The 111,632-nt window shown below is 71.0% G+C and carries 110 protein-coding genes, 2 pseudogenes and 1 riboswitch (2 of these 113 cut by a window edge); of the genes and pseudogenes, 66 read left to right on the top strand and 46 right to left on the bottom strand.

Going from position 1 to position 111,632, the window contains the following annotated elements; genetic code table 11:
• Positions 1-157, bottom strand: the beginning of a protein-coding gene (locus tag ABZ928_RS42750) for a hypothetical protein (RefSeq protein ID WP_361531695.1). Its footprint begins 827 nt before the window's first position; the window shows 157 of its 984 coding nt (coding positions 1-157); it begins with the start codon at positions 155-157; the stop codon falls past the left edge of the window.
• 553 nt (positions 158-710) lie between these two features.
• Positions 711-1,100: a hypothetical protein gene (locus ABZ928_RS42745; RefSeq protein WP_361531692.1), complete on the bottom strand. Its 390-nt coding sequence runs from the start codon at positions 1,098-1,100 to the stop codon at positions 711-713.
• A 249-nt stretch (positions 1,101-1,349) separates the two neighbouring features.
• On the opposite strand from ABZ928_RS42745, the pseudogene ABZ928_RS42740 reads away from it, so the two are divergent.
• The 3 genes and pseudogenes from ABZ928_RS42740 to ABZ928_RS42730 all read left to right on the top strand — a co-directional run.
• Positions 1,350-3,374: pseudogene (locus tag ABZ928_RS42740) on the top strand (bifunctional polysaccharide deacetylase/glycosyltransferase family 2 protein); the annotation flags it as partial.
• The gene (locus ABZ928_RS42735) at positions 3,363-4,538 is read left to right on the top strand and encodes an acyltransferase (protein ID WP_361531936.1); all 1,176 of its coding nucleotides are present in this window, start codon (positions 3,363-3,365) and stop codon (positions 4,536-4,538) included. The pseudogene ABZ928_RS42740 and the gene ABZ928_RS42735, both read left to right, overlap by 12 nt.
• 124 nt (positions 4,539-4,662) lie before the next feature.
• Positions 4,663-5,676: a Gmad2 immunoglobulin-like domain-containing protein gene (locus ABZ928_RS42730; protein ID WP_361531689.1), complete on the top strand. Its 1,014-nt coding sequence runs from the start codon at positions 4,663-4,665 to the stop codon at positions 5,674-5,676.
• Positions 5,677-5,751: 75 nt separating this feature from the next.
• Here the strand turns inward: ABZ928_RS42730 and ABZ928_RS42725 are convergent, their stop codons facing one another.
• On the bottom strand, positions 5,752-6,336 hold the full coding sequence (locus ABZ928_RS42725) for a hypothetical protein (RefSeq protein ID WP_361531686.1): 585 nt from the start codon (positions 6,334-6,336) through the stop codon (positions 5,752-5,754).
• A gap of 289 nt (positions 6,337-6,625) precedes the next feature.
• On the opposite strand from ABZ928_RS42725, the gene ABZ928_RS42720 reads away from it, so the two are divergent.
• Positions 6,626-7,633 carry a nitroreductase family protein gene (locus ABZ928_RS42720; protein ID WP_361531683.1) on the top strand — a complete coding sequence of 336 codons (1,008 nt, stop codon included), beginning with the start codon at positions 6,626-6,628 and terminating at the stop codon, positions 7,631-7,633.
• A 74-nt stretch (positions 7,634-7,707) separates the two neighbouring features.
• Here ABZ928_RS42720 and ABZ928_RS42715 read toward each other — a convergent pair whose 3' ends face one another.
• The 4 genes from ABZ928_RS42715 to ABZ928_RS42700 all read right to left on the bottom strand — a co-directional run bounded on the left by ABZ928_RS42715 (position 7,708) and on the right by ABZ928_RS42700 (position 11,008).
• Entirely contained in the window at positions 7,708-8,088 is a 381-nt protein-coding gene (locus ABZ928_RS42715; RefSeq protein WP_361531680.1) for a hypothetical protein, read from the bottom strand.
• Entirely contained in the window at positions 8,085-8,750 is a 666-nt protein-coding gene (locus ABZ928_RS42710; RefSeq protein ID WP_361531677.1) for a DUF4389 domain-containing protein, read from the bottom strand. Before ABZ928_RS42710 ends, ABZ928_RS42715 begins: the two co-directional genes overlap by 4 nt.
• Positions 8,751-8,943: 193 nt before the next feature.
• Positions 8,944-9,201, bottom strand: coding sequence for a hypothetical protein (locus ABZ928_RS42705; protein ID WP_361531674.1), 258 nt, complete (start codon positions 9,199-9,201; stop codon positions 8,944-8,946).
• 703 nt (positions 9,202-9,904) lie between these two features.
• Complete coding sequence (locus ABZ928_RS42700; RefSeq protein ID WP_361531671.1) at positions 9,905-11,008, bottom strand: universal stress protein; 1,104 nt, start codon at positions 11,006-11,008, stop codon at positions 9,905-9,907.
• A 473-nt stretch (positions 11,009-11,481) separates the two neighbouring features.
• On the opposite strand from ABZ928_RS42700, the gene ABZ928_RS42695 reads away from it, so the two are divergent.
• From ABZ928_RS42695 to ABZ928_RS42685, 3 genes are all read left to right on the top strand, one after another.
• Positions 11,482-11,949 (top strand): cyclic nucleotide-binding domain-containing protein, encoded by a 468-nt coding sequence (locus tag ABZ928_RS42695; RefSeq protein ID WP_361531668.1) that lies wholly within the window; start codon positions 11,482-11,484, stop codon positions 11,947-11,949.
• A gap of 50 nt (positions 11,950-11,999) precedes the next feature.
• Positions 12,000-12,716: a CBS domain-containing protein gene (locus tag ABZ928_RS42690; protein WP_361531665.1), complete on the top strand. Its 717-nt coding sequence runs from the start codon at positions 12,000-12,002 to the stop codon at positions 12,714-12,716.
• Positions 12,717-13,076: 360 nt separating this feature from the next.
• On the top strand, positions 13,077-13,499 hold the full coding sequence (locus tag ABZ928_RS42685; protein ID WP_361531662.1) for an Hsp20/alpha crystallin family protein: 423 nt from the start codon (positions 13,077-13,079) through the stop codon (positions 13,497-13,499).
• 144 nt (positions 13,500-13,643) lie between these two features.
• Here ABZ928_RS42685 and ABZ928_RS42680 read toward each other — a convergent pair whose 3' ends face one another.
• The 3 genes from ABZ928_RS42680 to ABZ928_RS42670 all read right to left on the bottom strand — a co-directional run bounded on the left by ABZ928_RS42680 (position 13,644) and on the right by ABZ928_RS42670 (position 19,061).
• A complete protein-coding gene (locus tag ABZ928_RS42680) occupies positions 13,644-15,275 on the bottom strand; it encodes a multicopper oxidase family protein (RefSeq protein WP_361531933.1) in 1,632 nt (543 codons plus the stop codon).
• A gap of 709 nt (positions 15,276-15,984) precedes the next feature.
• Positions 15,985-16,317: a metal-sensitive transcriptional regulator gene (locus ABZ928_RS42675; RefSeq protein ID WP_361531659.1), complete on the bottom strand. Its 333-nt coding sequence runs from the start codon at positions 16,315-16,317 to the stop codon at positions 15,985-15,987.
• Positions 16,314-19,061 carry a heavy metal translocating P-type ATPase gene (locus ABZ928_RS42670; protein ID WP_361531656.1) on the bottom strand — a complete coding sequence of 916 codons (2,748 nt, stop codon included), beginning with the start codon at positions 19,059-19,061 and terminating at the stop codon, positions 16,314-16,316. Before ABZ928_RS42670 ends, ABZ928_RS42675 begins: the two co-directional genes overlap by 4 nt.
• A 211-nt stretch (positions 19,062-19,272) precedes the next feature.
• On the opposite strand from ABZ928_RS42670, the gene ABZ928_RS42665 reads away from it, so the two are divergent.
• From ABZ928_RS42665 to ABZ928_RS42635, 7 genes are all read left to right on the top strand, one after another.
• Complete coding sequence (locus tag ABZ928_RS42665) at positions 19,273-19,536, top strand: SHOCT domain-containing protein (RefSeq protein WP_361531653.1); 264 nt, start codon at positions 19,273-19,275, stop codon at positions 19,534-19,536.
• Positions 19,537-19,589: 53 nt separating this feature from the next.
• Positions 19,590-19,850, top strand: a complete 261-nt coding sequence (locus tag ABZ928_RS42660; RefSeq protein WP_361531650.1) for a DUF2933 domain-containing protein — start codon at positions 19,590-19,592, stop codon at positions 19,848-19,850.
• 425 nt (positions 19,851-20,275) lie between these two features.
• Positions 20,276-20,617: a metalloregulator ArsR/SmtB family transcription factor gene (locus ABZ928_RS42655; protein ID WP_361531647.1), complete on the top strand. Its 342-nt coding sequence runs from the start codon at positions 20,276-20,278 to the stop codon at positions 20,615-20,617.
• Positions 20,614-22,359 (top strand): SulP family inorganic anion transporter, encoded by a 1,746-nt coding sequence (locus ABZ928_RS42650; RefSeq protein WP_361531644.1) that lies wholly within the window; start codon positions 20,614-20,616, stop codon positions 22,357-22,359. The genes ABZ928_RS42655 and ABZ928_RS42650 overlap by 4 nt, the downstream gene beginning before the upstream one ends.
• Positions 22,356-22,766, top strand: coding sequence for a pyridoxamine 5'-phosphate oxidase family protein (locus ABZ928_RS42645; protein WP_361531641.1), 411 nt, complete (start codon positions 22,356-22,358; stop codon positions 22,764-22,766). Before ABZ928_RS42650 ends, ABZ928_RS42645 begins: the two co-directional genes overlap by 4 nt.
• Positions 22,766-23,191: an ATP-binding protein gene (locus ABZ928_RS42640; protein ID WP_361531638.1), complete on the top strand. Its 426-nt coding sequence runs from the start codon at positions 22,766-22,768 to the stop codon at positions 23,189-23,191. Before ABZ928_RS42645 ends, ABZ928_RS42640 begins: the two co-directional genes overlap by 1 nt.
• Positions 23,192-23,241: 50 nt before the next feature.
• Complete coding sequence (locus tag ABZ928_RS42635) at positions 23,242-23,664, top strand: STAS domain-containing protein (protein ID WP_361531635.1); 423 nt, start codon at positions 23,242-23,244, stop codon at positions 23,662-23,664.
• Between the two features lie 10 nt (positions 23,665-23,674).
• On the opposite strand, the gene ABZ928_RS42630 is transcribed toward ABZ928_RS42635, so the two are convergent.
• Complete coding sequence (locus tag ABZ928_RS42630) at positions 23,675-24,469, bottom strand: 2-phosphosulfolactate phosphatase (RefSeq protein ID WP_361531632.1); 795 nt, start codon at positions 24,467-24,469, stop codon at positions 23,675-23,677.
• A 36-nt stretch (positions 24,470-24,505) separates the two neighbouring features.
• The gene (locus ABZ928_RS42625) at positions 24,506-24,691 is read right to left on the bottom strand and encodes a hypothetical protein (RefSeq protein ID WP_361531629.1); all 186 of its coding nucleotides are present in this window, start codon (positions 24,689-24,691) and stop codon (positions 24,506-24,508) included.
• Positions 24,692-24,905: 214 nt separating this feature from the next.
• Between ABZ928_RS42625 and ABZ928_RS42620 the strand changes: the two genes are divergently transcribed.
• From ABZ928_RS42620 to ABZ928_RS42590, 7 genes are all read left to right on the top strand, one after another.
• Positions 24,906-25,256, top strand: coding sequence for a metalloregulator ArsR/SmtB family transcription factor (locus tag ABZ928_RS42620; protein ID WP_361531626.1), 351 nt, complete (start codon positions 24,906-24,908; stop codon positions 25,254-25,256).
• Between the two features lie 179 nt (positions 25,257-25,435).
• Positions 25,436-25,918 (top strand): oxidoreductase, encoded by a 483-nt coding sequence (locus ABZ928_RS42615; protein ID WP_361531623.1) that lies wholly within the window; start codon positions 25,436-25,438, stop codon positions 25,916-25,918.
• 2 nt (positions 25,919-25,920) lie between these two features.
• Positions 25,921-27,948 (top strand): proton-conducting transporter membrane subunit, encoded by a 2,028-nt coding sequence (locus ABZ928_RS42610; RefSeq protein WP_361531930.1) that lies wholly within the window; start codon positions 25,921-25,923, stop codon positions 27,946-27,948.
• Positions 27,948-28,904 (top strand): NADH-quinone oxidoreductase subunit H, encoded by a 957-nt coding sequence (locus tag ABZ928_RS42605; RefSeq protein ID WP_361531620.1) that lies wholly within the window; start codon positions 27,948-27,950, stop codon positions 28,902-28,904. The genes ABZ928_RS42610 and ABZ928_RS42605 overlap by 1 nt, the downstream gene beginning before the upstream one ends.
• Positions 28,901-29,581 (top strand): hypothetical protein, encoded by a 681-nt coding sequence (locus ABZ928_RS42600; RefSeq protein ID WP_361531617.1) that lies wholly within the window; start codon positions 28,901-28,903, stop codon positions 29,579-29,581. Before ABZ928_RS42605 ends, ABZ928_RS42600 begins: the two co-directional genes overlap by 4 nt.
• A 320-nt stretch (positions 29,582-29,901) precedes the next feature.
• Positions 29,902-31,263 (top strand): proton-conducting transporter membrane subunit, encoded by a 1,362-nt coding sequence (locus ABZ928_RS42595; protein ID WP_361531614.1) that lies wholly within the window; start codon positions 29,902-29,904, stop codon positions 31,261-31,263.
• Between the two features lie 4 nt (positions 31,264-31,267).
• Positions 31,268-32,752 carry an NADH-quinone oxidoreductase subunit C gene (locus ABZ928_RS42590; RefSeq protein WP_361531611.1) on the top strand — a complete coding sequence of 495 codons (1,485 nt, stop codon included), beginning with the start codon at positions 31,268-31,270 and terminating at the stop codon, positions 32,750-32,752.
• A 21-nt stretch (positions 32,753-32,773) separates the two neighbouring features.
• Here ABZ928_RS42590 and ABZ928_RS42585 read toward each other — a convergent pair whose 3' ends face one another.
• From ABZ928_RS42585 to ABZ928_RS42560, 6 genes are all read right to left on the bottom strand, one after another.
• A complete protein-coding gene (locus tag ABZ928_RS42585) occupies positions 32,774-33,202 on the bottom strand; it encodes a pyridoxamine 5'-phosphate oxidase family protein (RefSeq protein ID WP_361531608.1) in 429 nt (142 codons plus the stop codon).
• On the bottom strand, positions 33,199-33,696 hold the full coding sequence (locus ABZ928_RS42580) for a hypothetical protein (protein WP_361531605.1): 498 nt from the start codon (positions 33,694-33,696) through the stop codon (positions 33,199-33,201). The genes ABZ928_RS42585 and ABZ928_RS42580 overlap by 4 nt, the downstream gene beginning before the upstream one ends.
• Before the next feature lie 254 nt (positions 33,697-33,950).
• On the bottom strand, positions 33,951-34,103 hold the full coding sequence (locus ABZ928_RS42575; protein ID WP_361531602.1) for a DUF6126 family protein: 153 nt from the start codon (positions 34,101-34,103) through the stop codon (positions 33,951-33,953).
• Positions 34,104-34,138: 35 nt separating this feature from the next.
• Positions 34,139-34,615, bottom strand: a complete 477-nt coding sequence (locus ABZ928_RS42570; protein WP_361531599.1) for an ATP-binding protein — start codon at positions 34,613-34,615, stop codon at positions 34,139-34,141.
• Positions 34,612-34,950 (bottom strand): metalloregulator ArsR/SmtB family transcription factor, encoded by a 339-nt coding sequence (locus tag ABZ928_RS42565; RefSeq protein ID WP_361531596.1) that lies wholly within the window; start codon positions 34,948-34,950, stop codon positions 34,612-34,614. Before ABZ928_RS42565 ends, ABZ928_RS42570 begins: the two co-directional genes overlap by 4 nt.
• Positions 34,951-34,955: 5 nt before the next feature.
• A complete protein-coding gene (locus ABZ928_RS42560) occupies positions 34,956-35,150 on the bottom strand; it encodes a hypothetical protein (protein ID WP_361531593.1) in 195 nt (64 codons plus the stop codon).
• A gap of 311 nt (positions 35,151-35,461) precedes the next feature.
• On the opposite strand from ABZ928_RS42560, the gene ABZ928_RS42555 reads away from it, so the two are divergent.
• Positions 35,462-36,190, top strand: coding sequence for a DUF4142 domain-containing protein (locus ABZ928_RS42555; RefSeq protein WP_361531590.1), 729 nt, complete (start codon positions 35,462-35,464; stop codon positions 36,188-36,190).
• 391 nt (positions 36,191-36,581) lie between these two features.
• Here ABZ928_RS42555 and ABZ928_RS42550 read toward each other — a convergent pair whose 3' ends face one another.
• Positions 36,582-37,115: a TerD family protein gene (locus tag ABZ928_RS42550; protein ID WP_361531587.1), complete on the bottom strand. Its 534-nt coding sequence runs from the start codon at positions 37,113-37,115 to the stop codon at positions 36,582-36,584.
• Between the two features lie 253 nt (positions 37,116-37,368).
• On the opposite strand from ABZ928_RS42550, the gene ABZ928_RS42545 reads away from it, so the two are divergent.
• Positions 37,369-37,767, top strand: coding sequence for a hypothetical protein (locus ABZ928_RS42545; protein ID WP_361531584.1), 399 nt, complete (start codon positions 37,369-37,371; stop codon positions 37,765-37,767).
• Positions 37,768-38,035: 268 nt separating this feature from the next.
• Here ABZ928_RS42545 and hypE read toward each other — a convergent pair whose 3' ends face one another.
• The 9 genes from hypE to ugpC all read right to left on the bottom strand — a co-directional run bounded on the left by hypE (position 38,036) and on the right by ugpC (position 46,841).
• Positions 38,036-39,073 (bottom strand): hydrogenase expression/formation protein HypE, encoded by a 1,038-nt coding sequence (hypE, locus tag ABZ928_RS42540; RefSeq protein ID WP_361531581.1) that lies wholly within the window; start codon positions 39,071-39,073, stop codon positions 38,036-38,038.
• The gene (gene hypD / locus ABZ928_RS42535; protein WP_361531578.1) at positions 39,070-40,173 is read right to left on the bottom strand and encodes a hydrogenase formation protein HypD; all 1,104 of its coding nucleotides are present in this window, start codon (positions 40,171-40,173) and stop codon (positions 39,070-39,072) included. The genes hypE and hypD overlap by 4 nt, the downstream gene beginning before the upstream one ends.
• Positions 40,170-40,835 (bottom strand): CBS domain-containing protein, encoded by a 666-nt coding sequence (locus tag ABZ928_RS42530; RefSeq protein ID WP_361531575.1) that lies wholly within the window; start codon positions 40,833-40,835, stop codon positions 40,170-40,172. Before ABZ928_RS42530 ends, hypD begins: the two co-directional genes overlap by 4 nt.
• An 18-nt stretch (positions 40,836-40,853) precedes the next feature.
• Positions 40,854-42,185: a nickel-dependent hydrogenase large subunit gene (locus ABZ928_RS42525; protein ID WP_361531572.1), complete on the bottom strand. Its 1,332-nt coding sequence runs from the start codon at positions 42,183-42,185 to the stop codon at positions 40,854-40,856.
• A complete protein-coding gene (locus tag ABZ928_RS42520; protein ID WP_361531569.1) occupies positions 42,182-42,937 on the bottom strand; it encodes an oxidoreductase in 756 nt (251 codons plus the stop codon). The genes ABZ928_RS42525 and ABZ928_RS42520 overlap by 4 nt, the downstream gene beginning before the upstream one ends.
• 1 nt (position 42,938) lies before the next feature.
• A complete protein-coding gene (locus ABZ928_RS42515) occupies positions 42,939-43,757 on the bottom strand; it encodes an FAD/NAD(P)-binding protein (RefSeq protein WP_361531566.1) in 819 nt (272 codons plus the stop codon).
• Positions 43,754-44,212, bottom strand: a complete 459-nt coding sequence (locus ABZ928_RS42510) for a Crp/Fnr family transcriptional regulator (RefSeq protein ID WP_361531563.1) — start codon at positions 44,210-44,212, stop codon at positions 43,754-43,756. The genes ABZ928_RS42515 and ABZ928_RS42510 overlap by 4 nt, the downstream gene beginning before the upstream one ends.
• Entirely contained in the window at positions 44,209-45,372 is a 1,164-nt protein-coding gene (locus tag ABZ928_RS42505) for a 4Fe-4S dicluster domain-containing protein (RefSeq protein ID WP_361531560.1), read from the bottom strand. Before ABZ928_RS42505 ends, ABZ928_RS42510 begins: the two co-directional genes overlap by 4 nt.
• 362 nt (positions 45,373-45,734) lie before the next feature.
• On the bottom strand, positions 45,735-46,841 hold the full coding sequence (gene ugpC / locus ABZ928_RS42500) for a sn-glycerol-3-phosphate ABC transporter ATP-binding protein UgpC (RefSeq protein ID WP_361531557.1): 1,107 nt from the start codon (positions 46,839-46,841) through the stop codon (positions 45,735-45,737).
• Positions 46,842-47,537: 696 nt separating this feature from the next.
• On the opposite strand from ugpC, the gene ABZ928_RS42495 reads away from it, so the two are divergent.
• From ABZ928_RS42495 to ABZ928_RS42485, 3 genes are all read left to right on the top strand, one after another.
• Positions 47,538-48,974, top strand: coding sequence for an MBL fold metallo-hydrolase (locus ABZ928_RS42495; RefSeq protein WP_361531554.1), 1,437 nt, complete (start codon positions 47,538-47,540; stop codon positions 48,972-48,974).
• A 293-nt stretch (positions 48,975-49,267) separates the two neighbouring features.
• Positions 49,268-49,465: a hypothetical protein gene (locus ABZ928_RS42490; RefSeq protein ID WP_361531551.1), complete on the top strand. Its 198-nt coding sequence runs from the start codon at positions 49,268-49,270 to the stop codon at positions 49,463-49,465.
• A gap of 12 nt (positions 49,466-49,477) precedes the next feature.
• Positions 49,478-49,984, top strand: coding sequence for a DUF1579 family protein (locus ABZ928_RS42485; RefSeq protein WP_361531548.1), 507 nt, complete (start codon positions 49,478-49,480; stop codon positions 49,982-49,984).
• Positions 49,985-50,549: 565 nt separating this feature from the next.
• Here ABZ928_RS42485 and ABZ928_RS42480 read toward each other — a convergent pair.
• The 3 genes from ABZ928_RS42480 to ABZ928_RS42470 form a co-directional block, all read right to left on the bottom strand.
• Positions 50,550-51,059: a flavodoxin domain-containing protein gene (locus ABZ928_RS42480; protein ID WP_361531545.1), complete on the bottom strand. Its 510-nt coding sequence runs from the start codon at positions 51,057-51,059 to the stop codon at positions 50,550-50,552.
• A 14-nt stretch (positions 51,060-51,073) separates the two neighbouring features.
• Positions 51,074-51,586, bottom strand: a complete 513-nt coding sequence (locus tag ABZ928_RS42475) for a universal stress protein (protein ID WP_361531542.1) — start codon at positions 51,584-51,586, stop codon at positions 51,074-51,076.
• 212 nt (positions 51,587-51,798) lie between these two features.
• A complete protein-coding gene (locus tag ABZ928_RS42470) occupies positions 51,799-52,023 on the bottom strand; it encodes a hypothetical protein (protein ID WP_361531539.1) in 225 nt (74 codons plus the stop codon).
• Between the two features lie 396 nt (positions 52,024-52,419).
• Here ABZ928_RS42470 and ABZ928_RS42465 point away from each other — a divergent pair, with 396 nt between their 5' ends.
• The 3 genes from ABZ928_RS42465 to ABZ928_RS42455 are packed head-to-tail and all read left to right on the top strand — an operon-like array spanning position 52,420 to position 56,446.
• Entirely contained in the window at positions 52,420-53,304 is an 885-nt protein-coding gene (locus tag ABZ928_RS42465) for a universal stress protein (RefSeq protein ID WP_361531536.1), read from the top strand.
• A gap of 2 nt (positions 53,305-53,306) precedes the next feature.
• A complete protein-coding gene (locus ABZ928_RS42460; RefSeq protein WP_361531533.1) occupies positions 53,307-54,080 on the top strand; it encodes an HAD-IA family hydrolase in 774 nt (257 codons plus the stop codon).
• Complete coding sequence (locus ABZ928_RS42455) at positions 54,077-56,446, top strand: glycosyl hydrolase family 65 protein (RefSeq protein WP_361531530.1); 2,370 nt, start codon at positions 54,077-54,079, stop codon at positions 56,444-56,446. The genes ABZ928_RS42460 and ABZ928_RS42455 overlap by 4 nt, the downstream gene beginning before the upstream one ends.
• A 19-nt stretch (positions 56,447-56,465) precedes the next feature.
• Here the strand turns inward: ABZ928_RS42455 and ABZ928_RS42450 are convergent, their stop codons facing one another.
• The gene (locus tag ABZ928_RS42450) at positions 56,466-57,299 is read right to left on the bottom strand and encodes a universal stress protein (RefSeq protein WP_361531527.1); all 834 of its coding nucleotides are present in this window, start codon (positions 57,297-57,299) and stop codon (positions 56,466-56,468) included.
• Positions 57,300-57,516: 217 nt separating this feature from the next.
• On the opposite strand from ABZ928_RS42450, the gene ABZ928_RS42445 reads away from it, so the two are divergent.
• The 3 genes from ABZ928_RS42445 (at position 57,517) to ABZ928_RS42435 (ending at position 62,473) form a co-directional block, all read left to right on the top strand.
• Positions 57,517-58,425 (top strand): universal stress protein, encoded by a 909-nt coding sequence (locus ABZ928_RS42445; RefSeq protein WP_361531524.1) that lies wholly within the window; start codon positions 57,517-57,519, stop codon positions 58,423-58,425.
• Positions 58,426-58,886: 461 nt separating this feature from the next.
• Entirely contained in the window at positions 58,887-59,762 is an 876-nt protein-coding gene (locus ABZ928_RS42440; protein ID WP_361531521.1) for a universal stress protein, read from the top strand.
• 2 nt (positions 59,763-59,764) lie between these two features.
• Complete coding sequence (locus tag ABZ928_RS42435) at positions 59,765-62,473, top strand: cation-translocating P-type ATPase (RefSeq protein WP_361531518.1); 2,709 nt, start codon at positions 59,765-59,767, stop codon at positions 62,471-62,473.
• Between the two features lie 119 nt (positions 62,474-62,592).
• Here ABZ928_RS42435 and ABZ928_RS42430 read toward each other — a convergent pair whose 3' ends face one another.
• Positions 62,593-63,045, bottom strand: coding sequence for an OsmC family protein (locus ABZ928_RS42430; RefSeq protein ID WP_361531515.1), 453 nt, complete (start codon positions 63,043-63,045; stop codon positions 62,593-62,595).
• A gap of 280 nt (positions 63,046-63,325) precedes the next feature.
• On the opposite strand from ABZ928_RS42430, the gene ABZ928_RS42425 reads away from it, so the two are divergent.
• Genes ABZ928_RS42425 through ABZ928_RS42415 form a run of 3 tightly spaced genes read left to right on the top strand, consistent with a single transcriptional unit; the run spans position 63,326 to position 65,394 of the window.
• Complete coding sequence (locus ABZ928_RS42425; protein WP_361531512.1) at positions 63,326-64,567, top strand: FAD/NAD(P)-binding oxidoreductase; 1,242 nt, start codon at positions 63,326-63,328, stop codon at positions 64,565-64,567.
• 15 nt (positions 64,568-64,582) lie between these two features.
• Complete coding sequence (locus ABZ928_RS42420; protein WP_361531509.1) at positions 64,583-64,900, top strand: TusE/DsrC/DsvC family sulfur relay protein; 318 nt, start codon at positions 64,583-64,585, stop codon at positions 64,898-64,900.
• A 20-nt stretch (positions 64,901-64,920) separates the two neighbouring features.
• A complete protein-coding gene (locus tag ABZ928_RS42415) occupies positions 64,921-65,394 on the top strand; it encodes a DsrE/DsrF/DrsH-like family protein (protein ID WP_361531506.1) in 474 nt (157 codons plus the stop codon).
• Between the two features lie 91 nt (positions 65,395-65,485).
• Here ABZ928_RS42415 and eno read toward each other — a convergent pair whose 3' ends face one another.
• Positions 65,486-66,757: a phosphopyruvate hydratase gene (eno, locus tag ABZ928_RS42410; protein WP_361531503.1), complete on the bottom strand. Its 1,272-nt coding sequence runs from the start codon at positions 66,755-66,757 to the stop codon at positions 65,486-65,488.
• Between the two features lie 23 nt (positions 66,758-66,780).
• Complete coding sequence (locus ABZ928_RS42405; RefSeq protein ID WP_361531500.1) at positions 66,781-67,296, bottom strand: inorganic diphosphatase; 516 nt, start codon at positions 67,294-67,296, stop codon at positions 66,781-66,783.
• 596 nt (positions 67,297-67,892) lie between these two features.
• Here ABZ928_RS42405 and ABZ928_RS42400 point away from each other — a divergent pair.
• From ABZ928_RS42400 to ABZ928_RS42385, 4 genes are all read left to right on the top strand, one after another.
• The gene (locus ABZ928_RS42400) at positions 67,893-68,888 is read left to right on the top strand and encodes a nitroreductase family protein (RefSeq protein WP_361531497.1); all 996 of its coding nucleotides are present in this window, start codon (positions 67,893-67,895) and stop codon (positions 68,886-68,888) included.
• A 584-nt stretch (positions 68,889-69,472) separates the two neighbouring features.
• Positions 69,473-70,939: a GuaB1 family IMP dehydrogenase-related protein gene (locus ABZ928_RS42395; protein WP_361531494.1), complete on the top strand. Its 1,467-nt coding sequence runs from the start codon at positions 69,473-69,475 to the stop codon at positions 70,937-70,939.
• Positions 70,940-71,100: 161 nt separating this feature from the next.
• The gene (locus ABZ928_RS42390) at positions 71,101-72,573 is read left to right on the top strand and encodes an amino acid permease (RefSeq protein WP_361531491.1); all 1,473 of its coding nucleotides are present in this window, start codon (positions 71,101-71,103) and stop codon (positions 72,571-72,573) included.
• Positions 72,574-72,590: 17 nt separating this feature from the next.
• On the top strand, positions 72,591-73,043 hold the full coding sequence (locus ABZ928_RS42385; RefSeq protein ID WP_046260034.1) for an Lrp/AsnC family transcriptional regulator: 453 nt from the start codon (positions 72,591-72,593) through the stop codon (positions 73,041-73,043).
• Positions 73,044-73,138: 95 nt separating this feature from the next.
• Here the strand turns inward: ABZ928_RS42385 and ABZ928_RS42380 are convergent, their stop codons facing one another.
• Positions 73,139-73,879, bottom strand: a complete 741-nt coding sequence (locus ABZ928_RS42380) for a GntR family transcriptional regulator (protein ID WP_361531488.1) — start codon at positions 73,877-73,879, stop codon at positions 73,139-73,141.
• Between the two features lie 237 nt (positions 73,880-74,116).
• On the opposite strand from ABZ928_RS42380, the gene ABZ928_RS42375 reads away from it, so the two are divergent.
• The 8 genes and pseudogenes from ABZ928_RS42375 to ABZ928_RS42340 all read left to right on the top strand — a co-directional run bounded on the left by ABZ928_RS42375 (position 74,117) and on the right by ABZ928_RS42340 (position 82,709).
• The gene (locus tag ABZ928_RS42375) at positions 74,117-75,271 is read left to right on the top strand and encodes an extracellular solute-binding protein (RefSeq protein ID WP_361531485.1); all 1,155 of its coding nucleotides are present in this window, start codon (positions 74,117-74,119) and stop codon (positions 75,269-75,271) included.
• A complete protein-coding gene (locus ABZ928_RS42370; RefSeq protein ID WP_361531482.1) occupies positions 75,268-76,146 on the top strand; it encodes an ABC transporter permease subunit in 879 nt (292 codons plus the stop codon). Before ABZ928_RS42375 ends, ABZ928_RS42370 begins: the two co-directional genes overlap by 4 nt.
• On the top strand, positions 76,134-76,946 hold the full coding sequence (locus ABZ928_RS42365; protein ID WP_361531479.1) for an ABC transporter permease subunit: 813 nt from the start codon (positions 76,134-76,136) through the stop codon (positions 76,944-76,946). The genes ABZ928_RS42370 and ABZ928_RS42365 overlap by 13 nt, the downstream gene beginning before the upstream one ends.
• A 6-nt stretch (positions 76,947-76,952) precedes the next feature.
• A complete protein-coding gene (locus ABZ928_RS42360; RefSeq protein ID WP_361531476.1) occupies positions 76,953-78,014 on the top strand; it encodes an ABC transporter ATP-binding protein in 1,062 nt (353 codons plus the stop codon).
• Positions 78,011-78,643, top strand: a pseudogene (locus ABZ928_RS42355) (HAD family phosphatase); the annotation flags it as partial. The gene ABZ928_RS42360 and the pseudogene ABZ928_RS42355, both read left to right, overlap by 4 nt.
• A gap of 175 nt (positions 78,644-78,818) precedes the next feature.
• Positions 78,819-80,003, top strand: coding sequence for an MFS transporter (locus ABZ928_RS42350; protein ID WP_361531473.1), 1,185 nt, complete (start codon positions 78,819-78,821; stop codon positions 80,001-80,003).
• A gap of 171 nt (positions 80,004-80,174) precedes the next feature.
• Positions 80,175-80,963, top strand: a complete 789-nt coding sequence (locus tag ABZ928_RS42345; RefSeq protein WP_361531470.1) for a carbon-nitrogen hydrolase family protein — start codon at positions 80,175-80,177, stop codon at positions 80,961-80,963.
• 48 nt (positions 80,964-81,011) lie between these two features.
• A complete protein-coding gene (locus ABZ928_RS42340) occupies positions 81,012-82,709 on the top strand; it encodes an NAD(P)/FAD-dependent oxidoreductase (protein ID WP_361531467.1) in 1,698 nt (565 codons plus the stop codon).
• Positions 82,710-82,733: 24 nt separating this feature from the next.
• On the opposite strand, the gene ABZ928_RS42335 is transcribed toward ABZ928_RS42340, so the two are convergent.
• Positions 82,734-83,666: an LLM class F420-dependent oxidoreductase gene (locus ABZ928_RS42335; RefSeq protein ID WP_361531464.1), complete on the bottom strand. Its 933-nt coding sequence runs from the start codon at positions 83,664-83,666 to the stop codon at positions 82,734-82,736.
• Positions 83,667-83,756: 90 nt separating this feature from the next.
• Positions 83,757-84,443, bottom strand: a complete 687-nt coding sequence (locus tag ABZ928_RS42330; protein ID WP_361531461.1) for a DUF5995 family protein — start codon at positions 84,441-84,443, stop codon at positions 83,757-83,759.
• Positions 84,444-84,613: 170 nt separating this feature from the next.
• On the opposite strand from ABZ928_RS42330, the gene ABZ928_RS42325 reads away from it, so the two are divergent.
• Positions 84,614-85,729, top strand: coding sequence for a glycoside hydrolase family 6 protein (locus ABZ928_RS42325; RefSeq protein WP_361531927.1), 1,116 nt, complete (start codon positions 84,614-84,616; stop codon positions 85,727-85,729).
• Here ABZ928_RS42325 and ABZ928_RS42320 read toward each other — a convergent pair.
• A complete protein-coding gene (locus ABZ928_RS42320; RefSeq protein ID WP_361531458.1) occupies positions 85,708-87,108 on the bottom strand; it encodes a solute carrier family 23 protein in 1,401 nt (466 codons plus the stop codon). The genes ABZ928_RS42325 and ABZ928_RS42320 overlap by 22 nt on opposite strands.
• Positions 87,109-87,252: 144 nt before the next feature.
• On the opposite strand from ABZ928_RS42320, the gene ABZ928_RS42315 reads away from it, so the two are divergent.
• Entirely contained in the window at positions 87,253-87,711 is a 459-nt protein-coding gene (locus tag ABZ928_RS42315) for a thioesterase family protein (RefSeq protein ID WP_361531455.1), read from the top strand.
• On the opposite strand, the gene ABZ928_RS42310 is transcribed toward ABZ928_RS42315, so the two are convergent.
• Complete coding sequence (locus ABZ928_RS42310; RefSeq protein ID WP_361531452.1) at positions 87,671-88,882, bottom strand: MFS transporter; 1,212 nt, start codon at positions 88,880-88,882, stop codon at positions 87,671-87,673. The two genes, ABZ928_RS42315 and ABZ928_RS42310, sit on opposite strands and share 41 nt — an antisense overlap.
• Positions 88,883-89,024: 142 nt before the next feature.
• Here ABZ928_RS42310 and ABZ928_RS42305 point away from each other — a divergent pair, with 142 nt between their 5' ends.
• Entirely contained in the window at positions 89,025-90,185 is a 1,161-nt protein-coding gene (locus tag ABZ928_RS42305) for an ROK family transcriptional regulator (protein WP_361531449.1), read from the top strand.
• Between the two features lie 60 nt (positions 90,186-90,245).
• Here ABZ928_RS42305 and ABZ928_RS42300 read toward each other — a convergent pair whose 3' ends face one another.
• Positions 90,246-90,986 carry an SDR family oxidoreductase gene (locus tag ABZ928_RS42300; RefSeq protein WP_361531446.1) on the bottom strand — a complete coding sequence of 247 codons (741 nt, stop codon included), beginning with the start codon at positions 90,984-90,986 and terminating at the stop codon, positions 90,246-90,248.
• Positions 90,987-91,077: 91 nt separating this feature from the next.
• Positions 91,078-91,965 (bottom strand): RNA polymerase sigma-70 factor, encoded by an 888-nt coding sequence (locus ABZ928_RS42295; protein WP_361531442.1) that lies wholly within the window; start codon positions 91,963-91,965, stop codon positions 91,078-91,080.
• Between the two features lie 248 nt (positions 91,966-92,213).
• Positions 92,214-92,344: riboswitch (FMN riboswitch) on the top strand.
• A gap of 146 nt (positions 92,345-92,490) precedes the next feature.
• On the opposite strand from ABZ928_RS42295, the gene ABZ928_RS42290 reads away from it, so the two are divergent.
• The 9 genes from ABZ928_RS42290 (at position 92,491) to ABZ928_RS42250 (ending at position 99,800) form a co-directional block, all read left to right on the top strand.
• Complete coding sequence (locus tag ABZ928_RS42290) at positions 92,491-93,096, top strand: riboflavin synthase (protein ID WP_361531439.1); 606 nt, start codon at positions 92,491-92,493, stop codon at positions 93,094-93,096.
• Positions 93,093-93,734 carry a nicotinamide riboside transporter PnuC gene (gene pnuC / locus ABZ928_RS42285; RefSeq protein ID WP_361531436.1) on the top strand — a complete coding sequence of 214 codons (642 nt, stop codon included), beginning with the start codon at positions 93,093-93,095 and terminating at the stop codon, positions 93,732-93,734. The genes ABZ928_RS42290 and pnuC overlap by 4 nt, the downstream gene beginning before the upstream one ends.
• On the top strand, positions 93,731-95,020 hold the full coding sequence (locus ABZ928_RS42280) for a bifunctional 3,4-dihydroxy-2-butanone-4-phosphate synthase/GTP cyclohydrolase II (protein ID WP_361531433.1): 1,290 nt from the start codon (positions 93,731-93,733) through the stop codon (positions 95,018-95,020). The genes pnuC and ABZ928_RS42280 overlap by 4 nt, the downstream gene beginning before the upstream one ends.
• 20 nt (positions 95,021-95,040) lie before the next feature.
• Positions 95,041-95,526: a 6,7-dimethyl-8-ribityllumazine synthase gene (gene ribH / locus ABZ928_RS42275; RefSeq protein WP_361531430.1), complete on the top strand. Its 486-nt coding sequence runs from the start codon at positions 95,041-95,043 to the stop codon at positions 95,524-95,526.
• A gap of 34 nt (positions 95,527-95,560) precedes the next feature.
• Complete coding sequence (locus tag ABZ928_RS42270; protein WP_055533705.1) at positions 95,561-95,833, top strand: phosphoribosyl-ATP diphosphatase; 273 nt, start codon at positions 95,561-95,563, stop codon at positions 95,831-95,833.
• Between the two features lie 64 nt (positions 95,834-95,897).
• Positions 95,898-96,755, top strand: a complete 858-nt coding sequence (gene hisG / locus ABZ928_RS42265) for an ATP phosphoribosyltransferase (RefSeq protein WP_361531426.1) — start codon at positions 95,898-95,900, stop codon at positions 96,753-96,755.
• Positions 96,756-96,769: 14 nt separating this feature from the next.
• Complete coding sequence (locus ABZ928_RS42260; protein WP_361531423.1) at positions 96,770-97,216, top strand: PH domain-containing protein; 447 nt, start codon at positions 96,770-96,772, stop codon at positions 97,214-97,216.
• Positions 97,217-97,392: 176 nt separating this feature from the next.
• Positions 97,393-98,718 (top strand): hemolysin family protein, encoded by a 1,326-nt coding sequence (locus tag ABZ928_RS42255; RefSeq protein WP_361531420.1) that lies wholly within the window; start codon positions 97,393-97,395, stop codon positions 98,716-98,718.
• The gene (locus ABZ928_RS42250; RefSeq protein ID WP_361531417.1) at positions 98,715-99,800 is read left to right on the top strand and encodes a hemolysin family protein; all 1,086 of its coding nucleotides are present in this window, start codon (positions 98,715-98,717) and stop codon (positions 99,798-99,800) included. Before ABZ928_RS42255 ends, ABZ928_RS42250 begins: the two co-directional genes overlap by 4 nt.
• 22 nt (positions 99,801-99,822) lie before the next feature.
• Here ABZ928_RS42250 and ABZ928_RS42245 read toward each other — a convergent pair whose 3' ends face one another.
• Together ABZ928_RS42245 and ABZ928_RS42240 are read right to left on the bottom strand one after the other, a co-directional pair.
• On the bottom strand, positions 99,823-101,688 hold the full coding sequence (locus tag ABZ928_RS42245) for an AAA family ATPase (protein ID WP_361531414.1): 1,866 nt from the start codon (positions 101,686-101,688) through the stop codon (positions 99,823-99,825).
• Between the two features lie 432 nt (positions 101,689-102,120).
• Positions 102,121-102,741, bottom strand: coding sequence for a hypothetical protein (locus tag ABZ928_RS42240; RefSeq protein WP_361531411.1), 621 nt, complete (start codon positions 102,739-102,741; stop codon positions 102,121-102,123).
• A 218-nt stretch (positions 102,742-102,959) separates the two neighbouring features.
• Here ABZ928_RS42240 and ABZ928_RS42235 point away from each other — a divergent pair, with 218 nt between their 5' ends.
• From ABZ928_RS42235 to ABZ928_RS42225, 3 genes are all read left to right on the top strand, one after another.
• A complete protein-coding gene (locus tag ABZ928_RS42235) occupies positions 102,960-104,312 on the top strand; it encodes a peptidase C39 family protein (RefSeq protein WP_361531408.1) in 1,353 nt (450 codons plus the stop codon).
• Positions 104,313-104,412: 100 nt separating this feature from the next.
• A complete protein-coding gene (locus tag ABZ928_RS42230) occupies positions 104,413-104,553 on the top strand; it encodes an SCO1431 family membrane protein (protein WP_361531405.1) in 141 nt (46 codons plus the stop codon).
• A 67-nt stretch (positions 104,554-104,620) separates the two neighbouring features.
• Positions 104,621-105,283: a helix-turn-helix domain-containing protein gene (locus ABZ928_RS42225; RefSeq protein WP_361531402.1), complete on the top strand. Its 663-nt coding sequence runs from the start codon at positions 104,621-104,623 to the stop codon at positions 105,281-105,283.
• A gap of 63 nt (positions 105,284-105,346) precedes the next feature.
• Here the strand turns inward: ABZ928_RS42225 and ABZ928_RS42220 are convergent, their stop codons facing one another.
• Positions 105,347-106,564, bottom strand: a complete 1,218-nt coding sequence (locus ABZ928_RS42220) for a glycoside hydrolase family 18 protein (protein WP_361531399.1) — start codon at positions 106,562-106,564, stop codon at positions 105,347-105,349.
• A gap of 335 nt (positions 106,565-106,899) precedes the next feature.
• Here ABZ928_RS42220 and ABZ928_RS42215 point away from each other — a divergent pair, with 335 nt between their 5' ends.
• The 3 genes from ABZ928_RS42215 to ABZ928_RS42205 all read left to right on the top strand — a co-directional run bounded on the left by ABZ928_RS42215 (position 106,900) and on the right by ABZ928_RS42205 (position 110,632).
• Positions 106,900-108,072, top strand: a complete 1,173-nt coding sequence (locus ABZ928_RS42215) for an acyl-CoA dehydrogenase (protein WP_361531396.1) — start codon at positions 106,900-106,902, stop codon at positions 108,070-108,072.
• 335 nt (positions 108,073-108,407) lie between these two features.
• A complete protein-coding gene (locus tag ABZ928_RS42210; protein ID WP_361531393.1) occupies positions 108,408-109,508 on the top strand; it encodes a hypothetical protein in 1,101 nt (366 codons plus the stop codon).
• Positions 109,509-109,537: 29 nt separating this feature from the next.
• On the top strand, positions 109,538-110,632 hold the full coding sequence (locus ABZ928_RS42205; RefSeq protein WP_361531390.1) for a phosphotransferase family protein: 1,095 nt from the start codon (positions 109,538-109,540) through the stop codon (positions 110,630-110,632).
• Positions 110,633-110,660: 28 nt separating this feature from the next.
• Here the strand turns inward: ABZ928_RS42205 and ABZ928_RS42200 are convergent, their stop codons facing one another.
• Entirely contained in the window at positions 110,661-111,095 is a 435-nt protein-coding gene (locus ABZ928_RS42200) for a hypothetical protein (protein WP_361531387.1), read from the bottom strand.
• Between the two features lie 269 nt (positions 111,096-111,364).
• Between ABZ928_RS42200 and ABZ928_RS42195 the strand changes: the two genes are divergently transcribed.
• Positions 111,365-111,632 carry the 5' portion of an Lrp/AsnC family transcriptional regulator gene (locus tag ABZ928_RS42195; protein WP_030677853.1) on the top strand. 173 nt of this gene lie beyond the right edge of the window, so only the first 268 of its 441 coding nucleotides appear in the window; the start codon lies at positions 111,365-111,367; its stop codon lies beyond the right edge, outside the window.

Below are 111,632 nucleotides of genomic sequence, written 5' to 3'. Positions count from 1 at the left end.
CGAGCGGGAGACGGCGCGTGGGATCCGCGTACAGGTCGAGTCCCGATTCCCCGCCGGTGAACAGCCAGGGCTGGGTGTTGAACAACGAAGGCGCGGATACGGCCGCTCGGACCAGGAAGGTGGCCGCGTGGTCGACACGGGTGTGCGTTGCGTACATGGCATGTACCGCCGTTCACCGTCGTCGGCTTGTCTGCGTTGCCGGCGTGTGCCTCAACAGTCGGTCCGTGTCGCAGGCCTGAGCAGAGGCCGGACGTCCCCTGCCGAGGGCCATCAGGGGCACGGCTGATGTGTGACCGGTGGCGACGGCCTTGAGGGACGGGGCGGTCGGCCCGGGCCGTGCCGAGGCCCGCCCCGGAGCGGTGATCCGTGCCGCTGCTGCGCGGCTCGACCGCCTCACGGGCGGGTCCAACGGCCTTGCGAGGCGGGCCCGTCCGGCCTCTGTGCGACCGTGCCCTGTGGCCGGAACCTGAAGGGAGTGGGGCCGGAGGGCGAGGGGGGACGGACATGCTCCGGGGGAGGGACAGACGGCTGCGTGGGCGGCGCGCCGCGCGGGCCGGGCCGGACACCGGCACGGTGCCCTTGGTCCGTCCGGATCTCGCACGTGCCTCCGCGGATGCGGATGCGGCGGGCCCCGTCTTCGTCGATTCCACGGGACGCCGCGCCCGCGCCGTACGCCGACTCGCCTACGCGGCGGGGGCGTTGTGCGTCGCCTATACGATCGTGCTGTTCCTCAGTTTCATGGGCGCGACACCGTTCGCGCCGAGGACGCTACTGCCCGTCCCGGGAGTGCCGTCGAGTGAACCGGGTACCGTGCGTCCGACCGTCAAGCCTGATCTGCCGGGCAGTTCCGTGTCACCGGGTGTGCCGTCCGGCTCGCCGACGGACGTGCCGGGCCTGCCGGTGCCGACGCCGTCCACATCGGGAACGGCCTCGTCGCCCGGCGACGGTGGATCGCCCAGTGCGCCGACCGGGAGCAGTTCGAGCAGCCCCGGCAGCACGCCGTCGCCGTCCGACAGCGGTTCCGAACCGACCGGTTCGCCGAGCACGAGCCCGGTGGAGTCCGGCACCCCGTCGACCCAGCCGCCTTCCACCGGCGCCACCGGGACCACCGGTGCGCCTGATACAGGCGCTCCTGCGACGTCCGAAGCGGCGGCGCCCGCGACAGCCGGCACCCCGTCCGAGAGCCCGGCGGGGGCGCAATGATGTCCCCGTCCTCCCCGTGCTCCCCGTCTCCGGAACGGCGCCCCCGACCCACCGTCCCGCTTGTCATCCCGGCGGCGCGGCGGCGCGGTGCCGTGTCCCGCCCCCACGTCTTCGTCCTGCTGCTGACCCTGATCGTCCTCGTCGGGATGCTGCTTCTGCACGGCTATGTGCACAGTGACTTCGGCGCCGATCACCGCGTGCACCCGCCGGTCGCCACCGACCGGGTTCCGGACGCGGTGCTGCGCGGCGGCCCCGTGGTGGACGCCACCGGATCCCGGGTCCGCAGCTACCGCGTCCCGGACCATGTCGTCGCCCTGACCTTCGACGACGGCCCCGACCCGATGTGGACGCCCCGCGTCCTGGAGGTGCTCGACCGGCACGGAGTGGACGGCACCTTCTTCGTGACCGGCGCGGCGGCGGCCCGCGAGCCCGGACTGGTACGGGAGTTGGTGAGGTCCGGCCAGGAGGTCGGCGTACACACCTTCACCCATCCCGATCTCGTGTACCAGTCCGAGGCGCGGCTGGAACGTGAACTGGCCCAGACCCAGCTGGCGTTGGCGGGCGCGGCCGGCATCCACAGCACGCTGTTCCGGCCGCCGTACTCCTCCGAGGCCGCCGACCTGGACAACCTGTCCTGGCCGGTCGTCCAGCGGCTGGGCGAGAAGGGGTACATCGCCGCCTTCGTCGACGTGGACAGCGAGGACTGGCGGCGCCCGGGAGCCGACGCCATCGTCGACCGCGTCACCCGGCCGCTGACCGGACAGGGCGCCGTGGTGCTGCTGCACGACTCCGGCGGTGACCGGTCACAGACCGTGCGCGCCCTGGACCGGATCATCCCCGAGCTCAAGAGCCGGGGTTACCGCTTCGCCACGGTCACCGGGGCGCTGGGGGCTGGCAGTGCCCAACACCCGGTCCACGGAACGGAATTGTGGAGCGGCCGGGTCTTCGTCGGCGCGGTCACGGTCGCCGACCGGCTCGTCCCTGTCCTGGCCGCGCTGTTGGCGGTGGTCGGCGCTCTGGTGCTCGCTCGCTTCGCCGTGATGCTGGCGCTCGCCCGCCGCCACGCCCGCGTGCGCGGTGACCCGGGCTTCTCCTGGGGGCATGAGGTCACCGAACCGGTCAGCGTGGTGATCCCCGCCTACAACGAACGCGCATGCATCGCGAACACCGTGCTGTCCGTGGCCAAGAGCACACACCCGGTCGAGGTCGTGGTGGTCGACGACGGCTCCACCGACGGCACCGCCGACCTCGTCCGCTCCCTCGGCCTTCGCGGGGTCAAGGTCGTCGAGCAGCCCAACCAGGGCAAGGCGGCCGCCCTCAACACCGGGGTGGCGTACGCGTCCCACGAGCTGATCGTGATGATGGACGGGGACACCGTCTTCGAGCCAGACACCGTCCACCGGCTGGTGCAGCCCTTCGCCCGTCCCGTCGTCGGGGCGGTGGCGGGCAACACCAAGGTCGGCAACCGCGGCCGTCTGCTCGGTGTCTGGCAGCACCTCGAATACGTGATGGGCCTCAACCTCGACCGGCGTATGTACGACCGTCTGCACTGCATCCCCACGGTGCCGGGCGCGGTCGGGGCCTTCCGCCGTACCGCCCTGCGGAACGCCGGCGGCATGAGCGACGACACGCTGGCCGAGGACACCGACATCACCATGGCGCTGCACCGGGGCGGCTGGGACGTCGTCTACGAGGAGCGGGCCCGCGGCTGGACCGAGGCGCCCGGCAGCATCGGCCAGCTGTGGCGGCAGCGCTACCGGTGGAGCTACGGCACGCTGCAGGCGATGTGGAAGCATCGCCACGCGGTCGTCGAGCGCGGCCACGCGGGCCACTTCGGCCGGTACGGTCTGGCCCTGGTGGTGCTGTTCACGGTCCTCACGCCCCTGCTGGCCCCGCTGATCGACCTGTTCCTGCTGTACGGACTGCTCTTCCAGGACCCGGTGCGCACGGCGTCGGCCTGGGGCGCCCTGCTCGGCGTACAACTCCTGTGCGCGGCATACGCGTTGCGGCTGGACGGCGAGCGGCTGCGGGTGCTGTGGGCGCTGCCACTGCAACAGATCGTCTACCGGCAGCTTCTCTATCTCGTACTGCTGCAGTCCTGCGTCACGGCCGTCACCGGCGCCAGGCTGCGCTGGCACAAGCTCCGGCGGACCGGCCGGGTGGGGCTGCCGGGCGCCGCACAGCCACCGCCGACACTCGCCACCGCTGACGCTCCCACCGTCCAACTCCCGCGCCAGGCGCCCCGGAAGCGCGGCCGAGACCTCTATCTGGACTTCCTCCGCACCCTGGCCCTGATCCGCGTGGTGACCTACCACACCTTCAACTGGGCCTGGCTCACCCTGGCGTTCCCGGCCATGGGCGTGATGTTCGCGCTGGCCGGATCCCTGATGGCCCGCTCCCTCGACCGACATGACCGGACGGCCACGGCCGTGGTGCGGGCCCGGATGCGCCGACTGCTGCCGCCCGTATGGCTGTTCGGCGCGTGTGTCGTCGTGGCGATGCTGGTGAAGGGCTGGGTTCCGGAACGTGGCGGAGGACGGGCGGCCGGATGGGCGCGGATGGTGTTCTGGATCGTGCCCCTCAGCGACCCGCCCGCCGCCGACAGTGCTTGGGCCCAGCAGATCGTCGCACCGCTCTGGTACATCCGCGCCTATCTGCTGTTCGTGATGCTCTCGCCCCTGCTACTACGACTGTTCCGTCGCCTGCCATGGGTGAGCGTTGCGGGGTTCCTGGCGCTGGCGGCGGTGGCGCAGACGGGCACGCTGCCCCTGCCCGTACGCGTCGAGGAACCCCTCACCGACCTGGTGACCTTCGGGGCCTGCTGGCTGCTGGGCTTCGCCCACCGCGACGGTCTGGTGCGCCGCCTGCGCGCGGTCCGGGTGGAGGCGGTCGCCGTGGCGGTCATGCTGGTGGGCGGCTGGTTCGCCGTCACCCACCAGACGGAGGAGGGCTACGATCTCGGCGCCATCCCGCTCGCGCAGGCCCTGTGGTCGTTCGGCTTCGTGTTCCTGCTGCTGCGCTTCGGTCCGCGCACGGACGCCTGGGTGACCCGCTTCCGGCCGGTGCACGCCACCGTGGTGCTGTTCAACGCGCGTGCGGTGACGGTCTATCTGTGGCACGAGGTCGCCCTCGTCCTCGGCGTGCTGCTGATCGACCAGATGTGGCGGGTGCCGATGCTGGAGAGGACGCTGCCGCTGGGGGAGAACTGCTTCCTGTTCCTCGTCGCCTGGCCGCTCATAGCCCTGGCCGTCCTGCTGATCGGATGGACGGAGGACTGGGCTGCCAAGCGACCTTCGCGCCTGTGGCCACGACTGCAACCGCACCCTCGGGTCTGACACCACGTCACATACGGCTGATCGGCCCGTGAACCGGTGCCGGACGGCCCACCGTCCGGGGCCCGTACGGCACTTGGAGCGCACCCGCCAGAGGCGTTGGCTGGCAGTGTCGGAGGAGACTGCCATGAACACCCAGAACTCCACCAGGCATACGTCCCACCGGATGCGCCGTCCGCTGGTCCTCGCCACGGCCGCCGTACTGGCGTCGTCCATGGCGACCGCATGCGGAAGCGACACCGGCACTTCGGGCACGTCCCCCGGCAGCGACCGGCCGAGCGCGCCGAGCACCGGGGGCACCACGGGCGGCACGACCGGGAACGGGAGCAGCACCCCTGGACAGGGCGGCACCACCGGGCCCACCACCCCTGGGACGCCGAACACCCCGGGCACGCCGGCAACGCCGACGCCTCCCGGTGGCGGACGGCAACAGGTGCGTACAGCGGTGTACTTCCTGCACGGGGAGAAGGTCTCGCCCGCCCCGCGCACCGTGACCGCACCCACCACCGCGGCCGGTGCGCTGCGCGCCCTGTTGGCCGGGCCCAGCCGTTACGAACGCGGCCACGGCCGCAGCACGGCCATTCCGTCGGGCACGGCACTCCACTCGATCGCGGTCCACGATCATGTGGCGACGATCGACCTGTCCGGGCGCTACGACGACGGCGGCGGAAGCCTGTCGATGCAGGCCCGGCTCGCGCAGGTCGTCTTCACCGCGACCCGGTTCCCGTCGATCGAGAAGGTGCGGTTCGAGCTGGACGGCAAGCCGGTGACGTCCTTCGGCGGCGAGGGCATCGTCCTCAACCACCCCGTCGGCCGCGCCGACTTCGAGGACCTGGCACCGCAGATCCTCGTCGAGTCGCCGCTGATCGGCGACAGCGTCCGCACCCCGGTCCGGGTGTGGGGCAGCGCCAACACGTTCGAGGCGACGTTCAAGCTGAAGATCACCGACGCGGCCGGTCGCACCGCCGCCGACGTCTACGTCACCGCGACCTCGGGCTCCGGCACCCGCGGCACGTTCGACGTGACGATCCCCTACAAGGCGAGCCGCTCGGGCGCCGGCACGCTCACCGCGTACTGGAACTCCCTGGAGGACGGCCACGCGGTGATCGAGGACACGGTTCCACTGACGGTCAATCGGTGACGCCGAGTGGCTGATACACAGGAAGCGGACGCAGACTTCGCGGCGGAGTCGTCCGGTCGGTCCAGTCGGTCCGGTTCACATGGTCTTGCGTCGCCACTGCGGTTCGACCCGGTCCCACTCGCTGCCCCACTCGTCGACGCGTCGGCGGTCGAGCCGCCACCGAGCCGCGCGGCCGGCGCCGTACACCAGACCACTGAGGGCGAACGCGGCCGACAGCCCCAGAAGGCCTGCCTGGGCGGATGCGTGGGCGGCGGTCGGCGGCGGGTTGACGAGCTGTCCTTCGTCGTCGAACCAGACCGTCACCGTCGATCCGGCCTTGCGTCCGGAGTCCACCAGGGCCCGGCCGGTGTGTGGGGAACCGTCCGATGTCGTCCAGCGGACCTTCGCCCGGACCAGGTTGTCCTGTACACCTTCCGTCGACGCCACGGCCCGTACGGTGCTCTCGATGAGCACCGCCGGGACGGCGTGCCGTTCCGAGCGCAGCCTTGCGAACGACTCGTCCGCGGCCCGGGCCGTGACCAGGCCGACGAGCGTGCCGCCCAGCACGACGACGGTCCACACGGCCAGCACGATCCATGCCTCGACGAGGTCCTCGCGCCGTCGCAACGGGTTGCTCCGCCACTGCCAGAGCCACTGCCTCGTACGCCTTCCCCTGTGCATCGGACCGCACCTCCTCCTCGTACCACGTCGCGATAGTCAGAAGATCGCACCCGTGGGTGGGCCGCGGCAGGGGCCGACCAGACCGCACCGCAGGGCCCTTCGGTGCCCACTCGGGGGAGGTGATGGGCCGTTCAGCCCTGTTCCGAGGTTGGCGGGACGACGAGCCGAGCAGGTCGGACCCGTGCGGACCCCGGGGAGGGACCACCGGCCCCTCCCGACGAGGCCCGGGTGCTCTCACCCTTGAAGGAGGACACCGTTCTGCACACCTCGGACCCGCGAGGAGGACGCCATGCCATCCGCGGCCCTTGACGCCTCGACCCTGGAAGCCTGCATCGCGGCCGCGGTCGCGGCACCCTCCATCTTCAACACCCAGCCGTGGCGCTACCGCCTGGACCCCGAAACCGTCACACTCCAGGTCCGCGCGGCCCCTGAGCGAGGACTGCGCCACGCTGATCCCACAGGCCGTGCCTTGCACCTCTCGGTGGGCGCGGCGGTCCTCAACCTCCGTGTCGCGGTCGCCCACTTCGGCTGGTGCCCCGTCACCCGTCTGCTGCCCGTTCCGAACGATCCGCGACTGCTCGCCACGGTCCGTCTGACGGGAGCCGCCTCCCGGGCGGCAACGGGGCATCGAGACGACCTGTACGAGGCGATCCCGCACAGGCACAGCAGTCGGCTCCCGTTCTCCGGAAGGTCGGTGCCCCCACAGGTGCGTACGGAACTCGCCGAGGCCGCGAGCAGGGAGGGAGCCCTTCTCATCTTCCCGGCGGCTGACGAGAGGGACCACCTGCTCCGACTGACCGCCGAGGCCGAACACCGCAACCGGGCCGATCCGGACCGCGGTGCCGAGAGCCGCCGCTGGATACACCGGGACTGGGACGAGCCCACCGACCTCGGGCTGCCGCAAGCGGCCCTCGGCCCACAGGACTCCCATGAACGCCTGCCCATGCGGGACTTCACCGCGCAACGGCACACCGAGCGACTTCTGTCCCAGCCGTTCGAGACCGACCCGGTCATCGCGCTGCTGACCACCGAGCACGACCGCCGCACCGACTGGCTGCGGGCGGGGCAGGCCCTCGAACACGTCCTTCTGGTCGCCACGGTCCACGGCCTGCGCGCGTCCCTGCTGCACCAGCCGTTGGAGTGGACGGATCTGCGCGAGTCGCTGAGCTCGGCGCCGGGCCACCACGGGCACGCTCAGATGCTGATCCGCCTCGGATACGGTCCGGAGGGCCCTGTCACGCCACGACACGCCCCGCATGGGCTGTTCGACGAGGCGGAGGAGCGGCGGGACGGCTGAGCACGCCGAGGACTTGCTGCCCGTGGCGCACCGGTGTTCGCGTGCAGCCGACAGACCGGACGTCCGGTCAGTAGTCAGTAAAGCGACGCAGGCCAGGCGGAGGCCACGGCGACGATGACGCCCACGTCGAGCAGCACGCCGACGGTGAGCCACGGATGGAACCAGATCGCCTTGAGGGCGAGCCCGCTCGAAGCCGCCACGATCGCCGCGCCGGACCACCAGCCGCTGCCCCCGATCGCCCCAACACCGGCGACGACATACACGACGGCGGTGTACCAGGCGAGCACCAGCGCCGCGGCCCGGGCGGGTGCCGCGGAGACATGGGCCGCTTCGAGTGCCCAAGAGTGTCCCGGGTCGAACGGGGCCGACCCGTCGGCCGGTACCGACGCCGTCCAGACGCAGAGGTGCAGCAGCCCGTGCAGGATCAGGAAGACGGCCACCAGGGCGGTGGTCACGGCCGCTCCTCCGGACCGGCCGGTTCCGAGCCGCCCATGTCCAGCCGGAACGGCGGATACGCGTCCGTCATGAGGGCGACGTAGGCGGCGACCCGCAGCACCCACCGATTCAGGCCCAGGATCAGGTCGAACAGACTCTTCGGGTACTTCTCGGTGAAGGCCAGGATCACGCCGGCGATGACCGTCAGCACGGCGACGAGTCCGCCGTCCCACCAGCCGAGGTGCCAGCCGCCGAGGAAGAAGCCGACGACGATGTAGTGCGGGATGGCCAGCAGCCACCACTTCACCAGCACCAGGCCACGGGAGAGATGCTCGGGGTAGGCGATGTCCAGCCGGGCCGGATAGTCCGGTTCCGCGCCCAGGCTGAACGGCGGGTAGCGGTCGGTGCCCAGGGCGCCGTACGAGTAGTAGGCAACCCGCCAGCTCCAGCGCAGCACACCCACGTTGAAGTCGAACAGCGCTCGCGGATAGCGCCCGGTGAACAGGATGGCGAAGAACGCGATCACGCTCACCGCGGCGAATCCGATCCAGAGGAAGAACAGCACCACGTAGTGCGGAATCACCAGGATCCACTTCACCAGCCACAGCCATCGCGACAGTGGTGCGTCGAGGACCGCGTCGACCCGGACCGGACGGTCCGGGAATCCTGCAAGGGTCGTCATGACGATCAGCTCCTTCACCGAGGGCCACCGCACCTCGGGCAGGGCCCGTCACCAGCGTGCACACCGGACCGACGCAGCCGCGAGGGCCGACCGGGGGCGGGCGCCGGGCCATCGGTCCCGGGCAGTTTCTCGATGCGGTGCGGCCGCGGGCGGGGTGCAGGAGCCGTATCGGTCGGATGCCGCCCGGCGGTCGTCACGCGTGCCGTCGCGGGCGCGGTGCGCGCCGCCCGGCGGCGAGGGCATGCATGCTCGCCCGGTAGGTGGCCGCGTCGATCCGGCCGTACAACCGCTGTGCCACGAGCCGCCGTTCGGCAGTCTCCAGCGTGGTGCGGCGTCGCCGGAGCCGGACTCGCTGTGGACGGCGGCCTTCGGCGGGCTTCAGCAGACGGGCCGTGTCGTACAACGCGCCCGCGAGAATGAGTAGTTGGAGCAGAACGGCAACGGTCACCATGGCGCAGCCCCAGGAGTGGTGAGTCTGCCCGCTGAAGGCGGTACATCTCCCAGCCTGCGCACGAGCGGCCCACTGCCCCAGGGCCGAACCGGGTTGCTTCCAGGGCCGTTCGTCCCCTTCACCGATCGGCCGGTTGCCCGGTCCTTCGACCGGGGCGCTCCGGGACGCCCTCGCGGCGTACACCGCCCTCGGACCGCGAGGTGCGCAGCCGGCCTGTGAGCCATGAGTGGTGTCAGGGAGGCGGTGCTGCTCAAGGAAGTGCCGCACGGTTCGGTCCTCCGCGCGGCACGCGTTCGCGTACTCCCGCGCACCACGAACGCCACCCCGGTGCACCGACTCACCGGGGCGTTCCCGGCGCGGGGTGTTCTGGGAACCACCGCCGCACCACTTTCATTGTGTGTCACACGTATACGTTCGGTAGGGCCGCTCGGCCTCTTCACCGGTACCGCATGGCCGGTTACGTTCGCGGATCCGATGAGTCCGCCGGCTCCCGGGTGACGGCCGGGCCACCGCGAAGCCGGGCATCACCTCCAAGACCTTTGTTCGCCGCTGGGCGTTCTTCTGAATGTGCTCCGTGGACCCCGACCTCAGGCCCTCGGGTATCAACTGCCGCTGTGTCGAGGCGTGCAGCACACGCAGCGGGCCCACCGTCCCTTCCATCGGACCAGGCAGCCCTCGGTCGACAGCCGTGTCCGCTTCGCCGTCAACCCGGCCGGGCCGCGTCCGACCGCCGACGCCCCCAGCACGTTCCCAGGCCCCGGCACGCATGTCCGCCATGCCGGACGCACGACCGGAAGCCGCCACGGGCCATCCCCTGCCAACCACGGGCCACGTACGTGAGGAGGCGGGCGCACCGTCCGACGGCGCCCCGTGACCGGCGAGGTATCCGGCTGACGCGCGTGCGGCCATACAGAGGGTGATGCTCACGGCCCCGGGGAACCGCCACAACCGGGCACCGAGCGTGGTGTAGCACGCCGTGGACGACCGAACCGAGCAGCATGCCCGTGCTGCCACCGTTGCCGTGGACACCCACGATGAGACCGAGCGCGTGCGCGGACTCCTCGGCCAGGACTCGCGCCGGCCGGCCGCGGAGCACTTCGTGGTGCACCTCCACATCCGGGTAGGCCGCCCGGCGGCCCTCCACCATGTCCGCCAGGAGCCTGCGACACTCCCGCAAGGCCGCGTGCTCGTCCAGGACGCCGAGGACCGGCGGATGCCACACGTAGAGCACGCGCAGCACCGCGCGGTGCAGAGCGGCTTCCTCGAAGGCGTGGTCCACGGCGGCCACGGAGTGGCGGCGTCCGTCCCAGCCGACGTCCACACCCACGACGAAGTGCGGTGGCCGTTCGACGACGTGCTCGGGATCGCGCACGATCACCACCGGGCAACCGGCGTGCGCAAGGACCGGCAGCGCGACGGAAGCCGAGGCGAACAGTTCCGCTCGCGTGCTCAGCCGGTGTGAGCCGAGCACTACGGCCGCGGCCATGCGTGCCTGTCTCCGCAGGAGCGGCACAGGATCGTCCGCGGCGAGCAGCGTGGAGACCTCCAGGCGCGGGTGGCGATCCCGGACGAAGGCGACTGCCTCGCGCAGGGCGTACTCCGCGAGGGCGTGTTCGTCGTGGGGCCGCCCCCTTCGAGAGGGGCGCCGGGGCGGCGAGTTCCGGCTGCCCGCCCTTCCTTGGGCGTAGAGCAGCTGGAGGGGTGCACGGCGGCTGTTGGCCTCGTCGGCACCCCAGGCGAGGACCGGGCGCTGGGACGGGCCGAGATCGAGACCGACCACGATCGGGGCACGTATGTGTGTCTCCATCGTCCGCTCCGTACTCGTCTCGGCGCTGTCTGCGCGGGACCGCCCGGTCCGGCACACGGTATGGCCCCTGCGCTCCGTTCGGGACAGGCATGGCAAGTCCGCTCCCCACCCAGTCTGCTCGTGCAGCCAGGCCTCGGAAGGGCCGTTCGACCTCTGCGGCAGGCCGATCGCCGGCGCGCCCGGTGGCCGCACGGATACCCGGTAGGTGACTCGGCAGCTCGGTCGCGCGCCGGACGGGTCACTGCTTGCGGAAGCGATCCGATGGCCCGCCGCCACCCCGAGATCACCGTACTCGGGACGGTCTGGGGACTGGAGAGGAAACGGGACGGGTCAACGAGAGCCCACTGGCATCCGGAACAGGGCCACTCGGCCCATGTCCTGGAGGGGCGTACGCCTGACGCTGAAAGTGTCGCGCGGCGGCACGAGTGCCGTGTCTGCCGACGTGTTCCACCGACGTGTGAGGAGGCGCAGCCATGACGACCACCGCCATGACGCCCCGCATGGCCAGGACGCTTCCCGCCGAATACCGAGGCAAGCTCATGGCCATCGCGCGCGAGGTGACTTTCCCGCAGGGCATCCGCCTCTTCAACGAAGGCGGACGGGCCGATCGCTTCTGGATCATCCAGTCCGGCACGGTCGCCCTCGACATGAGGGTGCCCGGGCGCCGCGCGGCTGTGATCGAGACACTGGGCTTCGGTGAACTGGTCGGCTGGTCCTGGCTGTTCCCGCCCCATGTGTGGCAGTTGGGCGCGGCGACGGTGAGCCCGGTGCGCGCGTTCGAGTTCGACGCCGAGGCCGTACGGACGATGTGCCGGGCCGATCGCGCGATGGGAAGCGCGGTCGCACACTGGGTCGGCCGCGTGATGGCCCACCGACTGCGCGCGACCCGCACCCGTCTGCTCGACCTCTACGCCCCCTACGGCAGCGGAATGCCGGGGTGAACCCTCTCGCCCCGTTCACGATCCGAGCCTGAGTACCACCGGAGGTCACCGTGCACGGCACCCCGCACATCGTGAGCGATGTGATGACGCACAAGGTCGTCGCCCTCGGCCGCGCGGCGACGTTCAAGGACATCGTGAAGACCATGCAGAAGTGGAGGGTCAGCGCCCTGCCCGTGCTGGACGGCAAGAGCCGAGTCGTCGGCGTGGTCTCGGAGGCCGATCTGCTGCCCAAGGAGGAGTTCCGCGACAGCGACCCCGACAGGTACACCCAGTTGCGCCGTCTGTCCGACCTGGCCAAGGCGGGAGCCGTGAGCGCAGCGGAACTGATGACCGCCCCGGCCGTCACCGTCCGCGCCGACGTCACCCTCGCCCAGGCCGCACGCCGCATGGCCCATTGCAAGGTCAAGCGACTGCCCGTCGTCGACGCCGAAGGCGTGCTGAAGGGCATCGTCAGCCGCTCGGACCTGCTCAAGGTCTTCCTGCGGGATGACGAGGACATGGCCGAGGAGATCCGCCGCGAGGTCGTCGCCTACCTCTTCCCCACTCCGATCCAGCCCGTCCGTGTGGACGTGCGCGACGGGGTCGTCACCCTCACCGGCCGTATCCGGGACACCGCTCTCGTGCCTGTCGCCGCGCGTCTGGTGCGGGCGGTCGAGGGAGTGGTGGATGTGGACTGCCGGCTCATGGGACCGAACCGTCGTCCGAACCTCGACCCGGACCTTCTGGACGGCGAAGCCACGCCACAGCCTCCGGGAGTCGGGAGCTGAACGCTCCGCTGGCACCGCTGGAGGTGCCGCGACGGGGGACGGATCGTCCGCGGCGTCGTCGTGACTGGTCGCGCCCGCGCGGCGGAGCCGCATAGCGACACGGCCCGCGCCTCTTGAGGGCGTTGCCGGCCCAGCCGACTTCGCCCAGCCCGCGTGGGCCCGAACGTCCCCGGCACGCACACCTGGTCGGCCTCTCTCATATGCCGAGAGGCCGTTGCCGAGAGACCGTGGTGCGGCCCGCAGCGGAGGTGAAGGGTGATCAGCTGACAGGGGCCGGTCGGGCCCTCCCTGGGCCCGGACGGCACACGCGCTCCCCTTACGAGGGCGGGACGCTGGAAGTGACGAGAAAAGGAGGGAGACATGAGTGGCATGATCGAGCGGCTGCCGGGTTGGCCGACGCTGCCTGACCTCTTCGGTTGGATGGAGGCCGGCCTCCCCGGAACGCACACGATTCCGGGGCTGCACGGTATTCGCGTCGAAGAACATCTGGCGGACGGGACGTACATACTGCGGGCCGAGCTTCCGGGCATCGACCCTGCCAAGGACGTCGAGATCACCGTCGCGGAAGGCGTTCTGACCCTGCGGGCCGAGCGCAGCGAGGAGACCACGGAGAAGCACCGCACGGAATTCCGCTACGGCACCTTCGCCCGCTCCGTCCGGCTGCCGGCCGGGGCCAAGGGGGACGAGGCCACCGCAGAGTACAAGGACGGTGTCCTGACTATCACGGTTCCGGTGCCGGAGGCGAAGACGGGCACCAGGACCATCCCGGTGCGGCACGCCTGACCGCGCGTTCGCGCCGAGCCGCACCCTGTGTGCGTGGCCGGTCCGCTCTTCCGGCCGCGCACACATCTTTGGCGATGCCCACCTGGGGCACTCGCGAGGCCCGCCCCGCGGTGGTACTCGGCTTCACGCGCCGGGACCACAGGATCAGCTCTGGTAGCCCACCAGCGCCATCATTCCTGCTTCGCCGTGGTAGGCGTTGTGGCAGTGCAGCATCCACTGCCCCGGGTTGTCCGCATCGAAGAACACCGACAGCGTCCTCTTCGGCAGAACGATCGCGGTGTCCTTGCGCGGGCCCCCGCTGCCGAGTTGATACGTGTGGCCGTGCAGGTGCATCGGGTGCCACATGGTGGTGGTGTTGGCGAAGTCCAGCCGTACCCGTTGGCCCTGCTCGACCGTGATCGGGTTCGCGGTCGGGTCGTTCATGTCGAAGCGCTCGCCGTTGATGGCCCAGTTGTAGGTCATCATGCCGCCGGTCAGCTCGATGCGGTGGACCCGGTCCGCCTTCCTCGACGTCAGGCGGACGTCGTCCGCCGCGCGCAGCTGCGAGGCGGTCATGATCATGCCGTCCAGCTCCTTCGGGCGCACGGTCGGCTTCGGCGTGCTGCCCGGGCCGGTGCGCACCAGTGCCATACCGGTGGCGTTCTTGCCCTCCGCCAGTGCGACGAGGGGGAAGACCCCGTCGTCCAGGGCGACGAGGGCGTCGTAGCGCTCGCCCATGCCGATCAGTACGGCGTCGACCTGCTGGTGCCGGATCGGGAAGCCGTCGGTGTGGGTGAGGGTGAGCTGGTGGCCGCCGAGGGCGACGCGGTACGCGGTGTCGCTGCCGGCGTTGATCAGGCGCAGCCGAACCCGCTTGCCGGGCTTGGTGCGGAAGACCTCCGGGTCGGCCGGAACGCGGCCGTTGACCAGGTGGTAGGGGTACTTCACATCCCCGGCATCGCCTCCGAGCAGCGGGCTTCGGGCGCCCGTCAGCATGAACCTCATCGACATGCCGGAGCCGGACGACGGGGACGGTGAGCCGCCGGCCGCGTCCGTGCCGCTGCCCATGTCCATCCCGCCCATGTCTCCCATGTCGTGGCCTTCGCGGCCGGTGGAGCCGGACGGGCTGCCGGAGTCGTCGCCCATGCGCATCCCGCCCATGCCGTGCCCCAGCTCGGCGAAGACCTCGTCCGGGGTGCCGGTGACGCCGTCGAGCCAGTCGTCGAGGACGATCACCCATTCCTCGTCGTACGACAGCGGCTCCTTGGGGTCCTCCACGATCAGGGGCGCGTACAGGCCTCGGTCGAGTTGGACGCCTACGTGCGGGTGGAAGAAGTAGGTGCCGGGCGCGTCGGCGGTGAACCGGTAGGTGAAGTTGCGCCCTGACCGGACGGCGGTCTGGGTGGCCGGCGGCACGCCGTCCATGTCGTTGCGCAGGGCGATGCCGTGCCAGTGGACGGAGGTGGTGGCCCGGTCGGGCAGCTGGTTGGACAGAGTGGCGGCCAGCGTGTCACCGGCCGAGACGCGCAGTTCCTTGCCGGGGAGTCGGCCGCTGAAGGACCAGGTCCTGGCCGTGATGCCGGCGCCCAGATCGACCATGGCCTGGGCTGCGGTCAGGGTCAGTTCGTGTGTCCTGCCGCTTGTGGTGCGCTTCTTGTCGGCGGCGGCGACGGCAGACCCGGAGGGGCTGATCAGAGTGGGTGTACTGCTGGAGCCGCTGCACGCGGTGAGCGCGCCCGCGCCCGTGACGCCGAGCCCGGCCAGCAGGACGGAGCGGCGGTTCATGCGGCCGTTCATGCTGCTCGCGCCGCTGTTCACGCTGTTCATGGGGATGTCCTCTTCTCGATATCGCTTCTGTTCGGTTCGCTTGCCGAGACGGCTGAGCGCGCACGCGAGCGCGCTCAGCCTCGGGCGCGGCCTACAGCAGCAATCGAGAGAGGGCCGAAAGATCGGGTGGGGCCCGGCATACGGTGCCCGGGACGTCGCGGCCGACGGCTGCCCCGGGAGGGAGGGACGACGCCGAACCGGTCGAGGACTGGTGGGGAGGCGCGAGTTTCACACTGTCCACGCCAGCGGCGGAGCAGTGCTGCATCACGGTGCCCGAGCACGCCCCGTTGTCCTCGTGGGCGCTGGCCGGGTCCGTGACGCCGAGCGGCATGGTGTGCCCGCCAGTGTGGCGAGGCATCGTCGGCGTGTCCCTGTGGTGCATGCCCGCCAGGCCGCTCGTCCCGGAAGCCAGGGCGGGTGCCACGTGGGTGACGGTGGCGGCCGTTTCGTGGTGGACGAGAACGGCGAGTGCAGCGACGAGCGCGATGGCGGCAGCGCGTATCCACCGGAGCACGTCGCTGTGAGCGGCGTCTCCTCGGTGAGCGGCTGTCGCCATGGCTTCCGTCCGTGCTTGGGTTGAATCCGAGCTTGAGCTGAAAGGGACCCGTCGCCGTCAACATACCCAGTGGGGGTAATCCCGGGCGGAAACGGCGAGGGCGCGGCCCCGACCGCCATGGGGTCACAGACGCAGTGCGCGGCGCAGCGTGTCGCTGAACTCCGCGAACCTCTCCTCGGCCTGGGCCGGATCGGCGCGGGCGGCTTCGGTGACACAGCCGCGTACGTGGTCGTCGAGGAGGCCGAGGGCGACTTCCTGCAGGGCGCGGCCGGCGGCGCTGATCTGGGTGAGGACGTCGATGCAGTAGCGGTCGTCGGTGATCATGCGGGAGATGCCGCGTATCTGGCCTTCGATCTTGCTCAGGCGGGCCAGGTGGTCGGCCTTGCGGGCGGCGTAGCCGGGTGTCTGGGTGTGCTGCCCGTGAGTGTGGCCTGGGGAGGCCGGAGCGCTGGTCATCGGGGTTCACCTCCCTGGTGCGTACCGCCGGGTGCGGGGGCCGTATAGCGGTCCGGATCTCCGTCGAACGCGGCGGCGCAGTGGGCGGAGCAGAAGTGGTACGTGCCGTGCTCGGTCTGCCGTTGTTCGGCGGCGGTGGTCCTGTCCACCTGCATGCCGCACACCGGGTCGGTGACCACGCGGTCACCGCCGGGGGAGGGGCGGTCGGCGGTGGACTCGACCCGAGGCCGGCCGTGGGCGGGCCGGGCCTCGGGCAGCGGCTGGGGGTGCCAGCGGCGTAGCCGGGAGGCGTTGGTGACGACCGACAGCGAACTGAGCGCCATGGCCGCGGCGGCGATGACCGGGCTCAGCCGCAGGCCCCACACCGGGTACAGGGCGCCTGCGGCGAGCGGGACACCGACGGCGTTGTAGACCAGGGCGAAGAACAGGTTCTGCCGGATGTTGCGCATGGTGGCCCGCGACAGCCGGATCGCGGTGACGACCCCGCTGAGGGATCCGGAGATCAGGGTGATGTCGGCGGCCTCGATGGCCACGTCGGTGCCGGTGCCGATGGCCAGGCCGACGTCGGCGGCGGCCAGGGCGGGGGCGTCGTTGATGCCGTCGCCGACCATGCCGACGACGCGGCCCTCGCCCTGCAGTCGGCGTATCTCGTCGGCCTTGTGCTCGGGCAGCACCTCGGCCAGCACCCGGTCCACGCCCACCTGGGCGGCGATCGCCGCGGCGGTGCGGGCGTTGTCGCCGGTGATGATGACGACATCCACGCCGAGGCGCCCCAGCGCGGTGATGGCGGCGGCGGAGTCGTCCTTGACGGTGTCGGCGACGGCCAGCACACCGGCGGGACGTCCGTCGACGGCGGCGAGCACGGGAGTCTTGCCCTCGGCCGACAGGTCGGCCGCGACGGTGGCCAGGGCGGTGGTGTCGATGCCGACGTCGCCGAGGAGCCGGGCGGTGCCGACCAGCACGGCGTGTCCGTCGACGGTGGCCTGGACGCCCTTGCCGGTGACCGAGTCGAAGCCGGACGCAGTCGGCGGGCGAAGACCGCGCTCGCGGGCGCCGTCGACGATGGCCTGGGCGAGGGGGTGTTCGCTGTCGGCCTCGGCTGCGGCGACCAAACGGAGCAGTTCGGATGCGTTGGATCCTTCGGCGGGGTGGACGTCGGTCAGGACGGGTTTGCCCGCGGTGACGGTGCCGGTCTTGTCCAGGACCACGGTGTCCAGCTTGTGCGCGGTCTCCAGGGCTTCGGCGGAGCGGATGAGGATGCCGGCCTGGGCGCCCTTGCCGGTGCCGACCATCACGGACAGCGGCGTGGCCAGGCCCAGCGCGCACGGGCAGGCGATGATCAGCACCGCCACCGCGGAGACCAGAGCGAGGGTCAGGGCGGGGGAGGGCCCGAGGGTGAACCAGATCGCGAAGGTGCCGATCGCGATGGCGATGACCGCGGGCACGAAGTACGCCGACACGGCATCGGCGAGCCGCTGGATGGGTGCCTTGGACGCCTGGGCCTGCTGCACCAGCCGGATGATCTGGGCCAGCATCGTGTCCGCCCCGACCTTGGCCGCCCGTACCCGCAGCGACCCGGTCCCGTTGACGGTCGCGCCGATGACCGTGTCCCCGGCGTGCTTCGTGACGGGCATCGGCTCACCGGTGACCATCGACTCGTCCACGGGGGAGGAGCCGGAGAGCACCTCGGCGTCGACCGGGATCTTCTCTCCGGGCCGGATGACGATCTCGTCGCCGACCACGACGTCCTCGATCGGGATCTCCGTCTCGGCGCCGTCGCGCATGACGCGCGCGGTGCGGGCCTGCAGGCCCAGCAGGGCCCGGATGGCCTCGCCGGTGCCGGCCTTGGCGCGGGCCTCCAGCAGCCGGCCGAGCAGGATCAGGGTCAGGATCACGCCGACGGCCTCGTAGTAGACCTCGCGCACGTCCTCGGGCAGCAGGCCGGGGGCGAGGGTGGCCAGCAGGCTGTAGCCGTAGGCGGCCGAAGTACCGAGGGTGATCAGGGAGTTCATGTCGGCGGCCCGGTGGCGCAGGGTCAGCCAGCCCGTCACGTGGATCGGCCACCCGGTGAAGAACATCACCGGAGTGATCAGCGCCAGCTGCAGCCAGTGGTCGAGCATCCAGCCCGGCACCCAGTCCGCGCCGAACACCTCGTGCGCCATCACCGCGAACAGCACCGGGGCGGTGAGCACCGCGCCCGTCAGCACCCTGCGGGTGAGGTCCTTGATCTCCGCCCGCCGCTCGGCGGCGTCCGCGGCCTCCGACTCCGCGGCCGACCGTTCTCCGCCCGCCGAGGGCGGCCCACCGGGCGCAGGAGGAGCTGCGGACGTGACGTCGGCGCCGACAGCGCCAAGCGGTGCGGGCTCTTCCGCGGGCTCGACCAGCAGCGTGCCGTGGATCATGTTCATGCCGCAGGCGAAGCCGAAGGAGCCCGGACGCTCCGGATTCAGCCGTACGGTCGTACGTGCGTGAGCGGGCAGCCCCGCGCCCACCTTGAGATCGGGGAAGACCACACGGGAGGTGCACTCCCCGGCCTCCTGCCGGTCGAAGACCAAGTCCACCGGTGTGCCCTGCCGAACCTTGATCACATCGGGGCTGTAGCCGCCCCGCACTGTGACCTCCACTCGCTGGACGCCGCCTTCCAGCCGGGCGGTACCGGCCCGGCGCGGTCCGAAGAAGTACCAGCCCAGCGCTCCGACCAGCACGGCCGAGGCCAGGACCACAACGACATCGACGGTACCCATGGGCGTCTCGCCTCCCTTGACGGGTCACTCTTCAGCGTGTGCCCGGGTACCCCTGCCGGGTAGGGGCTGAACGGCCCACCGGCCCTGGACCGTTCGGCCCCAGACCGCCACGCCGGGCAGAGGCACGATGCAGGGGAAGGAGCAGAAAGCCCCGGCCCGGGGCGTCCGTCCGACCCCCCGTTCGCCGACAAGCCGAAGCAGGTGAGTGGCGATGATGTTCTGGTACGACCACGACGTCAGCGGATGGGGTTGGTTCGCGATGTCGGCCGGCATGATCCTTTTCTGGGCGTTGATCATCGCAGTCGTCGTGCTGCTCGTCCGCACCCTCAACCACCCCCACGAACACACCCACACCCCCGCCGCGCCCACGCCCGAGGACATCCTTCGCGAACGGCTGGCCCGCGGGGACATCGACGAGGAGGAGTACCGGCGCCGCCTGACCGCCTTGCACGCCGGCCCTCCCACGAAGACCTGAAACTCGGGCCGCTCCCGTCGCGGCCCGCAGTCCTCCGCTGAAGGAGGCCAGTGATGAACGACAAGCGCAACTACGGCATGTACGCCCTTGCCGCAGCGATCGTCTTTGTAGGAGCCCTGGTTGTCGGGGTGCCGCTGGACAGCCTGGTCTGGCTGGCTCTCGTCGCCGCCTGCCCGCTGATGATGTTCTTCATGATGCGGGGCATGCACGGCCAGGACACGCATGGCGGTCACGATCAACACCGCGACCGCGACGACCGGAACGAGGATCGGCTGCGCAAGCGCGACCACCGCACCGGGCCCGGTCGGCTCTGACCGTCCACGCCCGGGTCCGGGGGCGAACGTCATGGCGGCCGTGATCACTTCGCCGGCCAGGGTGCTGGTCCTGGGGGCATCGTCTATGACATTGCCCGGCTGATCACCCTTGACGAGCCCCGCCGCCTGCCGCTGGTCCGCCTATGCGGACGACGATCCTGACCTTGATCATGCTCCCGGTCCTGGTGCAACGCGGGACCGGTGGGCCGCCTGTGCCGCCGTCACGCCTGCGTTCTGGCTCCGCTGCCCACGTGCGGACCGCCACAAAACAGATATTGGAATTGCTAAATTCAGCAATTGATTACATGCTGTGGTGGCTGCGCCCGTCCGTCCTGATCCGGTAGCCGCGGGCGCAGCGCTTACGTGTCTGGCGTGTGCCGTGTCTGCCCCGCGGGGGTGGGGTTCGTAGGGGAAGCCGAGGGGTCGTGTCCGTTCCGCTGTACCAGGCCAAGGCCGAGTTCTTCCGGATGCTGGGGCATCCGGTGCGGATACGGGTGCTGGAGCTGTTGCAGGAGGGGCCGATGCCGGTGCGGGACCTGCTGGCCGCCATCGAGGTGGAGCCGTCCAGCCTGTCGCAGCAGCTGGCGGTATTGCGCCGCTCGGGGATCGTCACCTCGACGCGCGAGGGCCAGGCCGTCGTCTACGCACTGGCCGGCGGGGATGTGGCCGACCTGCTGAAGGCCGCGCGGCGGATCCTGACCGAGATGCTCACCGGGCAGAACGAGCTGCTGGCCGAGCTGCGGGAAGCCGAGGTCACTGCGCGATGAGCACGCTCTTCGCCCGGGCCTGGGCCCGGTTCACGTCCCTGCTGCCCACGCGCTCCGACCTCGTGGAAGCGCGGCGCGACCCGCGCCGGGACCTGCTCGCCGGGCTCACCGTGGCCATCGTGGCGCTGCCGCTCGCGCTCGGCTTCGGCGTCTCCTCCGGCCTCGGCGCGGAGGCGGGCCTGGCGACCGCGGTGGTCGCGGGTGCGCTCGCCGCGGTCTTCGGCGGATCGAATCTCCAGGTGTCCGGGCCGACCGGGGCCATGACGGTGGTCCTCGTCCCGATCGTCGGCCAGTACGGGGCGACCGGTGTGTTGACGGTCGGAGTGATGGCCGGGGTCATGCTGGTCGCCCTGGCCGCGCTGCGCGCCGGGAAGTACATGCAGTACGTTCCCGCTCCCGTGGTAGAGGGCTTCACCCTCGGCATCGCCTGCGTCATCGGCCTTCAGCAGGTCCCGAACGCGCTCGGCGTGCCCAAGCCCGAGGGTGACCGGGTGCTGGTGGTCACCTGGCGCGCGGTCGAGGAGTTCGCCAAGTCTCCGAACTGGACCGCTGTGGGCTTCGCGGTCGCCGTGGCCGCGGTCATGCTGGCCGGGGCCCGCTGGCGGCCGACCGTCCCCTTCTCGATCCTCGCGGTGATCGCGGCCACGATCGTGGCGCAGGTGGCCGGGCTGGACGCGGCGAAGCCGATCGGCGACCTGCCGGCCGGGCTGCCCGCGCCCTCGCTGTCCTTCCTGGAGCTCGGCTCGCTGGGCTCCCTGTTCGCCCCTGCGGTGGCGGTCGCCGCGCTGGCCGCCCTGGAGTCGCTGCTGTCCGCCTCGGTCGCGGACGGCATGACGGTCGGCCAGAAGCACGACCCGGACCGGGAGTTGTTCGGCCAGGGCCTGGCGAACATCGCCGCCCCGCTGTTCGGCGGCGTTCCGGCGACCGGCGCCATCGCGCGCACCGCCGTCAACGTCCGCACCGGCGCGAGCTCCCGCCTGGCAGCCCTCACGCACGCCGTGATCCTCGCCGTCATCGTCTTCGCCGCCGCGCCGCTCGTCTCGAAGATCCCGCTGGCCGCGCTCGCCGGTGTCCTGCTGGCCACCGCGATCCGGATGGTGGAGGTCGGCTCGCTGAAGGCGATGGCGAAGGCCACCCGCTCCGACGCGCTGATCCTCGTCCTGACCGCCGTCGCCACGCTCGCCCTGGACCTGGTGTACGCCGTGATCATCGGCCTTGTTGTGGCGGGCGCCCTTGCCCTGCGCGCGGTCGCCAAGCAGGCCCGCTTCGACCAGGTGCCCCTGGACCACGGTGACCACAGTGCCGAGGAGCACGCGCTGCTCGCCGAGCACATCGTCGCCTACCGCATCGACGGCCCGCTCTTCTTCGCCGCCGCCCACCGCTTCCTGCTGGAGCTGACCGAGGTGGCGGATGTCCGCGTCGTCATCCTGCGCATGTCCCGCGTCTCTACCATGGACGCCACCGGCGCTCTGGTCCTCAAGGACGCGGTGGAGAAGCTGCACCGCCGCGGCATCGTCGTCATGACCTCCGGGATACGCCCCGGCCAGCGCCAGGTCCTCGACTCGGTGGGCGCCCTCGACCTCCTGCGTCTGGACGGCCGGGAGTACGCCACCACCCCCGAGGCCATCCAGGGCGCCCGCGACCACCTGGAGATGGCCGGTGTCCTTCCTGCCGTCCCCGCGCAGAAGACGCAGCCGACGAGTGCGAAGACGACCGACGTCAGTGAGGAACCAGCCCGATGAGCACCACTCCCGCCACGCTGCGCATGGTCGAGGTCTCCGGCGCGGAGGCGCTGTGGCTGGTGGAGGGCAGCTGTCTGGGGCGGCTGGTGTATCGGCAGCGGGAGTCGACCGTGGTGCGGCCTGGCCACCACACCTGGGAGTACGGCCGCCTGGTGGTGCGGACGCCCGCGCCCGTCGCCGCGGTCCCCTTCACCGTGACCTACCACGTGGACGAGATCCGTGCGGCGAGTGGCACCGGCTGGAGCGTCACCGTCGAAGGACCGGTCGACGTGATTACCGACCCCGACGAGGCCGCCCACTACCGGCGCACCCTGGCCGGCTGGACGCACGGCCCGCACGACACGCTGCTGCGCGTCCACCCGCAGGCGGTCACCGGATTCCGCCTCGCCCGCCAGGCGGAGGGCTGATGTCCACCCGGTTGGAGACGCTGCCCCACCGGCACGTGCTCACCCTGCCCAGCCAACCGGCGGCCGTCCGCGTCGCCCGCCAGACCGCCGAACAGACCCTGATCGAATGGGGCATCGGCCTGCGCCACCCCACCGTGGACCCGGCCCTGCTGATCCTCAGCGAGCTGGTCACCAACAGCGTGCGGCACGCCGCCGTGCTCTCCCCGCAGGTCACGGTGATCTACGCGGCCGGCACGGACTGCCTGGCCTTCGCCGTCCACGACCGGCACCCCTACCAGCCCTCGCTGTACGCGTCCGTCACCGGCACGGGTGCCGGGGGGCTGGGCACCGTCATGGAGCTGGTGCTCGGCCTGGGCGGCACCGCCAGAGTCCGGGGCGATGCGGACGGCAAGGGCAAGAGCATCTGGATCACCCTTCCGCTCTGAGCGCAGAGCAGATCCCCTAACGGGCAACTCGCACAAGGAAGTTCACTGTCATGACCATCGACTGGCGCTACACGATCGAGCAGGATCTCGGCATTCTCGCCGTCGCCGGATACCTGGGCCCGGACGCGGTGCACCGCTTCTCCGGCGCGGTCGGCTGGGTGCTCGCGCGCGGCACCGGGCCGGTCGTCGTCGACCTCAGCGAACTGCGCGGCTGGTCCACCGAGGGACAGCAGGCGATCACCAAGGCCGCGGTGCGCCTCGCCGCGGCGGGACGTGGCCTGGAACTGGCCTCGATCCCCGCCGACGGCTCCCTCGTCCCGGCCGGTGACGGCCCGGACATCCCCGTCCACGCCGACCTGACCGCAGCTCTCGCCGCACACGGCGCGCAGGGCGGGGGACACACGGAGCACGTGGCAGGCCACCACGAGTGGCGGACGACAGGGTGGCCCAGCGGAGATCAGACCGGAGAATGACCCCCAGGGCTCATCCACACGCGAAGGCACCGTCACGGTCCCGCACGGGAACGACGGTGCAGACGTCCTCCTCGGTCGCGATGGCGACATCCTCGGTGAACCCCATCGCGACCAGCTCCCGCCCGGAGGCACTGGTGGCGACCGCGTGCGCCAGGTCGGCGGTGCCTTCGTAACTCGCCTTCGCTGCTGCCGCCTCGGCGGAGAGCTGGCCTGCGCCCTGGGAGTGCAGGTCCGAGATGAGGGCTCCGGCCCCGAGCAGGTCCTCCAGGGCGGGCCGCAGGCTACCGTCCGGCCACCGCTCACCCGAGGCGATCACGGCCACGGGTGACGCGGGCGTGCCGTAGCCGCGGGCGGTGAGCCAGCCACTGACCGCGGTGATATTGCGCAGACAGGCGGCGACCACCGGCACCCCGGGTGGCGCGGCGGCGGCGATGGTCGCACCGTTCGGGGACGGCAACACAAGGCGGACCACGAACGGCGCGGCCCGCAGATGGGCCGGTGACAGCGACCAAGGGCTGTCGGGCGTGACGGCACGGCGTCCCACAGCCAACCGCGCGCCCGACTGCCGCGCGTAGACGGCGGCGGCCTTCTCTGCCGCACTGCGCTCAGCCTCGGTCACAGAGCCGTCCGGCAGCCAGAACGGAAGCACCCGGGTGCCCTGCCGGACGGCGACACTCACCGCCGTGGTGAACGACAGCACGTCGACGACCACCAGGCAGGCCGCCTCCGCGGCGAGGCGGCCCGCACCGGCCGGACCCCACTCGAAGCGGATCCCGCTACCGGACTGAGCAGCCCAGTCACCCATCCCTCTACCTCCCCCACACCGGATGCGGCACGAGGGTCAGCCGCGAGGGCGATCCGGGGTCGGCTGCGAGGACCTGCCGCCGAAGGACAGCTTCAGCATGCGGTCGTGGCCGCAGCGCGGGCAGGAGTCGTCCGGGCCCACGGCTGTGGGACTGCACTTGAGACGGCAGGCCGGGCACTTGAACCAGGTGACGCCCAGCCCCCGCAGCGGAGTGATTCTCATGCAAGCCTCCCTCACACGACGTATGGAATTGCTAATGTTAGCAATTCCTGAGGTCGTCATGGATGGATCCGAGCCGCTCGGTTCGTCGGCACGGGTTCGGCCGGGCCGACACCACAGGCGAGGATGGCCGTATGTGTGTGACGAGTGGGTGGAAGCGATGTACCGACATCCGGCCGGCGGGGCCGTGCCGCAGTGTCGGGGAGGGGACAGGCCGGTGAGTACGCCGCTGTACCAACTCAAGGCCGAGTTCTTCAAGACCCTCGGACATCCCGCGCGCATCCGGGTCCTGGAGCTGCTGAGCGAGCGCGAGTACGCGGTCGCCGAGATGCTGCCCGAGGTGGGCATCGAGCCCGCGCACCTCTCCCAGCAGCTCGCGGTGCTGCGCCGGGCGAACCTGGTCATCACCCGCAGGGCGGGCTCGACCGTGTACTACTCGCTGACCAGCCCGCACATCGCCGAGCTGCTGATGACCGCGCGGACCATCCTGTCGGGCGTGCTGGCCGAGCAGGCCGAACTCCTCGCCGACCTGCAGGCCGCACAGCAGGAGGCGAAGCCGCCGTCGTAGCGACGGCCCTCGATCGGCGGCCGCCTCCCGGGCGGTGGACAGCACTCCGCGACAGCGGGAGGCGGCCGCCTTCACCACATCGCAAGACCAGGGCAAAACATCATAAAGTGCCGTAACTCGACACGCGGGTGAACCTGTTGGTCACCTGCGGACAGTCCTCACCATCACAGGGAGGCGTCATGGGCCTGCTGCGCAAGATCCGTACCACCGGGCGGGTGGCCGAGCCCGCACCGCCGCGCCCGGAAGGTGAACCCCCACCGCAGGCGCGGGAGTTCGCAGGCTCGGTTCAAGTCCGGTGCGTTGACGCCGGGTCCTGCAACGGCTGCGAGATCGAGATCGCGGCGGCCTTCAACCCGGTGTACGACGCCGAGCGGTACGGCGCCCGGCTGGTCGCCTCGCCCCGGCACGCGGACGTGGCCCTGGTGACCGGGCCGGTGACACGGAACATGGCGGAACCGCTGCGGCGCACGGTCGCCGCGATGGGCGAGCCCCGGCTGGTGGTCGCGGTCGGGGACTGCGCGATCAACTGCGGCGAGTTCGCGGGCGGCTACGGCGTCGAGGGCGCTGTCTCCGACGTCGTACCGGTGGATCTGGCCGTGCCTGGGTGCCCGCCGGAGCCGCAGGAGATCGTGGCGGCGCTCAGGAGGGTGACCGGCCGGTGAGCATGATCCCGGCCGCCCTCGCGACGGCCACCACACTGGGCGGCGCGGGCGCGCTGGCCGGGCTCGCACTGCCGTACCGCCTGCGGGTGCTGGTCGTTGGGGTGCTGACGGCGGGCGTGGGGGTCGCGGGTGGTGCGGCGGGGGTGGCCGCGCTGGGCGGCGGCCACTGGTCGACCACCTTCCCGGGGCTGCTGCCGCTGGCCGGAGCACAGGTGGCCATGGACGCACTCGGGGGCCTGTTCACGGCGGTCGCGGGGGCCGTCGTAGCCGCCGTCGCGATCTACGGCATCGGCTACGCCGCCGGCCACGGCCCGCACGGACTCGGCTCGCGCACCGCGCAGGCGGTGCTGCCGCTGTTCGCGCTCACGCTGGTCCTCGTACCGGTAGCAGCGTCGGTGTCCACCTTCCTCATGTTGTGGGAGCTGATGGCGCTCGCCTCGCTGCTCCTGGTACTGGCCGAGCACCGGGAGCGGGCCTCGGTGCGGCAGGCGGGCGTCTGGTACGCCGTCATGACGCACCTCGGCCTGGTCCTACTGCTCGGCGGGCTCGCGCTGTTCGCCGCGTGGGCGGGTGGTGAGACCTTCGCCGCGCTGCGGGCCAGCGCGCAGGCTGTGTCGCCGACCGCGCGCGGTCTCGTCTTCGTCCTGGTGGCGGCCGGGTTCACGTCGAAGGCGGGCGCGGTGCCGCTGCACGCCTGGCTGCCGCGCGCGCATCCCGAAGCGCCCAGCCCCGTCTCGGCGTTGATGAGCGCGGCCATGGTCAACCTCGGCGTCTACGGGCTGGTGCGGGTCAGCTTCGATCTGCTGGGCGGCGGACCGGCCTGGTGGTGGCTGGGGTTGATGGCGGTCGGCGGGGTCAGCGCGGTGTACGGGATCCTTCAGGCGGCGATGGCCTCGGACCTGAAGCGGCTGCTGGCGTACTCGACCAGCGAGAACATGGGGCTGGTGCTCATCGGGGTGGGGGCGTCCGGGCTGTTCGCCGCCTACGGGGACCGGCCGTTGGCCGCGCTGGCCCTCGCGGCGGCGCTGCTGCACGTGGTCAACCACGCCGCGTTCAAAGCCCTGTTGTTCTGCGCGGCCGGCTCGGTGCTGCGTTCCACCGGCGAGCGGAACCTGGATCTGCTGGGCGGGCTGCGCGCCCGGATGCCGGTCACGGCCGGGCTGTTCACCGTCGCCGCGCTGGGGGCGGTGGCGCTGCCGCCGGGCAACGGGTTCATCAGCGAGTGGCTGCTGCTGCAGTCCCTGGTCCACGGGCTTCAGGTACCGGGAGTGGCTCCAGCTGTCGTCCTGCCCGTGGCGGTGGCGCTGATCGCGCTGTCGGCGGGACTCGCGGCGGCGGTGTTCGTCAAGGCGCTCGGCGTGGGCTTCTTTGCCCGGCCGCGCAGCGAGAAGGCCGCGGCGGCCAAGGAATCACCGCTGCCCATGCTTGCCGGGATGGGCCTGCTCACCGCCGGATGCGCGGGTCTGGCGCTGGTGCCGGGGCTGCTGGGCGACGGGCTGGACCGGGCGGTGGGTTCGGTAGGGCTGCCGGGCAGTGGGGCGGTGTCGGGCGGAGGGCTGAAGGTGCGGCTTGCCAGCATCTCCGCGTCGCTGTCGCCTCTGTGGATCGTCGCGGGGCTCACCGCCGCGCTCATGCTCGCGGCCGGTCTGCCCCGGCTGTACGCGCGCCGTCGGCGCCGGGTGAACGCGCGGCTGTGGGACTGCGGCGGCGGGGCGCCCACCCCGCGCATGGCCTATACGGCGACCTCGTTCGCCGAGCCGCTCCAGCGGGTATTCGACGACGTCCTCGCCCCCGAGCAGGACGTGGACGTCACACCGGTGCGCGAGTCGTCGTACCTGGTGGAGCGGGTGCGCTTCTCCCGCGCGGTGCCCGACCGGATCGAACACCGGCTGTACGAGCCGGTGCTGAGCGCGCTGGCCGGTGCCGGACGGGCGGCGCGTCGGCTCGCGGGCGGCAGCGTGCACCTCTACCTCGGCTACGGCTTCGTCGGCCTGGTCGTCCTGCTGTTGGCGTTGGCGGTGGGCTGGTGATGAACAGGATCGGGTATGCGGCCGTCGCGGGCCAGGTCGTCGTGGTCGTCGCCGGGGCCCCACTGCTGACCGGGTGGATGCGGCAGGTCCGGGCGCGACTCGAAGGCCGGGCCGGCGCCGGAGTGCTGCAACCCTGGCGGGACGCACGGAAGTTGCTGCGGAAGGAGCCGATCACCCCGGTGGGCACCGGGCCCGCCTTCCGCACGGCACCCGCGCTGCTGGTGGCCACCACCGTCGTGGCCGCCGCCCTGGTACCGCTGCTGTCCACGGACACCCCGGTCAGCTCCCACGCCGACCTGATCGTGGTGGTGGCGCTGATCGCGCTCGGCACGCTCACCCTCGCACTGGCCGGGCTCGACACCGGCACCGCGTTCGGCGGGATGGGCGCCTCCCGGGAGATGACGGTGGCCGCCCTGGTGGAGCCGACCATCCTGCTGTCGGTGTTCGCCCTCTCGATACCGGCCGGAACCACCAACCTGGCGTCCATCGTCTCCGGCGCGGTCCACGAACCGGGCCGCCTTGCCTCCCCGGCCGGCCTGCTGGCCACGGCGGCGCTCGCAGTCGCCGTCCTCGCCGAGACTGGGCGGATTCCGGTGGACAACCCCTCCACCCACCTCGAACTCACCATGATCCACGAGGCGATGGTGCTGGAGTACGCGGGCCCGGACCTGGCGCTGGTCGAACTCGGCGCCCAGATGCGGCTCACCCTGTTGCTGGGCCTGCTGTCGTCGCTGTTCGTGCCGTGGGGGATCGCCACGAGTATCTCCTGGGCCGCCCTGGTCGTGGCCCTGGTGGCGTTCGCGGCGAAGCTGGTGTTGTTGGGCGCGGTGTTGGCGGCGGCCGAAGTGTTCTGGGCGAAGGTGCGCCTGTTCAAGGTGCCCGAACTGCTCGCCGGGTCCTTCCTGCTGGCGCTGCTCGCGGTGACGTCCTCGTACTTCCTGAGCGGAGGATCATGAGCGAGAGTCTGTTCACCCAGCTTCTCGACCTGGCCTGCGGTGCCTTCCTGCTGGCGGCCGTGGTCGTGCTGTGGCGGCGCGAACTGGCCGCGATCGTCCGCCTCTTCGCGTTGCAAGGCATGGCCCTCGCCGCGATCGCGGTGCTGCTCGGCGCGCATGAGGAGCGGTGGGAGCTGGTCATCGTCGGGCTGGGGATCGGCGTCCTGCGGGCCGGGGTCCTGCCCTACCTGATCCGCCGGGCCCTGGCGACGCTCGCGCCCAAACGCGACTACAGCGAGGAGGTACGGGAGGCCCAGCCGTTGGTGAACGTCGCCGCCTCCCTGCTCACCGCCGCCGCGCTCACCCTGCTCGCCTACGCGGTGGCCCGCCCGCTGACCGAACTGCATCCGACCCCGGCGACCCGTGCGCTGCCGGTCGGCCTCGCCGTCGTCCTGATCGGCTTCTTCGTGCTGGTCACCCGACGGCGGGCGCTGGCCCAGGTGGTCGGCTTCCTCCTGCTGGACAACGGCATCACCGCCACCGCCTTCCTCGCCACCTCCGGGGTGCCGCTGATCGTCGAACTCGGTGTCTCCTTCGATGTGTTGCTGGCGGTACTGGTGCTGCAGATCCTCACCACCCGGATGCGGGAGGCGTTCGGTACCACCGACATCGACGACCTGCGGGAGCTGCACGACTGATGAACGCGATGTCGACCGCCGCGCTCCTGACCGCGCCCGCCGCCGCACCGCTTGCCGTGGCGGCCGGGTACACCCTCACCGCACGCGCTACTCGCGGAACCACTCGCGAGGTGCCGGCCGTCCGCCGCGAAAGGGATCGTCGTCCACGACTGGTGGAGAAGGCCGCCGCCGGCTCTCCCCGTGGAACCGCGCGAGGGGCAGCGCGCGTGACAGATGACAGGGGGGACTCAGGAGACGCCTCTGCGCCCGGTGGCCCGGTCGCTGCTCTCCGGGCGCGGAGGCGCCATCCGGCCGACTGGACCGGACTGGTATCTCCGGCGGTGATCCTGGCCTGCGGTGCGATCCTGGCCGCTGACGTCATCGGCAACGGGCCCGTGGCCGCATACTCCGGCCTGCTGCGTGCCGACGCGCTGACCGCGTGGATGCTGCTCGTGGTGGGTGCCGTCGCGCTGATCGCCTGCGGCTCGGCACCGGCGTATCTGGCGGGCGAGCGGGCCGCGGGACGCGCCACCGACCAGACGGTGTGGCGCTACCACATTCTTGTGCAGGCGTTCCTCGGCGCGATGTGCCTGGCCGTCGTCACCGCCAACCTCGGCGTGCTGTGGGTCGCGATCGAGGCCACCACCATCGTCACCGCCTTCCTGGTCGGCCACCGCCACACCCGTACGTCCGTGGAGGCGGCCTGGAAGTACGTGGTGATCTGCTCGGCCGGCATCGCCCTCGCCTTCCTCGGCACCGTGCTCATCTACTACGCCGCCCGGCAGGCGGGTGTCGCCGAGGCCTGGGCCTTGGACTGGCCCACGCTCGTGGCCCGTGCCGACCAGCTGGACCCGGCGGTCACCCGGTTGGGCATCTCCCTGGTCGTGCTCGGCTTCGGCGCCAAGGCCGGCCTCGTCCCGCTGCACGCCTGGCTGCCCGACGCCCACAGCCAGGCCCCCGCACCCGTGTCCGCGCTGATGTCCGGCGTGCTGCTGTCGGTCGCCTTCACCGCGATCCTGCGCTACCGGGTCATCGCCGACGCCGCCCTCGGCCCCGGCTTCACCCAGGCCCTGCTGGCGGGAATCGCCCTGCTGACGCTCGCGCTCGCCGCCGCCCTGCTGCTCGCTCAACGCGACTACAAGCGGATGCTGGCCTACTCCAGCATGGAGCACATGAGCCTGATCGCCCTGGCCACGGCGATCGGCAGCCCGCTCGCCCTGTCCGTCGCCCTGCTGCACATCGCCGGACACGGGCTCGCCAAGTCCGTCGCCTTCTGCGCCTCCGGGCGGATCCTGCAGCTGACGCGTACCAGCCGGATCGGGCGGGTGCGCGGGCTGGTCACCCAAGTGCCCTGGCTGGGCGGGGTGTTCGGACTGGCTGTGGCGGCGCTGCTCGGTTTTCCGCCGTTCAGCCTGTTCGCCTCCGAACTGGGCATCGCCCGCGCCGGATTCGCCGCCGGCTCCGGCTTGGAGTTGGCCACGGCGGTGGCCCTGCTGCTCGTACTGGTGGCTTTCGCGGCGCTCGCTGCCCGTACGGCCCGGATGCTCCTGGGCCCCGGGGAACCGGCCGACACGGACGCCTCAGCCACGCCGGCCGCGTGGCCGCTCGCGCTCGGCCTGGCCGCCTGCGCCGCCCTGGGTATCGCCACCGGCCCGCTCACCGACCTGCTGCACGACGCCGCCCAGGCGATCGGAGGCCACTGACGCCATGCGCAAGACGTACCAGGTCAGCCCCACTACCCTGCCCCAGCACGCAGAGGACCTGCTTACCCAAGGCAACCGGCTCGCCCTGGTCGCCGCGCACCATGACGAGCAGGGCATGCGGGTGGTGTATCTGTTCGTGTCCGGCCCGCCCGACACCCGCACCGAACTCCACGTCCGCCTCGCACCGAATGGGCCCGAGGCCGTGCCGACCCTCGCCCATCTCTCCTTCCCCGCAGGCCGGTTCGAGCGCGAGATGCGCGACTTGTTCGGCATCGTCCCCCTTGACCACCCGCTCCCGCGCCGCCTCGTCCGCCACTTCCACTGGCCCCGCGGCTGGTACCCGATGCGCCCCAAAGCCGGCTCCCCGCCAGCCTTCGGCGAGCAGGAAGGGCCGTACCCCTTCCTGGAAGTAGAGGGGGATGGTGTGTACGAGATCCCCGTCGGGCCCGTGCATGCCGGTCTGATCGAACCCGGTCACTTCCGCTTCTCCGTGGTCGGCGAGACCATCCTCAAGCTCAAGGCCCGTCTCTGGTTCGTCCACAGAGGTGTGGAAAAGTTGTTCCAGGGTCGCTCTGTGGCCGCCGGCCTGCCGCTCGCCGAACGCATCAGCGGCGACACCGCCGTCGGCCACGCCCTCGCCTACTGCCTGGCGGTGGAGGAGGCCACCGGCACCGAAGCCCCGCCCGAGGCCCAGCGCGCCCGCGCACTGCTGCTGGAACTGGAGCGCGTCCACAACCACGTCGCCGACCTCGGCATGCTCTGCAACGACGTCGGCCACGGCATCCTCAACGCCCACGCCCAGCGGGTGCGCGAGCAACTCCTGCGTCTCAACAAGGAGATCACCGGACACCGGCTGCTGCGCGGCGGCGTCGTCCCCGGCGGCGCCGCCCTGCGCACCCTGCCCGACCCCGTGCGCCTGAAGGCGATCGGCGAGGACATCCGCGAGATCACTGACCTGGCCCTGGGCCACTCCACCGTCCGCGACCGCTTCACCGGCACCGCCATCCTGCACACCGCCGCGGCACGGGAGATCGGCTGCCTCGGCTATGTCGCCCGCGCCAGCGGCATCCCCGACGACGCCCGCATCGCGCATCCGTTCACCGACTACGGCGCACAGCTCAGCGTCCCCGTGCACGACAGCGGCGATGTCCTGGCCCGCTTCCTGGTCCGCGCCGAGGAGATCGACGTATCCCTTGCTCTGATTGCACAGTTCGCCGAAGGACTCAGCGCACCCGCCGCCGTACTGGCACCCGCACCCTTCCCCGGCACCGGTCCCCGAACGGGTGTGGGTCTGGTGGAAGGCTGGCGCGGCACCATCGCCACCCGTGTCGAACTCGCCCCAGACGGCACCCTGGCCCGCGTGAAGCCGGTCGACCCGTCCTTCTTCAACTGGCCCGCCCTGCCGGTCGCGTTGGCGGACACGATCGTCCCCGACTTCCCGCTGACGAACAAGAGTTTCAACCTCTCCTACGCGGGCAACGATCTGTGATCCGTCGGCCCGGCGGCGGTCTCAGTGCACGAGCCGGTAGCCGGTCACCAGCTCGGCCTGGATGAGGACCACGTGCTCCATCTCCGTGTTGATCCAGGGCGTGAGCTCGGCGTGGTAGCGGGAGAGCGCCTGCGGGTCACTCACGCGGCTCGCCCGGCCGGTCACCATCACGCTCCACCCCGCGTGCGTGTCCTCATCGATCCGGTCGGCCTCGTACACCACCACCTCCGACGCCGATGCGGAGGCCAGCAGCGCGGCCCCGGCATGCGTGCGGATGACGATGTCGCCGTCGTCGTTCACGAGGTGGTTGACCGGGCGGATCACCGGGAGGGCTTGGTGGGTGAAGCCCACACGTCCCATGGATACGCTCGCGAGCAGTTTGAGCGACTCCTCCTGGTCCAGCTCGATCATCTGCGTGCCAGACAAGGGACCCGACGGCCGGGCGGTCATGGCAGCTCCCCACAAGCGGCCTCGTGCTCGGCCGCCGACGGCCACAGCACCTCGACATCGACTCCATGGCTGCGGGCGTACGCCACCAGATGCGCCGTCCAGTCCCGGCCGCTCGACGGCCTGCCGTCCCAGATCGCCAGCACGCGCACACACGAACGCAGCAGGCTCTCGTCCGCCGCCACACAGGCACCACGGTCGCCCGGATCGAATTCCACCAGCCGCACCTGCTCGGACAGCAACAGCAGCTCGCCCGCCGCTTTCCGGTCCGGCTCGGCCATCGGCGCGGGCACACCGCCGTACGACGGCAGCACCGTCACCAGCGCCAGCCCCGCCCTACGGGCGGCCCGCCCGAACGCCACCGGCAGCCCCCGCCCCGCGCGGACGAGTCCCGCCCGGCCCGCCTCGGCGAATGAGGTCAGCCGGGAGCGCAGCTCGTCCTCCAGCAGCACGAGCGTCGAAGCGCTGAGATCGGGATGCCCCACAACAGCGATCAACTCCGGCCGTCCTTTCTCCCCATCACCTAGTGGCCATGGCAACTGTCCAATTGAAGAGGTCTTCAGCCGGCGACAGGGTAATCCGCCTCGCCGTCCCGTGGACGACCGTCCGGGGGAGTGGCGGCCGCCCACGAGCATGCTTGATCATCTCGAAGCGGAACGCGGTGCACCAGGGCCGACCAGGATCCACATGGGGGCCGGTGGGCCCTTGCGAACTCCGGGCTGCCCCTACTTGTGCGGTGGCCGAGGCCCGGCTACTTGTTGGCGTGCTCGCCCAGATAGAACAGCAGCCACACGAACCCGGCGAACAGGTGGGTGCCGAAGATGTAGAAGCCGGCGCGCAGCGCGACGCCACGCTGCTTCTGGTCCTCCGCGTCCCGGGGCTTGCGCTTGTCGGCATCGCTCACAATGTCATTCCCTTCCTTCGTCGTGCCGTGTCTGCCTACTGGGGGATCTCGAAGCGGACGAGGACGACCTTGCCGACGTGGTCGACGGCCGGTTCGGCGCTGAGCTCTCCGTCGTAGTCGGCGGCCAGTTCAGCGACCATCCGCAGTCCGGCGCCCATGCCTTCGAGGGTGAGATCCGGCAGGCGCGGCTCGATGTCAGCGACGCTGATGACCAGTGTGTGGCCGGCGACGGTTATCCCCACGTCGGTGAACGGTGAGTGCGCGGCATGCCGCAGCACGTTGGTGACCAGTTCGCTGACCACCAGCAGCACCGCGTCCGCGAAGGCGGACTCCGGGGCGACGCCGGCCTCGGTGAACTGTCCGGCCACGCTCTCGCGGGCCTCGCGTACCGCGTCGGGCCCCACCCGCACCGAGGTGACGTGCCGCCGCAAAGGGGCTCGTACGTGCTCGATCGCCGCGGCGGGCCTGTCCCGGTGCCAGGGCATCCGGAAGCGGCGGGCGTCGCCGGTCACCGCGCTGCTTCCGTTCGGCGCAGTTCGTCGAGCAGGTCCTGCCGTCCGGCCAGCAGCACGGACAGGATCCGCCGGGCGGTGGCCAGCAGCTCGGCCACGTCGCCGCCGGCCAGCTCGTAGATGACCGTCGACCCGGTACGGGTGGCGGTGACGATCCCGGAGCGGCGCAGCACTGCCAGCTGCTGCGACAGGTTCGACGGCTCGACCTCGATTTCCGCCAGCAGCTCCCGCACCGGCTTCGGGCCGTCCTGCAGCAGCTCCAGCACACGGATCCGTACCGGATGCCCGAGCATCCGGAAGAACTCCGCCTTCGCCTCGTACAGCGGAACCGTCACCCCGATCACCCCTTACCCTCCGAACTCTCCGACAGGTCCGCGCCGGCATCGATACCGTGCCGTCGCGCCACCCGCAGCGCGTCGTCCAGCTCGTCCTGCGCCACCGCCACCTCGTAGGCGTCCTCGGCCTCCAAAGCCGCCGACAGTGCGGTACGCGCCGCGCGCACCCGCTCCAGCACGGCCTCGGTGAAACCACCCACCGAGGACCACCTCCCCTACGACCTGACCGACATGGCAACTAGCGAATTGAAGAACTCTTCAAGAGTAGTGGACGACCATCCGCCCAAGCTCCCCCGGCCAGCAGGACCGACACCGACACTGACGCCTGAGCCGGCCTGCCCTGATGCGTCCGCCTCGTCCCGGTGCGGCCGTCTCCGGACTCGCTCGGCCGTCCGACAAGGCACCGAACATCGATCGATTTTGCGAATTCATTACGAATCCGAAAGATTCTACGACCCCCCGTATCCGTACTCCTGTACGTGCGCGATCCCGGACCGGAGCAGGAGACGCGGTGCTCGTTTCGCGGAAGGCAGCGGGAACTCTCTTCGTCGGCGGTGCGCTCGCCCTCACCCTCGGCTCGCTCATCTACCCAGCCATGCTCGGAGTCCAGAAGGTCACCAGCTCGCCCGACCGGGTCATCGCCCACCCGGCGACCGGACCGATGACGGAAGCTGACCGGGACTTCGTCGTCCTGGTGCGTGCGGCCGGACTGTGGGAGTACCCCGTCGGTCAGATGGCGTTACAGAAGGGCACGACCAAAGCGGTCAAGGCCGCCGGGGAGCACCTGATCGACGGGCATGCCTCACTGGACGCCGCCTGCCGCGAAACCGCCATCCAACTGAACATCACACTGCCCGACCAGCCGGCGCCACAACAACAGGGCTTCGTAAGCCGGTTGAACGCGGACAGCGGCAAGCAGTTCGACACCGACATGGCCACCATCCTCCGCGCGACGAACGGCCAGCTCCTCCCCACGATCGCGAACGTCCGCACCACCACGAAGAACTCACTGATCCGCGCCCTGGCCGACCAGGTCAACGACACCGTCCTGGACCACATCACAGTCCTGGAGAAGACCGGCCTGGTCGACTTCGACCAGGCCATCGTCCAGCAGACCACCTCGCCCAAGCTCCCGGCCCGAGACACGACTCCGCCGCCCCCGGTCGCGGGCCAGCCGCAGGTCGTCCTCACCCCGCAGGCGAACAGCGCGGTCTCGCCAAGTCCATCGGCGGCGGGATGAGGACACAGGCCGAACGGCCTGCGACGGCCAGGCGGTCGTGTCCAGCCCCCGCCCCGCCGTCCTCCAGCAGTGAACGGCTGATCAGCGCCTCTCCAAAGTCACTGCATACGTCTCGGAGACCGACGACAACGAACAGGGCTGCCACCTCCCCGACCGGAGGCTCCGCCCATCTGTCTGGGGCGGATCCATCGCCCTACGCTGCCGACTTGGCGCGGCAGGAGGACGGTCCGGCGGCGTCCGGCTCACCCGCACCTGAGGTGTCCAAACGGGGAAGCTGCTGTGTTGGCCGTGGCGTCCCGGCCCCCGCGGGCACTTGCCCTGGCGAGGCCGCCGCCAGAATGCTCGGCATCGTGAAGTGCTCAGCGCGGCGAGGCAGGGCATCGGGCCGACGTCACTGCCGAATGCTGCCCATCTCCGCGGTGAACAGCACCGGGTCGCTGTCGAACCCCCGCACCATCTCCCGGAACTCCCACGCTCCGGACGCGTCCCTGGTGAACTCGGCGACCGTCGCGGCCGTGGCATCGGCGACGCCCGTGAAGTCCTCCGCCAGCAGTTGCCGGTAGCCCTCGACGACGAGCACCCCGGCGCCGGTTATGTCGCCGAATACACGGGGGCCACCGTCCTGGTGGACGGCCACGCCGACCACTACCCGACCGTAGGCGGAGGACATCCGATCGAACTCCAGCACCATCGCCTCGACGAACCCGAAGCCCAGCCCGGTCTCGCTGTGCCGGCTCATGTTGATCGTGCCGTCCGGCGAGCGGCTCTCGGAGTGGACGACGTACACCGGTCGCCCGTAAGGGCCGTCCACCGAGTAGGTCGCGGCGATGATGTCGAGATGCCGAGGCGGTTCCCCGAACGGACTCGGGTCCCATCTGAGCTTCACTTCGACCTTGCTCAGTCCCTTGCCGACACCACTCACCATGTTGCCCCCCGTCAGGCCACAGCGGGACGTCCTCCCCGCATCATCAAGTATGTGCACTGAACAGGCTCTTGATACCTCCATAGCGCGCTTCGTCCGGGCGCCGCCGCGTCGAGTTCCTCGGTCGGCGGGCTGATCGCCCCCTCGGGCCGCGCGATCGAATCCTTGACCGTAGGTGTTCGTCGGCCTCGGGTGGTGTGGTCCGCAAGAGATCCTGTGCGACCCCGATGTCAGTGGTGACTGTGATGCTGGTGGGGTGACTCCTTGGAACCTGCTCGACCTCGACAAGGCCCTGCGCGCCGCCTGGGCCGCCGACACCTGTTCACCCGACGACCAGGCCGAATGGCGACCGGACAACCCGGCGTGGGGACACTGCGACGTGACGGCCCTGATCGTGAACGACATATTCGGCGGTGATCTCCTCGTCGGCGAGGTGTACCGCGACGGATCCCCGCGCGGTTTCCACTGGTGGAACCGCCTGCCCAGCGGCGTGGAACTCGATCTGACCAACGAACAGTTCGAGCATGGCGAGACCGTCACCGGCACCCGTGTCGTCCAACGCCCGCCGGGCCCGCTCCCCCGCCGCTGGGAGGAGTACCTCGTACTGCGTGAGCGCGTCGTCGAGCACCTCGGACACCTCCCGGAGCCCGCCTGACGATGGCGCCAGGCGCCTCGACTCGCGCAAACGGAACGGTGATGGTGTTCTTCGTGAGGCGCTGCGAGCACGGTCCGGACAAGGACCCGCTGCGCAAGCACGCCCGGCACACCGGACCTGGCAGGTTCTGGCCGGCCCAGGCCAGGGGAAGGCGGAGCGCCATGGCGGCTGTGATCGCCCCGGAGCGCCCCGCCGTCTGTGTCCCTGGGGGAGCTTTGTCCCTGTGCCTCTCCAACGTCCTGTCGATCGTCGGTGGATGATCCAGTGGTCAGCAGATGCGCGGGAGTTGCTCGCCCAGCGGCATGTCCACCACACGCCGGGCGCCGACCAGCGTGCGCAGCGTCACCCGGCCGCCGCCCGGCCCGTCCGCCAGGACGTCACCGATGCGGACCGCTTTCCCGCCCTCGGGGACCGAACGCATGGCGGCGAGTGCTTCGTCGGCGGCCGAGGGTGCGACGAAGGCGACCAGGCAGCCTTCGTTGGCGACGATCAGGGGGTCGAGGCCAAGGAGGTCGCAGGCGGAGGCGACCGATGCCGGAACTGGGAGGGCGTTCTCCTCGATCTCGACGGCGACGGACGAGTCGCGGGCGATCTCGTTCAGGGATGCGGCGAGTCCGCCGCGGGTCGGGTCGCGCAGGGTGTGGACGTGTTCGCCGAGTGGTGCCAAGGCGCGGACGAGGCGGTGCAGGGGTTGGCTGTCCGAGGCGATGTCACTTTCGAAGCCAAGCCCTTCGCGGGTGGAGAGCACGGTGGTGCCGTGCAGTCCGATCGGGCCGGAGAGAAGGACGGCGTCGCCGGGGCGGGCGAGCGCGGCGGACGGATACAGCGCGCCGGGGCGCTGTCCGATGCCGGTGGTGTTGATGAACACCTTGTCGACCGCACCTCTGCCGACGACTTTGGTGTCACCCGTGATCACGGGCACTTCGGCGGCGTGCGCTGCCTTGCCCAACGACTGGAGGACCGAGTGGAGTTCGGACAGCGGGAGCCCTTCCTCGATGATGAGGGCCACGGACAGGGCCAGCGGCCACGCGCCGCGCATCGCGAGGTCGTTGATGGTGCCGTGCACCGCGAGCGAGCCGATGTCCCCTCCGGGGAAGAACAGCGGACTGACGACGAAACTGTCCGTGCTCACCACCAGTTCGGGGTGGCCCGGCAGGAGCGCCGCGTCCTCCAATGGGCCGCTCCGGTCGCCGAAAGCGGGCAGCACCAGTGTGCTGAGGAGTTCGGCGCTCAGTCGGCCTCCGGCGCCGTGCCCCAGCAGGACGACCTCCTCCTCGTGACGGGGAGCGGGGCATTCGATGGTCATGGCGACGTCACTTCCTTCGTGCGACCGGCCGCGTGGAAGGCGGCGCAGGTTCCTTCGGCGGAGACCATCGGCGCGCCGAGCGGATGGCGGGGTGTGCAGCGGGTGCCGTAGGCCGCGCAGTCGGTGGGCAGCCGGGCGCCGGTGAGGATGGCGCCGGCGATGCACTCGGGGTCCTCGACCGGCCGCAGTCCGCCTACCTCGAAGCGGCGGGCGGCGTCGAACCGCGCGTAGGCGGCGGTGAGTTCGAGTCCGCTGTCGGGCAGTGCGCCGATGCCGCGCCACGCGCGGTCGGTGACGCGGAACACCGTGGCGACGGCGTCCTGCGCCTCCGTGTTGCCTGAGCGGCGTACGGCTCGTACGTACTGGTTCTCGACCTCGGACCGGCCGGACTCCAGTTGCCGTACGGCCATCAGGATGCCCTCCAGCAGGTCGAGCGGCTCGAACCCGGTGACCACGATCGGCACGTGGTACTCCCGCGCGATCGGTTCGTACTCGCGCCAGCCCATCACCGCGCAGACGTGCCCGGCGGCGAGGAAGGCCTGCACCTCGCAGTCGGGGTCGTCGAGCAGTGCGGTCAGCGCGGGCGGGACGAGGACGTGGCTGACCAGCATCGAGAAGTTCGCGAGGCCCAGGCGGGCCGCGTGCAGCACGGCCATGGCGTTGGCGGGCGCGGTGGTCTCGAACCCGACGGCGAGGAAGACCACTTCGTGGTCCGGGCGCTCCTGGGCGACGCGGACCGCGTCCATCGGTGTGTAGACGACGCGGACGTCGGCGCCGCGCGCCCGCAGCGACAGCAGGTCGGTGTCGGATCCGGGCACGCGCAGCATGTCGCCGAAGCTGGTGAAGATCACACCCGGGCGGGCCGCGATGGCCATCGCCCGGTCCAGGGTCTCCAGCGGGGTGACGCACACCGGGCAGCCCGGTCCGTGGATCATCCGCATCCCGACGGGGAGCAGTTCGTCGATGCCCTGCCGGACCAGGGTGTGGGTCTGCCCGCCGCACACCTCCATGATCCGCCAGGGGCGCGTCGCGGTGCGGCGCAGCTCATCGAGGAGTCGGCGGGCCAGCGCCGGGTCGCGGTATTCGTCGAGGTACTTCACTGCGGGTCACTCCGGGCAGGTGCGGTGGAGAGATGACACTGGACGTCGACGATGCCCTCGACGGCGCGAGCCAGACGCTCCACCACCGTCACCGGTAGGGCGCCGTCGACCCACCCGGTGAGGGTGACGACACCCTCGGCGACCTCGACCCGTACATGGTCGGCGGCCTCGGGGAACAGGCGGTCGACAACCTCACGGCGCACTTCTTCGGCGAGTTCCTCGTCGTCCCGGAGGAACACCTTGAGCAGGTCCGCCCGGCTGACGACGCCTTCAAGCATGCCCACGTCGTTGACGACGGGCAGTCGTTTGACCTTGCGCAGGGCCATGATGCGAGCCGCCTCGGGCAGGGTGGCGTCGGCGTGCACGGTGACCGCCGGGGCGCTCATCAGTTCCCCTGCGGTCAGCGCGCCGGCCTTGGCGAGGTCGGGCAGGCGGCGCATCTGGGTCTGCCGGTCGGGGTCGCTGTCGCGGAACTCCTCCTTGGGCAGCAGATCGGCCTCCGAGACGACGCCGATCACCCGGCCCTCGCCCTCCAGCACGGGAAGGGCGCTGACCTTCCACTGCTGGATCAGCTTGACGATGTCCTTGAACGGGGCGTCGCGGCCCACGGCGACGACGGTGTGCGTCATCACATCGCTCACTATGTGCGGGCTACCCTGCATGGTCTCCTCCTCGGAAGGTCAGGCGCGGTCGACCGTGAGGTCGAGGAAGTGGGTGGAGCAGGAGATGCACGGGTCGTGGTTGCGGATGGCCCGCTCGCACAGATACGTCAACTCCTCGTCGCTCGCGTCGTGTTCGGCGATCGCCGTCTGGGCGATCCGGGCCAGATCGGCCTCGATGGCACCCTGGTTCTGCGCGGTGGGCGGCACGAGGCGGGCGTCGGTGACGGCACCTTCGGCGTCCAGGCGGTAGCGGTGGTAGAGCAGACCGCGGGGGGCCTCGGTCGCGCCGTGGCCGGTGCCCGCGACCGGCGGCACCTCGACGTACGGACGGGAGGGGGCCTCGTAGGCGTCGATGATGCGCAGCGCCTCGTCGACGGCGTACACCACCTCCACCGCCCGGACCAGCACCGAGCGGAAGGGGTTGCGGCAGACCGTGCCCTCGCGGGGATCGCCCAGCCCGGCCGCCACGGCCGCCTCAAGCGCCACCGGTGACAGCCGACGGCCGCTGATCGCGAACCGGGCGAGGGAGCCGGTGAGATGCCCGCGCCCGTCGAGCCGGGCGTGGAGTGCGGTGGAGTGCTCGACCTGGGTCTCGACGACGCGGTCGGTGAAGTCCCGTACCGGGAAGGAGCCGGTGGTCCCGTCGGTGCGGAGCAGCGTCGGCGTGCCGCTCTCGATCGCGTACGTGTCCGGGGCGGCCAGCGCGAGAAGGTCGGCGTCGACGGTCGCGTCCGGGAACTCGAAGTCCGCGACCCAGCGCACGGTCTCCAGGGCATCGTCGAGCGCCTTCCGCAACTCCTGTGCAAGCGGCCTGAGTTCGTCCGGCAGAGGTGCTCGATGGAAACCGCCGAGGCGTACGTTCACGGGATGGATCGCCCGCCCGCCCAGCAGCTCCATGAGGGAGTTGCCCGCCTTCTTCAGCCGCAGCCCCCGCTCCACCTCGGCCCGGTGCGTACGCGCCAGATCGATCGCGCTCGCGCGGCCCAGGAAGTCCGGGGCGTGCAGCAGATAGATATGCAGGGTGTGACTCTCGATCCACTCACCGCAGTACAACAGCCTGCGCAGGTCCCGGATCACAGGGTCGATCGTCACCCCGCATGCGTCCTCGATCGCCGCGCACGCGCTCATCTGGTACGCCACCGGGCAAATCCCGCACACCCGCGCCGTGATGTCCGGCGGCTCGGTGTAGGAGCGGCCGCGCAGGAACGCCTCGAAGAAGCGGGGCGGTTCGTAGATCTGCAGCCGGGCCTCCTCGACCCGGTCCCCGACGACGCGCAGGTGCAGGGCGCCCTCGCCCTCCACGCGGGCGAGTGAGCCGACGTGCAGGACGCGGGAGCCTCGGTGGGTCACGGGTTCAACTCCTTGTCGAAGGCGGCGGCGTTGAACGTGTGCAGGAAGCGTTCGGTGTCGCGGTCGTCCATGCCGTCGCGGCGCAGCAGCGGGATCAGGGCGGGCAGGTTCGCCGACCCGGAGGGGCCGAAGCAGCCGTAGCAGCCGCGGCCGTACGCGGGGCAGATCGCCCCGCATCCGGCGTGCGTGACCGGACCGAGACAGGGTGTGCCGTGCGCGACGGTGACGCAGACCGTGCCGCGGCGCTTGCACTCGAAGCAGACGCTGTGGTTCGGGACGTCCGGCTTGCGGCCGGCCAGGAAGGCGGTGATGACTTCGAGGAGTTGGCCGCGGTCGATGGGGCAGCCGCGCAGTTCGAAGTCCACGTTCACGTGCGCCGACACGGGTGTGGAGGTGGCGAGGGTGTCGATGTAGTCGGGGCGGGCGTAGACGGTCCGCGTGAACTCCTGCACGTCCGTGAAGTTCCGCAGCGCCTGGATGCCCCCGGCGGTCGCGCACGCGCCGATGGTCACCAGGAAGCGGGACTGTGCGCGGATCTCCCGGATCCGTTCCGTGTCGGCGGGCGTGGTGACCGACCCCTCGACGAGCGTGAGGTCGTACGGACCGGGCCGCACATCGCTGGAGGCCTCCAGGAAGTGGGCGATCTCCACCTGCCCGGCCAGGGCGAGAAGCTCGTCCTCGCAGTCCAGGAGCGTGAGCTGGCAGCCGTCGCAGGACGCCAGCTTGAACACCGCGAGCGTGGGGGCAGGCATGTCACAACTCCCGTACGGACAGCAGGGATTCGGCCCTGTCCCAGCCGATCACCGGACCGTCCCGGCACACCAGGACACCGCCCAGCTGGCAGTGGCCGCAGTGACCGGTGGCGCAGCGCATGTTGCGTTCCAGCGAGACCCGGATCCGGTGGGCGGGAAGGCCGTGCTGAAGCAGGTCACGGGCGGTCGCGCGGATCATCACCTCGGGGCCGCAGACGTACGCCGTGGTGTTCTCCGGCGCGAACCGGGCGCCGCCCAGCAGCGTGGTGACGACCCCGACGTGGCCACGCCAGCCGGGGGAGGGGCGGTCGACGGTCACCGCGCAGTGCGGGGGGCCGTGGGCTGCCGTCCAGGCGCCGATCTGACGGGCGTAGAGGAGGTCCTCGGGGGTGCGGGCACCGGCCAGGAGGTTCAGTCGGCCGTACGCGTGCGGGGCGGCCAGCGCGGCCAGGACCACGGGCCGCAGCGGGGCCAGGCCTATTCCGCCCGCGACGACCAGCACGTCCTGGCCCACCGCTCGATTTAGGTCCCAGCCGGTGCCGAACGGTCCGCGCAGGGTGACCTGCGCGCCCGGCCGGAGCGCGCACAGGGCTGCCGACACCGCGCCGACCGAGCGGACGGTGTGTACCAGCTCGTGACCGTCGATGCGGGACACCGAGACGGGGATCTCGCCGACCCCGAAGGCGTACACCATGGCGAACTGCCCGGGCAGGAAGGGCGCGAGCGTCGCCGGACCCGCGGGCGTCAGTGTGAGACTGACCGTGTCGGCCGTCTCGTCGCGCACCCGGGTCACCTGGTACGGCATGGGGATGGTGGTCACGACTGGCCGCCGCTGCCGTAGGGGGCGTACAGATCGAGGAGCCGGATGCGGGCCGCGTGCAGCCGGTGGGCGATCACCCGGCCGACCCAGACCGCGACCGCTCGGCCGAACTCGGGGTCGGCTGCGCACATCTCCCGCACGGCCGCCGCGTCGAACTCCCAGGCCCGCACCGGATGGGTGACCTCGGCACCGAACTGCCAGGCGTACGGCGCGAAGTGCCAGGACCAGCCGACCAGTTCGCCATGTCCGAGTGACTCGATGACGGGCGAGCGGCGACCGGGCACATGCAGATCAAGGGCGACGACGCCCGTCCGCACGATCCAGAACCGGTCGGCCCGGGTGCCCTCCTCGAACAGGCGGGTGCCCACGTCGAACGAGACCTCGCGGGCGAGGCCCATCAGCCGCTCCCGGTGCTCGGCCGGGAGGATCGTGTCCATGAGGGTGATCGACGTCATCGCTCCTTCTCCCCTCGTTCCGGTTCCGTCCCGTGCTCGGCGAGTTCGTCGTGCAGGGCCGCGGCCTCCTCCGTGATGTCGATGCCGACCGGGCACCAGGCGATGCAGCGTCCGCAGCCCACACAGCCGGAGCTGTCGAACTGCTCGTGCCAGGTGCCGAGCTTGTGGGTCATCCACTGGCGGTAGCGGCTGCGCGACGAGGAACGCACCGAGCCGCCGTGGAGGTACGAGAAGTCGAGGTCGAAGCAGGAGTCCCAGCGCTGCCAGCGCTCGGCGTGGTCGCCGGTGAGGTCGGTGACCTCCTCCGTGGTGGTGCAGAAGCAGGTGGGGCACGCCATCGTGCAGTTGCCGCAGGTCAGACAGCGGGCGGCGACGTCGTCCCAGCGGTCGGCCTCCAGGCTCTCGCCCATCAGCCTGCGGAGGTCCACGGGCGGCATGGCCCGGCCCATACGGTCCCGGGCGGCATCCACGGCGCCACGGGCCGCGGTCTCGGTCTCCGGGTCGGCCGGACGGTGCGGGACACCGGCGAGGACCTCAGCCCCGGCCTCGCTGCCGACCCGCACGAGGAAACGGTGACCGGACTCGTCCACGATCTCGGTGAGCGCCAGGTCGAAGCCCTCGTCGGCCGCCGGACCGCTGCCCATGGAGACGCAGAAGCAGGTGGCTCCCGGCTCGGTGCACTGGGCGGCTATCAGGAAGGCCCCTGCCCGCCGTTCCTGATAGCCGCGGTCCTGGTAGTGCCCCCCGGCCAGGACCCTGTCCTGGATCGCGATGGCCCGCAGATCGCAAGGGCGTACGCCGAGGAAGGCGTACGACGGCTGCTCCGGACGCTCCTCGGTGACGGTGAGGTGTCCGTCGGGCCCGCGGTCGGTACTCCACAGCTTCTCCCGCTGCGGGTGCAGGAACGTCTTCCAGGACTTCGGGCCCGTGGTGTGTGCGAAGGCCGCGCCGTCCTCGCGCGGGACCAGGCGGTACTGGCCCGCCTCGACCCGGGTGCCCCACCCGAAGGGCAGCTGGTCGGCGCCGGCGAGCTCGGCCAGGACCACCGCGCCGTCCCGTACCGTCGGGCCGATGACCGTGCGTCCCTGGGCGGCGAGGGTCTTGACCAGGGCGTTGAGCCCGTTCCTGTCCAGGACGGCGGTTGCGTGGCTGACGGGCATCGTTCCCCTCCGGAGGCCGTGGGGCTGCTGATCCCAGCGTGGGCGCAGGATCGGTGGGGCACCACGGGCCGCCCGGTCCTGACCGGTGGGTCGTTCGGCCCAAGTGCGCAGGCGGGCCGGGTCGCCGACACGCGCGGGCTCCGGCGCCGGCGCTCGATCAGACGGAGCCGAAGCGCTCCGCTGGCTGTGCGGATCTGCGGCTGCGCCGTGGGGCGGCGATGGGGCGTCGGGCGTATGCCGCGCCGTCGTGGTTGGTCGTGCCCACGCGGTGGAGCCCGCAGAATGACACTGTCCCGCGTCCCTTGAGGGCGTTGCCGAACCGCAGTCGGCTTCGCCCAGTCCGCCCAGTCCGCCCAGTCCGCTCAGTTGACCGGAAGCCGGTTTTCCGTCTTCGCCGAGAAGAGGTGGACGTCATCCGGGCGGGCGGTCACCCGTAGCTCCTCGCCCTTGCCGAACGTCTGCCGTCCCGGCGTCCGGACGACGACCTGCGCGGCCTCCTGGCCGACCTTGGCGGTCGTGTGGAGGTAGGTGACGGCGCCGGTGTCCTCGACGGCGTCGACCACGAGCTCCAGACCTGGGGTGTCCCGGTCCTCCGGGGACAGGATCTCGAACTGCTCGGGCCGCACGCCCAGGATGATCTCCGCGGAGTCCTCGGCACGGGAGGCTCGAAGGGCCGGCCGCGGCAACGGCAGGAGCAGGCCGCCCAGTTCGGTTCCGTCCGCGGTGAGGGGGAGGCGGAAGAGGTTCATCGCGGGCGAGCCGATGAAGCCGCCGACGAAGGCGTTGGCGGGGCGCCTGAACACGTCCTTCGGTGTGCCCACTTGTTGCAGCACGCCGTCCTTCATGACGGCCACGCGATCGCCCATGGTCAGGGCCTCGACCTGGTCGTGGGTGACGTACACGGTGGTGGTGCCCAGCCGCCGTTGCAGCGAGGCGATCTGCGTGCGGGTCTGGACACGCAGTTTGGCGTCCAGGTTGGACAGCGGTTCGTCCATGAGGAACACCTGCGGTTCGCGGACGATGGCACGACCCATCGCGACCCTCTGGCGCTGACCGCCGGACAGCGACTTCGGCTTGCGGCCGAGATAGTCGCCGAGGTCGAGGATGCCGGCCGCCTCGGCGACCCGGCGCCGGACGTCGTCCTTGCGCACCTTCGCGATCTTGAGGGCGAAGCCCATGTTGTCCGCCGTCGTCATGTGCGGGTAGAGGGCGTAGTTCTGGAACACCATCGCGATGTCGCGATCCTTGGGCGGCAGGTACGTCACGTCCCGGTCGCCGATGCGGATCGTCCCCGAGTCGACGTCCTCCAGCCCGGCGAGCATCCGCAGCGTGGTGGACTTGCCGCAGCCGGAGGGACCCACCAGGACCATGAACTCGCCGTCGGCGATCTGCAGATCGAGTGCGTCGACGGCCGGGTGGTCCATCGTCGCGAAGCACCGCGTTGCCTTGTCGAAGGTGACGGACGCCATGATCTTTCCCCTCCCTGATGCCCCCTCGACAGCGCCCCGGTGGGGGCGCACGGAACGGGGGGTGCGCCTGTGCGCCGCACCTTCAGGCTCGGACAACGCGCAGCGGCACGGCAGGTCGTCTCCGTCCCTGCCGACAGGCCGGTCGGCCCTGCCGCCACCGTCACGACCCGCCCGGAGAGGACGCCCAGGCCCTTCTGGGGGCCGTTCGGCCCATGGCATGACGCCCACATCCCCGCAGGCTGGAGGCACAGGCCAGTGGAGGGAGAGGCACCATGACTGTCTCCACACGCATGACGGCCGTCGCCGTCGGCGACCGGTTCCGGCATGACGACGGAGTCGGTGGGGAGGTGCTCGCCCGGCTGTGGGAGACCGCGGAACCCGCCGTCGTCCGGGAGAGACCGCGGAACCCCGCCGTCGTCCTGGAGGCCGGCCACGGCCCCGGTGAGGCCGTCGACCGGTGTGGGAGCTGGGGACATCGCCCGGCACCGGGCCGCCGCGGCGCAGGGTGCGTCCCGCGGAGGCCGGACATGACGGGACGGGAAGGGCCTCACCCGCTTCTCGCGGATCCTGATTGCGCGGTGCGCGGTCCAGAACCGCTTCCCCGCGTCTCCGGCAGGTCCTTCCCGTCACTCCCAGCACATCACCGGGACCGCGGAACCACCAGGGCCGATCGGCCCCAAAAATGAGGAGACCGTCATGAACACTGTGGTTCCCGGCCCGGACGAGCGACCGGCAGCGCGTTCCCGGCCCGCACTGCTCACGTTCCTGGGCGGCGTGGGTACGGTCACCGGCAGCAAGTTCCTGGTCGAGAGCGACCACGCGCGCGTCCTGGTCGACTGCGGGCTCTTCCAGGGCCTCGCCGACCTGCGCCGGCGCAACTGGCGCGGACTGCCCTGCGACGGCGCGGACATCGAGGCCGTGGTGGTCACCCACGCTCACCTGGACCACTGCGGATACCTGCCGCGGCTGGTGCGCCACGGCTTCCGGGGACGGATCGTGACCACGGAGTTCACCGCCCGGCTGATGGAGATCGTGCTGCGGGACAGCGCGAAGCTCCAGATGGAGGCCGCCCGGCACGCCAACGACCACGGCTGGTCCAAACACCGTCCCGCGCAGCCCCTGTACGACGATTCGGACGTGGACCGCACGTTGAAGCTCCTCGACCCCGTGCCGACCTGTACGACGACCGAAGTCGCCCCGCACACCCGGCTCACGCTGCACCCGGCCGGGCACATCCTCGGCTCGTCCTGGGCCCGGCTCACCCTGGAGGACGGCCACACGCTGGCCGTGAGCGGAGACCTCGGCCGCCCGGGCCATCCGCTGCTGCGTCCCGCGGAGCCGTTCTCCGGGGCGGACGTGCTGCTGATGGAGTCGACGTACGGCAATCGACGCCACGAGGAGGAGGCCGGACGGACCCACTTCGCACAGGTGCTGACGCGCACGCTCGCCCGCGGCGGCACCGTCGTCATCCCGGCGTTCGCCCTCGACCGCACCGAGGTCGTCCTGCACGAACTCGCCGAACTCCGCCGCTCGGGCCGACTCCCGGCCACTGTGCCGGTGTACGTCGACAGCCCGATGGCCCTGGCCGCCCTGGACGTCTACCGGGACGCCGTCCTCACCCGGGCTCCCGAGCTGCGCCCCGAGGTCACGGCCGCGGGAACGGCCGCGCTGAACCCCGAGCCGTTCCTCGCCGTCCGGTCGATCCAGGAGTCCGTCGACCTCAGCCGCGCGGGCGGACCCGCCGTCATCGTCTCGGCGTCCGGCATGGCCACCGGCGGGCGCGTCCTGCACCACCTGCGACGGGTGCTGCCCGACCCGCGCAACGCCGTCGTCGTGGTCGGCTTCGCGGCCCAGGGCACCCGCGCCCGCGACCTCGTCGACGGGGCCAAGGCGCTCAAGATGTTCGGCGAGTACGTCCCGGTGCGCGCGACGGTCGCCGACGTGCCGCACTTCTCGGCCCACGCCGACGCCGCACAGATCATCGACTGGCTGCGCGACGCCCCCGCCCCGCACACGACGTACCTGGTGCACGGTGAGCCCGGAGCGGCCGAGGCGCTGCGGACCCGTATCGACCGGACACTGGGCTGGACCGCCGTCGTACCGCGCTCCGGAGAACACGTGCTCATCCGGTGACGGGACGCCCCCGCATGATCGTCGCTTCCTCACCCGTTCCGCGCGGTCCGCCGAACGTGCCGGGACCGCGTGTACCAAGCGCCTTGTCCGGTACCCGCCACGCGCGGCAATGAGGCGGCGACCGTTCCTGATCAAGGCCGCGCCGTATGCCGATCCGACCGGCCCACGACGGCTGTCACCGCACAAGGGCCGCTCCAGACCTCTGTTCGGGCCTCTCGGCTCATGTGTCATGACCCGTACCGGAGTTGGCTGAGAGTGAGGCGAACGGCGTCGAGCCGGAGGGAGCGAAGACGATGGGTACGAGTCTGACACCGGAGTTCTGGGAGCGGTTCGCCGTTCTGCTGGTCGCGGCGATGGGCGTGACCGTCATCCTTACCGTGGTCTTCGACGGCCTGGCCGTCCGGCTGCTGCGCCGTCGCGCGCACCGCCCGCCGGTGCACGCGCCGTACCGTCCGCAGGACGCCGACCACCGTCCCTCCGTCCCTTGCTGAAGGAGGCAGACCGTGCTTGCCGGCCTGGACAGGATTCCCCAGCCGATCGCGGTCGGACCGGAGATGGACGTGCTGGCCCGCTTCTGCCGGGACATGACGTGGACCGGCATCGTCGAAGCGGACGGCATGGGGCCGGGGACGCCGGCGATGACCGCCCGCGGCCATGGCACGCACCAGCGCATCCAGGGCGGCCGCTGGATCGTCGGGACCTACGAGCAGGACCAGTTCCTGCTCGACGGCACCTTCGTCCTGAAGTGGCAGCTGCACTGGGTCGTCGGCTGGGACCCGGCGTCCGGCGGCTACCGGGCCACGCTCGCCGACAACTACGGGCACGCCGGGGTCATGCGGGGGTGCATCGACGGCGATCGGCTCACCTTCGAGACGCTCGGCGAGCCGGCGGTACGGCTGCGTCTGGTGTGGGACGTGACCGATCCGCGGCAGATGCTGTGGCGGAACGAGACGTCGGTGGACGGCGGGCCCTGGACGCTCGTCGAGGCGTATCACTGCACACCGACCTAGAGCGTGAATCGGAGGTACGGGCAGACGGGGTCGCCAGTGGTGCTGCGAGGGTGCGGTCATGGAGCAGATGTTGAGTCGGCAAGAAGCGTCGGAGGCGGTCCAGGATCACGGGTGGCGCTACTTGCCGGGCGCCTTGCACACGTCGGTTCCGGTCGGGACGCCGGCTCGAGCGATCGACTTGGCAGCGGATGCTGTCGCGGTGTGTGGCGACGATGCCGATCGCCATCTCCAGGTCGATGTCCGCCCCGACCGGGCCGTGTTCACTCTGCAGACATCGGACCGGGCAACGGTTACCACCCGGGATGTCGAACCCGTGCGTCGGATCTCCGGCACCGCCGGCGAGTCCGGGAGGCCGGGAGGGAGAAGTGACCGGGCGATCGCGAGTCGTGGATGGGCGGGCCGTGGTCCGCGAGGTACTGGATCCGACCGCGTCCCCGTCGCCGTCGCCGTAGACCACAACGTGATCGACGGCGCACCGCCGCCCGATTCGTGGCGGAGCTGCGACGGCTCGGCGAGGACGCGGAAGTCCTGAGCACCCCACTACGAGCGGTGGCGTCCCGTCATCTCATCCGCGAGCCAGCTCGTCGGCGATCTCGGACGCCCAGCCGTCGATGGCGGCCCAGTCGCGGTAGTCCCCGAAGCGGCCACCCACGAGACGGAACAGGATCCGCCCGGCGCGGGGCAGCTGGGCTCGTGAGATGACGCCCGAGAAGAGCTGATGGCCTCGATATGACAGATCACCCGGCAGACGTTCGACGATCAGTGGGATCTCCTTCGGCGCCAGACGCTTCCACGGACCGCGCAGCGCGGCCGGCATCCCGACGCTGAAGATCCACACAGGCCGGGAGCCCAGGACGTCGAGATTGTCCCGGACGAAGTCCCTGGCCGGATCCAGCCAGGTCTGCCCGTGTACGGCACTGCCGAGGACGAACGCGCGGTACGCGTCGGCGTCGTCGACCGTCTCCACGGCCCGCGCCTCCGCCTTCAGACCCGTCTCGCTCAGTCTGGTCGCCAGCCGCTCGGCGATCTCGCGTGTGGAGCCGTGCGCGGTCGCGTAGCCCACCAGGACATCCATGACGTCACCTCCCGTTATGCGGCACCGCTCCTGGCCAGAGGGCTTACCTCGACGGCCCTGAGCGGTGACACGGGCCCGTCGGCGGCGGGCACCGCGACCACCGGGATCGTCGCGTGCCGCAGACACTCCCGCCCGACCGCGCCGATCGCGGGAAGCTCGTACTGCCTGTGGGACCTGCGCCCCAGGGCGAGCAGCAGCGCGCCCCGCGCCTGCCGGAGCAGCACCCGCGCGGGCGGGCCCTCCATCACGACGGCGCGCACGGTGCCGTCGATCCGTGATCCGAAGACCTCGCGGATCGTGGCGGCCAGCAACTGTGCGGCCTCGAGCCGCTGCTCATCGACCGTCCGCCGGGCCGAGGCGGGAGCGTACGGGGCGATCCGGGCCCCCGCCGGTTCCCAGGCGTGCACGGCGACGATGCCCGTGCCCAGAGCACGGGCCTGCTCAGCGGCCCAGCGCAGAGCGGCCATGGACGCCTCGGATCCGTCGACGCCCACGACGATGGTGTTGCCGTCGGCGAACTCGGTCATGGCACCCTCCTGGGATGGTCTCTTCTCTCACGATGACCCGAGCCGGCTGGTCGAGGCGTGGGCCGAGGGGCTCTTTGCGAGTGCCGAACGGTCCCTTCTCGGCTGCCGTGACGGGTCGGGTTCGCAGCAGCGGGAGCGGGAACCGTCGTACGGCGGCAGGCATTTCACCTGAGGCAGCCGGCGGGGCAGGTTCCTTCGGAGCCTGGTGCTGTTCAGGGCCGGTAGTGCCGGTGATCATCGTGATCGCCGATGTAGTGCCGCTCCTCGATGACCGTCTCCCGTTCGCCGGGGCGGCGGACGGTGCCCGGAGTGGCCATGAACATGATCAGGCCGATGACCCCGGCCATCATGAGGAAGAAGCCGACGACGAACGAGCTGTAGCCGAACACCAGACAGGCGCCCAGCACGGCTGCGCCGATCAGTATGAGAGGAACCATGACCGCCCTCCTTGGCTTGTGCGCTCGGGAACGCGAGGGGTCGTGAGGGCAGGTGGGGTCGTCCGTCAACAGGGCATGCACTGCCGCGTGTTGGATGCCGGTCGTCGCGAACCCTCCCTACGGCCTCAAGCCCAGCCTCCTGCGACGGGGCACTTGGGCCCAGGGGCTGAATGGGCACGGGACCGGGCCGAACGGTCCCACCGCCTGTACGGACCGGCAGGACCAGGCACTCGTCCTCTTCGGGGGCGGCGAAGCCGACAGGAGGGACCGACAGCAGGGGCCGAACGGCCCAGGTAAGGGCCCAAGTGCCCCTCCTGTCGTCCGGCCTGCAGTGCAATGGTGAGGGGAGTCCCGGGCCCGCACGGCTGTGCTGACCGACGAAACGCGGTGGTGACGATGGAGCTGCCCCTGGTCGTGGGTGTCGACGGATCGGAATCGAGTCTGGCGGCGACCGACTGGGCTGCGGACGAAGCGGCCCGGCACGGTCTGCCTCTGCGCCTGGTGTACGCCTCCCTGTGGGAGCGCTACGAAGGTGCCGCGCCGTCCGCTGATCCCGACGACCCCGAGTACACGTCCGAGCGGATGAGGGAGGACACCATCCTCGGCGCCGCCGAGGAGCGTGCCCGTCGGCACAGCCCCGGTCTGAAGATCTCCGCGGAGGTGGTCCCCGAGGAAGCCGTGTCCGCGCTCCTGCGCGAGGGCCACAACGCCTCCGCCCTGATCACCGGATCACGCGGACGCGGCGAGCTGGCGGGCCTGCTCCTCGGCTCGGTCGGCCTCGCCGTGGCGGCCCGCGCCCACTGTCCCGTGATCGTGGTCCGGGGTGACACAGCCGGACTGGCGGGTACCCACGAGCGGATCCTGCTCGGAGCGGGAGAGCCGTCGAGCGGAGGTGAGGCGGTGCGGTTCGCGTTCCGCGAGGCCGAGGCGCGCGGGTGCACCCTTGACGTCGTGCGCACCTGGCGCTGCCCCGCACACGAGACGGCGGACCATCCCCTGCTGGCCGGTGATCCTGCGCACTACCACGAGGAACAGGCCTCCGAGCTGCTGGAGGCCCTGCTCGACGAGCCGATGGCGGACCACCCGAAGGTCCGGGTGCGCCGTGCCACAGTGGAAGGACCGGCCCGCAAGGTGCTGCTGAACCGCTCGGCCGCCGCGGACCTCGTGATCGTCGGCGCCCGCCGTCGGCACGGGCACACGGGCCTCCAACTCGGCCGGGTGGCCCACGCACTTCTGCACCACGCCGACTGCCCGGTCGCCGTCGTCCCACAGCGGGTGTGAGCATGGACCGCCCCTCCGTCCCGGTGACCTGCCCCGAGACCCTCGCCCCGGTCCTGCGGGACGTGCGCGCCGTCGTCTTCGACACCGACGGTGTGATCACCGACTCGGCTCGGGTGCACGCCGTCGCCTGGAAGACGGCGTTCGACGCCTTCCTACGTGCCCATCCGCCCGAGGACCCCGCCCGCGGTCGCCCGTTCGATGCCAGGGACGACTACCTGCGCTACGTGGACGGCAAATCCCGCCTGGACGGAGCCGCGGCCTTCCTCGCCTCCCGCGGCCTCGACACCTCGGGCGCCACCGTGAGGGCCGTCGCCGCCGAGAAGGAACGGCTGTTCACCGAGCGGCTCCGCAAGTACGGCGTCGACGCGTACCCCGGGACGGTTCGGCTGGTGCTGGCCCTTCGCCGGGCGGGCATCCCCGTGGCGGCGGCCTCCGCGTCCCGGCACGCCGGTGAACTGCTCAGCCTGGCCGGGGTACTCAACCTCTTCGACCTCCTCGTCGACGGCGGCGAGGCGGCCCGGCTGGGCCTGGCGGGCAAGCCGGAACCCGCCCTGTTCCTGGAAGCGGTCCGGCGGCTGCACGTCCCCGCCGACCGCGCCGCCGTCGTCGAGGACGCCCTGGCGGGCGTGGAAGCGGGCCGACGCGGCGGATTCGCCCTCGTGGTCGGTGTGGACCGCGCCGCCACGGGCGAGTCGGGGGAGCGGCTGCTGCGCAACGGTGCCGACATCGTCGTACGGGATCTCGCGGAACTGTGCGCGGGAGGAGCGCCGAAGTGACGGGCTGGACCTGGGAGTACGACGGCTACGAGCCCGCGGACGAGCGGCTCAGGGAGTCGCTGTGCACGCTGGGGAACGGCTACTTCGCCACCCGAGGGGCACTGCCGGAGTGCGCCGCGGACGACGTGCACTACCCGGGCACATACGTGGCGGGCTGCTACAACCGGCTCACCTCCGAGGTGGCGGGCCGCAGCGTCGAGAACGAGGACATGGTCAACGTTCCGAACTGGCTGCCGCTGCGCTTCCGCGTCGATGAGGGGCCGTGGCTCACCCCGGACACCGCGACGGTGCTCGACCACCGGATGGTGCTGTACCTGGCCTCGGGGATGCTGGAACGCCGGACGCGCTACGGCCTCGGCGAGGGACGGACACTGATGGTGCGTCAGCAGAGGTTTGTGCACATGGCCGACCCCCATCTGGCCTCCCTACGAACCGAGTTCAGGGCTGAGGGCTTCGTCGGCCGGCTTGAGGTCGAGGCAGCCCTCGATGGCGGGGTCACCAACGCCGGTGTGCCCCGCTACCGCGACCTGGACGGCCGGCATCTCATCCACGTGCACACCGGAACCGCTGCCCCGGACACCGTATGGCTGCGCTGCCGCACCCGCACCTCGGACATCCGCATCGGCATGGCGGCCAGGGTCACCGCCGATGCGCCGGTCAGCGCCCACCGCGAACTCCCGTACGCCATACAACGGTTGACCCTGGACCTGACTCCAGGCAGCACTGTCATCGTCGACAAGACCGTCGCCCTGCACACCTCCCGCGACCCCGCGATCAGCGACCCGCTGTCCGCCGCCGTCGACCGAGTGGGCCGGGCACCCGGCTTCGACGAGCTGCTGGAGTCGCACCTCACGGCGTGGGACCAGCTCTGGCGCCGCGCGGACCTCGACGTCGCCGGGGAGGCGGGCCGTATCCTGCGGCTGCACCTGTTTCACGTCCTGCAGACCCTCTCCCCGCACACCGCGGACCTCGATGTCGGAGTGCCGGCCCGGGGCCTGCACGGCGAGGCCTACCGCGGGCACGTGTTCTGGGACGAGCTGTTCGTCCTGCCGTATCTCAACCTGCACTTCCCGGGGGTGTCCCGTGCCCTGCTGCGCTACCGCCACCGGCGCCTCGAACAGGCCTGCACGGCCGCGCGCGAGGCGGGTCGCAGGGGTGCGATGTACCCCTGGCAGAGCGGCAGCGACGGCCGCGAGGAGACCCAGCAGCTTCACCTCAACCCGCGCTCGGGACGCTGGCTGCCCGACCACTCCCACCTCCAGCACCACGTCGGCTCGGCCATCGCGTACAACGTGTGGCAGTACTGCGAGGCCAGCGGTGACATGGAGTTCCTGCACGCCAAGGGCGCCGAGATGCTGCTCCAGATCGCCCGCTTCTGGGCCGACTCAGCCGTCTGGGACGACCACCTCGGCCGGCACCGCATCAGGGGTGTCGTGGGGCCCGACGAGTACCACGAGGCGTACCCCGGCGCTAGGACACCCGGGCTTGACGACAACGCGTACACCAACGTCACGGCCGCCTGGGTGCTCGCCCGCACGCTGGAGCTGCTGGAGTCCCTGCCCGAGCCCCGACGCCGTGAACTCGTCGAGCGCACCGGTCTGGACGGCGGCGAACTCGAACAGTGGGAGGACGTCTCCCGCACCCTCCATGTGCCCTTCCACAGCGGTGTCATCAGCCAGTTCGAGGGCTACGGCGACCTCGTCGAACTCGACTGGGAGGGCTACCGTGCCCGCTATGGCGACATCCGGCGCCTGGACCGGATCCTGGAGGCGGAGGGCGACAGCGTCAACCGCTACCAGGCCTCCAAACAGGCCGACGTGCTGATGCTCGGCTACCTGTTCTCGCCCGCCGAACTGCAGGACATCTTCGGCCGGTTGGGACTGCGACTCGACCCGGACACCTGGCGTCGCACTGTCGACCACTACCTGCGCCGCACCAGCCACGGCTCCACCCTCAGCGGCCTGGTGCACGGCTGGGTGCTGGCCAGGGCCAGGCGCGCGGAGGCGTGGAAGTACTGCCAGGAGGCCCTTCAAGGCGACATCGCCGACGTACAGGGCGGCACCACCGGGGAGGGCATTCACCTGGGCGCCATGGCCGGGACCCTCGACCTGGTCCAACGCGGACTGACGGGCCTGGAAACGCGCGACGGGGCACTGTGGCTCGACCCCGTCCCGCTGCCCGAACTGTCCTCGTACGGCTTCGACCTCCGCTACCAGGGTCACTGGGGTGTGCGGCTGCGGCTGGAGCACGGGCTGTTGGAGGTCGCGGTGCCGGCGTCCGACGCCTCATCGATCGACGTACGGCTGCCGAACCGGGCGGTCTGCCTCCAGCCGGGGGAGACGGGCCGGCTGGTCCTCGCGGACTGACAGGTGCGTGGACCGACGCTCACGCCGGGACGACGGCGACCGGGCACCTGGAGTGCTGAGCGACGTCGTACGCGACCGAGCCCAGCCCGCCGGCGGACGCCCGCCCGAGCACCATCAGCTCGACGCTGCCCGAGGTCCGGATCAAGGCCCTGGCAGGGCCGGAGAGGATGACGTCCTCCACTACCCGTACGTTCGGATACTTCACACGCCAGGGCCTCAGTGCCTCGGACAGGAGCGCCATCTCGCCGTCCGCGCGGGCGGCGTAGCGCGGCGCCGACGGCGAACGGGACGCGCAGCCGGGGGGCGGAGGGGCCCCGGCGTGCAGCGCGTGCAGTCGCGCACCGCGCAGGCGTGCGATGTCGAAGGCGAAGTCGATGGCTCCGTCAGCGGGATGACGGGCGTCGACGGCGAGCGTGACCTTGTGCGACCTGCGTGGCGGGCCGACGCAGGCGAACCCACTCGGGACCAGGACAACCGGGCATGCGGCGGCCCCGGCGGCGGCCAGCGCGGTCGACCCCAGACAGAGCCCGGCGTGGCCGCCCTCACCCCGCACACCGAGCACGAGCATCTCCGCGTCCCCGCTCTGTGAACTCAGCACCGACGCGGCCGTTCCGGCGAGCCGCACGCACTCGACACTCAAGTCCGGGTACCGGGCCACGAGTTCGTCCCTTGCGTGGGCCGCCACGACCTTCGGACGGTACGGCCACAGCTGTGCCGCGTCCAGGTCGGCGGGCGGCGTCACATGGATCACCCGCAGCGCCAGCCCGCGGGACAGTGCCTCGTGGGCCGCCCAGTCGGCTGCGACGCGGCTGCGCGCCGAGCGATCCACTCCGGTGACGATCGTCCGCTCCATCACGTTCGCCTCCCCAGGGCATGGCCCCCGATCGTCTCGCGGGTGAAGTGGCGCGGTGGGCGAAGGACAGGCTCTCCCTCTGTCCATCGTGTCCTGGGGAGCGATGCACAGGCAGGGCCGGACGGTCCTGGGCGAGGACCGGGCAGCCCCTCCCTGGGCACCAGTCGGGGCGTGACGCTGACGATGAGGAGCAGACCGAGCGCTGGAGGTGTGCGTCATGATTCCGCCCGTTGTCGCCGGAGTCGATGGATCCGCCGAGAGCCTGGCCGCCGCGGAGTGGGCCGGGCGTGAGGCCGTACGCAGGGGGTGTGCCCTGCGTCTCGTGCATGCCAGGAACTGGCATCCCCACCAGGAGCAGACGGGCGGCGAGCCGGTGAGCGCCGTGCAGCGGCATCTGGCGCGGCGTGTGCTGCGGCAGGCCGAGGAGCACGTCCACGGCGCGTGCCCCGGCGTGCGCCTCGACGACGAGCAGGTCGAGGGCCCGGCGACGCAGGCGCTCCTGCGCGCGGCCGAACGGGCCGACCTGCTGGTACTGGGTTCGCGCGGACTGAGCGGCTTCACCGGGTTCCTGGTGGGCTCGGTCGCCCTGGGCGTGGTGGCGAAGGCGACGCGTCCCGTCGTCCTGGTCCGGGCGGGCGAGGAGGCCGGGGACGAACGCCTCCCGGACGCCGACGGGAACGCCTCCACGCGCACCGGCTACCGGGACGTGGTGCTGGGCCTTGACCTCGGCGACCCGTGCGACGAAGTCATCGAGTTCGGCTTCGAGGCCGCCCGGCTGCGCGACGCGCGGCTGCGCGTCGTGCACGCCTGGCAGGCTCCTTCTCCGCTCAGCCTCGGCCCTGGCGAGATCGGGCTGATCGAAGACGCCCGGCGGGGGGACGAGTGGCAGGGCTTCCTGTCCGCCGTGCTCCAGCTGTGGCGCGACAAGTACCCCGAGGTGGAGGTCGTGGAGTCGGTATTGGAGGGCAAGGCCTCGTCCGCGCTGATCCGGGCCGCCTCCGGAGCGAGTCTGCTCGTCGTCGGCCACCGCGTCACCGAACGGCCGGTGCTCGCGCGCACCGGGCCCGTCACACACGCCGCCATCCATCACGTCGACTGCCCTGTGGCCGTCGTACCGCACGCGTGACGATGGAGGGGGTGACGGACAGGCTCAGGCCAGTCGTGGCCGACGCGGACGGTCCACGCGAGGTGCCGGCGGTGACGGCTCCCTCGCCCCGTGAACCCCAGCGCACGCTGAGGCCGGGGCGACGGAATCGCGGGCTGCCGCGCGCCGATGGACACGCGGTGCCGCACGCCTTGACCCGCCTCATGCTCGCCTGCGCGCCGCGCATCATGTGCCCCTGTCTCCGTTTCCGTACCTCAGGGTCGTCGTACGGACACCGGGGAGGGCCGGACGGTGCGCTCTCGGGACCGGACGGCCCAGTGCGGGACGAGCCCGGCGGGAACAGGCTGGAGTCAGAAGAGCGAGGCGAGGCCGCCTGGCCTGTGCTGCCGGGGCCGAGGCCCCATTTGTGCCGGGCCGCCGTCGCCTCGCCGCGCGGAATCCGGGGCTCTGCCGAGCACCGCGACCCAGAGGGGTGACCAGTGATGCGCGGCCCGGTTGTGGTGGGAGTGGACGGCAGGTCGTCGAGCCTGCGTACGGTGGAAGCCGCGGCCCGGGAGGCCGAGCGGCGTGGGGTGGGCCTCCGGTTGGCGCACGCCATCTCGTGGCCGGCTGGGCATGTGCCCCCTGGCGTGCCGCCTTGGGATCCGGACGGTGCCGGGCTGCGCGACCTGGTGAACGGCGCGTTGGCCGAGGCCGAGCGTCGGGCCCGAGAGGCCGCACCGACGGTGGAGATCACGCACGGGATCCTTGTCGGCGACCCCGTCACGGTGCTGGAGTCCGAGTCGGGTCATGCGGGTCTCATCGTGGTGGGCGGTCGTCGGGAGAGCCGGGTTTCCGGACTGCGGCGTGGCTCCGTCGCCCGTCGGCTGGCCGCCCATGCCCGCTGCCCGGTGCTGGTGGTCCACGGCAGGTCGGCCCGGACCGGCCCGGTCGTGCTGGCCGACGACGGCACGCCGACGGCGCGAAGGGCGGCCCGATTCGCCCTCGCGGAGGCCTCGGCGCGGGGCGTGGATCTGGTCGCCCTGCATACGCGTAGCCCATGGGCGGATCGGCGGCACAACGGGTCCGCCATTCCGTCTTCCGGAACGCGCGACAACCACAGGCTCGGTGATCATGATCTGCCCGAGGGGGCGCTGTCAGGTCTGCGGGAGGAGTATCCGAACGTGACCGTCCACCGCCGACTGGTTCGCGGTCGGACCCGCGGCGCCCTCGTCGATCTGTGCGCCGATGCCGGGCTCGTGGTGGTCGGGGCGGGGGGCCGGGCCGGCCTCGCGAGCCTGCTGCCGGGCTCGGTCAGCCAGGCCGTGCTGCGCCACGCGCACGGTCCGGTCGCCGTCGTCCGCTCCGGGAAGGGCTGACCGTGGACGGGCGGACGACGGTCGAGGCCGTACGGACAGGGGCCGCGACCGAGCAAGCTGTCGGCGTGCCGGGCGCCCACCGTCTCGCTCCCGCGCAGGTGGCGGCCCAGCTGGGCGTCGTCCCGGCCACGGGACTCGGTACGCGGGAGGCCGCCGAGCGCGCGGTGACCGTCGGGCCGAACCGTCTGGCGGAACCGGCCCGGCGGCCCGAATGGCTGAAGTTCCTGGACCAGTTCCGCAACTGGCTGATCGGCATCCTGCTGATCGCCGCCGTGGTGGCGGGAGCCATCGGGGACATCAGGGACGCCCTGGTGATCACCGTCGTCCTGCAGATCAACGCCGTACTCGGCTATCTGCAGGAGCGGCGCGCCGAGCGCAGCCTGGAGGCGCTGCACCGGATGCTCGTGCCGACCGCGAGGGTCCGGCGCGACGGAGCGGAACGGGTGGTCGAGGCGGACGGTCTCGTGCCCGGGGACGTCGTCCTGCTGGAGGCCGGCGACCGGGTACCCGCCGACGGGCGACTGATCGTGGCGGAGTCGGTGGAGGTCGCCGAGGCGGCCCTCACCGGTGAGTCCCAGCCCGTCGCCAAGAGCACCGCCGCGACCGGCCCGGTACCGCTCGCCGAGCGCACCGGGATGCTGTTCATGAACACCGCGCTGACCCGGGGCCGCGCCGAGATGATCGTCACGGCCACCGGCATGGGCACCGAACTCGGCGCGATCGCCGACGCGTTGCGCACCGGCACCGAACCCCCCAGCCCGCTCCAGGTCCAGTTGGACAGCCTCGGCCGACGCCTCGCGCTGCTGAGCGGCGTCGCGGTCGTCGCCTACGCGCTCGTCGCGCTCGTCGAGGGCGAGTCGCTCGCCGACATCGCGCTGCGGGCCGTGGCCCTGGCCGTCGCCGCCATCCCCGAGGGACTGCCTGCCGTCCTGGCGTTGACCCTCGCACTCGGCGTGTACCGCATGGCCCGCCGCGGGGCCATCGTCAAACGCCTCGCCTCGGTGGAGTCGCTGGGCTCGGCGACGGTCGTGTGCAGCGACAAGACCGGCACGCTGACCCTCAACGAGATGACCGTGCGCGCACTGTGGGCCGCCGGGCGGCTGCACGAGGTCACAGGTGAGGGATACGACACGCAGGGCGTCATCCACGGCGGCGAGGGCCGGAGTGCCCAACTCCTGGACGCCGTCCTGCCGTTCGCGCTCTGCAACGACGCCCGGCTCACCGGCGACGGCTTCGTCGGCGACCCGACCGAGGCCGCGCTGGTCGTGCTCGCCGCCAAGGCCGGCCTGGACGCCGACGGAGCGCGCGCCGATCTCCCACGCGCCGGCGAACTGCCCTTCGACGCGGCCACGAAGTACATGGCCACATTCCACGCCGAACCCGACGGCGGCACCCGCGTGTACGCCAAGGGCGCTGTGGACGTCCTGCTCGGCCTGTGCACCGACGTCGTCACCGAGGACGGAGTACGTCCCCTCGACGACCGGTACAGAAGCGAGATCCTCGCGGTGACGTCGCGACTGGGCGGTAGGGGACTGCGGGTTCTGGGCGCGGCCACCGCCGTGACGGACGGCACGCCGACCCCTGGGACACTCACCGGACTGGCGCTGACGTCGGTCGCCGGGATCGCGGACCCGCCCCGTCCGCAGGCCCGTGACGCGATCGCGTTGTGCCGCACGGCGGGAGTCGCCGTCAAGATGATCACTGGTGACCACGCCGACACCGCGGCGGCCATCGCACGCGAGTTGCACATCGAGGGCGAGGCCGTGACCGGCATCGAGCTGGACGGGATGACGGAGGACCAACTCACCGCGCGCATCGACGACATCGGCGTCTTCGCCCGCGTCGCACCGGAACACAAGGTGGCGATCGTCCGGGCCCTCACCAGCCGCGACCACATCGTCGCCATGACCGGCGACGGCGTCAACGACGCGGCAGCACTCAGGGCCGCCCACATCGGCGTCGCCATGGGCATCACCGGCACGGACGTGGCCAAGGAAGCCGCCGACATGGTCCTCACCGACGACGACTTCTCCACCATCGTGCGAGCGGTGCGCGAAGGCCGCGCCATCTACGACAACATCGTCAAGTTCGTCCGCTTCCAGCTGGCCACCAACATCGGCGCGATCCTGACACTCCTGGGCGCATCCCTGGCGGGACTGCCCGCCCCGCTGACCGCGGCCCAGTTGCTGTGGGTCAACATCATCATGGACGGCCCGCCGGCCATGGCCCTGGCCGTCGACCCGGCGCGCGACGACGCGATGCGCCGCCCGCCACGCGATCCGAGCGAACGGATCCTCGACGCGCGACGCCTGGTCGCCATCAGCCGGGCCGGCGCGGTCATGGCCGTGGGCACCGTGGTCCTGCTGGCCCTCGCCCGCTCCTACGTCGGCACCGACACCGCCCTGACCATGGCGTTCACCACGTTCGTCCTGTTTCAGCTGTTCAACTCGCTGTGCGCCCGCGCCGAGGACGGCCCCCTGCTGGGCCGCCACCAGTTCCGCAACCGCACCCTGTGGCTGTGCCTGGCCGGAGTCCTCGCCGTGCAGGCCGCCGCTGTCCACCTGCCCTGGGCCCGCACGGTGTTCGGCACCGTGCCGCTGAACGCGACTCAGTGGGCGCTGTGCTTCGGGACGGCCTCCACCGTCCTCCTCGCAGAACTGGCTCTGCGGGCCACCCGGTTGGTGCTGCACCGGCCTGGCGCGTCGTCCTGAACCGGGTTGCCGTTCACATGGTGCGAGCGCCGGCATCGGGCTCGTGGCGCGGACACCGAAACGGCGAGGCCGCTCCGATGCGGGAGCGGCCTCGCCGGCGGCGCGGTGGTGTGCTGCGCTCATGGCGCCAGCTCGATGTCGATCTCGGGCGGCTGGTGGAGCGTGTTGTGGATGGTGCAGTGCGAGGCGACGGCGAGCAAGGCCGCGCGGCGCTGCTCGGGCAGCCCCGGCGGCGTGGTGATGGCGACGCGGACGGAGGCGATGCGGGCCGGCCGGTCCGTCGCCATGGTGAACTCGGTGCGCACCCGAAGTCCCGTCCGGTCCAGGCCGTGGCGCTGGAGGTAGCGGCCTGCGTAGAACGCGACGCAGGTGGCCAGGGACGCGGCGAAGAGTTCGGTGGGGGTGGGCGCGGTATCCGTACCGCCGGCGTCCTCGGGCTGGTCGACCCGCAGCCGGTGGCCGCGGACCTCGACGGTGTACACGTCCCCGTCGACATGGGCGACGTCGAGGGTGTGCGCAGCGGCTTCGGGCGGGCCTGGGGCGGTGGTATCCGGTGCTGCTGTTCCTGTCATGGCCGCGCCTCCTCGTCGATGTCGTCCGTTGTCGTCTTCCAGTGGAACGCGGGCGGCGCGGTGAGGCGAGGAGGCGATCGGGGTACGGTCGGGGCCGTTCGGCCCCGTCCGGAAGGCTGGTGACAAGATACCCAGCACAGTATGCCTACCTGCGACGATGTCACCGTCGAACGCGCAACGAGCCGGTGCACGGGATCGCCGGCAGGTATACCCCGGTGGGTACGGGGTCCGGGACCATCGGCCCATGACCCCACCTCATCTCCCGCACGACAGTGAGGACATGAGCAAACACATCGTGATTCTCGGCGGCGGAACCGCCGGCACCATGACGGCGAACCGCCTGTGCCGCGCACACGGCGAGAGCGATCGCCGGATCACGGTCGTCGACCAGGACGACGACCACGTCTACCAGCCCGGCCTGCTGTTCGTCCCGTTCGGGCTCGCTCAGCCCCACGCGCTCGTCCGCTCCCGGCCACGGCAGCTGAACGCCGCCGTCGACTACAAGCAGGCACGGATCGAGCGGGTCGACCTGGACACGCGGACCGTGCACCTCGGCGGTGGCATCCGGCTGACGTACGACGTGCTCGTCGTGGCCACCGGAGCCAGGCTCCTGCCGGAGGAGACCGAAGGCCTCACCGGCCCCGGCTGGGGCGAGACGGTCTTCACCTTCTACGACCTTCCCGGCGCCGTCGGTCTGCACCACGCGCTGGAGCGCTTCGACGGCGGCCGTGTGGTGGTGAACGTGGCCGACCTGCCGGTCAAGTGCCCCGTGGCGCCACTGGAGTTCGCCTTCCTCGCCGACTGGTACTTCCGGCGCTGCGGCATCCGTGACCGGGTCCAGCTGACCTACGCCACCCCGCTGGACGCGGCGTTCACGAAACCGGTCGCCGCCAAGGCGCTGAGCGGCCTGCTGGAGGAGAAGGGCATCGAGCTGGTCACCGAGTTCACCCTCGGTGAGGTCGACGGCCCCGGTGGCCGGCTGGTGTCGTACGACGAGCGTGAAGTGCCGTTCGACCTGGCGGTCGTCGTGCCGCTGCACGGTGGCGCGGAGTACGTCGGCCGTTCGGAGGGGCTCGGCGACGAGCTGGGCTTCATCCCCGTAGACCCGCACAGTCTCCAACACCCGGACCGCCCCGAGGTGTTCGCGATCGGCGACGCGGCGGGTCTGCCGGCCTCCAAGGCGGGCTCGGTGGCCCACTTCGAGGGCGAGGTGCTGGTGCACAACATCGGCCGCTTCCTCGCCGGGCAGCCGCTGGACGCCTCCTTCGACGGGCACACCAACTGCTTCGTCGAAACCGGCTTCCACAAGGCGCTGCTCATCGACTTCAACTACGACACCGAGCCGCTGCCCGGTCACTTCCCAGGTCCGGTGGGCCTGCCGTTGCTGAAGGAGTCGCACGCCGCCCACCTCGGCAAACTCGCCTTCGAGTGGCTGTACTGGCACAGCCTGCTGCCCGGCCGGGAACTGCCCGGCATCGGCTCGGCGATGCCCGAGCGCGGCAAGGAACACGTCCAGGTCTGAGTGAGGAGAACCGGCATGCCCACCGCCACCTACGCCGACACCGCCGTCCCGGTCGACGACGAAGGCTTCTTCGCCGATCCCGGCCGGTGGACCGAGGACATGGCTCCGGTCATCGCCCGCGAGGCGGGCATCGAGCAGCTGACCGACCGGCACTGGACGGTGATCCGCTTCATGCGCGAGCAGTACGCCGCCAAGGGCACCGGCCCCACCGTGCGGGTGCTAGGCAAGACCTCCGGTGTGAGCGTCAAGGAGCTCTACGAGCTCTTCCCGAAGGGCCCGGCGAGGACGGCCGCGAGGATCGCCGGAATCCCCAAGCCCCGCGGCTGCATCTGATCTCGAGGAGTGTGCCCGTCATGGCAAGCACCGCCACGATCGAGAAGGTCTCGATCATCGTCTCCAAGGGATCCCTGGAAGGGGTCTACCCGGCCCTCATCATGGCCAACGGCGCCCGCGCCGAAGGCATCGAGGCCGACCTGTTCTTCACCTTCTTCGGACTGGACGCGATCACGAAGAAGCGCTGGGAGCACATCAAGCTCGCCACGGTTGGCAACCCCGGCCTGCACCTGCCCACCTTGCTGGGTGGCATGCCGGGCGTGCCGGACCTGGTCACCCGGTACATGGAACGCAAGATGGACAAGCTCGACATCCCGCCGATCCCCGAGTTCATCGAGATGATCGCCGACACCGGCGCGGGCATCTACGCCTGCAAGGCGTCCGTCGACCTGTTCGAGCTGGACAAGGACGACCTGGTCGAGCAGGTCCAGGGCATCATCACGGTCGGCGAGTTCTACGAGCACGCGGCCGGCGGGCAGATCATCTACACCTGACGCGTTCGCCGACCTCGGGCCGGCCATGCCGCCGACGCCGCCGGATTCCGGCCTGTGAACGTCGGCGGCTCGGCGCGGGTCACGAAGGGCGTCAGCGGACCAGCCCGTAGGGCAAGGCCGGCTCGGCGGCGGCGATTTCGATGAGCCGGTTGTACTTGGCGACGCGTTCGCCCCGGGCCGGCGCGCCGGACTTGAGCTGCCCGCACCCGGCGCCGACGACCAGATCGGCGATGAAAGAGTCCTCGGTCTCGCCGGAACGGTGGGAGACCATCTGAGCGTACCCGGCCTCGCGGCTGACGCGGATGGCCTCCAGGGTCTCCGTGACTGTGCCGATCTGGTTGACCTTGATCAGCGAGGCGTTGCCGGCCTTCTTGGCGATCGCCTCGGTGATGATGGCCGGGTTGGTGACGAACAGATCGTCGCCGACCAGCTGGATGCGCGTGCCCAGGCGCTCGGTCAGACGGACCCAGCCGTCCCAGTCGTCCTCGGCCAGTCCGTCCTCGATCGACCAGATCGGGAACCGGTCGCACATCTCCTCATAGCGGTCGATGAGTTGGTCGCTGGTGAGCGCCTCGCCCGCGACCCGGTAGCGGCCGTCGGCGACGTCGCGAAACTCGCTGGAGGCCGGGTCCAGAGCGATGGCGACGCCGCCACGTCCGGGCGTGTATCCGGCATCGGTGATCGCCTCGACGAGCAGCATGAGGACGTCTTCCGGCCGGGCGATGGCCGGCGCGAAGCCGCCCTCGTCACCCAGGCCGGTCGCGTGTCCCTCGTGGGCCAGGCGGGCCTTGAGCCGGGCGTAGACCTCGGCGCCCGCACGCACAGCCTCGGACATGCTCGGGGCGCCGATGGGGGCCAGCATGAACTCCTGGAAGTCGAGTTCGTTGACGGCGTGGGCCCCGCCGTTGACCACGTTGAAGTGCGGGACGGGCAGCAGGGGTTGGGTACCGGCGGCCTCGGACAGGTACTGCCAGATCTCCCGCCCGGCGGTGGTGGCCTGGGCGCGGGCGGCGGCGAGCGAGACACCTACGATGGCGTTGGCACCGAGACGGGACTTGGTGTCCGTGCCGTCCAACTCTATGAGCACGGCGTCGACTTCGGCGAAACTGGAAAAGCTGTGGCGGACGAGCGCGTCAGCGATCTCGCCGTTGACGTGTCCGGCGGCCTGAGTGACCCCCTGGCCGCCGTAGCGGGCGGGGTCGCCGTCGCGCAGTTCCACGGCCTCGCGGGTGCCGGTGGAGGCACCCGAGGGCACTCCGGCCCGCACGCGGAGCCCGTCGGCGGTTTCCAGGGTGACGGAGAGGGTGGGGCGGGCACGGGAGTCGAGGATCTCGGTGGCGTGCAGGCGGGCGATGCGCAGCATGGGCGCTTCTCCTGTCTCGTGGGTCAGGTGGCGGTGCTCTGTGGTGTGTGCTCCGAGCCGGTTTCGGTGGCGCGCTCGCGGGAGGCGTTGATCTCGGCGTACGCCTGCTCGCGGCCCTCCCAGTGCGAGCCCTCGACGGACTTGCCGGGCTCCAGGTCCTTGTAGACCTCGAAGAAGTGGGTGATCTCCAACTGGTCGAAGGAGGGGATGTCGCCGATGTCCTGTACATCGGCGTAGCGGGGGTCGTGGGCGGGGACGCACAAGATCTTCTCGTCTGGGCCCTTCTCGTCGCGCATGACGAACATGCCGACGGCCCGGCACTCGATGGTGCAGCCGGGGAAGGTGGGGTCGCCGGTCAGGACGAGGGCGTCGAGAGGGTCACCGTCGCGGCCCAGAGTGTGGTCGATGTAGCCGTAGTCGGCCGGGTACTGGGTGGAGGTGAAGAGCATCCGGTCCAGGCGGATGCGGTGCAACTCGTGGTCCATCTCGTACTTGTTGCGGGATCCCTGGGGGATCTCCACGATCACGTCGAACTCCATAGCGGCCTCCCTGCCCCCTCGTTGTGCTCAAGTGGCTTGGGTGCTGAACGAGTTGACGCTCCGCATACAGCCACATCGAATACGCTCGCGCCGGGATCAGACCAGGCTGGGGACGCGCGCTGCCCGAGGGCCCCCACACTGCACACTGCACGTAGGCGTGTGACCTGACGCCGCAGATCCGCTCCGACGAGCGAGTCGAAGGCGGCGGCTGTGGGCATGGCTCCTCCTGGTCAGCACTGCTGGACCAGGGACCGTCAGCGGTTTCGACCGCGGTCGCGGTGAGCCCCATCACCGGCCCGCCCGCGACGAAGGGGGCGTGCTCTTCCAGTGTGCGCCTCTCCCCATTCCAGGCCAGGCGAGCGGGAGCTGTCACGGGCCGTTCGGGCCAGCTGTTAGGGACGGTCGGCGCGTAATCAGCGACGCTCACGGCGGATACTGGAAGCACCTCGTCAGGTATGGACGGGCCGATGCGAGCCCCGAGGCGCCCGCACCCTCTCTCGCTCGCCGACGGCGGAACGTGTCCTGCACGGTCGTCGGGGGTTCTGGTCCTTGACCCCAGGCTCAGCCGGTGGAGGTGGGCACGTGAGGAGGACGAAATGACTCTTCTGCAGCCCGATGAACAGGCGGTGACCGAGCTGATCGCCGAGGCCACTGCGGCTCCGTCCATGCACAATGCACAGCCATGGCGTTTCCGCTTCGCCGCGGACAAGCGTCTGATCCTCTTGTTCGCCGACCCGGAGCGGGCCATGCCCCGCTCTGACCCCGGCAACCGGGCCCTGCACATCGGCTGCGGAGCGGCACTGTTCAACCTGCGCGTGGCCGTCGCGCACGCGAGCCTGATCCCAGAGACGCGGCTGCTACCCGAGCCGGGTGATCCGTTGCTGCTCGCCACCGTCCGCCTGGCCGCTCCCACCGGAACGGCGCCAGGCGTCGACGACCTGGCACGACTGCATCCCGCGATCCGACAACGGCACACCAGCCGCCATCCCTTCGCCGAGAAGGATCTTCCCGAGGACATCCAGGCCGCCTTGCGGAAGGCCGCGGCACAGGAAGGAGCCAACCTGTTGTTCCCTGGCCCCTGGCACGCCGACACCGTGCTCGATCTGGTCCACGATGCAGAGAACCGCGACGACCTGGATCCCGCCGCCAGAGAGGACCTGATCCGCTGGACCCGGCTCGGCGCGGAGGCGGACACCGCTGTCGACGGCGTTCCGGAGTACGCCTTTGGCCCGCACAAGCGGGACGGCAAGGCTCCCCTACGGGACTTCGCCGCGCGCCGACCGGTGGCCGACCGAGGAACCACCGCTTTCGAGCACACCCCACATCTGGCCTTGCTGAGCACCCCCGGCGACACGGTCGCCGATTGGCTGCGTGCCGGGCAGGCGCTGGAGCGCGTCCTGCTGGAAGCAACTCTGGCCGACCTGGCCACCTCCCTGACCTCCCACGCGCTGGAGAGCGACGACCTGCGCCGGCTGGCCCGCGACCCCGTGTCCGGTCGGGGCCACGTCCAAATGGTGCTGCGCCTGGGCTACGGGCCGCGAGGCCCCGCCACACCCCGCCGCCCCGTGCACGATGTCCTCGATTTCGCCTGAAGGTGAGGAGACCGCCCCGAAGGGCGCCGCGACGGTGCACCTGGACAGGTCGTTGGAGCAGTGAGTTTCTCATTGACGACCAGCTTGCCCGCATAGCCGTCGATGCGAGCGAGGCCGGACTGCTCTCGCCGGCCGACGGTGAGCGGCTGCGGGACGCGCTGGAACTGGGCACCCCGCTCGGTAGGCGAGATTCTCGTTCCTATGCAAAGGATGCGCACGGTCGAGGACTCGGTCACCTCGGCGAGACCGGAGTCGTCCCTGGATTCGTGGCAGTAGCGGATCGTTCCGGAATCGGTCGGAGCTTCCATCGGGCCGGGAGCGGTTCACCGCGAAGGGCTCTCCGAGCGGGCGGACCGGGAGGCCCGGACCCCTACTCTCGGCTCCGACGGGCGTGGGCCTCAAGGTCGGTACGGCGGGCGTCGGCCCTCGTCCGGCGCCTTCAGGTAAACTCTCGGGGTAAGGCAGGTTCCACTGCCTGACACCGGAGCCCCCGTACCTCACTGGAGGAACATACGAAAGCGGGGGCGTTTTGCTGTGTCCTTGTGGGAGTGACCTGCGCCGTTTCGCGTGAAAATGTGAGACTTATGCGTTTCCTTGAGCCTGGTACGGGGCAGCACGTAGAATCACCTCCGGTTCCCTACGACCTGACGTACGACGACGTCTTCATGGTCCCGAGCCGCAGTGCGGTCGGCTCGCGTCAGGGTGTGGACCTCAGCTCGCCCGACGGCTCGGGCACCACGATCCCGCTGGTCGTCGCCAACATGACCGCCATCGCCGGGCGCCGGATGGCCGAGACGCTGGCCCGGCGCGGTGGCCTGGTGGTCATCCCGCAGGACATCCCGATCGAGGTCGTCACCGAGGTCGTCTCCTGGGTGAAGAGCCGCCACCACGTCCTGGACACCCCGATCGTGCTGGCCCCGCACCAGACCGTCGCCGACGCCCTCGCGCTGCTGCCCAAGCGGGCGCACAACGCCGGTGTCGTCGTCGACGAGAACCAGCGGCCCGTCGGTGTCGTCACCGACCAGGACCTGACCGGCGTGGACCGCTTCACGCAGCTGGAGGTCGTCATGTCGCGCGACCTGCTGCTCCTGGACGCCGGCATCGACCCGCGTGAGGCGTTCAACCGGCTCGACGCGGCCAACCGGCGGTACGCCCCGGCCGTCGACGCCGAGGGCAGGCTCGCCGGCATCCTCACCCGCAAGGGCGCGCTGCGCGCCACGCTGTACACGCCGGCCGTGGACGCGCAGGGCAAGCTGCGGATCGCCGCCGCCGTCGGGATCAACGGCGACGTGGCCGGCAAGGCCAAGCAGCTGCTCGACGCGGGCGTCGACACGCTTGTCATCGACACCGCGCACGGCCACCAGGAGTCGATGATCAGCGCGATCAAGGTCGTGCGGGCGCTCGACCCCCAGGTGCCGATCGTCGCCGGCAACATCGTGGCCGCCGAGGGTGTGCGGGACCTGATCGAGGCCGGCGCGGACATCATCAAGGTCGGTGTGGGCCCCGGCGCCATGTGCACGACCCGCATGATGACCGGCGTGGGCCGGCCGCAGTTCTCCGCCGTCCTGGAGTGCGCCGCCGAGGCGAAGAAGTACGGCAAGCACGTCTGGGCCGACGGCGGTGTCCGGCACCCGCGCGATGTCGCCATGGCGCTGGCCGCCGGGGCGTCCAACGTGATGATCGGGTCCTGGTTCGCGGGCACGTACGAGTCCCCGGGCGACCTTCAGCAGGACGCCAACGGGCGCCTGTACAAGGAGTCGTTCGGCATGGCCTCCGCGCGCGCGGTGCGCAACCGGACGTCGGAGGAGTCCTCGTACGACCGTGCCCGCAAGGCGCTGTTCGAGGAGGGCATCTCCACCTCCCGGATGTTCCTCGACCCGGCCCGCCCGGGCGTCGAGGACCTCATCGACTCGATCATCGCGGGCGTCCGCTCCTCCTGCACCTACGCCGGTGCGGGCTCCCTGGAGGAGTTCGCGGAGAAGGCCGTCGTGGGCATCCAGAGCGCGGCCGGCTACGCCGAGGGCAAGCCGCTGCACGCGAGCTGGAGCTAGGCGCAAGCGGGCCGTTCGGCAGGCCCGCAACGAATGTGCACCCTTGCACGAGAAACGCAATGATCTTGCGTCTACGTGCAAGGTTGCCGCATTACGGCCGTGATGCCCCGGCTCATAGGGTGCTGCGCTGTACTCAAATGCAATGACGAAGGAGTCAGCGCGTGCTCGACCAAGGCGCACCCCCGCAACAGCGCATCTCACGGCCTCCGGGAGTCGGTGCGCGCCTCATGCGGCGCAAGCCGGTGGAACGGCTCGTCGCCGAAGGAGGACAGGGCGAGGGCGGCAGCCTCCGGCGGTCCCTCGGGCTCTGGCAGCTGACCATGATCAGCATCGGCGCCACCCTCGGCACCGGCATCTTCGTCGTCCTCGGCGAGGCCGTCCCCAAGGCCGGACCGGCGGTCACCCTGTCCTTCGTGATCGCCGGTCTCACGGCGCTCTTCTCGGCCCTGTCGTACGCCGAGCTCGCGGGCACGATCCCGGTCTCCGGGTCCTCGTACTCGTACGCCTACGCGACGATGGGCGAGCTCGTCGCCTGGGTCTGCGGCTGGTGTCTGCTCCTGGAGTACGGCGTCTCGGTCGCCGCCGTGGCCGTCGGCTGGGGCGAGTACCTCAACGAGCTGCTCGACGGGACCATCGGCGTCACCATCCCCGACGCCTTGTCCGCCCCGCCCGGGGACGGCGGCCTCTTCAACCTGCCGGCGCTGATCGTCGTACTCCTCGCGATGGCCTTTCTGCTCGGCGGCGCGAAGGAGTCGGCGCGGGCCAACACCGTCATGGTCGTCGTGAAGATCGCCGCGCTCGTGCTGTTCTGCGCCATCGGCGTCCAGGGCTTCCGGTCCGGGAACTACGAGCACTTCATGCCGCTCGGCATGGCGGGCGTGAGCGCGGCCGGGGCCACTCTCTTCTTCTCGTACATCGGGTTCGACGCCGCCTCCACCGCAGGTGAGGAGGCCAAGAACGCACAGCGGGACCTGCCGCGCGCGATCATGCTGTCGCTGGTCATCGTCACGGCGCTGTACGTCGTCGTCGCGGCCGTCGCCGTCGGGGCGAAGCCCTGGCAGCGGTTCGGGGACTCGGAGGCCGCGCTCGCGCAGATCATGCGGGAGGTGACGGGACAGAGCTTCTGGGGGACGCTGCTGGCCGCGTGCGCGGTCATCGCCATCGCGAGTGTCGTCCTGACCGTGCTCTACGGGCAGACCCGCATCCTCTTCGCCATGGCCCGGGACGGGCTCGTGCCGAAGGTGTTCGCGCGGGTGCACCCGAAGACCGGCGCGCCGCGCGCCAACACCGTGATCGTGTCGCTGTTCTGTGGTGTCCTCGCCGCCGCGATCCCGCTCGGGCAGCTCGCCGACGCCACCAGCATCGGCACGCTCTTCGCCTTCGGGCTGGTCAACATCGCCGTCGTGGTGCTGCGCCGGAGCCGTCCGGACATGCCGCGCACCTTCCGGGTGCCGCTGTCGCCGGTGCTGCCCGCGCTGGGGCTCGGGTTCTGCGTCTGGATGATGGGCAGCCTGTCCGCCGTCACCTGGGTGGTCTTCGGGGTCTGGATGGCCGCCGGGCTCGTGTTCTACTTCGTATACGGCTATCGCCGGTCCCGTCTCGCAACGCCGTCTCGCACTACTCGCACCATCTGAAGGCTGATCCACCCACCGTGCTCAACGATCTCGACGAACGCATCGTCCACGCCCTCGCCGAGGACGCCCGCCGCTCCTACGCGGACATCGGGCAGATCGTCGGCCTCTCCGCGCCCGCCGTGAAACGGCGCGTGGACCGGCTGCGTGCCACCGGGGCCATCACCGGGTTCACCGTGCGGGTCGACCCGTCGGCGCTCGGCTGGGAGACCGAGGGGTTCGTCGAGATCTACTGCCGGCACAACACCTCGCCGGACACGATCCGGCGGGGGCTTGAGCGGTACCAGGAGGTTGTCGCCGCGTCTACCGTCACCGGGGATGCGGATGCCGTGGTGCAGGTGTTCGCCTCTGACATGCGGCACTTCGAGCGGGTGCTGGAGCGGATCGCGGGGGAGCCGTTCGTGGAGCGGACCAAGTCGGTGCTGGTGCTGTCGCCGTTGCTGCGGAGGTTCTCATCGGGGGCGCCGGGGTAGTGGGCGGGTGCGGGTACGTCGTGGCCGTTCGCGCAGTTCCCCGCGCCCCTGAGGCACGTCACCCGCACCCGGAGACGGTCCGCACCCCCGAGTTTCTACTCCGCCGTCTTCCTCGCCAGCGCGTTGTTGTCCATCGAGTTGTGGACGCTGAAGCTCACCGCGTCCGAGCGGTAGCGGTCGTCGGACCACTCCACCGGGCGGCCCTCGCGGGTTGTCGTGACGCGGCGGACCCGGAGCAGGGGGCTGGTGCGGCGGATCTCCAGGAGTTCGGCGTCCTGGGCGCCTGCGGCGACCGCGTCGATGACGTGCTCGCCGTAGGCGAAGACCAACCCCGTGTCGTCGTACAGGCGTTGGGTGACGGACGGGCAGTCGGGCTCGATCGGCTCGACGGCGGGGGAGATCCAGTCGGCGTAGACCGTCCGTTCCAGCAGTACCGGCTCGCCGTCCAGGCCGCGTACCCGCAGGACGTGCAACACCGGTGTGCCGGCGCGTAGTTGGAGGCGTATGGCGTCCTCCGGGGTCGCCGGGCGGTACTCCTGTGCGACCACCTGGCCCGTCGCCTCGCGGCCCATCGCCCGCGCCCACTGGGCGAAGCTGCGGAGCTCCGCGAAGCTCTGGCTGCGGCGGCTGGCGAGGACCACGCGGCGGGCGCCCTGGCGGGAGCCGATGAGGCCCTCGGCGGTCAGCGCGGCGACGGCCTGGCGGACCGTGCCGCGTGAGACGGCGTAGTGGGCCGCGAGGTCGGTCTCGGCGGGCAGCCGGCTGCCGACGGTGTACTCCTCGCGGTCGATGGCCCGGCGCAACGCGTCGGCGATCTCCTCGTGTCGGGCCGGCATGCTTTCCCTCCGAGTCGACAGCTGTGCACAGCGTGAGCAGCCTAGTCGACATCCTCAGGGAACCGGGAGGAGCATGATCGTAAGGAAACGCAAGGGTCACTGTTTCGCCAGTGTTTACGGAATCGATACCGGCAGAGGTCTTACTGAGGCCAACTTGTTCAGACAAGTTATGCGACACCAGTTCTCCTGCTCCGCTCCGTCCGACTCCTGCACCCTCGCGCGTCCCCTGGAGAAGCCGTGACCGTGTCCCTGCCGAGAACCGCCGTCCCCGGTGCCCTCGCCGTCCTCGCCGCCCTCGCCCTGAGCGCCTGTGGCGCCGCCCCCGAGAACTCCTCGACCACCGCCGACGGCAAGAACGCCGCCACCGCCACCTCCGCCGCCGACCTCGGCGGACTCGACGCCCTGGTGAAGGCCGCCAAGGCGGAGGGCACCCTCAACGCCATCGCGCTGCCCCGCGACTGGGCCAACTACGGCGCCCTCATCGACGGCTTCCAGAAGAAGTACGGCATCAAGGTCGCCGTCGAGAACCCCGACGGCTCCAGCCAGGACGAGATCAACGCGGTGACGTCCAGGAAGGGCCAGGACCGGGCGCCGGACGTGCTCGACCTGGGCAGTTCCTTCGCGATCAGCGCGGCCCAGAAGGGGCTGCTCGCGCCCTACAAGGTGCAGGCCTTCGCCGACATACCCGAGGGGCAGAAGGACGCGCAGGCCCGCTGGTACAACGACTACGGCGGCTACATCTCCATCGGCTGCGACGCCAAGCGGGTGAAGACCTGCCCGACCACCTTCGCCGACCTGCTCAAGCCGCAGTACAAGGGCCAGGTCGCCCTCAACGGCAACCCCACCAAGTCCGGTTCGGCCTTCGGCGGTGTCTGGGCGGCGGCGCTGGCCAGCGGCGGTTCCTTCGACGACATCCAGCCCGGCCTCGACTTCTTCAAGAAGCTGAAGCAGAACGGCAATTACACGCCCGTCGAGTCGACCCCGGCCACCGTCGAGAAGGGCGAGACGCCGATCAGCATCGACTGGGACTACCTCAACGCCGGGTACGCCGACGAGTTCAAGTCCAAGGGTGTCGACTGGAAGGTGGCGGTGCCGACCGACGGCACCTTCTCGCAGTACTACTCGCAGGCCGTCAACAAGGACGCCCCGCACCCCGCCGCCGCCCGCCTGTGGCAGGAGTACCTCTACAGCGCCGAGGGCCAGAACCTGTGGCTCAAGGGGTACGCGCGACCGGCCCTGATGACCGCCATGGAGAAGGCCGGCACCCTCGACAAGACGGCCGCCGCCAAGCTGCCCACGGTCTCCGGGACGCCTTCCTTCCCGACCGAGGCCCAGCAGGACAAGGCCAAGACGGTCCTCGGGCAGGGCTGGGCGAAGGCCGTCTCCGGATGACGGCGACCCTCACGCGGGTCGACCCGGCGTCCGCCGCTCCGGTGAAGCGGCGGCGCCGGTCGCTCGGCTGGCTCGCGGTCCTCCCGCTGCTCGTCTTCACCGGCCTCGCCTTCGGAGTGCCCGCCTGGGCCATCCTGGACGGGGCGTTCACGGGCGACGGCGGTTACACGGCCGGCAATCTGACGGCCTCGCTCCAGGGCGCCTATCTCACGGCCCTCCTCGGCAGCGTCAAGCTGTCCGCCGTATCAGCCGTGCTGGCCGCGGCGCTCGGACTGCCGCTCGCCCAGGCCGTGGTGACGTCCCGGCACCGGGCGCTCCGCGAGGCCGTGCTCACCGCCTCCGGCGTCCTCGCCAACTTCGGCGGTGTCCCCCTCGCCTTCGCCTTCGTCGCCACGCTCGGCAACGCCGGTGTGCTGACACGGCACTTCGGGCTCACCGACCACGGCTGGGACCTGTACAGCTTCTGGGGACTGGTGATCGTCTACCTGTACTTCCTGATCCCGCTGATGGTCCTCACCATCACCCCGGCGCTGGAGGGCCTGCGCGTCCAGTGGCGCGAGGCCGCCCAGAACAACGGGGCGACCCCCGTGCAGTACTGGCTGCACGTCGCCCTCCCGGTCCTCGCGCCCTCGCTCCTCGGCGGGCTCGTGCTGCTCTTCGGCACCGCCTTCGCCGCGTACGCCACCGCCGCCGCGATCGTGGGCAGCTCCATTCCGCTGGTCACCCTCCAGATCGCCGACGCGCTCTCCGGCAACGTGCTCGTGGGCCAGGAGAACGTGGCCCTCGCCCTCAGCCTCGACATGGTGATCGTCGCGGGGCTCGTCATGGCCGTGTATCTGCCCCTGCAACGACGGAGCGCGCGATGGCTCGCCTGAACCTGTGGCGGTGGGGCGTGTACGGCCTCGCCGGGCTGTACTTCCTGGTGCCGCTCGCCGCGTCGGTCGTCTTCACGGTCGACGTGCCCGGGCAGGGGATCACCTTCGACGCCTACACCCAGATCTTCTCCGCCGACGGATTCGTCTCCAGCCTGCTGCTCTCGCTGGAACTCGCCCTCGCGACCATCGTGGTCGTGCTGCTGCTGATGGTGCCGGCCATGGTGGCGCTGCGGCTCGGGGCGCCCCGGCTGCGGCCGGTCGTCGAGCTGGTGTGCTCGCTGCCGCTGGTCGTGCCGCCGATCGCGTTCGTCGCCGGGATCATCAGCGTGCTCAAGTGGGGGCCCGAACACCTCTCGCGCACCCCGCTGTTCCAGACCTTCGTCGCCATCCAGAACCCGGAGTTCCCCGTCGTACTGGTCCTGGCGTACGTCGTGATGGCGCTGCCCTTCGTGTACCGCGCCCTGGACGCCGGGCTGCGGGCCGTCGACGTGGGCACCCTCGTCGAGGCCGCCCGCAGCTGCGGGGCGAACTGGCCGCAGGCGCTGGTCCGGGCCGTGCTGCCCAATCTGCGCGGCGCGCTCCTCAACTCCTCCTTCCTCACCCTGGCGTTGGTGCTCGGCGAGTTCACCGTGGCGCAGCTGCTGGGCTTCCAGCCCTTCGCCGTCTGGATCGTCAACGTCAGCGGCTCGCAGGCCCAGCTCTCCGTCGCCGTGTCCGTGCTCAGCCTGCTCGTGACCTGGGTGCTGCTCCTCGTCCTGGCCGGCCTCGGCGGACGCGCCCGTACTACTACCCGGGGATGAAGAACCATGAAGACGCTCGACACAGCGGCCACCGTCGAATTCCGGGGCCTGCGACGGGAGTTCGGACCGACCGTCGCTCTCGACGGACTCGACCTGACCGTCCGGCCGGGTGAACTCCTCGCCCTGCTCGGCCCCTCCGGCTGCGGCAAGACCACCGCACTGCGCATGCTCGCCGGGTTCGAACACCCGGACTCCGGTGAGGTGCTGGTGGACGGCGAGGACGTCACCCGGGTCCCGGCGCACCGCCGTGACGCCGGGATGGTCTTCCAGTCGTACAGCCTCTTCCCGCATCTCGACGCGGTCGACAACGTGGCCTTCGGGCTGCGGATGCGGAAGACGCGTACGGCCGAACGGCGGGCGCGTGCCGCCGAGTTGCTGGAGCTGGTCGGGCTCGCCGACAAGGGCGGGCGGTTCCCGCACCAGCTGTCCGGCGGGCAGCAGCAGCGGGTCGCGCTGGCCCGGGCGCTCGCGCTGCGCCCCCGGGTGCTGCTCCTGGACGAGCCGCTGTCGGCCCTCGACGCCAAGGTGCGGCTCACGCTCCGCGAGGAGATCCGCCGGCTCCAGCAGGAGCTGGGCATCACCACGCTGTTCGTGACCCACGACCAGGAGGAGGCCCTGTCGATGGCGGACCGGGTCGCGGTCATGCACGCCGGGCGGCTCGAACAGTGCGCCGCCCCGGCGGAGTTGTACGGGCGGCCCGCCACGGCGTTCGTCGCCGAGTTCGTCGGGACGATGAGCCGGATCCCGGGGCGGGTGACCGACGGGGTCGTGGACGTGCTCGGGCAGCGGCTGCCCGTGGACGGCTCCGCGCCCCCGGCGACCGCCGACGTGGACGTCCTGGTGCGGCCCGAGGCGGTACGGGTGACCGCCGACGACCAGGGCAAGGCCCGCGTGGTCGCCACCTCCTTCCTGGGCGCCGCCGTCCGCGTCACCGTCCGGCTCGCCGACGGCACCGACGTGAAGGCCGACCTGCCCTCCCACGAGGCCGCCGCGCTCGGCGCGGGCGCCGCGGTGAGCGTGTCGCTGCCCGAGCGGCCGGTGCTCGTCGCCGAGCGGAGCGGATCGTGAGCCGACTCCCGCTCCAGGCCGTCCTGTTCGACATGGACGGCACCCTCGTCGACACCGAGCGGCTGTGGTGGGAGGCGGTGGAGCAGGTCGCCGGGCGGGAGCTGACCGAGGCGGACCGGCCGGAGGTGCTCGGCCGGGCCGTCGAGGACACGGCCGCCTGGCTGGCCGCGGCGACGGGCACCCCGGCCGCGGACCTCGCCGACGCGCTCCACCAGGAGTTCGAGGGCCGCGTCCGCACCGGCATCGTGCCCCGCCCCGGCGCCATCGCCCTGCTCGACGCCCTGACGCGCGAGGGCGTCCCCACGGCCCTGGTGACCGCCTCCCCCAGATCGGTCGCCGACACCGTGCTCCAGGCGCTGGGCGCCGAACGCTTCGCCGCCACCGTGACCGCCGACGACACCCCCCGCACCAAGCCCGCCCCCGACCCCTACCTCGCCGCCTGCCGGGCGCTGGGCGTGGACCCCGCCGCCTGCGTGGCCGTCGAGGACACCGAGACCGGGGTGGCCTCCGCCGAGGCCGCCGGGTGCGCGGTGCTCGCCGTACCGTCCCTCGCCCCGATCGAGCCCGCGCCCGGCCGGACCGTCCTGGCCGGCCTGGAGGGCCTCACCGTGGCACGGCTCCGCTCCCTGCCGCGGTGAGCGCACCGCAGGGCCGTGAGCACCGCATTTTCGCTGGGCAAAGGAGCCCGGACTGCCTAGCATCGGTGTCATGACCTGGCGACATTGATCCACCAGCCGTGCCTCCCGAGGGCCGCCTCGGACGCCGTTCCGACGACGTCCGATATCGCCCCTCCGGGAAGGCCTCATGTCACTCACACCCACACGCGTGCCCGCGACCGGCGTCCGCCGGCTGACGACCACGCTGTACGGCTACGCGTTCCTCGACGACTTCGTGCTGCTCTACCCGGTGTACGCGCTGCTGTTCGCGGACACCGGGATGTCGCTCTGGCAGATCTCCTCCCTGTTCGCCCTGTGGTCGATCACCGCGGTTGTCCTGGAGGTGCCCTCCGGCGCCCTGGCCGACGCCGTCTCCCGGCGGCTGCTGCTGTGGATCGGCCCGCTGTTCAACGCCGTCGGGTTCGCCCTCTGGGTGACCGTCCCGGCGTACTGGTCCTTCGCCCTCGGGTTCGTCCTGTGGGGCGTCGGCGGAGCGCTCTGTTCCGGCTCGCTCGAAGCGCTGGCGTACGACGAGCTGGACCGGCTCGGGGGTGCCGACCGGTACGCGCGCGTGATGGGGCGGGTGCGGGCGGCGCGGCTGGCGGCCACCATGGCGTCGATCGGGCTCGCAGGGCCCGTGTTCGCGCTGGGCGGCTATCCGCTCGTGGGCGCGGGCAGCGTCCTCGCCTGTCTGCTGGCCGCCGTCGCCGCGACCCGGCTCCCCGAGCACCGCGAGCGGCCGGAGACCTGGGGCGACGGCTGGGGGAGGACCCTGCGGACCGGACTGGCCGTGGTCCGCGAGGACCGTTCCGTGCGGGGCGCCCTGCTGCTGATCCCCGCCGTCGCCGCGGTGTGGGGCGCGCTCGACGAGTACACGCCCTTGCTGATCCGGGACACCGGCGTGGCGGAGACGACGGTGCCGTATCTGATCCTGCTCGTGTGGACTCTTGTCACCGCGGCGAGCCTGCTGACCGGCCCGGCCGAGCGCCTCGGCACGACCGGCACGGCCTGGCTGCTCGCGGGCTCGGCGCTCGCGCTGGCCGTGGGCGCCGGGCTCCGGACACCGGCGGGCATCGCGCTCGTCGGCCTCGCCTTCGGCGGCTTCCAGCTGGCCGAGGTGCTTGCCGACGTCCGGCTCCAGCACCGTATCGACGACTCCCGACGGGCCACTCTCACCTCCGTCGCCGGTCTGGGAACCGAGCTGGTCACGGTCGCCACGTTCGGCGCGTACGCGCTGCTGGGCACGCGCGCGGCCCACAGCACGGTCTTCGCGGTGCTCGCGGTGCCGTACCTGGTGACGGCGCTGGTGCTGGCCCGGGGGAGGCGGGGCTGAGTACGGAGAGGGAGGCGGGCTGAGCGCGCGCAATGAATCGCCGCCGATGAGCGGATGCACGCAACAAACCGCTCATCAGCGCGCAACGGCTCCTTCTTGTCCGGCCCGGCCGCCCGCCCGTACCGTCTAGATGGCCCCCGCAACCACCCCTTCGCCCGGTGAGGATCACGCATGCGCACCGCCCTGCTCCAGAGCTCCGGCCGCCCCGGCTCGGTCGACGGGAACCTCAAGGTCCTCGACGAGGCCGCGGGCCGTGCCGCCGCCGCGGGCGCCGCGCTGCTGGCCGCGCCCGAGATGTTCCTCACCGGGTACGCGATCGGCGACGACATCGCGCGCCTCGCCGAGCCTGCCGACGGGGACAGCGCGGACGCGGTCGCGGAGATCGCCGCACGGCACGGGGTCGCGATCGCGTACGGCTACCCGGAAGCCGCTTCCGGTTCCGTCTTCAACTCCGCCCAGCTGATCTCCGCCACCGGCGACCGTCTCGCCGGCTACCGCAAGACCCACCTCTTCGGCTGCTTCGAGCGCGACCACTTCACACCGGGCGAGCAGCCGGTCGTCCAGGCCCGGCTCGGCGGACTGACCGTCGGCCTCATGATCTGCTACGACGTTGAGTTCCCGGAGAACGTCCGGGCCCACGCCCTCGCCGGCACCGACCTCCTGATCGTGCCGACCGCGCAGATGCACCCGTTCCAGTTCGTCGCCGAGTCGATGATCCCGGTGCGCGCCTTCGAGAACCAGATGTACGTCGCGTACGTCAACCGGGTCGGCCAGGAAGGGGAGTTCGAGTTCGTCGGGCTCTCCACGCTCGCCGGTCCCGACGGGGTCGCCCGCACCCGCGCGGGACGCGGTGAGGAGCTGGTGTTCGCGGACGCCGACCCCGTGTCCCTCGCCGCCTCCCGCGAGGCCAACCCGTATCTCCAGGACCGCCGCCCCGGGCTCTACGGGTCCCTGGTCTGAGCGTCTGAGCTTCCCCTCTTCTTCGTAGTCGCAAGGAGTCCGTACCCCATGACGTCCACGGTGCCCACCGCCGTCCAGCACGCCGACGAGCAGCAGCCGCCGATCACCATGTTCGGCCCGGACTTCCCGTACGCGTACGACGACTTCCTCGCCCACCCGGCGGGCCTCGGCCAGATACCGGCGACCGAGCACGGCACCGAGGTCGCGGTGATCGGCGGCGGTCTGTCCGGGATCGTGGCGGCGTACGAGCTGATGAAGATGGGCCTGAAGCCGGTCGTCTACGAGGCCGACCGGATCGGCGGGCGGCTGCGGACGGTGGGCTTCGAGGGCTGCGACAGCTCCCTGACGGCGGAGATGGGCGCGATGCGCTTCCCGCCGTCCTCCACCGCGCTCCAGCACTACATCGACCTGGTCGGACTCGAGACCCGGCCGTTCCCCAACCCCCTCGCGGAGGCGACCCCTTCGACGGTCGTCGACCTCAAGGGCGAGTCGCACTACGCCGAGACGGTCGAGGATCTGCCGCAGGTCTACCGCGATGTCGCCGCGGCCTGGAACAAGTGCCTCGAAGAGGGCGCCGACTTCTCCGACATGAACCAGGCCATGCGCGAGCGGGACGTCCCGCGGATCCGCGAGATCTGGGCGAAGCTCGTCGAGAAGCTCGACAACCAGACCTTCTACGGCTTCCTCTGCGACTCGGAGGCCTTCAGGTCCTTCCGGCACCGCGAGATCTTCGGCCAGGTCGGCTTCGGCACCGGCGGCTGGGACACCGACTTCCCCAACTCCATCCTGGAGATCCTGCGGGTTGTCTACACCGAGGCCGACGACCACCACCGCGGCATCGTCGGCGGCTCCCAGCAGCTGCCGCTGCGCCTGTGGGAGCGGACGCCCGAGAAGATCGTCCACTGGCCCTACGGCACCTCGCTGGCCCAGCTGCACCCGAACGGCGAGCCCCGCCCGGCGGTGACCCGGCTGCACCGCACGGCCGGCAACCAGATCACGGTGACGGACGCGAACGGCGACATCCGCACCTACCAGGCGGCCGTCTTCACGGCTCAGTCCTGGATGCTGCTGTCGAAGATCGCCTGCGACGACTCGCTCTTCCCGATCGACCACTGGACGGCGATCGAGCGCACCCACTACATGGAGTCCTCGAAGCTCTTCGTCCCCGTGGACCGGCCGTTCTGGCTGGACAAGGACGAGGAGACCGGCCGGGACGTCATGTCGATGACCCTCACCGACCGTATGACGCGCGGGACCTACCTCCTCGACGACGGCCCCGACAGGCCCGCCGTCATCTGCCTCTCCTACACCTGGTGCGACGACAGCCTGAAGTGGCTGCCGCTGTCCGCGAACGAGCGGATGGAGGTCATGCTGAAGTCGCTGGGCGAGATCTATCCCAAGGTCGACATCCGCAAGCACATCATCGGCAACCCGGTGACGGTCTCCTGGGAGAACGAGCCCTACTTCATGGGCGCGTTCAAGGCCAACCTCCCCGGCCACTACCGCTACCAGCGGCGCCTGTTCACCCACTTCATGCAGGACCGGCTGCCCGAGGACAAGCGGGGCATCTTCCTCGCCGGGGACGACATCTCCTGGACGGCGGGCTGGGCCGAGGGCGCGATCCAGACCGCGCTGAACGCGGTCTGGGGCGTCATGCACCACTTCGGCGGCGCGACCGACGCGACCAACCCGGGCCCTGGCGACGTGTACGACGAGATCGCGCCGGTCGAGCTGCCCGAGGACTGAGCCCTCAACGGCCTCGCACGAGGCTCAGACCCCGGCGGCCCGCGCCTTCTCGTAGACCTCCGCGGCGACGTCCTTCAACTCCTGGGCGTCGCGCAGGGTGTGCTGGAGGTCGACGAGGATCTCGTCGAAGCCGACCTCGGTGTGGGCGACCAGGTCCTCGACGATCTGGTCGACGCCGCCGTGGAAGGGCTGGCGGTCGGTGCCGTCGTAACCCTGGGGCAGATAGCGGGCGTTGGCGCGCAGGACCGTCTGGATCGGCTCGGTGCGCCCGCGTTCGGCGGCGAGGTCCTGGAGTTCCTTCCACTGCGCGGCGAGTGCGGCGGGGCCTCCCATGCCCACCGGCAGCCAGCCGTCGGCGTGGTCGACGAGGCGGCGCTTGGCCTTCTTCGAACTGGCCGCCAGCAGGATCGGGATGGGCCGGGCGGGCTTGGGGCCGACGACGGACGGGTTGATCTTCGTGAGGCGGCCGTCGTACGCCACCGGGTCCGGGCCCCAGACCGCGCGGCACACCTCGATCAGCTCGTCGAGGACCTGGCCGCGCTCCTCGAAGGGCCGTACCGAGGACGCCGCGTACTCGTCCAGGGACCAGCCGGTGCCGAGGCCCGCGAGGACCCGGCCGCCGCTCGCCGCGTCCAGGGTGGCGAGCTGCTTGGCGAGCTGGAACGGCACGTGCAGCGGGGCGACCAGGACGCTGGAGCCGAGGCGGACCCGCTCGGTCGCCGAGGCCGCCAGCGTGAGGGTGACCAAGGGGTCGGCGACACCGCGGTAGTTGTCCGGCCAGGGTAGGCCCTCGATGCCGTAGAGGCCCTGGGTGGCGGGCTCGGGGAACAGGGCCCGCTCGTAGACCCACAGGCTGTCGTACCCGGTCCGCTCGGCGGCGCGGGCCACGTCCGGGACGTCGCGTCCGAGGTCGTACTGCCTGTTCTGGGGGAGGCCGAGTCCGAGCCGAGTGGGCATGCCTTGTGCTCCTTTGCAAGCGGCGCCTTTCTGTCGAACGTACAACGTTCACACAGTGGTTGGGACGCTCCGGGCACAGAACCGGCCACGTCAGTCCGGCAGCGGCGTCAGCAGCATGCGGCCCGCGAAGCCCACCGCCGTGTCCAGCCGCTCGGTGAACTCCGCGGCCACGTCGGGGAGTCCGCGCAGCGCCCACAGCGCGCGGGCCGCGGTCCAGGTGGCGTCCCGCGCGCGCTCCAGGCTCCACGCGCCGAGCAGATGGGTGAGCGGGTCGGCGATCTGGAGGAGGTCGGGGCCCGGCATCAGATCTTCGCGGATGCGCTCCTCCAGCGAGACGAGGAGGTCGCCCACGCGGTCGAACTCGTCCTCCACGTCGACGGGTTCGCAGTCGAGCGTACGACAGGTGTCCACGACGGCGAGCGCCAGATCGTGCCCGATGTGCGCATTGATGCCCGCCAGCGCGAACTGCAGCGGTCGTACACCGGGATGCCGTCGATACTGGAACAGCGGGCGCCAGCAAGCGGGTGGACGGCGTTCGGCGGCCACCGCGTCGACCGCCCGCAGATAGCGCTCGGCGAACCGCACGTCCAGCGTGATCGCCGCGCCCGCGTCCGCGAACCGGCCGGTGTCGATGCCCCGGTCGACCGCCTCGGTGACGGCGAGGTAGACACGGTTGAAGACCGCGATCCCGTCCCGTTCCGGAAGCGCCTCGTCCAGGGCGCGCATCCGGGAGAGGACGGCGTCGACGGGAGTGACGAACTGTTCCAACTGCGGCATGCACGCAGGTTCCCAGGCCTAGGCTGGCCGAAGTGCAGGCGGGACCGAGGCTTCCCCAGAACGAGGGAACGGGACCGCCGAGGGGGAGGGATCCACTGGTGGCGGGCTCACGTGCGGACCGCCTGGCCGAACGCAGGGCCCGGCGCAGGCGCGCCGCCCGGCGCAACGGCATGGTCGCGGCGGCCTCCGTCGTGGTCGCCGTCGGCACCGCGACCGGGATGATCTCCGCGCTCGACGACGGCCGGGGCTCGGACGAGGCCCGCCTCGAAGTGACGGAGTCCCCGGAACCCCAGCCCGTGGCGCCGTCCCCGTCCCCGTCGCTCTCCGCGTCGGCCTCGCCCTCGCCCTCCCCGAAGAAGAAGGCGAGCCCCACGCCCTCGCCGACGAAGACCGCGAAGAAGCAGGAGAGCGCGCCCGTCTCCACCCGCCTCTACCGCCACCCCGACTCCCAGGTCCTCGAATGGGTCCGCGACAACCCCGGCGACCCGCGCGAGAACGTCATAGAGTCCCGCATCGCCGACCAGCCGGCCGCCGTCTGGTTCGCCGACTACACGCCGTCCACCATCACGTCACGCGTGCGTGCGGTCACCTCGGGCGGCGCGGCACAGGGCCGGGTGCCGGTGGTCGTGGCGTACGCGATCCCGGACCGCGACTGCGGAGGGGCCTCCGAGGGCGGGGCGCCGGACCTCGACGCCTACGACGCCTGGATCGACAGGTTCGCCGCCGGGCTCGGCTCCGGCGAGGTCGTCGTGATCCTGGAGCCGGACTCGATAGCGCAGTCCGAGTGCCTCTCCGACGGCCAGCGCGCCGACCGCTTCGCCTCGTTGGCCCGCGCCGGGCGCGCCTTCAAAGACGCGAACCCCAAGGCCCGGGTCTACTTCGACGCAGGGCACTCCGGCTGGCACCCGGCCGCCAAACAGGCCGAGCTGCTCCGCCAGGCGGGCGCCGCCTCGGCCGCCTCCTCCGACGGCGTCTTCAGCAACGTCTCCAACTTCCACCGCACCGCCGACGAGATCGCCTACGACCGACAGGTCCTCGACGCCCTCGGCGGCCCTTCGAGCCTCGGCGCCGTCATCGACACCAGCCGCAACGGCAACGGCGCCCCGGCGGACGGCGAGTGGTGCGACCCCGACGGCCGCAAGCTCGGCCGGACCCCGACCCTGACCACCGGCGAGGCCCGTATCGACGCCTATCTGTGGGTGAAGCTGCCGGGGGAGTCGGACGGCTGCAAGGGCTCACCGGGGACGTTCACCCCGTCGTACGCCTACGACTTGGCCTCGTCGTAGGACGAGTCGGTCTCCTCGTAGGACGAGGTGCCCGAGTCCAGCAGCGGCTCCTGCGTCTTGAGATGGGCCGGGGCGAACGCCCGCAGCGCGTGAAAGCCGGTGATGACGACCAGCGTGCCCAGCGCGATACCGCTCAGCGAGAAGGTGTCGGTGAACTTCATCGTCACGTTCCCGACCCCGATGATGATGCCCGCCGCGGCCGGCACCAGGTTCAGCGGATTGCGCAGGTCCACCCCGGAGTTGAGCCAGATCTGCGCGCCGAGCAGCCCGATCATGCCGTACAGGATCACGGTGATGCCGCCGAGCACCCCGCCCGGGATCGCGGCGACGACCGCGCCGAACTTGGGGCACAGGCCGAAGAGGAGCGCGAAGCCGGCGGCGGCCCAGTAGGCGGCCGTGGAGTAGACGCGGGTCGCGGCCATCACGCCGATGTTCTCCGAGTACGTGGTGTTGGGCGGACCGCCGACCGCCGTGGACAGCATCGAGCCGATGCCGTCGGCCGAGATGGCGGTGCCGAGCTTGTCGTCCAGCGGGTCGCCGGTCATCTCGCCGACCGCCTTGACGTGCCCGGCGTTCTCGGCGACCAGGGCGATGACGACGGGGAGGGCGACCAGGATCGCCGACCACTCGAAGGACGGCCCGTGGAAGGTGGGCAGCCCGATCCAGTCGGCCTGGCCGACGGCGGAGAGGTCGAGCCGCCAGTGGTCGGTGAGCTTGCCGCTCGCGTCGACCGAGTGGATCCGCCCGAAGATCCGGTCGAAGGCCCACGAGACGCCGTATCCGAAGACCAGTCCGAGGAAGATCGCGATCCGGGACCAGAAACCACGCAGACAGACGACCGCCAGACCGGTGAACAGCATGACCAGCAGGGCGGTCCACTGGTCCTGCGGCCAGTAGGTGGAGGCGGTCACCGGCGCCAGGTTGAAGCCGATCAGCATGACCACCGCACCGGTGACGATCGGGGGCATCGCCGCGTGGATGATCCGCGCCCCGAACCGCTGCACGGTGACACCCACCAGGAACAGCGCGATGCCGACCACGAAGACCGCGCCGGTGACGGTGGCGCTCGTACCGCCCTGCGCGCGGATCACGGCCGCGACGCCCACGAAGGACAGCGAACAGCCGAGATAGCTGGGCACCCGCCCGCGCGTGGCCAGCAGGAAGATGACCGTCGCCACGCCGGACATCATGATCGCGAGGTTGGGGTCCAGTCCCATCAGGACCGGCGCCACGAACGACGCCCCGAACATCGCCACCACGTGCTGGGCACCCAGCCCGACCGTACGCGGCCACGACAGCCGCTCGTCGGGGCGGACCACCGCTCCGGGCGCCGGCGTGCGTCCGTCGCCGTGCAGTTTCCAGCCGACGCCAAGATCCATGGTGCGGTTCCGCTTTCCTCGTACGGGCGATGTCCGGACCATTGTCAGGGAGATCCGCCCAGGTCACCGCCCCGGGGGCCGGTCGGGGGTGAGCGTCCGCTTAGGATGAGGAGACCCCTGTCGTCCGTCCCTGGAGCACCACCCGTGACCGCCGAAGCCCCGATCGCCCCCGCCCTGTCCTACGGCCGGCTGATCCCGGTCACCGTCCACTTCGACGACCTGGACGCCCTCGGACTGCTGCACAACGCCCGCTACCCGCTCAAGGTCGAGCAGGCCTGGACCGAGCTGTGGCAGGAGTACGGCATCCACTTCGACGGCGACTGGGTCGCGGCCGGCGACGCCTGCAACGCGGTCAAGGAACTCCGGATCAGCTACGAGACCCCGGTGACCAGGACCGGCACCTACGCCGTCCACCTCTGGCTGGAACGGCTCGGCAACACCGGCCTGACGTACGGCTTCCGGTTCTGCTCGCAGGACGGCTCGGTGACTTACGCGCGGGGCGCCCGCGTCCTGGTCCGGCTGGACTTCGAGACGATGCGCCCCACGTCATGGTCGGACCGGTTCAGGACTGCCGGTCAGGAACTGCTGCGGCCGGCGGACTGACCTTCGGCCGGTCGCGGTCACCCGCGCGCAGGACCCCGGCGAAGGCCACCAGGCCGCTCGCCAGCACGGTCACCAGGACGAACGACACCAGCAGGCTGGTCGCCTGGGCGATGGTGCCGATCGCGCTGGGCGCGACCAGACCCGAGGTGTACGTGATCGTCGCGACACCGGCGATCGCCAGGCTCGGGTTGGGACCGCTGCGGCCCGCGGCGGCGAAGCACAGCGGGACGACCACCGCGATCCCCAGCCCCATCAGCGCGAACCCGCTCATCGCGAGGGCCGGATGGTTCGCGAGGACGATCAGCAGACCGCCGAGCGCGGCGAGGACACCGCCGGCCCGGACCGTGCGCACGGACCCGTACCGGTCCACGATCCGGTCCCCGGCGAGCCGGGAGATCGCCATGGTGAGCGTGAAGCCCGTCGTGCACGCCGCGGCGAGCCCCGCCGAGGTCTCCAGCTGGTCCCGCAGATACACCGCCGACCAGTCCAGGCTCGCGCCCTCCGCGAACACCGCGCAGAACCCGACGGCACCGATGAGCAGCGCCGACTTCGGCGGCAGCGCGAACCGCGGCGGCGGCTCCTCGTCCTCGGCGGGCTGGAGGTCGAGGACCCAGCCGCAGGCCAGCAGGCCGAGCGCGGTGAGGACGGCCGCCGCCAGCGCGTGGTGCAGCCGGGCGTCCGAGCCCAGATGCGCGGCGAGCGTGCCGGCCGCCGAGCCGACCAGGGTGCCCACGCTCCACATGCCGTGCAGGCTCGACATGATCGACCGGCCGAGCCGGCCCTCGATCTCGACGCCGAGCGCGTTCATCGCGACGTCCGCCATGCCGGCGGTCGCCCCGTAGACGAAGAGAGCCAGGCACAGGGTCAGCAGATTCGGCGCGAGGGCGGGCAGCACCAGGGCCAGCGTCCACAGCGAGAGGAGACCCCGCAGGGCGTTCCGCGCGCCGAAGCGGTGGCTGATGCTCCCCGCCAGCGGCATCGCGACGGAGGCGCCGAGCGCGGGAAAGGCGAGGGCGAGCCCCAACTGCCCGGCGCTCACCGAGGCATGGTCCTGGATCCACGGCACACGGGTCGCGAACGAGCCGGTGACGGCGCCGTGCACGGCGAAGACGGCCGCCAGCGCGTACCGCGCCCGCCTCACCTGTCCCTGCTCGTCCACCACTTCGCTCATTCTCCCGCCCCTTCGCGGTCTCCGGACCCGTACGGCGACGTAAACTATCAGGGACCCTGCCTGATAGATAGAGGATTAAAGGTCACAGGCCCGCGGCGGCCGCCCTCGCCGATGCCGACCGCCGATCTGGAAGGATCCCGGCATGCCCGCTTCCCCCAGCACCGCCCGGGCCATCAACGACCGGCTCGCCCTGCGACTCCTCCAGCGGGAAGGCCCGTTGACGGCGGGCCGGCTGAAACAGCTCACCGGCCTGTCCCGCCCCACCATCGCCGACCTCGTCGAACGCCTCATCGCCGCCGACCTGATCGAGGTGGTCGGCGAATCGGGCGAACAGCGCCGCGGTCCCAACGCGAAGCTGTACGGCATCGTCGCGGACCTCGCCCATCTGGTGGCCCTCGACGTCCGCATGGAGGGCGTCTCCGTCGTGGTGTCCGACCTGCTGGGCCGGGTCCTGGCGGAGGCCTCGGTGCCGATCGGCGACGACACGGGCACCGGGCCCGCCGTGGAACAGGCGGTGGCCCTGGTCGAGCGCACCGCCAAGGAGGCCGGCGCCGACCGCCTCCACACGGTGGGGATCGGAGCCCCTGGCCTGATCGACCCGGCCACGGGAGAACTCCGGAACTCGACCGGCCTCCCCGAGTGGCACCGCCGCCTGGTGGCCGCACTCCAGGAACGCCTCCCCGAGGCCCAGGTGCACATCGAGAACGAGACCAACCTCGCGGCGCTCGCGGAGCAACGGGAGGGAGCGGCGGCGGACCACGACACCTTCGTCCTGCTGTGGCTGGGACACGGCACCGGCGCGGCGGTGGTCCTGGACGGCACACTGCGCCGCGGCGCCTCCGGAGGCACCGGCGAGATCGGCTTCCTGCCGGTACCGGGGACGGCGGGGCTGCCGTCGGCGACGGCGTGCGACGGCGGGTTCCACTCGCTCGCGGGGTCGGCGGCGATCGCTCAACTGGCGGGGGAGTACGGGGTGACGGGCGCCGCGGAGGGCGCCGAGCCGCCGGCGGCGGCACTGGTGAGGGCGGGGACGGAGGGTTTCCTGGATGCCCTGGCCGATCGAATCGCCGTAGGGGTCAGTTCTGTTGTGGCTGTGCTGGACCCGGGGTGCGTGGTCCTGGGGGGCGAGGTAGGACAGGCGGGCGGGGAGGGTCTCGCCGCGAGGGTGGAGCAGCGAGTCCGCCGGATGTCACCGCTGCCGACGGAGGTACGCCCCAGTGTTCTGGGCGGTGGAGCGGTACTGCGGGGTGCGCTGCTCACGGCGAGGGACAGAGCGCAGGACGACTTGTTCGCGCCCCGCTAGGGGCGCTTTTAAGGGGCGCGGGGCGGTATCTGGTGTGCGGCTACCGCCGCGCGGGCGCGATCAAGCCCCACCGGCCCGCAGATACTCCTCAAACGTCCCTTTTCCTACAGCCCGCTCCGGCACCAAATGCCCACCCGCCCGAAACGCGCGATACGCCTTCCCGAACAACCGCACCTTCACCACAGCCCGCTTACGACCACTCGCCTTCAGATAGGCCCGAGCCAGCGATTCAAACGTCCGCACCTCAGGCCCACCCATGTCCGCCACCCGCCCCGCAGGAGGCGCCGCCGCCAACTCGGCCATCCGTTCCGCGACTTCGGCCACCTCGATCGGCTGATCGGACACCCCCGCGGGCACGAACATCACCGGCACCTTCGACACCGCCCGGAACAACCGCACCACCAGATCGTGAAACTGCGTGGTCCGCAGCACGGTCCACCCCAGCCCCGACCCCTCGATCTGCTTCTCCACGGCGAGCTTGACCCGGTAGTACGGGAACGGCACTCGATCGACGCCCACGATCGAGATGTAGACGAGATGCGCGACCCCCGCCCGCTCAGCCGCCGCGATCAGATGGGCCGCCGCCTTCTCGTCCCCACCGGTCTGCGTGGTCGCACAGTGCACCACCGTGTCCACCCCGGCCAGAGCCGCGTCCAGCGCAGGACCCCCCTCCCGCAGATCAACGGCGTACGGCTGGGAGTGCCGGCTCAGCACGCGCACCTCGTGCCCGTCCGCCCGCAGCCGTTCGGTGACGAGCCGGCCGAGCGTTCCGGTGCCGCCGGTCACCAGGATCGTGGTCATGCTGTTCAGCCCCTTCGGACGCCGGACGCCCCCGTGCGGAGCGCCCCTCGTCAGCTGGGACCGAGTACCCCCTGCGAAATGTGACAGCCGACTACGAACCGACGAGCTGACCCCGTACGAACTCCAGCTTGTCCGGGTTCAGCACCGCCCGCAGATCGCCGATCAGCCCGTCCCGTACATCGAAGGTGAGCACGGCGGCCAGCGCGTCGCCCACCCACATGGCGAGCCCGAGCCCGCCGTTGACCTCGGCCGTCTCGATCCGCAGATCCGTGCCCCACTTCCGGAGCGCGCCCAGCGTGAAGCGGATGACCTTGTCGCGCCCCTCGACCGGCCGCAGGGCGGCGGACACCTTGCCGCCGCCGTCGCTCCACCAGGTCACATCGGCCGCGAGCAGCTTCTCCAGCCCGCCGAGATCGCCCTCCCGCGCCGCCGTCACGAACGACGCGACCAGTTCCTCCTGCCGCTCCCGCGCGGCCGTGAACCGCGACTCCGGCTCGCCCACCCGCTGTACCGCCCTGCGGTGCAGTTGACGGCAGTTGGCCTCGGTCAGGTCGAGTACGTCGGCGATGGCCCGGTAGTCGTAGGCGAATGCCTCCCGCAGCACGTACACCGCGCGCTCGGTGGGCGTGAGCCGCTCCAGCAGGACCAGGACCGCCATCGACACCGCGTCCCGCTGCTCGGCGGATTCCAGCGGGCCGAGCGTGCCGTCGGAGGTGACGACGGGCTCCGGCAGCCAGCTCCCCACGTACTGCTCGCGGCGGGCCCTGGCCGAGGTCAGCCGGGTGAGGCAGAGGTTCGTCACGACTTTGGCGAGCCAGGCGCCGAGGTGCTCGATGCCGGCCCGGTCGACGCCGCTGAAGCGCAGATAGGCGTCCTGGACGGTGTCCTCGGCCTCCTCCGCGGAGCCCAGCAGGCGATAGGCCAGGCCGAACAGCCGGGGACGGTGGCTCTCGAACTCGTCGGCGATCGCGCTCGTCATACGGTTCACCCTGCCAGAGGACAGGTCGCCCGGAAGCCGCGGGCGCGGGTGATGAGGGGCCCGGCGGCGGGCAAGGGCCGTCGTCACCGCCGCCGGGCCGGTCCATGGTGATCCAGAAAGGACTAGACCAGAGACTCCTACAGGTGGGGGCGGCTTGAGAAGTCCAGTGACAGCACCTGTGAGCCACTCCACACAACTCACCCGTATGGACCTCGATCAGCCGTGGCACACTGGCTCTGTACCAGAAGCAGCGCACTCCGGGGTCGGTGAAAGTCCGAACCGGCGGTTACAGTCCGCGACCCGACCGCTTCCAGCGGCCGGTTGACCAGGTGAAATTCCTGGACCGACGGTTAAAGTCCGGATGGGAGGCAGTGCGCGGCGGGCGGGCATTCGTGCGCGCCGCCGTATCCACTCGTCCGAAGGGACGGGTCCGTCCGGCGTCGCCCCCAGTGCTCCTGCCCGTTCATTCTGTCGTCATCGACAGCCCCGGAGTCCGTGCCCCTATGTGGCAGGAGGACCCGGGAAGTGTTCACCGGAATCGTCGAAGAGCTGGGCGAGGTCACGGCCGTCGAGGACCTCGGCGATGCCTGTCGCTTCCGACTGCGCGGCCCCGTGGTGACCGAGGGCGCGAAGCACGGTGACTCCATCGCGGTCAACGGCGTCTGCCTCACCGTCGTCGAGCACGAGGGCGACGAGTTCACCGCCGACGTCATGGCGGAGACGCTCGTCCGCTCCAGCCTCCGCACCCTGACCGTCGGCTCGCGCGTCAACCTCGAACGCCCCACCGCCGTCGGCGCCCGTCTCGGCGGCCACATCGTGCAGGGCCATGTCGACGGCACCGGCCAGGTCCTGGAGCGCAAGCCGTCCGAGAACTGGGAGATCGTGAAGGTCTCCCTCCCCGCGGACCTCTCGCGCTACGTCGTGGAGAAGGGCTCCATCACCGTCGACGGCATCAGCCTCACCGTCGTCGAGGCCGGCCCCGACTACTTCACCGTCAGCCTCATCCCGACCACCCTCGACCTGACCACACTCGGCCACAAGCAGCCCGGCGACCCGGTCAACCTCGAGGTCGACGTCGTCGCCAAGTACGTCGAGCGGCTGCTGGCGAGCACGCAGGGAGCGGGCAAGTGAACTCGCTGAACTCCGAGGCCTTCACCCTCTTCGACCAGCACATCCTCTGGTCGGACATGATCGGCAACATCACCGGCCTGATCGCCCTCGCCCTCGGCTGGCGGCGCTCCATCTGGAGCTGGCCCGTCCAGTTCCTGGCCGGACTCATCCTCTTCGGCGCCTTCTACGGCCATCTGACCGGCAGCGCGGGCAAGCAGGCGATCGTCATGGTCGTCGCCCTGTACGGCTGGTGGCAGTGGAACCGCAACAAGGGCCAGGACGGCAAGGGCCACATCACCCCGCGGTTCGCCACCTGGACCGAGCGCGGTGTCATGGTCGGCGCGGCCGCCGTCGGCACCGTCGCCGTGGCGCTGCTCTTCAAGGCGTACCCGAGCCTGTCCTGGGACCCTTGGCCGGACGCGTACATCTTCGTAGGCACGATCGTCGCCATGTACGCCCAGGCCCGCGGCATGGTCGAGTTCTGGATCGCCTGGCTCCTCGTCGACGTCGTCGGCGTCCCCCTCAACTTCGCCAACGGCTACGCCTTCTCCGGCTTCGTCTACGTCATCTACGGCGCGCTCGTCCTGTGGGGCATGCGCGACTGGTGGCTGCGCTCCCGCCAGGGCACGCGGCCCGCTCTGGAAGGAGCGCCCGCATGAGTACGGCACCGATCCTGTACAGCACCGACGGGTTGGAAGACCTCGCGCTCGACCCGGTCGAGCAGGCCATCGCCGACATCGCCGCCGGCCGCCCGATCGTCGTCGTCGACGACGAGGACCGGGAGAACGAGGGCGACCTCGTCGTCGCGGCCGAGAAGATCACCCCCGAGATCGTGGCCTTCATGATGAGCGAGTGCCGCGGCCTGATCTGCGCCCCCATGGAGGGCGACGAGCTGGACCGGCTCAAGCTCCCGCAGATGGTCGACGACAACACCGAGCAGATGAAGACGGCGTTCACCGTCTCCGTCGACGCCTCCGGCGCCCACGGTGTGACCACCGGCATCTCGGCCTCCGACCGCGCCACCACGCTCCGGCTCCTCGCGAGCGGTGACGCCGAGGCGAGCGACTTCGTCCGCCCCGGCCACATCTTCCCGCTGCGCGCCCAGCCCGGCGGCGTCCTGGTCCGCAACGGCCACACCGAGGCCGCCGTCGACCTCGCCCGCCTCGCGGGCCTGCGCCCGGCCGGAGCGATCGTCGAGATCGCCGGCGAGGACGGCCGCATGCTGCGCCTGCCCGAGCTGATCCCGTTCGCCCGCAAGCACGGCCTGACGATCATCTCCATCGAGGACCTGATCGCCTACCGCCGTACCGCCGAACCCACCGTCCGCCGCGAGGCCGAGGTCCAGCTCCCCACCTCCCACGGCGAGTTCACGGCATACGGCTACCGCTCCACGGTCGACGGCGTCGAGCATGTCGCCCTCGTGCACGGCGAGATCGGCGACGGCGAGGACGTCCTGGTCCGTATCCACTCCGAGTGCCTCACCGGCGACATCTTCGGCTCCGCCCGCTGCGACTGCGGCCCCCAGCTGAACGCCTCCCTGGACCGCATCCAGGCCGAGGGCAGGGGAGTGGTGGTGTACCTGCGCGGCCACGAGGGGCGCGGCATCGGACTGCTGTCCAAGCTGCGCGCGTACGAGCTCCAGGAGCGCGGCCGGGACACCCTCGACGCCAACCTGGAGCTCGGTCTGCCCGCCGACGCCCGGGACTACGGCGCCGGGGCGCAGATCCTGGACGACCTCGGGGTCCGCAGCGTGCGTCTGATGACCAACAACCCCGACAAGTCCGAGGCCCTCGTGCGTCACGGACTCAAGGTCAACGGCCGGGAGCCGATGCCCGTACAGGCGGGCGAGCACAACCTCCGCTACCTGCGCACCAAGCGGGACCGGATGGGCCACGACCTGCCCTGGCTGGACACAGCGCCTGTGTCCACGTGCAGCAACCAGTAACCACTAGGAGAGCGAAGAACGTGAGCGGCAAGGGTGCACCGGAGCTGTCCGTACGCAATGTGGGTGACCTGCGGGTCGCCGTCATCGCGGCGCAGTGGCACGAGAAGGTGATGGACGGTCTGGTGAACGGCGCCCTGCGCGCCCTGCACGACCTGGGCATCGACGAGCCGACCCTGCTGAGGGTCCCCGGCAGCTGGGAGCTCCCGGTCGTCGCCAAGGTGCTGGCCGGGCGGGGCTACGACGCGATCGTCGCCCTCGGTGTCGTCATCCGCGGCGGCACCCCGCACTTCGAGTACGTGTGCCAGGGCGTCACCCAGGGTCTGACCCAGGTCTCCGTGGAGACCGGTGTCCCCGTCGGCATGGGCGTGCTGACCTGCGACACCGAGGAGCAGGCCCTGGACCGCGCCGGAATCGAGGGCTCCAACGAGGACAAGGGGCACGAGGCGGTGACGGCGGCGGTGGCGACCGCGGCCACCCTCCGCTCAGTATCTGAACCGTGGCGCTGACGGACGGCGGGTGTGGCATAGGCTGAGCGTCACCATGTCCAATAAGACGTTCGAGGAGCTCTTCGCCGAGCTCCAGCACAAGGCCGCAACCGGCGACCCCGCCACCTCCCGCACCGCGGAACTGGTCGGCAAGGGCGTCCATGCCATCGGCAAGAAGGTCGTCGAGGAGGCCGCCGAGGTCTGGATGGCCGCCGAGTACGAGGGCAAGGAGGCAGCGGCCGAGGAGATCTCGCAGCTGCTGTACCACGTCCAGGTGATGATGGTCGCCCGGGGGATCTCCCTGGACGACGTCTACGCCCACCTCTGAGCCGTAGGCCTCGAAGGCACCCCGCACCCCAGCACCGTAAGAACGAACAAAGGAAGCCGACCTCATGCTGCGCATCGCCGTCCCCAACAAGGGTTCCCTGTCAGGCCCTGCGGCGGAGATGCTGCATGAGGCCGGCTACCAGCAGCGCCGGGAGTCCAAGGAGCTGCGGATCGTCGACCCGGAGAACGAGGTCGAGTTCTTCTACCTCCGCCCCCGCGACATCGCGATCTACGTCTCCTCCGGCCGCCTCGACATCGGCATCACCGGCCGCGATCTGCTGATCGACTCCGGCGCCAAGGCCGAGGAGATCCTCCCGCTCGGCTTCGCCCGCTCCACGTTCCGCTTCGCCGCCAGGCCCGGCACGGCGCACGGCGTCGAGGACCTCAAGGGCAAGACGGTCGCCACCTCCTACGAGGGCATCGTCGAGGGCCACCTCGCCGACGCCGGGGTCGACGCCTCCGTCGTCCATCTCGACGGCGCCGTCGAGACCGCCATCGAGCTCGGTGTCGCCGAGGTCATCGCGGACGTCGTCGAGACCGGCACCAGCCTGCGCAACGCGGGCCTGGAGGTCTTCGGCGAGCCCATCATGAAGTCCGAGGCGGTCGTGATCCGCCGCACCGACGCGGACACCTCCTCCGAGAACGAGCCCAAGGTGCAGCAGTTCCTGCGCCGCCTCCAGGGCGTCCTCGTGGCCCGGACCTACGTGATGATGGACTACGACTGCCGGGTCGAGCAGCTGGAGAAGGCCGTCGCGCTGACCCCGGGCCTCGAATCCCCGACCGTCTCCCCGCTGCACAACGAGGGCTGGGTCGCCGTCCGCGCGATGGTCCCCGCCAAGGAGGCGCAGCGGATCATGGACGACCTGTACGACATCGGCGCACGGGCCATCCTGACGACGGCCATCCACGCCTGCCGTCTCTGAGAGGCCGAGCGGTCATGTCCGATCTCCCCGCCCTCCCCGTCACCTTCCGGCCGGGCCGCACCCGGGCCGTCCTGCTCTCCGCCGCCGTTGCGATCTTCGTCACGATCACCGTGATCGCGCTGCTCCTGGAGAAGCTCGGCCCCGGTGAGCGCCTCAGCTTCGTCTTCACGGCGGCGCTCCTCGCCGGAGTCCTGGCCCTGCTCGCGCGCGTCAAGGTGGTCGCCGACGAAACCGGCGTCACCGTCGTGAACATCGCAGGCAAGCGGCGCCTCGACTGGGCCGAGATCATCCAGGTGAACCTCCGGCCGGGTGACCCCTGGGTGTTCCTCAACCTCAGTGACGGCACCAGCCTGCCCGCCCTCGGCATCCAGCCCGGCATCGCCAAGCAGCAGGCCATCGCCGACGCCCGCGCCCTGCGGACGCTCGTGGAGGCCCATTCCTCCACAAGGGATCTGCCGTAGAGGGCCATGTCTTGATTAATCTGTTGGCGGAGGCGTTTTTCGTGACGCCTCCGCCGCTGATGTTCCTGCCGGAACCTCAGCGGCCCACTGCTATCCGAGGAGTGATTCCCTCCAGCGATGGACGGATCGTCCTGTAGTACCTGCGCCGCCCCCTCCCGACATACCGAGGCGGCGGCATGACCATCCCCCTGCTGCTCCTGGCAGCCGCCTTCCTGCTGATCCTCGCCAACGGCTTCTTCGTCGCCGCCGAGTTCGGCCTCGTCACGGTCGAACGGCCGGACGCCGAGAAGGCCGCAGCCGAGGGCGACAAACGCGCCCGTACGGTCGTCGAGTCGCTCAAGGAGCTCTCCTTCCAGCTCTCCGGCACCCAGCTCGGCATCACCATCACCTCCCTCGTCGTCGGCATGCTCGCCGAACCGGCGCTCGCGGAGCTGCTGCGCGGCCCCTTCACCGCGATCGGCATCCCCGAGGGGGCGTCGTCCGGTGTCGCCGTCGTCGTCGGCATGCTGCTGGCGGCGGCCGTCCAGATGGTGGTCGGCGAACTCGTGCCCAAGAACTGGGCGGTGTCCAAGCCGCTCCAGGTCGCCCGCTTCGTGGCCGGCCCGCAGCACGCCTTCGCGCGGCTGTTCCGCCCGGTCATCGCCGCGCTGAACGCCGTCGCCAACCGTCTCGTCCGGGCCCTGGGCGTCGAGCCCACCGAGGAGCTGGCCTCCGCCCGCACCCCCGGCGAACTCGTCTCCCTGGCCCGGCACTCGGCCCAGGCCGGCGCCCTGGAACAGGACACCGCCGACCTCTTCGTACGGACCCTGTCGCTTGCCGAGCTGACCGCGCAGCACGTCATGACCCCGCGTGTGAAGGTCAGCTCGCTCCAGGCGTCCGCGACCGCGGAGGACGTGGTCAACCTGACCCGCGCCACGGGCCTGTCCCGCTTCCCGGTCTACCGCGAGAAGATCGACGAGATCGTCGGCATGGTCCACCTCAAGGACGCGCTCGCCGTCCCCACCCACGACCGGCTGCGCACTCCGGTCGGCAGGATCGCCCGCCCGGCCCTCCTCGTCCCGGAGACCCTCCCGGTCCAGCCCCTGCTGGCCCGGCTGCGCAGCGAACAGCCCATCGCCGTGGTCGTCGACGAGTACGGCGGCACGGCCGGGGTGGTCACCCTGGAGGACATCGTCGAGGAGATCGTCGGCGAGGTCCGCGACGAGCACGACGGCCAGGACGTCCCCGAACTCGCCGCCGCCCCGCCGGAGGACGGCCGCCCCGCCTGGGACGCCGACGGCAGCTGCCGGGTCGACATCCTCCAGCGGATAGGCCTCGATGTGCCCGAGGGTCCGTACGAGACGGTCGCCGGGCTGGTCGCCGACCTGCTCGGCCGTATCCCGGCCGTCGGCGACCGCGCCGAACTCCCGGGCTGGCGGCTGTCGGTGCGCCGCGTCGGGCACTACCGCGCCGAGCGGGTCCGGCTCGTCAGGACGGGTGTCGTCGTGGAGGCTGCCCGATGAGCGTGCTCCAACTCCTGTTCGCCGGGCTGCTGGTACTGGCCAACGGCTTCTTCGTCGGCGCCGAGTTCGCCCTCGTCTCCGTCCGCCGCAGCCAGATCGAGCCCCTCGGCACGGCCAGGGCCCGTCAGGTCCTCTACGGCCTGGAGCGGCTGCCCCAGATGATGGCCGCGGCCCAGTTCGGCATCACCGTCTGCTCGTTGACGCTGGGCGCGGTGGCGGAGCCGACCGTGGCGAAGCTCCTGGAACCGGTCTTCGAGTGGATCCACCTGCCGCACGGCATGATCCACCCGCTGGGCTATGTGATCGCCCTGGCGGCGGTGGTCTTCTTCCACCTCGTCATCGGCGAGATGGTCCCGAAGAACCTCGCGATGGCCGCCCCGGAGAAGGCCGCGCTGTGGCTGAGCCCCGGCCTGGTCGCTTTCGCCCGCCTCTGCAAGCCGATCACCCTCGCCCTCGGCGCCGTCGCCCAGGGCATCCTGCGGCTCTTCCGCGTCGAGCCCAAGGACGAGGTCGAGGCGGTGTTCACCAGCGAGCAGCTCAACCGCCTGGTGGAGGACTCCGGCCAGGCCGGCCTCCTCGACCCCGAGGAGCAGGAACGCCTGGAGGACGCCCTGGAGCTGGGCTCCCGCCCGGTCACGGACGTCCTCCTGAAGCGCGACTCCCTGGTGACGGTCGGCCCCTCGGTCACCCCGGGCCAGGTCGTGGAGCTGACGGCCCGCACCGGCTACTCCCGCTTCCCGGTCGTGGCCGAGAACGGCGCCTTCATGGGCTACCTGCACGTGAAGGACGTACTGGACCTGGAGGAGTCCGAGCGGGCGGTGCCGCAGCAGCTGTGGCGCCCGATGACGACCCTGCGCTCCGAACTCCCGCTGGACGACGCCCTGACGGTCATGCGCCGCGCGGCGACCCACCTGGCCCAGGTCGCGGACGCGTCCGGCAAGGTGCTGGGCCTGGCGGCCCTGGAGGACGTACTGGAACTGCTGGTGGGAGAGGTGACGGATCCGGCGCACCGGGAGGTGCCGGAGGTCAAGGTCACCGAGCCGAGGGCGAGCGGAGCTCCGGAAGAGGCGCTGGCCAAGTAGTACGGCGCGGGGGCCGTTTCCGTCACATCGCCGACGGATCCTGCGGCCCCCGCCCCGACAGAACCTCCCCGTACGCCTGCATAAGGTCCGGCAAGCGCAGAGTCGACAAGTCGTCCCGCGTCAGCATCCCCGGGTAGGTCGACAGCCGAAGATCCCGGTACGCGCAGCTCTTCTCGTAGAGCGTCCGCAGGAACCGCCCGTTCCCCAGCTCGTCGATCCACCCCTGGTCCACTACATGCCCGGCGATCGACCGCAGCTCGTCGAGGGCCTCCTCGTCCCACACGTCACCGTTCTCATGGGCCAGCACCTCGCCGATGGAGGTGAGTTCGAGGGGCCGGTACGACGGGAAGTCCACCCGGGTCGTGAAGCGCGACGAGAGTCCGGGGTTCGCGGCCAGCAGCCGGTCCATGCCCTCGGGATAGCCGGCCAGGATGACGACCAGGTGATCCCGGTTGTCCTCCGCCCGCTTCAGCAGCACCTGCAAGGCTTCGTCGCCGTACGCGTCCCCCTTGCCGTAGCCGGAGTTGGAGAGCGAGTACGCCTCATCGACGAAGAGGACCCCGCCGATCGCGGAGTCGATGAGTTCGTTGGCCTTCACGGCGGTCTGCCCGAGGTACTCGCCGACGAGGTCGGCCCGCTGCGCCTCCACGAGGTGGTCGCCGCCGAGGAGGCCGAGGGCGTAGAAGACGCGGCCCAGGATGCGGGCGACGGTGGTCTTGCCGGTGCCGGAGGGGCCGGAGAAGACGAAGTGCCGCTTGGGCGGCTGGACCGGCAGGCCCTGTCCGGCGCGCAGCCGTGCCATGTTCAACTGGGCGGACAGCGCCTTGACTTGGCGTTTCACGGGCTCCAGGCCCACCATGCGCTCCAGTTCGGTGAGCGCCTCCTCGAGTAAGACGGGGTCGGTGGGGCCGGCGGGCAGCGCCTGGTTGGGGATCACCTTCTCGCGGACCGAGGGGTCGCCCACCGAGGGCAGCGGGCCGCCCGGCGGCAGATCGGGCTCGGGGAACTTGAGGTCACGGCCGTCGGCGCCGCCGAAGAGCGGGTCGAGACCGTCCGGTCCCTCCAGGACGTCCTGGGCGCCGGACAGCGCGATCGAGGCGAGGTCGGCTGCCGCGTCGTCGTATCCGTCGCCCTCGGCGATCGCGGCGAGCCGGGCCGAGGTGTCCATGAAGGCCGGGTCGACGCGGTGCACCGCGCGGTAGAGGGGGAGCGCGGCGGCGGAGCGGCCGGTGCCCTCATGTGCGCGGGCGAGCCAGTAGCGCAGTTCCTTGCGCTGGGGCTGTTCGCTGCGACAGCGCATCAGGGCCGCGGAGAGCAGCGGCTCCGCCTGGCCGAACATCTCCAGGCGCACCCGGGCCATGCCGCCGAACAGGCCCGCCTCGATACCCAGCAGGGGGTCGTCGATCAGCGGGTCGGTGTGCCGGACCAACTGGTCCCAGTCCTTGACCAGATAGGCCCGGCAGGCGTGCAGGAAGCGCACCTGCGGATCGGTGTCCACCGGCGGCAGTCCCGCCAACGCCCGGTCCAGCTCCGGGACATGGCGTCCGTCCAGCCAGTGCGAGGCGTGCGCGAGCAGCAGATCGCGCGGGCTCTCCAGCACCGGCTGCACCCACCAGCCCAGCCAGTACCAGGAGTTGAGGGTGCGCCGGTGCCGGGCGCGCTGTTCCCCGAAGCGCTCCCGGTGCCGGTGCATCCGCAGCAGCGCGGTCGTCGTGTCGACGCGCAGCGCGTGCAGACCGAGCCAGCCGTCGGCCATCCCCGGGTCCATCCGCACCGCGGCGCGGAACTCCTCCTCCGCCTGCGGATAGGCGCCCATCGTGTAGGCATCCACACCTCGCAGCCAGGCGAGGTCGGCCGGGGCCTGCGGGCCCTGCGTGCCGAAGTCCATCACGTCCCCCACAAACCGTGCCCCCGTTGGTTCGCCGTCGGGCCGTCGCCCGCGACTGCCTTGATCGAACCGCCTTGCTGCGGACCGGAGTTGCAACGGTGCGCAGAGCCGCCGTCCGAAGGTCGCACCGAGGGCATCGTACCTGCGGGGGTGCGGCCCATCGAAGGGTGCCGCACAGGCCGTTTGGCGAGGTGGGAGCAGATGGGGCGCACTCGGGACGGTGACCGAGGGTGAGCGAATCGCACCTCATGGCGTCCGGAAAAAGGAGTTGAGGGCAGAACGAAGCCCCCGATCACGGGGGAACAACCGGGGGCTTCGCGTCTGAGGGCGGCTTCGAGAGGCCGCACATTGAGAACGTAAGTCCTGTACGGCCCACCGGTCAAGCCGAGTTGAAGCACTCCTGGAAGTTCGACGGCGGGAGTCTTCACAAGTTCAGCACATTGCGGATGGTCCGTCACCCTGAGTGATTCCGTGGTCCGGTCCAACGGTTCCGGCGGGCCCCGGCAGCACCTCGTACCCCTTCTCTCGCTGCCGCACCAGAAGATCGGCGAAGGGGCGCGAGGGGTCCTCGGAGAAGTGTTCGAGCTCGGCCCGGACCCACCCGGCCCAGAAATCCCGCTGCTCCTCCCCGTCCCGCGAGCGGCCGCGCGTCCAGGACTCCTCGTGGGGCAGCTCCATCCACAGCAGCCGGGCCAGGTGCGGGCGCAGGGCCCGGCGGCCCGCGCCGACGCCCTCGACGAGGATCACGGGCGCCGGAGGCAGCGTGCGCGGCGGGCCGAAGCGGCGGGTGTGCCAGTCGTAGGGGGCGTAGTGCGCGCTCTCGCCGCGGCTCAGCGGCTCGACGACCTGGGTGAGGAGCCGGCCGGTCCAGTCGAACAGCTCGTCGTGGCTCGCGATGTCGTCGAGGTGCAGTACCGGGGCGTCGCCGAGGGCCGCGGCCAACAGCGCGGCGAACGTGGACTTGCCGGAGCCGGCGTGGCCGTCGACGGCGATCAGCCGGACCGGGCCGCAGGACGGGGGGAGCCGGCGGAGGTGGTCGGCTAGGGCGTGCATGGCCGGTTCCTGTGGCTTTCACGAGTCGGACAGGGGTGATCAGCACCTTAACCGCGGCCTGGGAGCCCCGCCGCAGGTCATGCCAGTGGTCCAGTCCCATATTCATGGGCGTGGCATGGCCCGAAGTGCTGGCATGACCATGCGGCTTTGGCCATAGTTGGCGCACAACAGGGCAGTGGACCTGCCCGGACTCGGACAACTTGGGGGTCATTCCGCCCATGAGCAGAGCCGAACAGCCGTCCCGCAGAACCGTGCTGGCCGCCGCGGTCGCCGCCGCGGTGGCCGGAACCCCGGGGGTCGCGGCCGCCGCCGACAGCGCGGAGCCCGACCAGGCCTCCGCCCGACTCGTCGACAACCACTTCTGGACGTCGTCCACCGACTGGCGCGGCGGCCTCACCAAGGGCGCCCGCGCCGTCGCCGGTGCCCGGCCGGGCGTGGTGATCGGCGCCGCCGCGGGCACCGTCGACTACACGGACCCGCACACCGGGAAGACGGCCGCCTGGGAGTACGCGACCTGGACGTCCCCCGTCCACAAGCTCGCCGTCCCCGCCACCGAGGCGATCGCGTCCTGGAACGCCCACACCCCGGACGGCACCTGGCTCCAGGTCGAGCTGAAGGGCACGTACTCCGACGGCACGGACACCCCCTGGTACGTCATGGGCCGCTGGGCCGCCGGCGACCAGGACATCCGGCGGACCTCGGTCGACGACCAGACCGACGACAAGAGCAGCATCTGGACGGACACCTTCGCGATCGACGACCCGGCCACGGGCCTGCGCCTCACCTCGTACCGACTGCGTCTGACCCTCTACCGCAAGCCGGGCACGAGGAAGACCCCCACCGTGTGGCGGCTCGGCGCGATGGGCTCCGACATCCCGGACCGCTTCACCGTCCCGGCGTCCACGCCCGGGCTCGCCCAGGAGCTGCTCGTCCCGCGCTACTCGCAGGAGATCCACGCGGGCCAGTACCCCGAGTACGACAACGGCGGCGAGGCCTGGTGCAGCCCCACCTCCTCGCAGATGATCATCGAGTACTGGGGCGGCCGGCTCACCCCGGAGCAGCTCGCCTGGGTCGACCCGACCTACGCCGATCCGCAGGTGTGCCACGCGGCCCGCTACACCTTCGACTACCAGTACGCAGGCTGCGGCAACTGGCCGTTCAACGCGGCCTACGCGGCCACCTTCGACGGGCTCCAGGGCGTGGTCACCCGGCTCGGCTCGCTCACCGACCTGGAGACGCTGATCGCGGCCGGGATCCCGGCCATAACGTCCCAGTCCTTCCTCAAGGAGGAGCTGACGGGCGCGGGTTACGGCACCTCCGGGCATCTGATGACGGTGATCGGCTTCACCGCCGAGGGCGACGTGATCGCCAACGACCCGGCCTCGCCCGGCGACGACGCCGTGCGGCGGGTCTACAAGCGGGCCGAGTGGGAGAAGATCTGGCTGCGGACCAAGCGGTACAACGCCAGCGGCAAGGTCGTCTCCGGTACCGGCGGCGTCTGCTACCTCTACTTCCCGGCGCGGCCGACCGCACGGCAGTGCAAGGCCCTCGCGGCGGTGGGCGTGCGCTGAGTCACACACCGGCATCGACCAAGGCCCCGGGAAACCGGGGCCTTTCCGCTGTGACCGACGTCTCTGCCGCAAAAGCCCCGGTCAGTGGCAAGGTGGACACATGACTGCGAACTCAGCCACCGCCACCCGCGTCCGCACCGGCGGCCCCAAGGAAGACGGCCCGAAGGTCCTTGAGCACGTCATGGGCTGGACCCTCGTCGTGGTGGTCGCGATGCTCGTGACCCAGCTCGGCCTGCTGTGACCTGACCGATAGTTGACCTGACATACTGCGGGTGTCCCGCCGCTGCCCGTTGAGACCAGGGTCGAAATTGAATATCAGCCAACAGCGCGACGCCGCCCGTCCCCGGGCGCGCGGAACAGAGCGTTCGGTGGCACGCCGCGCCGAACTCATCGCCATCGGGCGGAGGTTGTTCGCCGACACGTCGTACGACGCGCTCTCCATGGACGACATCGCCCGCCAGGCGCATGTGGCCAAGGGGCTGATCTACTACTACTTCCAGTCCAAGCGCGGCTACTACCTGGCGATCATCCAGGACTCCGTCGCCGACCTGGTCACCTTCGCGGCGAGCGGTGCCCAACTGCCCCAGGTGGACCGGGTCTCCCGCACGATCGACAGCTATCTGCGCTTCGCCGAGCACAACCAGGCCGCCTACCGCACCGTCGTCAGCGGCGGAGTCGGCTTCGACGCCGAGGTGCACGCCGTGCGGGACGGCGTCCGCGAGGCGATCGTCGCGACCATCGCCGACGGGGCGTACGGCCGTACCGACATCTCACCGCTGGCCCGCATGGGCCTGTTCGCCTGGGTGTGCAGCGTCGAGGGCGCCACGCTCGACTGGATCGACGGCCCGCCCCAGCTCTCCCGCGACACCATGCGCGAACTCCTGGTGAAGACCCTCGGCGCCTCCATGCGCGCCATCGAGGAACTCGACCCCGCCTACCCGGCCCCGGCACCGGCCCGCCGCGACACCTGATCCGGAGCGGCGGAATGGGGCGGAGGCTCGTGGTCCCCCGCCCCAAGTACTGCTCGGGCCCGGCTAGTTGATCGCCTTGATCAGCTCACCGCCCGTGGTGTCACCGCTCAGCTCCCAGAAGAAGGTGCCGCCGAGACCCTGCTGGTTCTTGTACGCCATCTTGGTGCCGATGGTCGCCGGGGTGTCGTAACTCCACCAGTTGGAACCGCACTTGGCGTACGCGGTCCCGCCCACCGTGCCGGTCGCCGGGCACTTCGTCTTGAGCACCTTGTAGTCCTCGATGCCCTGCTCGTACGTCCCCGCCGCGGGGCCCGTCGCGGTGCCGCCGGGTGCCGCCTGGGTGACGCCGGTCCAGCCGCGGCCGTAGAAGCCGATGCCGAGCAGCAGCTTCGAGGCCGGGATGCCGAGGCCCTTGAGCTTGGCGATGGTCGCCGAGGTGTAGTAGTTCGCCGTCGGGATGCCGGAGTAGGAGTTCAGCGGCGAGTGCGGGGCCGTCGGACCGGTCGAGGCCCAGGCGCCGAAGTAGTCGTACGTCATCGGGTTGTACCAGTCGACGTACTGGGCCGCGCCCGCGTAGTTCGCCGCGTCGATCTTGCCGCCGGACGTGGCGTCGGCGGTGATGGCCGCCGTGACCAGGTTGCCGGTGCCGAACTTCGCCCGGAGCGCCGCCATCAGGTTCTTGAACGCCTCCCGGCCGCTGGTGTCACAGGTGTTGCCGCAGGCGTTCGGGTACTCCCAGTCGATGTCGATGCCGTCGAAGACATCGGCCCACTTGGAGTTCTCGACCAGGTCGTAGCAGGACTGCGCGAACGCGGCCGGGTTCTTCGCGGCCTCGCCGAAGCCGCTCGACCAGGTCCAGCCGCCGAAGGACCAGATGACCTTCAGGCCCGGGTGCTTCTTCTTCAGCTCGCGCAGCTGGTTGAAGTTGCCGCGCAGCGGCTGGTCCCAGGTGTCGGCGACGCCGTCCACCGACTCGGCGGCGGTGTAGGTCCGTTCGGTCGCCGCGTAGGAGTCGCCCATCGCGCACTTGCCGCCGGTGACGTTGCCGAAGGCGTAGTTGATGTGGGTGAGCCTGGCGGCCGAGCCGGAGGTCTCGACGTTCTTGACGTAGTACTTGCGGTCGTAGGTGCCCCATTCGGTGAAGTAGCCGACGACCTTGGAGGCCTTGAGGGCGGGCTTCGCGGCGGGTTCCGCTGTCGCGGTGCCGGCGCCGGCGAGCAGCCCGGCGCCGAGGACCGCGCAACACGCGGCCGAGATGAGGGAGCGGACGGAGAGGTGCATCCGAGTGTCTCCTCGTGGGGGTGAGGGAACGGGCGCCGATTGGCATGAACGCGGTAAGGCGTTGGTTCGGAACAGTAGGAGGACTAGACCAGTCAGTCAATGGTTCGGACCAATTTCGAGGACCCGTGGATTCCGGGTCGGTTTCTTGAAGTAAGCGGTCGTTAACTGGTGACTCGATACCTCCGATCGGGCATACTCACAGCACAGAGCCGCTGGTCAACAGCTTTCGAGACCCGTAAGTGCGACCATCGGCCCGCCCTCAGCAAGACCCGGCGGAGCCGCCCCCATCCAAAGGCGCACGCCGATGTGCCCGACACAGGGAGGAGAGCGTCCTCATGCCCGACCGCGCCCCGCAGCCGGTGGACCGTCAACTGCCCACGGACGAGGCCCGGGAGTTGCTCTCGCTCGTCCGCGACATCGCGCAGCACGAGATCGCCCCGAAGGCGGCCGAGGAGGAGGACGCCGGACGCTTCCCGCGCGAGGTCTTCACCCTGCTCTCGCGGTCCGGACTGCTCGGACTGCCGTACGACTCCGAGTACGGCGGCGGCGACCAGCCGTACGAGGTCTACCTCCAGGTCCTCGAAGAGCTCGCCGCGGCCCGCCTCACCGTCGGCCTCGGCGTCAGCGTCCACACCCTCGCCTCCTACGCCCTCGCCGCCTACGGCACCAAGGAGCAGCAGGTCGAGCACCTGCCGGCGATGCTCGGCGGCGGCCTCCTCGGCGCGTACTGCCTCTCCGAGGCCTCGTCGGGATCGGACGCGGCCTCGCTGCGCACCAAGGCCGTCCGGGACGGCGAGGACTGGGTGATCACCGGCACCAAGGCGTGGATCACGCACGGCGGTATCGCCGACTTCTACACCGTGATGGCCCGCACCGGTGAGGACGGCGCCCGAGGGATCACCGCCTTCCTGGTCCCCGGTGACGCGCCGGGGCTGAGCGGGGCGGTGCCGGAGAAGAAGATGGGCATGAAGGGCTCGCCCACCGCCCAGGTCCACCTCGACGGCGTCCGTGTCCCCGACGACCGGCGCATCGGCGAGGAGGGCCAGGGCTTCGCGATCGCCCTGTCCGCGCTGGACTCCGGGCGCCTCGGCATCGCGGCCTGCGCGATCGGCGTGGCGCAGGCGGCGCTGGACGACGCGGTGGCCTACGCGACCGAGCGACGCCAGTTCGGCAAGCCGATCGCCGACTTCCAGGGCCTGCGCTTCATGCTCGCCGACATGGCGACCCAGATCGAGGCGGGCCGCGCGCTCTATCTGTCGGCGGCGCGGCTGCGGGACGCGGGCCGGCCGTTCGCCAAGCAGGCCGCCATGGCCAAGCTGCACTGCACCGACACCGCGATGAAGGTCACCACCGACGCCGTCCAGGTCCTCGGCGGGTACGGCTACACCGCGGACTTCCCGGTCGAGCGGTACATGCGCGAGGCCAAGGTCCTCCAGATCGTCGAGGGCACCAACCAGATCCAGCGGATGGTCATCGCACGTCACCTAGCGGGTCCGGAGACGCGCTGAACTGGCCCGGTCTGACCTGCGGCGCCGCGAGCCGCACCCACTCCGGGTCATGGCGCCCGGGCAGGGTCCGGCCGCGGTCGGCCCAGGTCCGCAGCAGATCCCGGTAGATGGGCGGATCCTGCTGCTGAGGCGGCGGAACCGATTCTGCGGGTGGCGGGACGTACACCCGGCGCTGACGCCCGGTCGCCGAATAGGTGGGGGTCATACCAGGGCAACGCGGTGACGGTCGGACAGGTCACCCGTCGACGGAATCGACCGTGAGTTCGCGAACGACATCTGGTCACCTCCAGAAGTCTGACGTACCGTCAGGCCACCCGCCTCCAGGGAGGTTTGCCGTGGCAGACGACCGTCCCGTACCGCTCGACGAGTACCCGGTGCACCAGGTCCCGCTCTCCATGCGCCACGTCGCGAGCGGCGACCGCAACGCCTACGACCGGTGCATCTTCCACGTCCTGGACCACGAGGGACGCGCGCTGCTGATCGTCGGCCTCGGGGTGTACCCCAACGTGGGGGTGATGGACGCGTACGCGACACTGCGGGTCGGGGACACCCTGCACGCGGTACGCGCCTCGGACGCGCTCGGCGAGGACCGGATGCGGCTGGCGGTCGGTCCGCTGCGCATCGAGGTCGAGGAGCCACTGCGACGCCTGCGCCTCGTCTGCGACGACGAGTCGTTGTCGTACGACCTGACCTGGACCGCGGAATTCCCCGCCCTGTGGGAGCCGCACCATGTGCAGCGCCGCGGCGCCCGGCTCACCCTGGAGGGGCGCCGTTTCGTGCAGGCGGGCGGTGTGGAGGGCATCGTGCGCGCCGGGGGCGAGGAGTTCCGTGTCACGGCCGGGGAATGGACCGGCACCCGAGACCGCAGCTGGGGCACCCGGCCCATCCCGGGCGAGGAGGGCGGCCGCCTCGCCGAGGAGCACCCCACCGAGGGCTTCCACTGGCTGTGGTGTCCCGTCCGCTTCGAGGACCGCTTCCTGATGGTGATCGTCCAGGAGGACGCCGACGGCTACCGCACCCTCAACGACGCCACCCTCGTCCGCCCCGGCCGGCCCGACCGCCAACTCGGCTGGCCCCAGCCGGAGATCACCTACCGCTCCGGCACCCGCGACCCGGTCAGGGCCCTCCTCTACCTCGGCGACGTACGCAAGCTGCAGCAACTGGAGGTCGAGCTCCTCGCCTCCTCCCCGCTGGCGATCGGCGCCGGCTACCCGCCCGCCGACGACTGGCAGCACGGCACCTGGCAGGGCCGCGGCTGGACCGACCGCCGCACCTACGACCTCACCGAGCCGCACCCCCTGGCCGCGTACGGCGTCACCGACCACGCCGCCCGCTTCCGCCTCGACGGCCGGATCGGCCACGGCATCTTCGAGCACGGCTCGTTCGGACGGCACGACCCGAGCGGGTTCACCGGCTTCGACTCGGTCGCACCGTAAGTCCGTTGCGCGACAAGGGGGTTGACCACATGACGACGGCACCGCGCCCACGTACCAGCACTCGCGACCCGGAGGACATCGCCCGCCGCCTCACCGCCTGGCTCGGCACTCGCCTGCCCGGAGCGAAGGCGGTCGGCGTCACCGTCCCCGAGTCCAACGGCATGTCCAGCGAGACCCTGCTCTTCGACATCGAGCACCCCGAACCACCCCTGCGGGCTTGCGCGTTGAGGCTCGCGGCGGACCCGGCGGCGTACACCGTCTTCCCGGTGTACGACATGGTCCGCCAGTACCGCACGATGCGGCTCGTGGGGGAGCGCTCGGACCTGCCCGTGCCGAAGGTGCTGTGGCTGGAGGAGGACCCGGGACCGCTCGGCGCGCCCTTCTTCGTCATGGAGCGCGTCGAGGGGCGGGTGCCGCCGGACGTCATGCCGTACACCTACGAGGGCAACTGGCTGCACGCGGCGAGCGACGAGGAGCGCGAGCGCCTGGAGGCCGCCTCGGTGGGGCTGCTGGCCCGGCTGCACGACCAAGTACCGGTGAAGGAGGCCGAGTTCCTCGCGCTGCCCGGTGAGGGTGACACGCTGCGCCGCCATGTCACCGCCCAACGCGCCTACTACGAATGGGTCGTCGACGGCGTCGCCCGCTCACCCCTCATCGAGGACGCCTTCGCCCGTCTGGAGGACCTGTGGCCCGCCGATCCGGGCCCGCCGGTCCTCAACTGGGGCGACGCGCGCATCGGGAACGTCGTCTACGACGGCTTCGCGCCCGCGGCCGTGCTCGACTGGGAGATGGCGGCGCTCGCCCCGCGCGAGGTCGACCTCGGCTGGAGCGTCTATCTGCACCGCTTCTTCCAGGACCTGACGGTCGCCTTCGGACAGCGCGGACTGCCGGACTTCCTCCGGCGCGACCGCGTGGAGGCGCGCTACGCCGAACTCACCGGCCACACACCGCGCGACATGGACTTCCACACGCTGTACGCCGCCCTGCGGCACGCCGTCGTCATGCTGCGCGTCGCCTACCGGCAGGTGCACTTCGGAGAGGCCGTCGTCCCGGCGGACCCGGACACACTGATCCTGCACCACGGCAGCCTGCGAGCCATGGTGCAGGGCAGCTACTGGGATTGAGCGACGCGAACCGATGCCCGCCGGACGCTCAGGCGGCCTGGCGCCGCATCACGGGGACCCTCATGGGGCGCGAGCCCGGTCCGCCGACGTGCGAGAAGGGCTGCGTCCGCCAGTCGAGCCCCTGAGGGAGCGTCAACAGCAGGGCGGTGTCCTGCTCCTGGGGCTCCAGGTCCTCGTCCGCGGCACGCGCGTCGGAGGCGCGGCGGCCGGTGCCGGCGCAGACCGTGAGGCCGAACGGGTTCCACGGCGAGACGCACAGCGCGTGCTCCGGCAGAACCTCCTCGTCCGCCAGCAGCGCGATGGGCTGCGCGCAGTCCGGGCACACGACCCGGAACATCTCGAAGGTGTCGTACGCGTCGAGTTCCTCGTCGAGGGCGTCGGGTTCGACGCCCTCCGGCTCGGGCTCGGCGACCGCCTGGAGTCGCTTGGGCGCGGTACGACCAGGACGCTTAAGACTCTGCATATGGGTTCTCCCCCTCGGGCTGGGCCGTGAAGGCGCTGCGGCCTCGACCACAGCAAGCACTTCCCGCCCCGTCTCGGCGGTAATCACGAGAACATCGCGGAGACCGTTCGGGCGCTGTGGCGTTCGTCACATGCCACTCGCAGGTGCCCGGCGCGGCCGCTTTGTCCCTCAGAAGGCTCACAGACAACTCTCGGCCACATCACGAACCGGGTATGACCTGGGCTGCTCAGGTATCGGAGGAGATCAAGCGCACTGTAGGTTCTTGCGCCATGGAGGAGCTGGACCGTCAAATCGTGCAGCTGCTCGTCAAGGACGGGCGGATGAGCTACACAGACCTCGGCAAGGCCACGGGCCTGTCCACGTCAGCCGTGCACCAGCGGGTGCGACGGCTGGAGCAGCGTGGCGTCATCCGTGGGTACGCCGCCGTGGTCGACCCCGAGGCCGTCGGGCTGCCCATGACCGCGTTCATCTCGGTGAAACCGTTCGATCCCAGCGCACCGGACGACATCGCCGAGCGGCTCGCCGGGGTGCCGGAGA

The sequence above is a fragment of the Streptomyces sp. NPDC046909 genome, from assembly GCF_040644695.1.
Lineage (GTDB): Bacteria > Actinomycetota > Actinomycetes > Streptomycetales > Streptomycetaceae > Streptomyces.
Note: the sequence above shows the minus strand (reverse complement) of the source record. Positions and strands in the feature narration are given on the sequence as shown.

Coding starts and splice junctions, on each gene's coding strand:
- ABZ928_RS42730 (WP_361531689.1), top strand. CDS start 4,663: ATGAACACCCAGAACTCCACCAGGCATACGTCCCACCGGATGCGCCGT.
- ABZ928_RS42725 (WP_361531686.1), bottom strand. CDS start 6,336: ATGCACAGGGGAAGGCGTACGAGGCAGTGGCTCTGGCAGTGGCGGAGC.
- ABZ928_RS42720 (WP_361531683.1), top strand. CDS start 6,626: ATGCCATCCGCGGCCCTTGACGCCTCGACCCTGGAAGCCTGCATCGCG.
- ABZ928_RS42710 (WP_361531677.1), bottom strand. CDS start 8,750: ATGACGACCCTTGCAGGATTCCCGGACCGTCCGGTCCGGGTCGACGCG.
- ABZ928_RS42705 (WP_361531674.1), bottom strand. CDS start 9,201: ATGGTGACCGTTGCCGTTCTGCTCCAACTACTCATTCTCGCGGGCGCG.
- ABZ928_RS42700 (WP_361531671.1), bottom strand. CDS start 11,008: ATGGAGACACACATACGTGCCCCGATCGTGGTCGGTCTCGATCTCGGC.
- ABZ928_RS42695 (WP_361531668.1), top strand. CDS start 11,482: ATGACGACCACCGCCATGACGCCCCGCATGGCCAGGACGCTTCCCGCC.
- ABZ928_RS42685 (WP_361531662.1), top strand. CDS start 13,077: ATGAGTGGCATGATCGAGCGGCTGCCGGGTTGGCCGACGCTGCCTGAC.
- ABZ928_RS42680 (WP_361531933.1), bottom strand. CDS start 15,275: ATGAACGGCCGCATGAACCGCCGCTCCGTCCTGCTGGCCGGGCTCGGC.
- ABZ928_RS42675 (WP_361531659.1), bottom strand. CDS start 16,317: ATGACCAGCGCTCCGGCCTCCCCAGGCCACACTCACGGGCAGCACACC.
- ABZ928_RS42670 (WP_361531656.1), bottom strand. CDS start 19,061: ATGGGTACCGTCGATGTCGTTGTGGTCCTGGCCTCGGCCGTGCTGGTC.
- ABZ928_RS42665 (WP_361531653.1), top strand. CDS start 19,273: ATGATGTTCTGGTACGACCACGACGTCAGCGGATGGGGTTGGTTCGCG.
- ABZ928_RS42660 (WP_361531650.1), top strand. CDS start 19,590: ATGAACGACAAGCGCAACTACGGCATGTACGCCCTTGCCGCAGCGATC.
- ABZ928_RS42650 (WP_361531644.1), top strand. CDS start 20,614: ATGAGCACGCTCTTCGCCCGGGCCTGGGCCCGGTTCACGTCCCTGCTG.
- ABZ928_RS42645 (WP_361531641.1), top strand. CDS start 22,356: ATGAGCACCACTCCCGCCACGCTGCGCATGGTCGAGGTCTCCGGCGCG.
- ABZ928_RS42640 (WP_361531638.1), top strand. CDS start 22,766: ATGTCCACCCGGTTGGAGACGCTGCCCCACCGGCACGTGCTCACCCTG.
- ABZ928_RS42635 (WP_361531635.1), top strand. CDS start 23,242: ATGACCATCGACTGGCGCTACACGATCGAGCAGGATCTCGGCATTCTC.
- ABZ928_RS42630 (WP_361531632.1), bottom strand. CDS start 24,469: ATGGGTGACTGGGCTGCTCAGTCCGGTAGCGGGATCCGCTTCGAGTGG.
- ABZ928_RS42625 (WP_361531629.1), bottom strand. CDS start 24,691: ATGAGAATCACTCCGCTGCGGGGGCTGGGCGTCACCTGGTTCAAGTGC.
- ABZ928_RS42615 (WP_361531623.1), top strand. CDS start 25,436: ATGGGCCTGCTGCGCAAGATCCGTACCACCGGGCGGGTGGCCGAGCCC.
- ABZ928_RS42610 (WP_361531930.1), top strand. CDS start 25,921: ATGATCCCGGCCGCCCTCGCGACGGCCACCACACTGGGCGGCGCGGGC.
- ABZ928_RS42605 (WP_361531620.1), top strand. CDS start 27,948: ATGAACAGGATCGGGTATGCGGCCGTCGCGGGCCAGGTCGTCGTGGTC.
- ABZ928_RS42600 (WP_361531617.1), top strand. CDS start 28,901: ATGAGCGAGAGTCTGTTCACCCAGCTTCTCGACCTGGCCTGCGGTGCC.
- ABZ928_RS42590 (WP_361531611.1), top strand. CDS start 31,268: ATGCGCAAGACGTACCAGGTCAGCCCCACTACCCTGCCCCAGCACGCA.
- ABZ928_RS42585 (WP_361531608.1), bottom strand. CDS start 33,202: ATGACCGCCCGGCCGTCGGGTCCCTTGTCTGGCACGCAGATGATCGAG.
- ABZ928_RS42550 (WP_361531587.1), bottom strand. CDS start 37,115: ATGGTGAGTGGTGTCGGCAAGGGACTGAGCAAGGTCGAAGTGAAGCTC.
- hypE (WP_361531581.1), bottom strand. CDS start 39,073: ATGACCATCGAATGCCCCGCTCCCCGTCACGAGGAGGAGGTCGTCCTG.
- ABZ928_RS42530 (WP_361531575.1), bottom strand. CDS start 40,835: ATGCAGGGTAGCCCGCACATAGTGAGCGATGTGATGACGCACACCGTC.
- ABZ928_RS42520 (WP_361531569.1), bottom strand. CDS start 42,937: ATGCCTGCCCCCACGCTCGCGGTGTTCAAGCTGGCGTCCTGCGACGGC.
- ABZ928_RS42510 (WP_361531563.1), bottom strand. CDS start 44,212: ATGACGTCGATCACCCTCATGGACACGATCCTCCCGGCCGAGCACCGG.
- ABZ928_RS42505 (WP_361531560.1), bottom strand. CDS start 45,372: ATGCCCGTCAGCCACGCAACCGCCGTCCTGGACAGGAACGGGCTCAAC.
- ugpC (WP_361531557.1), bottom strand. CDS start 46,841: ATGGCGTCCGTCACCTTCGACAAGGCAACGCGGTGCTTCGCGACGATG.
- ABZ928_RS42495 (WP_361531554.1), top strand. CDS start 47,538: ATGAACACTGTGGTTCCCGGCCCGGACGAGCGACCGGCAGCGCGTTCC.
- ABZ928_RS42490 (WP_361531551.1), top strand. CDS start 49,268: ATGGGTACGAGTCTGACACCGGAGTTCTGGGAGCGGTTCGCCGTTCTG.
- ABZ928_RS42480 (WP_361531545.1), bottom strand. CDS start 51,059: ATGGATGTCCTGGTGGGCTACGCGACCGCGCACGGCTCCACACGCGAG.
- ABZ928_RS42475 (WP_361531542.1), bottom strand. CDS start 51,586: ATGACCGAGTTCGCCGACGGCAACACCATCGTCGTGGGCGTCGACGGA.
- ABZ928_RS42470 (WP_361531539.1), bottom strand. CDS start 52,023: ATGGTTCCTCTCATACTGATCGGCGCAGCCGTGCTGGGCGCCTGTCTG.
- ABZ928_RS42465 (WP_361531536.1), top strand. CDS start 52,420: ATGGAGCTGCCCCTGGTCGTGGGTGTCGACGGATCGGAATCGAGTCTG.
- ABZ928_RS42460 (WP_361531533.1), top strand. CDS start 53,307: ATGGACCGCCCCTCCGTCCCGGTGACCTGCCCCGAGACCCTCGCCCCG.
- ABZ928_RS42450 (WP_361531527.1), bottom strand. CDS start 57,299: ATGGAGCGGACGATCGTCACCGGAGTGGATCGCTCGGCGCGCAGCCGC.
- ABZ928_RS42445 (WP_361531524.1), top strand. CDS start 57,517: ATGATTCCGCCCGTTGTCGCCGGAGTCGATGGATCCGCCGAGAGCCTG.
- ABZ928_RS42440 (WP_361531521.1), top strand. CDS start 58,887: ATGCGCGGCCCGGTTGTGGTGGGAGTGGACGGCAGGTCGTCGAGCCTG.
- ABZ928_RS42430 (WP_361531515.1), bottom strand. CDS start 63,045: ATGACAGGAACAGCAGCACCGGATACCACCGCCCCAGGCCCGCCCGAA.
- ABZ928_RS42425 (WP_361531512.1), top strand. CDS start 63,326: ATGAGCAAACACATCGTGATTCTCGGCGGCGGAACCGCCGGCACCATG.
- ABZ928_RS42420 (WP_361531509.1), top strand. CDS start 64,583: ATGCCCACCGCCACCTACGCCGACACCGCCGTCCCGGTCGACGACGAA.
- ABZ928_RS42415 (WP_361531506.1), top strand. CDS start 64,921: ATGGCAAGCACCGCCACGATCGAGAAGGTCTCGATCATCGTCTCCAAG.
- eno (WP_361531503.1), bottom strand. CDS start 66,757: ATGCTGCGCATCGCCCGCCTGCACGCCACCGAGATCCTCGACTCCCGT.
- ABZ928_RS42405 (WP_361531500.1), bottom strand. CDS start 67,296: ATGGAGTTCGACGTGATCGTGGAGATCCCCCAGGGATCCCGCAACAAG.
- ABZ928_RS42400 (WP_361531497.1), top strand. CDS start 67,893: ATGACTCTTCTGCAGCCCGATGAACAGGCGGTGACCGAGCTGATCGCC.
- ABZ928_RS42395 (WP_361531494.1), top strand. CDS start 69,473: ATGCGTTTCCTTGAGCCTGGTACGGGGCAGCACGTAGAATCACCTCCG.
- ABZ928_RS42380 (WP_361531488.1), bottom strand. CDS start 73,879: ATGCCGGCCCGACACGAGGAGATCGCCGACGCGTTGCGCCGGGCCATC.
- ABZ928_RS42370 (WP_361531482.1), top strand. CDS start 75,268: ATGACGGCGACCCTCACGCGGGTCGACCCGGCGTCCGCCGCTCCGGTG.
- ABZ928_RS42365 (WP_361531479.1), top strand. CDS start 76,134: ATGGCTCGCCTGAACCTGTGGCGGTGGGGCGTGTACGGCCTCGCCGGG.
- ABZ928_RS42360 (WP_361531476.1), top strand. CDS start 76,953: ATGAAGACGCTCGACACAGCGGCCACCGTCGAATTCCGGGGCCTGCGA.
- ABZ928_RS42350 (WP_361531473.1), top strand. CDS start 78,819: ATGTCACTCACACCCACACGCGTGCCCGCGACCGGCGTCCGCCGGCTG.
- ABZ928_RS42345 (WP_361531470.1), top strand. CDS start 80,175: ATGCGCACCGCCCTGCTCCAGAGCTCCGGCCGCCCCGGCTCGGTCGAC.
- ABZ928_RS42340 (WP_361531467.1), top strand. CDS start 81,012: ATGACGTCCACGGTGCCCACCGCCGTCCAGCACGCCGACGAGCAGCAG.
- ABZ928_RS42335 (WP_361531464.1), bottom strand. CDS start 83,666: ATGCCCACTCGGCTCGGACTCGGCCTCCCCCAGAACAGGCAGTACGAC.
- ABZ928_RS42330 (WP_361531461.1), bottom strand. CDS start 84,443: ATGCCGCAGTTGGAACAGTTCGTCACTCCCGTCGACGCCGTCCTCTCC.
- ABZ928_RS42325 (WP_361531927.1), top strand. CDS start 84,614: ATGGTCGCGGCGGCCTCCGTCGTGGTCGCCGTCGGCACCGCGACCGGG.
- ABZ928_RS42320 (WP_361531458.1), bottom strand. CDS start 87,108: ATGGATCTTGGCGTCGGCTGGAAACTGCACGGCGACGGACGCACGCCG.
- ABZ928_RS42310 (WP_361531452.1), bottom strand. CDS start 88,882: ATGAGCGAAGTGGTGGACGAGCAGGGACAGGTGAGGCGGGCGCGGTAC.
- ABZ928_RS42305 (WP_361531449.1), top strand. CDS start 89,025: ATGCCCGCTTCCCCCAGCACCGCCCGGGCCATCAACGACCGGCTCGCC.
- ABZ928_RS42300 (WP_361531446.1), bottom strand. CDS start 90,986: ATGACCACGATCCTGGTGACCGGCGGCACCGGAACGCTCGGCCGGCTC.
- ABZ928_RS42295 (WP_361531442.1), bottom strand. CDS start 91,965: ATGACGAGCGCGATCGCCGACGAGTTCGAGAGCCACCGTCCCCGGCTG.
- ABZ928_RS42280 (WP_361531433.1), top strand. CDS start 93,731: ATGAGTACGGCACCGATCCTGTACAGCACCGACGGGTTGGAAGACCTC.
- ABZ928_RS42270 (WP_055533705.1), top strand. CDS start 95,561: ATGTCCAATAAGACGTTCGAGGAGCTCTTCGCCGAGCTCCAGCACAAG.
- hisG (WP_361531426.1), top strand. CDS start 95,898: ATGCTGCGCATCGCCGTCCCCAACAAGGGTTCCCTGTCAGGCCCTGCG.
- ABZ928_RS42260 (WP_361531423.1), top strand. CDS start 96,770: ATGTCCGATCTCCCCGCCCTCCCCGTCACCTTCCGGCCGGGCCGCACC.
- ABZ928_RS42255 (WP_361531420.1), top strand. CDS start 97,393: ATGACCATCCCCCTGCTGCTCCTGGCAGCCGCCTTCCTGCTGATCCTC.
- ABZ928_RS42250 (WP_361531417.1), top strand. CDS start 98,715: ATGAGCGTGCTCCAACTCCTGTTCGCCGGGCTGCTGGTACTGGCCAAC.
- ABZ928_RS42245 (WP_361531414.1), bottom strand. CDS start 101,688: ATGGACTTCGGCACGCAGGGCCCGCAGGCCCCGGCCGACCTCGCCTGG.
- ABZ928_RS42240 (WP_361531411.1), bottom strand. CDS start 102,741: ATGCACGCCCTAGCCGACCACCTCCGCCGGCTCCCCCCGTCCTGCGGC.
- ABZ928_RS42235 (WP_361531408.1), top strand. CDS start 102,960: ATGAGCAGAGCCGAACAGCCGTCCCGCAGAACCGTGCTGGCCGCCGCG.
- ABZ928_RS42230 (WP_361531405.1), top strand. CDS start 104,413: ATGACTGCGAACTCAGCCACCGCCACCCGCGTCCGCACCGGCGGCCCC.
- ABZ928_RS42220 (WP_361531399.1), bottom strand. CDS start 106,564: ATGCACCTCTCCGTCCGCTCCCTCATCTCGGCCGCGTGTTGCGCGGTC.
- ABZ928_RS42215 (WP_361531396.1), top strand. CDS start 106,900: ATGCCCGACCGCGCCCCGCAGCCGGTGGACCGTCAACTGCCCACGGAC.
- ABZ928_RS42205 (WP_361531390.1), top strand. CDS start 109,538: ATGACGACGGCACCGCGCCCACGTACCAGCACTCGCGACCCGGAGGAC.
- ABZ928_RS42200 (WP_361531387.1), bottom strand. CDS start 111,095: ATGCAGAGTCTTAAGCGTCCTGGTCGTACCGCGCCCAAGCGACTCCAG.